Origin of the sequence: Paenibacillus sp. FSL R5-192 (assembly GCF_000517845.1) — a bacterium.
GTDB classification, from domain to species: domain Bacteria; phylum Bacillota; class Bacilli; order Paenibacillales; family Paenibacillaceae; genus Paenibacillus; species Paenibacillus amylolyticus.
Genome location: NZ_ASPR01000079.1, coordinates 230686 through 346028, shown reverse-complemented (window position 1 = coordinate 346028; position 115343 = coordinate 230686). Strand labels below are relative to the sequence as shown.

General features: G+C 45.7%; 99 protein-coding genes and 1 pseudogene (2 of these 100 only partly in view). 27 read left to right on the top strand and 73 right to left on the bottom strand.

All coding sequences use genetic code 11. The annotated features are described in order from the left end of the window. Positions 1-665, bottom strand: the 5' portion of a protein-coding gene (spoIIIAA, locus tag C161_RS31110) for a stage III sporulation protein AA (RefSeq protein ID WP_036674989.1). Its footprint begins 340 nt before the window's first position; the window shows 665 of its 1005 coding nt (coding positions 1-665); its start codon is at positions 663-665; its stop codon lies beyond the left edge, outside the window. A 263-nt stretch (positions 666-928) separates the two neighbouring features. Here spoIIIAA and C161_RS31105 point away from each other — a divergent pair, with 263 nt between their 5' ends. Further along, on the top strand, positions 929-1678 hold the full coding sequence (locus C161_RS31105; RefSeq protein WP_047843624.1) for a 2-phosphosulfolactate phosphatase: 750 nt from the start codon (positions 929-931) through the stop codon (positions 1676-1678). 86 nt (positions 1679-1764) lie between these two features. Here C161_RS31105 and C161_RS31100 read toward each other — a convergent pair whose 3' ends face one another. The 5 genes from C161_RS31100 to C161_RS31080 all read right to left on the bottom strand — a co-directional run bounded on the left by C161_RS31100 (position 1765) and on the right by C161_RS31080 (position 6290). Beyond that, positions 1765-3018, bottom strand: a complete 1254-nt coding sequence (locus tag C161_RS31100; protein WP_036614392.1) for an aspartate kinase — start codon at positions 3016-3018, stop codon at positions 1765-1767. Between the two features lie 190 nt (positions 3019-3208). Further along, entirely contained in the window at positions 3209-3766 is a 558-nt protein-coding gene (gene efp, locus C161_RS31095) for an elongation factor P (RefSeq protein ID WP_036614394.1), read from the bottom strand. A gap of 312 nt (positions 3767-4078) precedes the next feature. Continuing rightward, entirely contained in the window at positions 4079-5152 is a 1074-nt protein-coding gene (locus C161_RS31090; RefSeq protein ID WP_036674988.1) for a M24 family metallopeptidase, read from the bottom strand. A gap of 39 nt (positions 5153-5191) precedes the next feature. Beyond that, positions 5192-5635 (bottom strand): type II 3-dehydroquinate dehydratase, encoded by a 444-nt coding sequence (gene aroQ, locus C161_RS31085; RefSeq protein ID WP_036614400.1) that lies wholly within the window; start codon positions 5633-5635, stop codon positions 5192-5194. Positions 5636-5711: 76 nt separating this feature from the next. Then, on the bottom strand, positions 5712-6290 hold the full coding sequence (locus C161_RS31080; RefSeq protein ID WP_036674985.1) for a YqhR family membrane protein: 579 nt from the start codon (positions 6288-6290) through the stop codon (positions 5712-5714). 213 nt (positions 6291-6503) lie between these two features. Here C161_RS31080 and C161_RS31075 point away from each other — a divergent pair, with 213 nt between their 5' ends. Continuing rightward, entirely contained in the window at positions 6504-7496 is a 993-nt protein-coding gene (locus tag C161_RS31075; RefSeq protein WP_036674982.1) for a DUF1385 domain-containing protein, read from the top strand. 5 nt (positions 7497-7501) lie between these two features. Beyond that, a complete protein-coding gene (locus C161_RS31070; protein ID WP_036674980.1) occupies positions 7502-7834 on the top strand; it encodes a hypothetical protein in 333 nt (110 codons plus the stop codon). A gap of 61 nt (positions 7835-7895) precedes the next feature. Here C161_RS31070 and C161_RS31065 read toward each other — a convergent pair whose 3' ends face one another. The 3 genes from C161_RS31065 to mntR all read right to left on the bottom strand — a co-directional run bounded on the left by C161_RS31065 (position 7896) and on the right by mntR (position 11237). Then, the gene (locus tag C161_RS31065) at positions 7896-8897 is read right to left on the bottom strand and encodes a patatin-like phospholipase family protein (protein WP_036674978.1); all 1002 of its coding nucleotides are present in this window, start codon (positions 8895-8897) and stop codon (positions 7896-7898) included. 91 nt (positions 8898-8988) lie between these two features. Then, positions 8989-10599 carry a family 10 glycosylhydrolase gene (locus C161_RS31060; protein ID WP_036674975.1) on the bottom strand — a complete coding sequence of 537 codons (1611 nt, stop codon included), beginning with the start codon at positions 10597-10599 and terminating at the stop codon, positions 8989-8991. Positions 10600-10808: 209 nt separating this feature from the next. After that, the gene (gene mntR, locus C161_RS31055) at positions 10809-11237 is read right to left on the bottom strand and encodes a transcriptional regulator MntR (protein ID WP_036614415.1); all 429 of its coding nucleotides are present in this window, start codon (positions 11235-11237) and stop codon (positions 10809-10811) included. A 192-nt stretch (positions 11238-11429) separates the two neighbouring features. Between mntR and splB the strand changes: the two genes are divergently transcribed. Continuing rightward, positions 11430-12500 (top strand): spore photoproduct lyase, encoded by a 1071-nt coding sequence (splB, locus tag C161_RS31050; protein WP_036674974.1) that lies wholly within the window; start codon positions 11430-11432, stop codon positions 12498-12500. A 146-nt stretch (positions 12501-12646) separates the two neighbouring features. Here splB and C161_RS31045 read toward each other — a convergent pair whose 3' ends face one another. From C161_RS31045 to adhE, 17 genes are all read right to left on the bottom strand, one after another. Beyond that, a complete protein-coding gene (locus C161_RS31045) occupies positions 12647-13360 on the bottom strand; it encodes a cytochrome c biogenesis CcdA family protein (protein WP_017687570.1) in 714 nt (237 codons plus the stop codon). Between the two features lie 49 nt (positions 13361-13409). Further along, positions 13410-14213 (bottom strand): metal ABC transporter permease, encoded by an 804-nt coding sequence (locus C161_RS31040; protein ID WP_017687569.1) that lies wholly within the window; start codon positions 14211-14213, stop codon positions 13410-13412. 52 nt (positions 14214-14265) lie between these two features. Next, on the bottom strand, positions 14266-15042 hold the full coding sequence (locus C161_RS31035; RefSeq protein WP_235193988.1) for a metal ABC transporter ATP-binding protein: 777 nt from the start codon (positions 15040-15042) through the stop codon (positions 14266-14268). 81 nt (positions 15043-15123) lie between these two features. Then, a complete protein-coding gene (locus C161_RS31030) occupies positions 15124-16182 on the bottom strand; it encodes a metal ABC transporter solute-binding protein, Zn/Mn family (protein WP_084650514.1) in 1059 nt (352 codons plus the stop codon). A gap of 244 nt (positions 16183-16426) precedes the next feature. Beyond that, positions 16427-18451 (bottom strand): methionine--tRNA ligase, encoded by a 2025-nt coding sequence (metG, locus tag C161_RS31025; RefSeq protein ID WP_036614420.1) that lies wholly within the window; start codon positions 18449-18451, stop codon positions 16427-16429. A gap of 454 nt (positions 18452-18905) precedes the next feature. Beyond that, on the bottom strand, positions 18906-19157 hold the full coding sequence (gene yidD, locus C161_RS31020; protein WP_017687565.1) for a membrane protein insertion efficiency factor YidD: 252 nt from the start codon (positions 19155-19157) through the stop codon (positions 18906-18908). A 2-nt stretch (positions 19158-19159) separates the two neighbouring features. After that, positions 19160-19624 (bottom strand): Fur family transcriptional regulator, encoded by a 465-nt coding sequence (locus C161_RS31015; protein WP_017687564.1) that lies wholly within the window; start codon positions 19622-19624, stop codon positions 19160-19162. Between the two features lie 338 nt (positions 19625-19962). After that, positions 19963-22218, bottom strand: coding sequence for a stalk domain-containing protein (locus C161_RS31010; protein WP_036674972.1), 2256 nt, complete (start codon positions 22216-22218; stop codon positions 19963-19965). Between the two features lie 275 nt (positions 22219-22493). Beyond that, positions 22494-24122: a beta-N-acetylhexosaminidase gene (gene nagZ, locus C161_RS31005; RefSeq protein ID WP_036674971.1), complete on the bottom strand. Its 1629-nt coding sequence runs from the start codon at positions 24120-24122 to the stop codon at positions 22494-22496. Between the two features lie 28 nt (positions 24123-24150). Beyond that, positions 24151-25782 (bottom strand): response regulator transcription factor, encoded by a 1632-nt coding sequence (locus C161_RS31000; RefSeq protein WP_036674970.1) that lies wholly within the window; start codon positions 25780-25782, stop codon positions 24151-24153. Further along, complete coding sequence (locus tag C161_RS30995; RefSeq protein WP_036674969.1) at positions 25779-27614, bottom strand: cache domain-containing sensor histidine kinase; 1836 nt, start codon at positions 27612-27614, stop codon at positions 25779-25781. Before C161_RS30995 ends, C161_RS31000 begins: the two co-directional genes overlap by 4 nt. Before the next feature lie 32 nt (positions 27615-27646). Next, on the bottom strand, positions 27647-28477 hold the full coding sequence (locus C161_RS30990; RefSeq protein ID WP_036674968.1) for a carbohydrate ABC transporter permease: 831 nt from the start codon (positions 28475-28477) through the stop codon (positions 27647-27649). Then, on the bottom strand, positions 28477-29361 hold the full coding sequence (locus C161_RS30985; RefSeq protein WP_036674966.1) for a carbohydrate ABC transporter permease: 885 nt from the start codon (positions 29359-29361) through the stop codon (positions 28477-28479). Before C161_RS30985 ends, C161_RS30990 begins: the two co-directional genes overlap by 1 nt. Before the next feature lie 51 nt (positions 29362-29412). Next, positions 29413-30780, bottom strand: coding sequence for an ABC transporter substrate-binding protein (locus C161_RS30980; RefSeq protein WP_036674965.1), 1368 nt, complete (start codon positions 30778-30780; stop codon positions 29413-29415). A 189-nt stretch (positions 30781-30969) separates the two neighbouring features. Further along, positions 30970-31722 (bottom strand): pyruvate formate-lyase-activating protein, encoded by a 753-nt coding sequence (gene pflA, locus C161_RS30975; RefSeq protein ID WP_036614436.1) that lies wholly within the window; start codon positions 31720-31722, stop codon positions 30970-30972. A gap of 89 nt (positions 31723-31811) precedes the next feature. Further along, positions 31812-34070: a formate C-acetyltransferase gene (gene pflB / locus C161_RS30970; protein WP_036674964.1), complete on the bottom strand. Its 2259-nt coding sequence runs from the start codon at positions 34068-34070 to the stop codon at positions 31812-31814. Positions 34071-35010: 940 nt separating this feature from the next. Next, positions 35011-37623 carry a bifunctional acetaldehyde-CoA/alcohol dehydrogenase gene (gene adhE, locus C161_RS30965; RefSeq protein ID WP_036674963.1) on the bottom strand — a complete coding sequence of 871 codons (2613 nt, stop codon included), beginning with the start codon at positions 37621-37623 and terminating at the stop codon, positions 35011-35013. Positions 37624-38053: 430 nt separating this feature from the next. On the opposite strand from adhE, the gene C161_RS30960 reads away from it, so the two are divergent. Continuing rightward, positions 38054-38770, top strand: a complete 717-nt coding sequence (locus C161_RS30960; protein WP_036614443.1) for a Crp/Fnr family transcriptional regulator — start codon at positions 38054-38056, stop codon at positions 38768-38770. A gap of 87 nt (positions 38771-38857) precedes the next feature. Here the strand turns inward: C161_RS30960 and C161_RS30955 are convergent, their stop codons facing one another. The 6 genes from C161_RS30955 to C161_RS30930 form a co-directional block, all read right to left on the bottom strand. Continuing rightward, a complete protein-coding gene (locus C161_RS30955) occupies positions 38858-39571 on the bottom strand; it encodes a hypothetical protein (RefSeq protein WP_017687552.1) in 714 nt (237 codons plus the stop codon). A gap of 197 nt (positions 39572-39768) precedes the next feature. Further along, positions 39769-40500 carry a hypothetical protein gene (locus C161_RS30950; protein WP_051450045.1) on the bottom strand — a complete coding sequence of 244 codons (732 nt, stop codon included), beginning with the start codon at positions 40498-40500 and terminating at the stop codon, positions 39769-39771. A gap of 194 nt (positions 40501-40694) precedes the next feature. Continuing rightward, the gene (locus C161_RS30945) at positions 40695-40991 is read right to left on the bottom strand and encodes a winged helix-turn-helix transcriptional regulator (protein WP_074096966.1); all 297 of its coding nucleotides are present in this window, start codon (positions 40989-40991) and stop codon (positions 40695-40697) included. A 331-nt stretch (positions 40992-41322) separates the two neighbouring features. Further along, positions 41323-42051 carry a ThuA domain-containing protein gene (locus C161_RS30940; protein WP_017687549.1) on the bottom strand — a complete coding sequence of 243 codons (729 nt, stop codon included), beginning with the start codon at positions 42049-42051 and terminating at the stop codon, positions 41323-41325. A gap of 24 nt (positions 42052-42075) precedes the next feature. Continuing rightward, entirely contained in the window at positions 42076-43044 is a 969-nt protein-coding gene (locus tag C161_RS30935; protein WP_036674961.1) for a sugar phosphate isomerase/epimerase family protein, read from the bottom strand. Between the two features lie 201 nt (positions 43045-43245). Beyond that, the gene (locus tag C161_RS30930; RefSeq protein ID WP_036614448.1) at positions 43246-44358 is read right to left on the bottom strand and encodes a Gfo/Idh/MocA family protein; all 1113 of its coding nucleotides are present in this window, start codon (positions 44356-44358) and stop codon (positions 43246-43248) included. A 190-nt stretch (positions 44359-44548) separates the two neighbouring features. On the opposite strand from C161_RS30930, the gene C161_RS30925 reads away from it, so the two are divergent. Continuing rightward, positions 44549-45367, top strand: coding sequence for an AraC family transcriptional regulator (locus C161_RS30925; RefSeq protein ID WP_036674960.1), 819 nt, complete (start codon positions 44549-44551; stop codon positions 45365-45367). A gap of 25 nt (positions 45368-45392) precedes the next feature. On the opposite strand, the gene C161_RS30920 is transcribed toward C161_RS30925, so the two are convergent. Beyond that, complete coding sequence (locus tag C161_RS30920) at positions 45393-45707, bottom strand: hypothetical protein (RefSeq protein ID WP_036674958.1); 315 nt, start codon at positions 45705-45707, stop codon at positions 45393-45395. Positions 45708-45739: 32 nt separating this feature from the next. Further along, entirely contained in the window at positions 45740-46678 is a 939-nt protein-coding gene (locus tag C161_RS30915) for a Gfo/Idh/MocA family protein (protein ID WP_036674957.1), read from the bottom strand. A 100-nt stretch (positions 46679-46778) separates the two neighbouring features. On the opposite strand from C161_RS30915, the gene C161_RS30910 reads away from it, so the two are divergent. Further along, positions 46779-47489, top strand: a complete 711-nt coding sequence (locus C161_RS30910) for a TVP38/TMEM64 family protein (protein ID WP_162158991.1) — start codon at positions 46779-46781, stop codon at positions 47487-47489. A 180-nt stretch (positions 47490-47669) separates the two neighbouring features. Further along, complete coding sequence (gene msrA / locus C161_RS30905; protein ID WP_036674955.1) at positions 47670-48632, top strand: peptide-methionine (S)-S-oxide reductase MsrA; 963 nt, start codon at positions 47670-47672, stop codon at positions 48630-48632. A gap of 103 nt (positions 48633-48735) precedes the next feature. On the opposite strand, the gene C161_RS30900 is transcribed toward msrA, so the two are convergent. The 3 genes from C161_RS30900 to C161_RS30890 form a co-directional block, all read right to left on the bottom strand. Then, positions 48736-49971: an MFS transporter gene (locus C161_RS30900; RefSeq protein WP_036674953.1), complete on the bottom strand. Its 1236-nt coding sequence runs from the start codon at positions 49969-49971 to the stop codon at positions 48736-48738. 81 nt (positions 49972-50052) lie between these two features. Then, positions 50053-50661: a TetR/AcrR family transcriptional regulator gene (locus C161_RS30895; RefSeq protein ID WP_036614459.1), complete on the bottom strand. Its 609-nt coding sequence runs from the start codon at positions 50659-50661 to the stop codon at positions 50053-50055. 137 nt (positions 50662-50798) lie between these two features. Beyond that, positions 50799-51599, bottom strand: coding sequence for a lipid II flippase Amj family protein (locus C161_RS30890; RefSeq protein WP_036614460.1), 801 nt, complete (start codon positions 51597-51599; stop codon positions 50799-50801). Positions 51600-52960: 1361 nt separating this feature from the next. Here C161_RS30890 and C161_RS30885 point away from each other — a divergent pair. Continuing rightward, on the top strand, positions 52961-53815 hold the full coding sequence (locus C161_RS30885; RefSeq protein ID WP_156946193.1) for a hypothetical protein: 855 nt from the start codon (positions 52961-52963) through the stop codon (positions 53813-53815). 213 nt (positions 53816-54028) lie between these two features. Continuing rightward, entirely contained in the window at positions 54029-54499 is a 471-nt protein-coding gene (locus C161_RS30880; protein WP_036674950.1) for a DUF2188 domain-containing protein, read from the top strand. A gap of 122 nt (positions 54500-54621) precedes the next feature. Here the strand turns inward: C161_RS30880 and C161_RS30875 are convergent, their stop codons facing one another. Further along, a complete protein-coding gene (locus C161_RS30875) occupies positions 54622-55356 on the bottom strand; it encodes a YitT family protein (protein WP_036614465.1) in 735 nt (244 codons plus the stop codon). Positions 55357-56306: 950 nt separating this feature from the next. Here C161_RS30875 and C161_RS30870 point away from each other — a divergent pair. The 4 genes from C161_RS30870 to cysK all read left to right on the top strand — a co-directional run bounded on the left by C161_RS30870 (position 56307) and on the right by cysK (position 59556). Continuing rightward, positions 56307-57344, top strand: coding sequence for a nucleotide-binding protein (locus C161_RS30870; RefSeq protein ID WP_051447360.1), 1038 nt, complete (start codon positions 56307-56309; stop codon positions 57342-57344). Then, on the top strand, positions 57341-57574 hold the full coding sequence (locus tag C161_RS30865) for a hypothetical protein (RefSeq protein WP_017687536.1): 234 nt from the start codon (positions 57341-57343) through the stop codon (positions 57572-57574). Before C161_RS30870 ends, C161_RS30865 begins: the two co-directional genes overlap by 4 nt. A 479-nt stretch (positions 57575-58053) precedes the next feature. Beyond that, positions 58054-58437 carry a hypothetical protein gene (locus C161_RS30860; RefSeq protein ID WP_036674948.1) on the top strand — a complete coding sequence of 128 codons (384 nt, stop codon included), beginning with the start codon at positions 58054-58056 and terminating at the stop codon, positions 58435-58437. A gap of 162 nt (positions 58438-58599) precedes the next feature. Next, positions 58600-59556 (top strand): cysteine synthase A, encoded by a 957-nt coding sequence (cysK, locus tag C161_RS30855; protein ID WP_051450044.1) that lies wholly within the window; start codon positions 58600-58602, stop codon positions 59554-59556. A gap of 491 nt (positions 59557-60047) precedes the next feature. Here the strand turns inward: cysK and C161_RS30850 are convergent, their stop codons facing one another. Then, on the bottom strand, positions 60048-62030 hold the full coding sequence (locus C161_RS30850) for an ATP-dependent DNA helicase (protein WP_036674946.1): 1983 nt from the start codon (positions 62028-62030) through the stop codon (positions 60048-60050). Between the two features lie 188 nt (positions 62031-62218). Here C161_RS30850 and C161_RS30845 point away from each other — a divergent pair, with 188 nt between their 5' ends. Beyond that, on the top strand, positions 62219-63811 hold the full coding sequence (locus C161_RS30845; RefSeq protein ID WP_036674944.1) for a catalase: 1593 nt from the start codon (positions 62219-62221) through the stop codon (positions 63809-63811). A gap of 553 nt (positions 63812-64364) precedes the next feature. Continuing rightward, a complete protein-coding gene (locus C161_RS30840) occupies positions 64365-65741 on the top strand; it encodes a right-handed parallel beta-helix repeat-containing protein (RefSeq protein WP_036674943.1) in 1377 nt (458 codons plus the stop codon). A gap of 135 nt (positions 65742-65876) precedes the next feature. Here the strand turns inward: C161_RS30840 and C161_RS30835 are convergent, their stop codons facing one another. After that, entirely contained in the window at positions 65877-66158 is a 282-nt protein-coding gene (locus C161_RS30835; protein ID WP_051450043.1) for a DUF6809 family protein, read from the bottom strand. 280 nt (positions 66159-66438) lie between these two features. On the opposite strand from C161_RS30835, the gene C161_RS30830 reads away from it, so the two are divergent. The 3 genes from C161_RS30830 to C161_RS30820 all read left to right on the top strand — a co-directional run bounded on the left by C161_RS30830 (position 66439) and on the right by C161_RS30820 (position 69510). Further along, a complete protein-coding gene (locus C161_RS30830) occupies positions 66439-67341 on the top strand; it encodes a hypothetical protein (protein WP_036674941.1) in 903 nt (300 codons plus the stop codon). Between the two features lie 562 nt (positions 67342-67903). Continuing rightward, complete coding sequence (locus C161_RS30825) at positions 67904-68425, top strand: GNAT family N-acetyltransferase (RefSeq protein WP_036674940.1); 522 nt, start codon at positions 67904-67906, stop codon at positions 68423-68425. A gap of 521 nt (positions 68426-68946) precedes the next feature. Beyond that, positions 68947-69510, top strand: coding sequence for a DUF4879 domain-containing protein (locus tag C161_RS30820; RefSeq protein ID WP_036674938.1), 564 nt, complete (start codon positions 68947-68949; stop codon positions 69508-69510). Between the two features lie 203 nt (positions 69511-69713). On the opposite strand, the gene yaaA is transcribed toward C161_RS30820, so the two are convergent. The 6 genes from yaaA to C161_RS30800 form a co-directional block, all read right to left on the bottom strand. Continuing rightward, entirely contained in the window at positions 69714-70466 is a 753-nt protein-coding gene (yaaA, locus tag C161_RS30815; protein WP_036674937.1) for a peroxide stress protein YaaA, read from the bottom strand. Positions 70467-70680: 214 nt separating this feature from the next. Next, entirely contained in the window at positions 70681-71559 is an 879-nt protein-coding gene (locus C161_RS30810) for a prohibitin family protein (protein WP_083669817.1), read from the bottom strand. Continuing rightward, complete coding sequence (locus C161_RS32850) at positions 71537-71695, bottom strand: hypothetical protein (RefSeq protein ID WP_165789856.1); 159 nt, start codon at positions 71693-71695, stop codon at positions 71537-71539. Before C161_RS32850 ends, C161_RS30810 begins: the two co-directional genes overlap by 23 nt. Before the next feature lie 217 nt (positions 71696-71912). Then, on the bottom strand, positions 71913-72059 hold the full coding sequence (locus C161_RS33275; protein WP_235193987.1) for a hypothetical protein: 147 nt from the start codon (positions 72057-72059) through the stop codon (positions 71913-71915). A 201-nt stretch (positions 72060-72260) separates the two neighbouring features. Further along, the gene (locus C161_RS30805; RefSeq protein ID WP_036674935.1) at positions 72261-72692 is read right to left on the bottom strand and encodes a hypothetical protein; all 432 of its coding nucleotides are present in this window, start codon (positions 72690-72692) and stop codon (positions 72261-72263) included. Positions 72693-73000: 308 nt separating this feature from the next. After that, on the bottom strand, positions 73001-73255 hold the full coding sequence (locus tag C161_RS30800; protein ID WP_235193986.1) for a DUF3139 domain-containing protein: 255 nt from the start codon (positions 73253-73255) through the stop codon (positions 73001-73003). 260 nt (positions 73256-73515) lie between these two features. Between C161_RS30800 and C161_RS30795 the strand changes: the two genes are divergently transcribed. Beyond that, a complete protein-coding gene (locus tag C161_RS30795; RefSeq protein ID WP_036674933.1) occupies positions 73516-74286 on the top strand; it encodes a hypothetical protein in 771 nt (256 codons plus the stop codon). A gap of 157 nt (positions 74287-74443) precedes the next feature. On the opposite strand, the gene C161_RS30790 is transcribed toward C161_RS30795, so the two are convergent. The 6 genes from C161_RS30790 to C161_RS30765 form a co-directional block, all read right to left on the bottom strand. Beyond that, a complete protein-coding gene (locus C161_RS30790; protein ID WP_235193985.1) occupies positions 74444-75331 on the bottom strand; it encodes a cell wall hydrolase in 888 nt (295 codons plus the stop codon). A gap of 278 nt (positions 75332-75609) precedes the next feature. Next, positions 75610-76827, bottom strand: coding sequence for an MFS transporter (locus C161_RS30785; RefSeq protein WP_036614537.1), 1218 nt, complete (start codon positions 76825-76827; stop codon positions 75610-75612). Positions 76828-76940: 113 nt separating this feature from the next. Continuing rightward, entirely contained in the window at positions 76941-77756 is an 816-nt protein-coding gene (locus C161_RS30780; protein WP_036674932.1) for a carbohydrate ABC transporter permease, read from the bottom strand. Between the two features lie 49 nt (positions 77757-77805). Continuing rightward, positions 77806-78678 carry a carbohydrate ABC transporter permease gene (locus C161_RS30775; protein WP_127545502.1) on the bottom strand — a complete coding sequence of 291 codons (873 nt, stop codon included), beginning with the start codon at positions 78676-78678 and terminating at the stop codon, positions 77806-77808. 3 nt (positions 78679-78681) lie between these two features. Further along, complete coding sequence (locus tag C161_RS30770) at positions 78682-79956, bottom strand: ABC transporter substrate-binding protein (protein ID WP_036674930.1); 1275 nt, start codon at positions 79954-79956, stop codon at positions 78682-78684. Between the two features lie 216 nt (positions 79957-80172). Next, complete coding sequence (locus C161_RS30765; protein ID WP_051450048.1) at positions 80173-81357, bottom strand: LLM class flavin-dependent oxidoreductase; 1185 nt, start codon at positions 81355-81357, stop codon at positions 80173-80175. Between the two features lie 737 nt (positions 81358-82094). Between C161_RS30765 and C161_RS30760 the strand changes: the two genes are divergently transcribed. Next, on the top strand, positions 82095-82967 hold the full coding sequence (locus C161_RS30760) for a helix-turn-helix transcriptional regulator (RefSeq protein ID WP_036674928.1): 873 nt from the start codon (positions 82095-82097) through the stop codon (positions 82965-82967). Between the two features lie 257 nt (positions 82968-83224). Here the strand turns inward: C161_RS30760 and C161_RS30755 are convergent, their stop codons facing one another. The 6 genes from C161_RS30755 to C161_RS30730 form a co-directional block, all read right to left on the bottom strand. Then, positions 83225-84148, bottom strand: a complete 924-nt coding sequence (locus C161_RS30755; RefSeq protein ID WP_036674927.1) for a hypothetical protein — start codon at positions 84146-84148, stop codon at positions 83225-83227. 8 nt (positions 84149-84156) lie between these two features. Further along, positions 84157-85524, bottom strand: a complete 1368-nt coding sequence (locus C161_RS30750; protein ID WP_036674926.1) for a nucleotide sugar dehydrogenase — start codon at positions 85522-85524, stop codon at positions 84157-84159. A gap of 154 nt (positions 85525-85678) precedes the next feature. Then, positions 85679-86482 carry a response regulator transcription factor gene (locus tag C161_RS30745; RefSeq protein WP_036674925.1) on the bottom strand — a complete coding sequence of 268 codons (804 nt, stop codon included), beginning with the start codon at positions 86480-86482 and terminating at the stop codon, positions 85679-85681. A gap of 274 nt (positions 86483-86756) precedes the next feature. Then, positions 86757-88157, bottom strand: a complete 1401-nt coding sequence (locus tag C161_RS30740) for a glycosyltransferase family 2 protein (protein WP_174806433.1) — start codon at positions 88155-88157, stop codon at positions 86757-86759. 22 nt (positions 88158-88179) lie between these two features. Then, on the bottom strand, positions 88180-89388 hold the full coding sequence (locus C161_RS30735; protein WP_036674923.1) for a HEAT repeat domain-containing protein: 1209 nt from the start codon (positions 89386-89388) through the stop codon (positions 88180-88182). A 26-nt stretch (positions 89389-89414) separates the two neighbouring features. Then, entirely contained in the window at positions 89415-91643 is a 2229-nt protein-coding gene (locus tag C161_RS30730; protein ID WP_036674922.1) for a hypothetical protein, read from the bottom strand. Positions 91644-92500: 857 nt separating this feature from the next. Here C161_RS30730 and C161_RS30720 point away from each other — a divergent pair. Together C161_RS30720 and C161_RS30715 are read left to right on the top strand one after the other, a co-directional pair. Continuing rightward, positions 92501-93746: pseudogene (locus C161_RS30720) on the top strand (DNA polymerase IV). Continuing rightward, on the top strand, positions 93743-94096 hold the full coding sequence (locus C161_RS30715) for a YolD-like family protein (RefSeq protein ID WP_036674920.1): 354 nt from the start codon (positions 93743-93745) through the stop codon (positions 94094-94096). The pseudogene C161_RS30720 and the gene C161_RS30715 overlap by 4 nt, the downstream one beginning before the upstream one ends. Before the next feature lie 565 nt (positions 94097-94661). Here C161_RS30715 and C161_RS32555 read toward each other — a convergent pair. Both C161_RS32555 and C161_RS33270 read right to left on the bottom strand, forming a co-directional pair. After that, on the bottom strand, positions 94662-94817 hold the full coding sequence (locus C161_RS32555) for a hypothetical protein (protein WP_156946192.1): 156 nt from the start codon (positions 94815-94817) through the stop codon (positions 94662-94664). 331 nt (positions 94818-95148) lie between these two features. Beyond that, the gene (locus tag C161_RS33270; RefSeq protein ID WP_235193984.1) at positions 95149-95289 is read right to left on the bottom strand and encodes a hypothetical protein; all 141 of its coding nucleotides are present in this window, start codon (positions 95287-95289) and stop codon (positions 95149-95151) included. Between the two features lie 313 nt (positions 95290-95602). Here C161_RS33270 and C161_RS30705 point away from each other — a divergent pair, with 313 nt between their 5' ends. Both C161_RS30705 and C161_RS30700 read left to right on the top strand, forming a co-directional pair. Next, positions 95603-96985, top strand: coding sequence for a hypothetical protein (locus C161_RS30705; RefSeq protein WP_036674919.1), 1383 nt, complete (start codon positions 95603-95605; stop codon positions 96983-96985). 69 nt (positions 96986-97054) lie between these two features. Continuing rightward, complete coding sequence (locus tag C161_RS30700; RefSeq protein ID WP_036674918.1) at positions 97055-97645, top strand: hypothetical protein; 591 nt, start codon at positions 97055-97057, stop codon at positions 97643-97645. Positions 97646-97772: 127 nt separating this feature from the next. Here C161_RS30700 and glsA read toward each other — a convergent pair whose 3' ends face one another. The 10 genes from glsA to C161_RS30650 form a co-directional block, all read right to left on the bottom strand. Then, positions 97773-98714 (bottom strand): glutaminase A, encoded by a 942-nt coding sequence (gene glsA, locus C161_RS30695; RefSeq protein ID WP_017687474.1) that lies wholly within the window; start codon positions 98712-98714, stop codon positions 97773-97775. Between the two features lie 136 nt (positions 98715-98850). Continuing rightward, entirely contained in the window at positions 98851-99333 is a 483-nt protein-coding gene (locus tag C161_RS30690) for a GNAT family N-acetyltransferase (protein ID WP_036674917.1), read from the bottom strand. 258 nt (positions 99334-99591) lie between these two features. Then, the gene (locus C161_RS30685) at positions 99592-100827 is read right to left on the bottom strand and encodes an L-lactate MFS transporter (RefSeq protein ID WP_036675050.1); all 1236 of its coding nucleotides are present in this window, start codon (positions 100825-100827) and stop codon (positions 99592-99594) included. Positions 100828-101007: 180 nt separating this feature from the next. Next, on the bottom strand, positions 101008-101808 hold the full coding sequence (locus tag C161_RS30680; protein ID WP_036674916.1) for a LytR/AlgR family response regulator transcription factor: 801 nt from the start codon (positions 101806-101808) through the stop codon (positions 101008-101010). 10 nt (positions 101809-101818) lie between these two features. Further along, on the bottom strand, positions 101819-103471 hold the full coding sequence (locus C161_RS30675; protein WP_036614944.1) for a sensor histidine kinase: 1653 nt from the start codon (positions 103469-103471) through the stop codon (positions 101819-101821). Between the two features lie 357 nt (positions 103472-103828). Further along, positions 103829-104029, bottom strand: coding sequence for a hypothetical protein (locus C161_RS30670; RefSeq protein ID WP_036674915.1), 201 nt, complete (start codon positions 104027-104029; stop codon positions 103829-103831). Beyond that, positions 104026-105579, bottom strand: a complete 1554-nt coding sequence (locus C161_RS30665) for an alpha-L-rhamnosidase-related protein (RefSeq protein ID WP_036674914.1) — start codon at positions 105577-105579, stop codon at positions 104026-104028. Before C161_RS30665 ends, C161_RS30670 begins: the two co-directional genes overlap by 4 nt. A gap of 13 nt (positions 105580-105592) precedes the next feature. Then, positions 105593-106429, bottom strand: coding sequence for a carbohydrate ABC transporter permease (locus C161_RS30660; protein ID WP_036674912.1), 837 nt, complete (start codon positions 106427-106429; stop codon positions 105593-105595). Further along, positions 106426-107304 carry a carbohydrate ABC transporter permease gene (locus C161_RS30655; RefSeq protein ID WP_036614579.1) on the bottom strand — a complete coding sequence of 293 codons (879 nt, stop codon included), beginning with the start codon at positions 107302-107304 and terminating at the stop codon, positions 106426-106428. The genes C161_RS30660 and C161_RS30655 overlap by 4 nt, the downstream gene beginning before the upstream one ends. An 84-nt stretch (positions 107305-107388) precedes the next feature. Further along, complete coding sequence (locus C161_RS30650) at positions 107389-108720, bottom strand: ABC transporter substrate-binding protein (protein ID WP_036674910.1); 1332 nt, start codon at positions 108718-108720, stop codon at positions 107389-107391. Between the two features lie 131 nt (positions 108721-108851). On the opposite strand from C161_RS30650, the gene C161_RS30645 reads away from it, so the two are divergent. Both C161_RS30645 and C161_RS30640 read left to right on the top strand, forming a co-directional pair. After that, positions 108852-110660, top strand: a complete 1809-nt coding sequence (locus C161_RS30645) for a sensor histidine kinase (protein WP_036674909.1) — start codon at positions 108852-108854, stop codon at positions 110658-110660. 7 nt (positions 110661-110667) lie between these two features. After that, positions 110668-112248, top strand: a complete 1581-nt coding sequence (locus tag C161_RS30640; protein WP_036674908.1) for a response regulator transcription factor — start codon at positions 110668-110670, stop codon at positions 112246-112248. Positions 112249-112606: 358 nt separating this feature from the next. On the opposite strand, the gene C161_RS30635 is transcribed toward C161_RS30640, so the two are convergent. From C161_RS30635 to C161_RS30625, 3 genes are all read right to left on the bottom strand, one after another. Continuing rightward, the gene (locus tag C161_RS30635) at positions 112607-112894 is read right to left on the bottom strand and encodes a stage VI sporulation protein F (RefSeq protein ID WP_036614589.1); all 288 of its coding nucleotides are present in this window, start codon (positions 112892-112894) and stop codon (positions 112607-112609) included. Positions 112895-113009: 115 nt separating this feature from the next. Further along, on the bottom strand, positions 113010-115055 hold the full coding sequence (recG, locus tag C161_RS30630) for an ATP-dependent DNA helicase RecG (RefSeq protein WP_036674906.1): 2046 nt from the start codon (positions 115053-115055) through the stop codon (positions 113010-113012). A 10-nt stretch (positions 115056-115065) separates the two neighbouring features. Further along, positions 115066-115343 carry the 3' portion of a DegV family protein gene (locus C161_RS30625; protein ID WP_036674905.1) on the bottom strand. The gene runs 586 nt beyond the window's last position, so 278 of the gene's 864 nt are visible here — the last part of the coding sequence; its start codon lies beyond the right edge, outside the window — the gene reads right to left on this strand; it ends in the stop codon at positions 115066-115068.

Here is a 115343-nt window from a genome sequence, read left to right as displayed (position 1 = left end):
CGGGGACCTACGTCGAAGCCAGGTACTCCTTTGTAGCTACCAGCGATTTCGGACCTTTCATCCACAATGCCCACTTTCAGACGTGGACGTATTCCCTGAACCAGTTCAGTTCCCCCTGTAAGCTTTGTACCACTACTAATTTGTCTCGCCAGATCTCGCAGCAACGTCGTTTTCCCTTGTTGTGGTGGTGATAGGATCAACGTGTGCAGGACCTGTCCGCTCTTCATATCGAGAAGATAAGGAAGGATACGATCAGCCACTCCATGTACCTCACGGGCTACCCGAACGTTAAACCCGTTGATGTCACGCAGGTATTCGACACGTCCACCGCTTAGTACCGTTCGTCCAGCAAGCCCGATTCGATGTCCCCCAGGTATGGTGATGAACCCTTTGCGCAGTTCCTCTTCCAATGTATAAAGTGAATGGTTACTGATCAGGTCCAGCAACCTGTGCGTCACTTCTTTCTGAGGAACATACGCTTCTTCAGGATTCCCGGTCGGACAACCTTGAGGTGTCAGGAAGTGGTATGTGTTGCCTGCATTAATCTCCAGGGGTCTGCCTTCTCGAATACGTACTTCCTCCACTTGTTCCAATAGAGCGGGTGGCATTCTTCCAAGAATGGTTCGGATCGGTTCCGGAAAAAGTTCCCTCCAGTTCACCTTCATGAGTAGGCTCCTCCAACCTTGAGATCATTTGGTTCACACTTCTGGCGCTTGTTCATATCTCAAGTTTATGCCTGTACATTTAATTTATGACGCTGAAATCTATCAATTCTTCAGAATACGGTTGAGAGTTGAAACCATAGATGCACCTTCTGTTCTAGGCACCCGTCTAGATGTGCATGCATATAGTAATTGCAGATAGGTAAGTTCCATTTCGGTTCAAAACAGAACTACCGATCCCCAGATACAGAAAGGAGTTGTGGGGAGTGCGAGTTGATGTCGTTGGCAATGTGAATGAAGTACGTACCATTGATATTGCAGGGCGAAGTGCAGTTGTCATTGATGTATTATGTACGACCAGTACGATCGTTACGGCTCTGGCGTATGATGCTTCGGCTGTGATTGCCGTAGAGACCGTTCCACAAGCCAAACAAATGGAAGTGAAAGATTGCATTCGAGGCGGGGAGCGTTTTGACAAAAAAATCACCGGATTCGAAGTGGGGAATTCCCCCTATGAATATATGACTGCAGGCATTGCAGATAAAACAATCATTCTAACCACAACCGATGGAACCCGAGCTTTGATCAAGGCTTCCAAGGGGAAACATGTATTTGCTGGTTCATTTCTCAATGTGCAGGCTGTTGCAGCAGCTCTATGTGAACTTCAACGAGATGTATTGCTGTTATGTGCGGGGAACCAGGATGAATTTGCTCTGGAGGACGGCTTGTGTGCTGGATGTATCATCGATGAACTGCACCGTCAATCCTGTTCTCCCCTCCAGCTTAACGATCTCGGCATAGTGCTTCATCAGGCGGTATCCCAATGTCAGGAGAGCATCCCGGAGTTGGTGCAGGGGTCTGTTAGCGGGCGGAGGCTTGAAAAGTTAGGCAGGGTTCATGATATTTCGTATTGTTCTCAATTAAACCTGCTGGATTGTGTTCCCGAGATGGGGGAGGGGAACCGCATGCAGCCTTATAGAGGCATACGCGGCGGAAAGATGTTCAAGTTGATGTGAGAATTGCCATGAGAAAAACAAAAAAAGGTGTACTGCTGCCCGTTGGCAACAGTACACCTTTGCTAATTTACATATATTGAAGATACTTATCTGCGATCTTGAGGTCCACCGATAACGGCTTGCTCGGCAGTGTCGAGATCATATGCTGTATGCAATGCCTTAATGACGTCATGCAGCTTATCTCCGTCAATAACACAAGATACTTTGATCTCGGAAGTGCTCACCATCTTGATACTCACGCCTTCAGCCGAAATGACTTTGAACATCTTCGCAGCTACACCAGGATGACTGACCATGCCTGCGCCAACAATGGAGATTTTAACGAGGTTCTCCTCAGATGTAACTTCACGGTAAGGCAAGCGGCTGTGAAGGCCTTCAATGACACGTAATGCGTTCTCACGATCAGACAGCGCCACAGAAAACGAGAAGTCCGCTTTGCCATCCATCACACCGCTCTGAACGATAATGTCCACATCCAGCTGATTGGATGCAAGCGCACCAAATACTTCGGCCAGAACTCCTGGTACATCCGGCACACCCAGAATACTGATGCGAGCCACGTTTTTGTCATAGGCAATACCACTAACCACTACGCCTTGTTCCATTGCTGCTTCCTCCTTCACAACCGTTCCTTCATTATGGTTAAAGCTGGATCTTACAATTAAAGGTACACCGGAATGCTTCGCGTACTCTACTGCACGCGGATGCAGCACCGCTGCTCCCAAATTAGCAAGTTCCAGCATTTCGTCATACGATATTTCCTTCAGCTTGCGCGCAACCTTAACGATCCGCGGGTCCGTAGAGTATATTCCGTCTACATCCGTATAGATCTCACACGCATCAGCCTTAATCGCTGCCGCCAGCGCTACAGCTGTTGTATCCGAACCACCACGACCGAGCGTTGTGATCTCGCCGTCTTCCGTCATGCCCTGGAAGCCTGCAACAATAACAATGTTGCCCTCGGCAAGTGCTGCATTCACACGGTCAGGTTGAATATCATGAATACGTGCTTTTCCGTGAACCGGCTCTGTGCGGAACCCCGCTTGCCAGCCCGTAAACGATACTGCCTTACGTCCAAGCGCTTGAATAGCCATCGATAACAAAGAGATCGAAATCTGTTCTCCTGTCGTTAAGAGCATATCCATCTCACGAGCAGGCAGTTCACTATTCAGTTGTTTTGCCTGATCAATCAAATCATCTGTTGTATCCCCCATGGCCGAAACCACAACTACACACCGATGTCCTTCATCAGCTTTTTCTACAACACGTCCGGCCACACGCTTCATGCGTTCTGTATCTCCGACCGAGCTGCCCCCAAATTTCATGACGTACAATGACAACGCAAATCCACTCCCTACCTTGTGCAGTATGCATAATTAATGTCCATCGTCATTATTCTCTACGAGAAATGACTTTAACCCAGTATATTACGAAAGCGCCTGATAGGCTAATCTTTTTTCGAAAAAACCCTCTGCCAAAGGAATGGCAAAGGGTTGTTAATAACCTTTTTTAGCTTACAAGCCGTGAAAGTTACGCACGGGAAGAGTATTTACCTTCACGTGTGTCAATCAGGAGAACGTCACCTTCGTTAATGAACAAAGGAACCTGTACGTTCAAGCCTGTTTCCACTTTTGCATTTTTGGTAGCGCCTTGTGCAGTGTTACCTTTAACACTTGGCTCAGTCTCGATGACTTTCAACTCAACGCTTGTTGGCAAGTCAATTCCGAGAATTTCACCTTGGTAGCTAACAATCTTAACGACCATGTTTTCTTTCAGGAAGTTCAATTCCCATTCCAGTTGTTCACTAGTCAATGTGAACTGATCATATGTTTCGTTATCCATGAACGTGTGCTCTGTACCGCTTGCATACAGGTAGGATACGCCACGGTTTTCGATGATGGCACGACCAATCGTTTCGCCTGCACGGAATGTTTTTTCAACGGTGTTACCGTTACGCAGGTTTTTCAATTTGGAACGTACAAAGGCAGCGCCTTTACCTGGTTTAACGTGTTGGAAATCAAGCACGGTATAGATATCGTTATCTACTTGCACGGTCAAGCCTGTTTTAAAATCGTTTACTGAAATCACAAAAAATCCCTCCTGATATGGTTAAAAAGTAGGTGATATAAGACGACGGGTTAATGTAATGGTGGGTTTATTCTGAATTGATTACCATGTGCGATGTGACCGTTACGGATTCGGATCGTTCCTCCGATCGCTGTTGTCTCCTCATTTTCCCGACTAGATTTTAATAAGGTTTAAAATGAGGAGACAAAGGCGAGCGCTTCGCTTCTTCAGAATCGATTCCGCTCCCTTCACTACTTTTGCAATGGTCCATAACAATCAGCAATAACCTGTACCTTTATATTAAAAATCGTCTTATATCCCTGTGGCTGTAATTTAGCCGATTACGGTGAACTTCTTGTCCGACTTCGTGAGAATATGAATACCCGTCTCGGTAATCACTACGTCATCCTCGATACGCACGCCGCCAAGCCCATCAATATATATACCCGGTTCAACGGTAACAACCATACCCGGTTTCAATACATCGTCGCTAAGCTTGGACAAGCGAGGAGCTTCGTGAACTTCCATACCCAGACCGTGGCCTGTGCTGTGTCCGAATTGATCTCCATATCCGTGACCTGCAATGATATCACGAGCCAATGCATCTGCTTCCCGTCCGGTCATGCCCGGTTTCAGGTTCTCCAGCGTATGTAACTGAGCTTCCAGTACAATGTCATAAATTTTGCGCAGTTCAGGTACAGGTGTACCTGTTGCAATGGTACGTGTCAGATCTGAACAGTATCCGTCCAAAAGTGCACCAAAGTCAAATGTAATTAACTCATTCTGTCCGATGACCTTGCTGCTCGCTACACCGTGAGGCATAGCAGAACGTTCACCCGATGCTACAATGGTGTCAAACGAAGAGGACGTTGCTCCATGCTTGCGCATGAAAAACTCCATCTCCAGATCCACTTCACGCTCCGTCATACCTGGTTTTGCAAACTGCAAAACGTGGCTGAACGTGGCATCCGCCAGATCTGCTGCTCTCTGCATGACCGCGATCTCATCTTCATCCTTGAACATACGAAGTTGTTCCACGATCCCGGATACAGCTTTCAGTTCAATAGACTGCAGTGCTTCAGCATAAGCGGAATGCGTGCCAAATGTAACACTATCCTGCTCGAAGCCCACTTCTTTGATATTAGCGGATGTCAGCAATTCGCGCACTGTATCCATCGGCTTGGCTCCATGCTCCACAACGGTGAATCCTTTGGCTTGTTGAGGCGCTTGTGACATATAACGGAAATCAGTCAGCAGATATGCATCCTGTTCCGTAATCAGCACATATCCCGCCGAGCCTGTAAAACCCGTCATATAACGACGGTTAATCGGGTTTGTAATCAGCATTGCAGTGAGTTCATGCTCACGCATGGCTTCACGCAACTTATTTACTCGTTTGTTTTCCATCGGTAACCCTTCTTTCTCTCACATTCCCGGGTTCCCGGCTCAGGTTTGTTTGTCCAGATGACGCACAAGAGCCAGCAATCCCAGTTCATAGCTTACTTCGCCAAATCCGGCAATCTGCCCGATTGTTTCCGCTGCAATCACTGAATGATGTCTGAACGCTTCGCGTGCATGAATGTTGGATAGATGTACTTCCACTGTAGGGACTTTTACAGCATTGATTGCATCACGTATAGCATAGCTATAATGGGTAAATGCTCCAGCATTCAGTATTATTCCGTCTGCCTCACCCATCGCTGCATGAATGCGGTCAATGATGTCCCCTTCATGGTTCGATTGATAAAAAGCGATGGAGACGCCAATTTCATCAGCCTGTCTGCGAATTTTGTCCTCAATATCCTTCAGACTAAGCGTTCCATAGATGCCCGGTTCACGTACACCAAGCATGTTCAGGTTCGGACCATTGATCACAATAATTCGTTTCATCGCTGCTCCACCCTCTCTGCAAATAACCATCTGCTATTTTAACACAGGCATTGCCGGATTGAGAAGCTTTTTTGCGCTATGCCCCCGCTTGCTCCGGCTCGCGTTTGCGTTCGTCCGTGTACTCCATGGCTACCGTGTAACCAATGAACAGCCCCCACAGCAAAAAGAAACAGAGTTCCGTGATGATTGAATCCCACGTTAAACCGTTCAAAGGTTTCATCATCCCCAGTTTTGGTCCGACCAGTATAAAGAGAATCAGCCACCAGACGATTCCATATACCATGCCGGGTAACGGTCCTTTCAGTTTTCTAATCGTGAACGTGTAGAGTAAGGATGCCAAGATGGAAAAGACGATAAAAAACAGCCAGCCTGTCAAATGTCCTGCTGCGGTATATATATATTCATGTTTGAAAAAAGGCTCGGCCAGAAATCCGACAGGTACAATCGTAAAATGCAACAGATAGAATAGCCAATGTAGCCCACCCCAGATAAAACCGGCAAAGAAGCCAAGCTCTAATGCAAAGGAAAATGGCTTCGTATAGTAGTGCGCTTGACCTTGCCTCTGGGTAGGGCGCCTGCCCTTGTCTTTTGGCTGCCGTTCTTTCGGACGTTGACCTTCATCTTGTGATGTATCTTCATGCTTACGTTCTGTCATCGATATTCTCCTTCATTCAGTTGATAATCCCGCATTATGCCTCGAATTTCCGCTCCGATTCTACGAGGTAGTATGTTCAAAACAGGACAATCTTAACAACATCCTTCAAGGTTTGACTCACAAACTAGAAATTGGTCTCAAAATTCGATACAATAGGGTTATTAAACTGCCTTTGATCGCGAAGGCCTAGAACAGAATAGGAAGGTGAATAATTTGCCTCAACAATCCAAGCCTGTCAGCTATGGGGGGCAAGCTGTCATTGAAGGCGTAATGTTCGGTGGGAAACATGTCAACGTTACAGCTGTTCGTAGAAAAGACGGCGAAATTACGTATCTGGAAGTTCCCAAGCAAGACAAGTCCTGGGTCATGAAATTGCGGCGGATTCCTTTATTACGCGGAATTGTCAGCATTATAGATTCAAGTGTCAAAGGTAGCAGACATCTCAATTATTCTGCTGACGCCTATGCTGATGATGAACTGGAACCGGAAGAGAAAGCCAAGCAAAAAGAGAAAGAAAGTTCGGGCTGGAGCCTTAGCATGATCATTGGTGTGACCGCCGTTGCCATCCTTTCATTCCTTTTTGGTAAAGTTGTGCTCACATTGCTTCCTGTTGTTATCGAGAATTTTCTATTCAAAAATGCATTCGACAATCAGTTTTTGCATAATTTACTGGAAGGCGGCATTAAGCTGATCCTGTTACTCGCTTATCTGTGGTTAATCTCACAGACGCCGATGATTAAACGTCTCTTCCAGTATCATGGAGCGGAACACAAAGTAATCAGCGCACATGAAGCTGGTGAAGAACTGACACCGGAGAACGTGCAAAAGTACAGCCGACTGCACTACCGCTGCGGAAGCAGTTTCATTATGTTGACTGTCATTATTGGAGTGTTTCTATACTCCCTCTTCACGTACGATAACCTCTGGGAACGGATGGGTCAGCGTCTGTTGTTATTGCCAGTTGTGCTAGGCATTTCTTTTGAACTGTTAAAGCTCACGAATTCAGTGCGTGATATTCCTGTACTGCGTTATCTCGGATACCCGGGATTGTGGCTGCAATTGCTGACAACAAAAGAGCCGACCAACGAACAGGTAGAAGTATCCATTGCTTCGTTTAACCGTATGCGTGAGTTGGATGCCAAGCTTGCCAATGTCTCTGCTACGTCAGAAGTACCTGTTGCAACACTCGATCCTGTGAAAGGGTGAATGATATGAACAAGCAGGCAATCTTATTTTGGACGTTCATCGCACTAGCTGCTGTTGGAGTCTTGACTTGGCTGGGGAACGCTAGTCCATCCAGGATCATTATTCCTCTGGTCGTGTTCGGAGCCGTATTCCTGCTGTACAAATATCCGCCTCGTCGCTGGGCAAGCAAAACCAAATCACCTAAGATTAAGCCATCTGCACGAACCATGGCAAAAGTCAATGCACAGTCCAGTGCCAGAAAGAGCAACGGCTCTTCAAAGAAACGCAAGGATTATCCTTTCCAAGTGATTCAGGGACAAAAAGGTAAAAGCGATGAAGATATACCGAAATTTCACTAAAAGGTACTGAACAACCAAAAAAGCAATTCTCCCAACATGCGGAGAATTGCTTTTTTCACGTTTATACAGGAATCAGAGGTGGAGCTTCTGCCTGTTTCTTGCGCAGTTCTTTTCTTTGTTTGTCCAGCTGTTCACCATACATTTTTGTATTCCACCCATTGAAAAATTCGTTCCCTGCGGTTGCGCCTGATCGATATAAGGCTGTGCTGTCCTGTAACGATAAATGAAATTGCGTTGGTTTAATGCCAAGCGTTGGTATCTTCACTGTACGAAACCGGTTAATCTGTTCGATGTAGCGTTCATCATGTGCTGTGAGCATCGTCTCTACAAGGGCCTGAAGCATGCTTAGCGGTCCTTTAATCCGGGCAGGTTCCACTTCCGTCTTCCCCACCATTTTGAATCCGACAACCGGAATGACGTCTCCTCCTCGTTCCGAACGATCACCATCGAAGAGCCACAACGGAAAATTGCTAAGCAATCCACCATCCACGACATACACAAACTGATCTTGAAAAGGAAGCCCTTTGGAGAATACTGGTGATTTGCGTATGACTACCGGATCGAAAAAATACGGGATACTGCAACTCATACGTACCGCCTTTGCAACATCCAGCTTCCCAGGGTCAATGCCGAACCGCCGAATATCGTCTGGCAACACCAGAATGGTCCCATTGGATATATCGGATGCGGTAATAAGCAACTTACCTTGTGGCAAGTCAGCGAATGTGCGAATCCCTTTCTGCTCCAGCATCTTGCGAATCCATGATTCCAGTGCCTCCCCCGAATACAGTCCTTTCTTCAAGAACAGCCTTGCTGCCGGTCCGATCCATCGGGTATTAAATATGGGGGAACGACGAAGCAATGAAACAAAGGGGGTATTCTCAATAATGACTTTCATCTCCTCGGCCCTGTAACCAGCCGCTAGCAGAGCAGCTACAATGGAACCGGATGATGTGCCTGCCACTCGATTAAACTGAATGCCGCAGTCTTGAGCACCCTGCACAGCACCTGCAAGCGAGATCCCTTTGACGCCTCCACCTTCAAACACCGCGTTAATTAACATAACAAAAAACCCCCGTTCTCCAGGCAGCCACGTTTCTACTGCCACTCTATGAGAACAAGGGTTTGTCTTATCACTGTATTGTTAAAATGTTTTATAGACCATAGTAGGCTTTTAATTTGGCAATCAAGCCGAGAGGGTTCTTCGTCAAGTACTGTGAACTAAAGAATATATCCCCTTTGACCGAACCATACTTCTTGTTGTAGTTCAGCTGATCGATGATCTCCTGTGATGTCTGCCACCCAATCTCTGGCGTACCTAACTTATAAGGTGAGTGGCCGATATACAATTTTACATTTGTGTTAGCCACTTCATTCGCCCACCAGTCCACGACTTTGTCATATCGGGCTACGCTCAGTGTCATACTCCAATACACCTGCGGAGCGACATAGTCGATCCACTCCTGGTTAATCCATGTCCGCACATCTGCATTCATGCTGTCATACGCGGTTACTCCTGCTTTGGTATCAGAACCTGTCAGATCAACAGATTTGTTACGCCATACACCAAATGGACTAATTCCATATTCAACGTTAGCTTTCACGCTGTGAATGCTCTGCCCGAGCTGCTTAACGAACTGATTGATATTGTCCCGACGCCATTCAGCACGGTCCTTAGTATTTAATGTGTTATAGGTTTTGAAGGCTGCATCATCATTAAAAGTCACATTGGACGGATAGAAATAATCATCCAGATGTACACCATCAATATCATACTGATTGACCACTTCCATGATCGTATCGATAATATGCTGTCTGGCTTCCGGGATACCCGGGTTAATGTACATTTTGCCCGATGCATTCACAATCCAGTCGGGATGAAGCTTCGAGATATGGTTTGCAGCCAAGTTTGATGTACTTGCTGAGTTCGTTGCTCTAAACGGATTAAACCAGGCGTGGAACTCCAGACCCCGTTTGTGTGCTTCCTCAACCATAAACGCGAGGGGATCATAACCTGGATCTTTACCTTGTGTTCCTGTCAATACGCTGTTCCAAGGTACCAGACCTGAAGGATAGATGGCATCCCCATTGGCTCTCACTTGGACAAATACGGCATTAATGCCCATACCTTGCAACGTATCTAGCTGTTTCCTATACTCCTGTTTTTGCTTCTCTACATTTCCCTTGGCACCGGATGTAGGCCAGTCTCCATTCACAGTGGAAATCCAGGCTCCCCGCATCTCTTCAGAAGCTGGTACAGTGCCCGTGCCTCCAGGCTCCGCTGGGGTTACCGGGGTTGGTTCAGGAGTTGGGACTGATTCGTCTCCTGTGTAAAGATCAATGGTCTGGGCAGCCTGATTCCAGTTCACTCGAATGCCCAGGTTCTCACTGACGAATCGAATGGGTACCATGACTCGACCTTGTTTCAATTCGACCGATGCATCCAGACCAACTACAGCGTTATCCACCGTCGCCTGCTGGCGTCCGCTCGTCATAGAGATGACCGAATCGGATTTCTGAATGGTCACGGTACGAGTAGCTTGAGACCATAGAACAGACGCACCCAGTCCTTCGCTAATAACACGCAGAGGCACCATCGTTACATTTACTTTGGGCAAGATGTAGGGTGATACATCCGATTCCAAACGGTTGCCGTCTAGAAAAATAGCGATTTCCTTCTGCCCGGCCGCTTGTGCCGTCATGCCTGCTGTCTGTAATCCAAGTACAAAAATGAGCAGCAACATCAATCCTTTACGAACGTTCATTAGTGCAGTCCTCCAAAATCATTATAAATTTGCGGTAAATTCTACTAGTTTAATAGACGCTCTTACCGTTCGTTTAGTTGCGAAAATCACCAAATTTTGGTGTGATTGCAGACAAAAAAATGCTTCCTGCCATTGAAACGGCAAGAAGCATCCTTTGATCACGGGATACGATTCATTGTATATCACCATGTGTATTCCACTGCTGAAACTTAAGACTCCGTATTACTCATGACGTCCTGAAGGTTTTTGAGGTCACGCAAACGGCTCTCATCCTGACGGAAGTATTCAACCAAGGACTCGATGCATGTAATGGAGTCCCAGCTCAGATGATGTTCAATGCCTTCAACATCATTGTAGATATTTTGTTCCTGAACACCAATCGTTGTCAAAAATTGTTCAAGCAGATGATGGCGCTCCATCAAACGTTTGCCCATCTTTTTGCCTTTTGGCGTAAGCACCAGTCCGCGGTACTTTTCATAGATCAGGTACTCGTCTTTGTCCAGCTTTTGGATCATCTTCGTCACCGATGAAGGATGTACTTCCAGTCCTTCAGCTATATCAGACACACGAGCATAGCCCTTTTCATCAATTAATTTGTATATACGCTCCAAATAATCTTCCATACTGGGCGTTGGCATCTGCTTCCCTCTTTTCTCTCTGACCGGCCCCTATTCGTGCCTGGTCCCTATCTTATAATGATACATGTTATCAATACGCATTGGCAAGTCCTGTACAGTTCGGAGCGCGCTGTTACACAAGTAATTGGCAGGCGTGACTTCTCCCCAAATGAGGCAAACTAAGCAAAGTTCCGCATCGAAAGGAGTGATTTCGTGAGTACAAGTGTAGCCTCACCGCCAGTTCGTAAAGCAAAAGGTACTAAACCCTTTATTCCCGATTTGGTGTATTTTGAACCCGGTGCGTTGGAATATGATAAGGGCAGACGGATTATGGAATGGGTGACATCCAAAAACATACCTTATCAGATGACCACATCCCATAACCGAATCACAAACTTGCCGGGTGAAACCGAACAAGAAAAATATCGGATGGCAAAACGTACTCTGGTCGTTGGTGTGCGCAAAACACTCAAGTTTGACCAGTCGAAACCTTCAGCGGAATATGCCATTCCCATCTCTACAGGCTGTATGGGGCACTGCCATTATTGTTATCTTCAAACTACACTTGGTGCGAAACCTTATGTCCGTGTCTATGTCAATACCGAGGAGATCATTCAGGCTGCCAAAGGATACATTGAAGAACGCGCGCCTGAAATTACACGATTTGAAGCTGCCTGTACGTCTGATCCCGTAGGACTCGAGCATATCACGGAGAATTTAAGTGACCTGATTCGTTTTATGGCGGAAGAAGAATATGGGCGCTTGCGATTTGTAACCAAATATCATCACGTTGATCCGTTGCTGAACCTTAAACATAACGGCCACACCCGTATCCGGTTTAGTGTCAATTCGGATTATGTCATCAAAAACTTTGAACCGGCTACCTCCAGATTTGAGGAACGCATTGAAGCTGCTGGCAAAATTGCACACGCCGGTTATCCCCTGGGATTCATTATCGCTCCGATCATGTGGTATGAAGGCTGGGAAGAAGGATACTCGGATCTGTTGCAGAAGCTGGCAGATACGCTTCCAGAGGAAGCAACCAAGGATCTTACCTTTGAGATGATCCAGCACCGTTTTACCAAAACGGCCAAAGCAACCATTGAGAAACGTTATCCTAAAACCAAGTTGGAGATGGATATCGAGAAACGTAAGATGAAATGGGGACGCTGGGGTCAGTACAAGTATGTGTATAAGGATGACCAGCAAGATGCGCTGCGCGAATTCATTACGGAACGGATCTTTGAACATTTCCCACTAGCCAGTATTGATTACTTCACCTAAACGAACAACAGGATTCCCCAAAATCATATGCAGTTAAAAGCATTCCTAACAAACGATTAAAAAGCAGGTTACATGACCCAGATTGACTCTGGTAACATGTAGCCTGCTTTGTCATGCATTTTTAAATTCAAATTCAGTTCATCCGTTTAAATAATCATCCAGTCTGGTGTAATCTGCTGCAACCAGATCGTAATCTTCGTCATCTGATCTGTAAAAAGCAATACCCCAAGGAACAACATTAATGCTCCTCCGACTTTCATCATGACATTGGAATAACGTAAGATCCAGCGTGTTGAACCGATGAAAAATGCCAAAATGAAGAACGGGATTGCAAACCCTGCCGTATAACCTGTAATTAACGCCAACCAGGTTGTGGGCTCACTTGCAGCCATCGCAATGATTGTTGCCAGAATGGGGCCAATACAGGGCGACCAGCCTGCCGAGAAACCGATGCCAAATATAAAAGAGCCCAGATAGCCTGCTGGTTTCCATTTCATATCCAGCTTGCGTTCCTTCATCAGAAACTGTGGCTTGAACACACCAAGCAAAAATAACCCCATAAGCATAATCAAAATCGCAGACAATTGCCGAATCAGTTCTCGGTTATCATTGAAAAATTGGCCAAACAGTCCAGCACCCAGGCCAAGCGAATAAAATACAGCCGAGAAGCCTAAAATAAACGCCAGCGTATGCGTCATGGTCTTAAAGCGGACTTCGCGCTGATTGCGGTCATCCTTCAATTGTTGCACCGTCATACCTGTAATGTAGGAGAGGTATGATGGATACAACGGAAGACAACATGGTGATATAAATGAGACCAAACCTGCTACAAAAGCCATCCATACATTAACATCAGGCATGAAGCGGATGTCTCCCTTCCCCGGGCTCACGTGCTTGCTCGTTCAGTCGTCAGGCTCGGAACCCTTTTTTTCCAATCATCGTCAGAATCAGCATCATGATCAGCAATAATACAATCGTTGCTCCAGGTGCGAGGTTCCAGATACCTGCTACAACCAATCCAAGGACTACGGCAATTTCGCCAATCACCACGGACAAAATAATAGCGGATTTGAAACTTCGGGCCATCAACAGGCTGACCGCTACCGGAATGGTCAATAGCGCTGACACCAGGAGCGCACCAACAATCTTGATCGCCGTGCTTATGACAAGTGCTGTCATCACAGTGATCAACATGTTCAGAATTCTCACAGGCAACCCTGTAACCGCTGCCGCATCTTCCTCAAAGCTAAGCAGGAAAAATTCCTTATGTAACAATGCCACTACAATCACCACGATCAGCGTAACCACACCTACAAGTTTCAGATCCGTAGCGTCTAATGTATATATACTGCCGAACAAATAACTCATGACATCTGCATTATATCCTTTGCCCAGCGTGAAGAACAAGGAAGCAAGAGCCACACCACCGGACATGATAATGGCAATCGATAATTCGGCGTAACTCTTGTACGCTTTGCGCAATTTCTCTATTGCAAATGAAGCAAGCACGGCAAATATCAAGCCCACTGCAATGGGATACACTTCAATCAGGAATCCAAGTGCAACACCGGCAATGGTCACATGAGACAAGGTGTCTCCGATCATGGATAACCGCCGCAAGACCAGGAACAGTCCGATTAACGGAGCGGTAATGCCAATTAACAATCCACCCGCCAGGGCACGCTGAAAAAAATCACTCATTAATATTTCCAAAACAAACACGACTCCTTCGGCCTTACTCTAATCTAATGGGCCATAAATACGGCTAGCGTACCTGTGCAGTAGTATGTTGCAGATTGGTCTCAGCACAATCCTGTACCTCATGCGAATGACGGACATGAAAATTAATTTTGCCATTCGTTACCACAGCTTCAGAACCCAGATAACTCTCCATCCGATCCATATCATGAGACACCATTAGAAAAGTCATTCGGTGATGTTCATGCATATGCGTAATCAGTTCAAAGAAACTGGCCTGTGATTCAGCATCAATACCTACGGTAGGTTCATCCAGAATCAACAGATCAGGGTGATTGATAAGCGCTCGTGCCAAAAATACACGCTGCTGCTGTCCGCCGGACAATTGACCAATACGTTTGTTCGCCAGATCCTCGATCCGCATGACCTGCATCGCATCCGTGCACTGTTGCTGACATTTGCGAGACATACGACGGAACATGTTTTTGTTATTATACAAGCCTGACATGACCACTTCACGAACGGTCGCAGGAAACAACGGGTTAAATGCATTCTTTTGAGGCACATACCCGATTCGGTCCCAGTCCTTGAACCTGCGGATCGACTGTCCGAATAGTTTGATATCTCCCTGCGCAGGAGGAAGAAGTCCTACCAGCATGCGTAGCAATGTCGTTTTACCCGCCCCATTGGAACCGATAATCCCGACAAAGTCCCGTTCCTGGGCCATAAAATCGAGATTCTCAATCACTCGCTGGTCCCCGTAGGAAAATGATAGTTTCTCGATCTCTATAATTGGATCATGACATAGTGGCATGATTTGCTGCATGGCAAAGCCGCCCTTCATTATATATAAGAATCCCATAGCGTCCTAAGAGCCTTCACCGTGAACGGTAAAGACTCTTCGATCTGAATTCTTCATTATATCTTATTTTAATGCGATCAGCAGATTTTGCAAATTTTTCTCCATGAGGGTGAAATAATCATCCCCGTTTGTTGCCTGCTCCTTGGTCAATCCCTCAACCGGATTAAGGACCATGGTCTCCACTCCTGCTTCACTTGCCAGTGTTTTCGCCAATTTGTCAGATACCAGCTCTTCGAAGAAAATGTATTTAATGCCCTCATCTTTAACCAGTTTCGCAAGCTTCACAATATCCTGTCCTGTCGGTTCAGCATCCGGGGAAAGTCCCATAATTGCATGCTGGGTTAATCCATAATCACGTGCAAGGTAGCCAAACGCTTGGTGCGAGACAACAATCTCGTTGTTTGGTACGTTAGCCAATTCATCTGTAAAACGCTGATCCAGCGTCTCAAGCTTCGTACGAAGCTCTTCATAACGTTGTTCGTAACCTGCTTTGTGATCAGGGTCTGCCTCGACCAGACTATTTTTGATGTTTTCAGCCATGATCATGGCTGATTTCGGACTAACCCACGTATGTGGATCAATATGATGATCAGCGACATCTTCACTGGTAGCCTCATCTGTATGTTCATCCGCATGCTCGTCTTCGTGCTCTTCGCCGTGACCGTGCCCATCATCACCCTCAGCGGTTAACAGCTTAACACCTTCGCTAACGGCAACAGACTTCACCTGAGTATCACTATTCAGCGACTTTAGGAAATTTGGCACCCATCCTTCCAGTCCAGCTCCATTATAGAAAAACAGCTGTGCCTTGGACGTATTAACGATATCCTGACTCTTCGGAGTCCAGTCATGTGGCTCTACTCCCGTTGGCAGCAGGTTAATAACATTGGCATCCTCACCACCGATTGCAGTCGTAAAAGCATATACAGGATAAAATGTCGTCACAACGTTTACCTTGCCTTCCACAATCTTCGCACTATTGGAACTATCCTGCCCACAAGCTGACAATACCAGCAAAGTGAGAATAAGCAAACCCGTCCACAGTAACTTCATGTTGCCTCTTTTGCTCGTATTCCCTATCCGGTTATCCTGAGCTTGATGTTGCACTTTATAAAATGTCATTATGATTCACTCCGCATCTCTTAATCGTAAACATTACTGAAAGAATTATAGGTAACCTGAACCTACTTGTCAAGCTATCCCGTCCTATTCATTCTTTCCTGAAGTACGGAGTTCATAACAGTATATGCTTGTTCTCTTCCCGTCAGATACGAATTATATCAACAAAAAAAAGGGACCCGAATTATATCGGGCCACCTTGAGTCATAGTTACGACAGTATTTGAATCAATTTCATAACTCAATTCTTATTTTACTTGTGCACCATTAGGCATGTTGTCTGGTACTGTAGCCAGTGTAAGCTGGTCGCCATGGGATGCTGCAAGGATCATTCCCTGAGACAGTTCACCACGAAGTTTCACCGGTTTGAGATTGGTCACACAGATGACTTTGCGTCCAACCATCTCTTCTGGCGAATAGAACTTCGCAATTCCAGATACAACCTGGCGCTGCTCATAACCCAGATCGAGCTGCAATTTCAGCAACTTATCCGCTTTTTTGACCGGTTCACAGGCAATGACTTGCGCGACACGCAGTTCAACTTTGGCAAAATCGTCAATACCGATCTCTTCCGTACCTTCAGGTGCGGTTACCGGTTCAACAGGTGCTGAAGCTCCAGCATCTGCTTGACTTGCTTCAGGCTGTGCCGCTTTTTGGCCACCAGTCATTGCTTCGGAGATATAAGCAATTTCCTGTTCGGAATCCAAACGTGGGAAGATTGGATCACCTTTTTGCAATGCGTTTCCAGTTGGAACCAGACCCCATTGCTTGGCTGTATCCCAAGCCGTAAGTTCACCTTCCTGAATGCCGAGCTGTGCCCAGATTTTATGAGGAGCACGTGTCAGGAACGGTTGCAACAAGATCGAAGCAATTCGCAAGCTTTCGATCAGGTGAGCCATAACGGATGCCAATTCATCACGTTTTGCTTCATCACGAGCCAACGCCCATGGCTGCGTCTCATCAATATATTTGTTGGTGCGGCTGACAAACTGGCTGATCGCTGTCAGTGCTACGGAAAACTGCAGGTTTTCCATCGCCTGTTCCACTTTTTCCACTGTAGCATGGCCTGCTTCTTCCAGCGAAGCATCAAATTCCGTTACATTCGATGCAAAAGCAGGGGCTTTGCCTTCAAAATATTTGTCTACCATGGCAACGGTACGGTTCAACAGGTTACCCAGATCGTTCGCGAGGTCGGAGTTGACACGCTCTACGAAGCTTTCCGGTGTAAACGTACCATCGGAACCAAACGGTACTTCACGCAGCAGGTAATAACGCAGTGCATCGAGACCATAACGGTCAATCAGGGTAACCGGATCAACGACATTGCCTTTTGATTTGGACATCTTGCCATCCTTCATCAACAACCAGCCATGTGCAAACACTTTCTTCGGCAAAGGCAAGTCCAGCGCCATCAACATAATTGGCCAGTAGATCGTATGGAAACGAACAATTTCTTTACCTACCAGATGTACATCCGCAGGCCAGAACTTGTTATACAGGGATGCATCGGATGAACCGTAGCCCAGTGCTGTAATATAGTTGGACAACGCATCAATCCACACGTAAACCACGTGTTTTGGATCGCCTTTAACTTTGACGCCCCATTCAAATGTAGTCCGCGATACGGCCAAATCTTCAAGACCTGGCTTGATGAAATTGTTGATCATCTCGTTCTTACGGGATTCCGGCTGAATAAAGCCCGGGTTCTCTTCATAATATTTCAACAAACGATCTGCATATTTGCTCATACGGAAGAAGTAAGATTCTTCTTTGACCAATTCAACTGGGTGTCCGCTATCCGGGCTCTTGGCCGAGATAATCTCACCATTCTCATTCTTCTCTACATCCACCAGTTGAGTCTCTGTGTAATACGTCTCATCCGGAATGCTGTACCAGCCTTCGTACTCCCCTTTGTAGATATCTCCCTGTTTCAGCAAACGGTCAAAGATATCCTGAACAATGGTTTTGTGACGTTCTTCGGTTGTACGGATAAAGTCGTCATTGGAAATGTCCAACTTGTTCCACAGTTCCTTGATCCCCACAACGATATCGTCGATAAAAGCTTGCGGTGTCTGTCCTTTCTCTTGTGCCTTGCGCTCAATCTTCTGGCCATGTTCATCGGTTCCTGTCAGATAATGAGCATCATAACCGCGTAGACGCTTGTAGCGAACCATCGCATCTCCCGCCACAGTTGTATACGCATGCCCAATATGCAATTTGTCACTCGGATAATAAATCGGGGTTGTCAGATAAAATGTTTTTTGGTCAGCCATGAATGACTTCTCCTCCTTCAAATGTTCCTGCTTCATGTGATCCCTTCGTCCAAAACAACTAAAAAAGAACACAAAAAACTCCCGCCCCTATGGGACGAGAGTTGCTCTCACGTGTTACCACCCAAATTCCCCATGTTTTTCGCAAAACACAGGCTCTGTCGGTCCTTCGACCGCCCATTAACGCTGGATCACGCCTCAGCCTTACGACAGCAGCTCTGAAATCACTGTCTGCACGCTCGAAAGAGGTTCCTCCGGGACCATATTCCATCCTCCTCCCAGACCGGTTCTCAGCTCATCCGGCTCTCTGCACTGGGGGTGTGTCTGTACTTATCCCTTCACTGGAAATCATATAGGAAAAATATACTGAAATGCGGACCCCTTTGTCAAGTGGACAGCATACTCAAGTTCAATCCTGGCCTGCTTCCAGGCCACCCGAATACTTCAAGCTACATCGTTACTCTGATACCATCATGGATTTCTCCGCCTTTGGTGGCACCAGATCTACACCGCCTGGATGAAACGGGTGACATTTGGCAATACGTTTCGCTGTTAACAACGAACCTTTGAGCGCACCGTGCACTTCAATCGCCTCCATGGCGTAAGCCGAACAGCTCGGATAGAACCGACATGTTGGCGGTGTTAATGGAGAGATATAGTTGCGGTACACCCGAATGGGTGCCTGAGCAATTCTGCGCGATAACTTCATGGTCAGTGCTTCCCATGAGCGTGCGTATGTCCCGATGCCGCTTTGGCCGGAGCATGCTCAGCACAGTCCTTGCAATATCCAAATACCTCGAACTTGTGGTCCACAACCTGAAATTGCTCAGGCGCATCCGCAAGCTGCATCGGGCAAAAAATAATAGGATATGTCTTCTGACACTTCAGACAGATCATATGATGGTGATGATGATCTTCACTACAGTGCGCTTTGAATTTAACGCCATCTTCGAAGATGACCTGTTCCAGTACACCCAGTTCCTGCATCACCCGCAAATTACGATATACTGTGTCAAAACTCAGTCCGCTGTATGTCTTACCCATATATTCATAGACGTCCTTGGGTGTAAGATACCCGGGAGACTCAGCAAATAACCGGGCCAGTGTTTTCCGCTGATCGGTAATGCGAAGCCCCTGTGAGGACATGGTCGAAATAATCTGTTCTGTCGACAGCATGATCTAAAGCACCTCCTGTCATACGAGCATTTTGCATCATTCATAGAGCGACAGTTTATTCGGCAAAAGCAAAAACTTTTGCTTTCTTGTATACCTCTAATAATGCATCAAATTACGATTAGAGTCAACGAAGACACCGGGTTAAGTCATTTTAACATCACATAAAAAGGACTCCATGCACATGCATTGCCATTAGTCTAGCTTGAGCTAATGACATTACATTTTGATGGAGTCCCTTCCTGACGGTTCAGATGATCAATCGTTCGGGCGACTTTTGGGGTGAACGGGTATATATGATATAAGCTTTCACTCCAAACCGTCCGTGCATGTTCATGGTATTACTTTTCAGCCGGAAGCGGCGTGAACAGCAGGTTAACAGGCAAGTTACTTCCTGGTGCCGCCGAGAAGAGAATAGTTACACTCTCGCCGTACGAACCTGTGCGATACATAACACTTTGCTCATTAGGTGCAGTTACAGATTTACCTGTGGAAATCTGAACGACCTGTCCATTCACGAGTGCCACACCTGAATATCTGCCTCCACGAGGGTTGAATGAAATCAACGTGCGCGGAGCAACATTATTCAATGTAATTTTGTACAATACACCGAAGTTACCCGCGTTGGACGCTTCAGTGAAAGCCATAGGGTCCGTTCCTACAAGGTTTGGATCACTTGCATTGTCTCCAAGTGGAAGACGTGCAGGTTTCGACCCTACTTCTTGATCATACGTAATGATCCGTGTTGCATTTGGATAGGTACCACGGTTGTGAACTCCATCACGATCCAGAACCGGCAGGCTCGATAACACTTCCATCGGGTCCTTGTTTTCTTCGATCATGATAATGTTGTAATCCAGTTCATAGTCACTGAATACATCCGAATACAAGGAAATGACTTGTCCCTGTTTCATCGGAAGAACGCTCAGATCATTAAGAATAAGCTTGCTTTCTCCTGGCTGGATGTACACTTTCTTTTGTCCGGTACCATTCTGCATCGACTGGAACCAACGGTCAATCGACAGCTTTCCAGCTACCGTTGCAAAAGGAGACGGTCCTGCAAAACCCATGTTTTGCTGGTCAATGGATGCCGTGTATGCATTGTTGTTTGTCGCTACAACATACATTTTTACGCTTTTGCCCGTGTTGTTCACATGGTGAATCATGAAGCGTGTCTGTCCAAAGGAAGATTCCTTGTACACAATGCCTTCCGTATTCACGGTTTCCGGGCTGTTACTGCGGATCAGCAGACTTGGTTCATCATAATAAGTGAAAGGTACTTTCTCCAATGCCGGTACTCCACCACCGTCAAAAGTGAACTTCTCACCGACTGGTGTGAACAATTGATTAAAGTCAGTCACACTATAAAGTGTTTCTCCCGTAATATTGATCATCTTGGTATAGCTATTGCTAGCACCATGTTTATCGGTAACTGTAATCGTTACGGTCTTCGGTCCTGGAACAAAGAATGCAAGTGCATTGTTATCCCATTCGGTTTTTACAATTGCATTCTCATCATCTGTGCTTTGATCAATATAAGTGATTTTCTCACCCATTTTGTATTCTTCTTTATCTGTCGTAAACATTGCCACAGGTGGCAAATTCGGTCTTTCAACCTTAATAGTAACCGAATACGGATCGCTCCATTGACCACTTGAATCCTGGACCGCATAGGTTACTGTGTATACACCTGGTTGGTCGAATGAATCCTGACGGCCTGTCCAACGCTCATCTACAATGCTGAGTCCCTTGGGAGAGCTGGATCTGGTTGTGTAGGTTACCTGGTCTCCGGCAAAGACCTCTTTTTGTACCGTGAAGCTTGCCACCGGTTTGGTACTCAGATTCAATACAACCGTTTTGGCAGATTGATTTACTTTATACGTAATGTCCAGAGCCTGTGTAATTGAAGTCAACGGCACCATGAACGTATTTTTTTGTTGATAAGCCGCGCCCTTCATCGTTCTGGACACACCATTAACGGTATAGATCTTGCTATTTGTTTTGAAACGCAGCTCATCTTCACCACTAATAATGATCGTTTCTTTAGTTGTGTTATCATATTTGACATCATAGCCAACCCGATCAACGAGAGCACGGATCGCTACATAGGATACACCATTTTTTACAGCCATCGGCTGTCCAGCAAGATATGTTTTGCCATCTTGCATCATTTTATTACTGTTCATATAAAGAGTGAGGTCTCCACCCCGGCCTCCAGCAACAGATGAACCGCCTGTAGATGGTTGCTCCACTTCTACTGGTGCAGGTGCTGGTGTTTCCTCAGCTGTACCTTCTTCGTCCATAGGTTCAATTACCGGCTCAACAGGAGTCGCGTCTGTTCCTGTAGGAACATCTGTCTCAGGAGGGTTCACTTCTTCAGTTGTTTCATTATTTGATGTTGGAGTGTTTGTTCCGGATTTCACTTCGGATTCCGCGATGGTCTGTTCTTTCTTCACAACCTCCACGGATTTAACTTTGGCTGTATTCACTGATGTAGTATCGCTCTGATCTGCTGATTGTGCATTGGCAGGAATCACTGCAAACGCCTGAAACACAGCAAAAGCGGTAAGTATGGACAATTTCTTCTTCAAATTCATTCTTTGTCTTTGGCTCCTTCTGCTCCCATTTTATAAATATCCCCCTCAAAAAGTCATATTATTAGACGCTTGGAACCGGGAAAAGTTGCTAAAAAGTTAAGAGGAGAATTGTAAACTTTTAATAGAAGGAAAATACTATGAAAATAGTTATCTATCAATTATCTTTTTGGCATTCATATCCCAAAATTAACCAATAGAAAATTCCAACAAAAAAATCTCTCCAGGAGATGGTCAATCAGCACCATATCGCAGAGAGATGTAAGGATTAAATAGGTCTAGCGCAAACGGACAGGCAGACTTCCTGTTGGCTGCAGTCCACCGGTTAACACATGGGACAGTACCCGAACAACTGCAGGTGTATTCTCATACGTACACACATAACTTCCCGGCCTCGAAATCTCCAGCAGATCATATGGATTGCGCAGAGCAATTACAATCAGCGAATGATTTTCACTAAGCTTTTCAACCAAAAACTGTTGCCCTTTCGGAAGATGACCTGCCGATGTGTACGTACATACGATAACTTGTTCACTATCTGACACATCAGCCAATATCCGATCTGTTTCATCATAAGTGGGCTGCGTTGTAATTTTGTGCTCACGAACTCTGCCTCGCAGCTGCGATAACGCCATACCCAACGATTCTGTATGGGACCATGGTTCATCCACCTCTGTCCGTTGCACAACCTCAGGCCAGATGACATATACGCCCTTCTCTGGGTCCAACGGCAACAGCCCATCATTATGAACGATGGTAATACTGCTTGAAGCAATCTTGAACAACGTCAATTCGTTGGGCTCAGTGGGTTTAGTGCAATCAACAGGTTCAACATCGGTTGCTTCGACCGTTTCACTCGCTTTCGGCGAAACCAGATGATCATTCTGCTGGCCACAGCGCTTTTTTTTCCATGTCATAATGCGTTCAACCGCCTGATGAATAACCTCTTCCGAGATCCGGCCCGTTCGAACTGCTTCCACAATGGCTTCCAGCGCAGCAACCTGATCTTGCAAGGTATGACTCACCAGAATCAGATCTGCTCCTGCCTCCACAGCACGAATAGCAGCTTCAGCTACCCCATAGGGTTTGGATATTGCATGCATTTCAAGACAGTCTGTAATAATAATGCCTTCAAAACCCATTTCCTCACGTAGCAGACCCGTTAACACCTTATGTGACAACGTAGCCGGAATGGGCTCGGGCTCAATCGAAGGGAACATCACATGAGCTGTCATAATAGCATCAACTCCGGCCTCAATCGCCTTACGGAACGGTAACAACTCCATCTGTTCCAGCCTGTTTCGATCATGAGGTACCGTAACCATACCAAGATGAGAATCTACAGCGGTATCTCCATGTCCAGGAAAATGTTTGGCAGTAGCAGCTATGCCCTGTGATTGATATCCGGTGATGGCTGCTACGCCATGAGCGGCCACACTTTCAGCATGTTCACCATACGAACGCACACCGATAACCGGGTTAAGCGGGTTGTTATTCACGTCGACCACTGGCGCAAGGTTCATATCAATACCGATGTTTTTTAACTCACGACCCAGAATTTGAGCACACTCCAGAGTATATTCCGCATTGCCTGTCGCACCAAGCGCCATATTACCCGGCACTTGGGTCATTCCCTCTTGGTCAATCCGTGCAACCATGCCACCTTCCTGGTCCACCGAAATCATGAGTGGTAGAGCCCCTGCTTCAGCAGCCATCTCTTGCAGTTCGGCGGATAGCCGTGTCAATTGATCTACACTTTCGACATTACGCCGGAAATAAATGACACCCCCGACGTGATAGTCACGGATTAAACGAGTAATCTGTTCATCTGCGTGCTGACTGTGAAATCCACACATCAACAATTGTCCTACCTTTTGCTCCAATGTCAGATCATTCAAGGGTTTCATTCGACCTCTCCTCCCGTTTCCCTTGGTACTACAAACCCAATTGTTTACTCTGCCTGTACTCTGAGGGTTTCATGTGAAAGTGTTTATGAAACACCTTGGAGAAGTAACGGCGCTCCTTGAACCCTGTTGCTTCCCCAATCGCTGTTATGCTCCATTCGGTTGTACTCAACAATAAAGCGGCACTTTCCATCCGTTTCTGCGTCATATATTCCACAAAAGTAACACCCATTTGGGTTTTAAATAGCTGGCAAAAGTATCCCGGGCTGATTCCAAGCCAATCTGAGACTTCATCTATTCCCAAGTCCTGTTGCAGCCGTGCGTCCATATACTCACATGCAGAGAGGATCAGTTCCGATACAGAAGGACGTGGTTGCGTTTGTTTGCCCTGAGAGGCATGGGTAACGACCTCTGCAAGTTCAAGGAGTTCCCTCATGGATACAGCTCCTTGCAGTGCATTCCAAAAGTTCACTTCGTGCTCTTCAGCGAGGGCCTGTATTTCACGCAGTTCCCGAAGCATGTGTACAAGCATAAACCGAAGATTGGTTTCATCTATCCTGTTGAAGGATTGTCCTGAATTCCCCATTTGCTGTTTAAGCCGCTCCAATACATCACATAACCCCTGCTTGTTCCCTTGACGAATCCACCGAGTAACAAGCTCCAGATCTTCTCTTGTAATCCATGAGTTAGCCCCTTTGGAGGCCGTATGATCATACGATAAGGTGGTTTCGGGACAACTCGCCTTCAGCACCTTGTCTTCACTCTCCGAATGGGACATCAGTATTTTTTGACAATGCCGGTATCGCTCCAGAATTTCACTTTCCAGGTTCACGGGCACAGCACCCTGAACAACACTGACCTTCACACTTGAATCCAAGGACAATATCGCATTTAATTCGAGACACAGTTGATGGGCCAGTTCCTCTGAGCGACGTTTCCACTCACCTGATGCCTCCAGCAAGATGCACCACTCCCCTTTGCGAGTCGAAAGAATCTGACAGTCCCCCTCAATTCTCTCTGCTACTTCCCTAAGTCTGGAACTTAAGGTCTCATGCCATCGTTGGTGCTGAAGCTCGGACCAGCCGATAGAATGGCGAAAATAACCGACCGCATCCACCAGCAGCAACGTATACGGTGTAGCAGTTGTTATGAATTCAGGAACAGAGGCAGGATAGGCAACCTTCAACGGTGCTTCTCCTCGCAACAGGTCAATCAACTGTTTGTGTCTGATCCAGCTTTCCATCTCTTGGCTGCGATAACGTTGCGATTCGTTTTCCAGACGTCTCTTCTGGATCTGTCCGGCAAGTTCACGCAGTTTATGTTCCAGATTCAAATAATCAATGGGCTTACATATGTATTCATGTACGTTATACTTGATAGCAGTTCGAGCATATTCAAACTGCTGATACCCGGTCAGCAAAATAATCTCACACGTTTCACCCTGCTCTCGCAGCAAACGAATAAGTTCCAATCCATCCATAGACGGCATTCGAATATCACACAAGAGAATGTCCGGATGACTTTCTGTTACTTTCCCCAGCGCTTCTACACCACTTCTCGCTGTACCTGTGATTTCAATCCCCATCTCTTCCCAGGGTAAAATGTAGTTCAGATTCTCCAGAATCGGCAGCTCATCGTCGACCAGCATTGCAGTCAGATTCATCCGGCTTCCTCCTGCTCATATAATGGAATGATGCATCGAATAACTGTGCCATACCCCGGTGCTGAACATATAAATATGCCATACCCGGCCCCGTATTGAATACGAATTCGATCTGCCACACTTCGTAATCCCAATCCCCTGCGTTCCGTTATGGACGATAATGATTCCGCCCCTTCCGCGAGCATATCTTCCGGTGGATCTTCTGCCATATACTCAAATCGTGCGAGCATTTCCTGGGGAATACCGATCCCATTATCCTCAACACATAACACCAGATGACCCCGTTCTGCATATGCGCTTATCCGCAGTACACCTGGATAGGTGATCCCCTCAAACCCATGTTGAATGCTATTTTCCACCAGAGGCTGAAGGGTAAGCTTAAGCAGAATTGAGCTGTATAGATGGGGTGGAATGTCAATCTCATAGGTGAACAAATCACTGAACCTGTACTGTTGAATCTCCAGATAACTCTGCAAATGTCTTATTTCCTCACCCAGCGGAATCTCCTCCTGATCCTGAATGCTGATACGAAGCATATTGCCAAGTCTGGTCACCATCTCGCTTACTTTACGGCCCTCCCCACGCAGCGCTAATCCATTAATGGATTCCAATGTGTTAAACAGAAAATGAGGTTTGATCTGGGCCTGTAATACACGTAGTTCCGCTTGGGCCTTCTGCTCTTGCTCTGCACGAACACGACGGAATAATCCCCCGATCCGATCCAATAGTTCATTGAACCCTTGCGCAAGCAGCTGCATTTCATCGAACCCTTTTCCTTCCACCCTTGCATTAAAATCACCATCATCCACACGACGCATAAACCTTACAAGTACAGCAATGTTACCCGTAATGCGATTCATGAAAAAAAGATTAAAGATCATCGCTGCGAGCAGACATGACAGAATAATGATGACAGACCAACCTGCAAAGGCATTGGTTTCCGCAGATAAGGCTTCCCATGAAGTCACACTGACGAGACTCCAGTTATAGTTCTTCAGATGATATTGTGAAATGATGCTCTCCTTGCCGTCAAAGACCGTTCTGACGCTACTAAAGCCAGGACCGTAACGGCTGGATTCAGCACCAAGGTTTTGCATGTTCTCACCGTTATATATACCTGCAGGATCATAGACAATCAGCCCTTCTTCATTAATTAACAGGAATGATGTATCCTGTGCCGAATCGCTGATTTGCAGGTGACGGAAGATCCGGTCGATCTCTCCTTTTTTGATCTGAACAACAAGCACGCCGATATTTTGAAAATAACTGAGTTCTTTGACCAGTCTGATCTGGGTGAAGACAGGCTCTACCCCGGTTAATTCGGGATATTCCAGAGGTGCGAGCCATTTAGGCACGCCATTAAGTTGCTGAATTTCGTTGAATAAGGGATGCACTTTGAATTGCTGAAAAGGAAGGGCTTGAAAATTTTCTTTGGTGAAAATGGAGACAATCTGGTTGTTCTCGGACGAACGCAAATCATATAAAAAGGCATAACTAATGAACGGATAATTATATAGAAGGGAACGGAAATTGCGCTGGCTGGCATTCAGGGATAACTGATTACCGGTTCCCAGATCCTGCTTGGTCGGATCTTTGGCATTCAACGCCATTTGAAAAACCGATGTCGCTATCCCGTTGTCGGTCACATTATTAATCTGCTGAAATACATTCTCGATATTGTAGCTGATGGCCTGAAGCGCATATTCGGCCTGTTGATTGTATTTTTTCTCAATCGTATGTGATGTGACCAGAAACATGCCAATGCCCAGCGCACACATCGGTACAATAATCAGCAGCAGAAATGCCAAAGCCAGCTTCATTCGCAAGTTCATATCCCGTTCTCCCTATTCACTGGTTCATGGTATTAACCTTTGACACCACCTGCAGTTACTCCTTCTATAATTTTCTCCTGGAGTATAGCGTAGATCACAAGTACAGGTACAACGCTGTATACAATACCTGCCGACATCTGAGCATAATTCATCTGATATTGATCCCGAAACTGGACCATGCCCACTGGCAGCGTACGCAATTTATCGGTGGATAAAAAATAGTTGGCGAGTAAAAATTCGTTCCAGTTGCCGAGGAAATTAACGATAAAAACCGTAACAATGGCTGGAACTGTAAGAGGTATCACTATTTTAGCAAAGATACCCGGGGCCCTCAAGCCGTCCATGACCGCCGCTTCCTCAATTTCCCCAGGCAGAGAACGCATAAAAGCCGCCAGGATAATAATTGTAAAGGGGATCGCATTGGCCACATAGGGCACGATCAATGCCAGATGTGTATCCAATATGCCCATTTTGCGAACAAGCAGATAGATCGGAAGCATAAGTGCATTGTTGGGAATAAGCATGCCCGCCAGAATCAAACTGTACAGAAACAGGCTCCATCTCCGGTGTCTCATCCGGGTTACGGCAAAAGCAAACATGGCGCCGAGGACAATCGTACACGCCGACGATAAAACCGAAATGTACAGGCTGTTCCAGAAATACGTACCAATCTTGGCATTCACCCAAGCCTCCACGTAATTGTTAAACTCCCATGTTGTAGGCAAACCGAATGGATTCAGGGCGATTTCATTGTTATCCTGCTTGAAGGAAGAGAAAATCACAAATAAAAAGGGAAACAAAATCGCGATTAAATACAACATTAACAACACATGAGGTATACTGCTTTTTATGCTTTTCGCCATCAATATTCCACCTTCTCGCCCCGCCTCGCCACCAGCAGTTGATACACCGCAGTGAGCACAAGCGTCAGAGCAAAGATCAGCACTGCAATGGTATTACCATAACCATATTTGAAGTTGGTAATTGCATATTTGATCATATATGTCGCCAGAACCTCAGTGGACCCAGCGGGCCCACCTTTGGTCATGACAATCACGATGTCGGCTGCTTTCATGGCACCTGCGATGGACAACATGATCACCACCGAAATGATCGGCCGGATCAGCGGCAACGTAATTCGCATTGCACGTTGTACCGCCGTTGCCCCATCGATTGCAGCCGCTTCATCCAGATCACGGGGAATCGCCAGTATGGCAGCCAGCACCATGACAATGTAAAATCCCGTCCACTGCCAGGCATTGGTCACCAAAATGGACAACATGGCAAATCGGTTATCCGATAACCAGTAGATTGGATCGATTCCCAGCACATGAAGCATTTTGTTTAATAGCCCGATATTCGGTTCATAGATGAATCCCCATAAAATACCGATAACGGCTGTCGACATGATGGATGGTAAAAAAACAGCGGTTTTATACAGACCTTTCAGCCTTTTTACATTGGCAATCAGAAGCGAAAATAGGACGATTAGGGGTACCTGAATCAGTACCGAAAATCCGATGAAAAAGCCGTTATTCCGTGTGGAAATCCAAAAACGTTCATCGGTCAGTGCCTTCACATAGTTGGATAAACCCACAAAACGTGGCTCAGCCGATACCCCATTCCAACTCGTCAGACTGTAATACAGGGAGCTACCAATAGGGTATAGAAAGAACATTACAAACAGAATTAGGGCTGGCATTACAAACAACGTATAGATTAACGGGCTGCGGAGTGAAGTATTCATAGTCAGCCTCCTTCAGTCACTTCAACGATCGCAGTTTCGACTTGAATTGGTTTATTCCACTGAGGCGTTTGCTTCCTCTTGCACCTTTTGCAACTCTTCTGCCATTTTCTCTGGTGTGGTCTGCCCACCAATCAACTTCTGGATTTGCAGATTACTGATCTCTGTTGTCACATCGGCCTGAACGAGTGCATCAAATGCTGGGAACGACGTCTTGGACGCATTAAGCACAGCCACAATTTCTTTCATCAGATCATCGGTAATGCTATCGGTCAGCACTTTCTCGTCCAGCTTCATGGCAGGCAACACACCGTCTTCCACAAGGCCGCGGATCTGCATATCTTCATTGTAGAAATTTTTGATAAAAGCTTTCACTGCGTCCAGCTTCTGCGGGTCATCCGCCACTGCTGCCGAGAATCCGTATCCATTGTTCACATCCCGCATCAAAGACGTCTGATCACCTGCTCCGTTCTCTACCGGAGGCATATTGAAGAATCCAACCTTGCCAATGAGCGATTCACCGCTCTGACCTTCCTTAAATACAGATGATTTCCATGTTCCGTCATACATTAATACCACTTCTCCACTTGTAAATTGCGTGGTATATTCGGCATACTCAAAGCCCAGTTCACCTTTTTTGAAATAACCCTTATCCACCCATTCCTTATGTTTGGCAAAACCTTGCACAACACCCGGATCGGTCCACTTCGCTTCACCTGTTGCAAACTTTGCGGTAATCTCCGGCCCGGCATACCGGGACCACAGATGGTTGGTTAACATAAGCGGCACCCAGCCCGCCTTAGATGCGGAAGCAAGCGGCACTTTGCCATCAGCCTTGATCTCAGCCAGTATATTGTCCAGTTCAGCCATGGTAGTTGGGGCTTTCCATCCTTTTTGTTCGAAGTACTCTTTATTATAGAAAAAACCTTCGCCCGAACCGCCAATCGGCAGTCCATATACTTTGCCTTCATACGTAAACGGTTCAAGGGATGTAAACTGGTCTTGAATGCCCAGCTCTTGCAAGATCGGAGTCAGATCAAGCAGCATACCTTCCTTGGCATAAACTTTGGAATCCGGGCTACCGAACAGTTCAAATATATCCGGCGGGTTACCTGCCGCCATCTCCCCGCGAAGCTTTTCCTTACGATTCACATCGGATTCGACGCCATCCAGCGTAAAGGTCAGATTGGGTATCTCTCCCTCAACTTTGTCCACAACATCCTGCAGAATGGCCAGTCTTTTCTGTTTGTCGGCTCCCACCTGCGTGTGGCGGAGAAGCATTTCAACCGGTTCCTTACTTGTTTCCTCCACAGGTGTATTGCCCGCGCCTTGCTGTGGCTCGTTACTTGAGCTTGCACATCCCGCCAAAGTCCATGAAGTGATAAGCAATAATGAAAGCAGTAATGTCATTCTTTTTTTCATCTGGTTGACCCTCCTCAAGATATTGAGCGTTTGGCTTTACACTCTGATTATAAAAAGCCGGAGCTTACATCGTAAGGATGACAATTCATCAATGGAGGGATAAAATCCTTCACTGGACAAAAAACAGCCCCTGCGAAACATGTTCGCAAGGACTGCTTGGTTGATTGTTTTTATTATATAAAGGTCAGATTACTTACCTGAACAAGCCATGCCAGCTGTTTCCTGGCGACCTTGTTCGATCAGGCGATACGCCCGCTCCACTTCTTCTTCACTTGGTGAAGGAACTCCATCCAGTGGATATACTTTACCGAGCGCCTCCCATTTGTAGATCCCCATCTGATGGTATGGAAGAATTTCGAACTTTTCGACGCCATTTAATGTTCCAATAAACCGTCCGAGGTTAAGCAGATCCTCTTCCTCGTTATGAATGCCAGGCACATACACGTGGCGTATCCACATTTTCCGACCTTGCTCCGATAACCACTTGGCCGTTTTCAACGTTCTCTCGTTGGATTTGCCTGTCAACTTGATATGTTTCTCATCATCAATATGTTTGAGGTCCAGCAGAACCAGGTCTGTGTGATCCAACAGATCGTGAATCCGTTCCGGTTCGTTAAAACCGTTGCTATCCAGTGTCGTATGCAATCCCCAGCGCCGCTTCACTTCCTTGAAGATCTCGGCTACAAAGTGGGCCTGTAACGTTGGTTCTCCGCCAGATATCGTGAGCCCGCCTCCGGAGCTGCGGTAGTAAGACAGGTAAGGCTCAATTTCAGCCAGTACCTCCTCAAGCGTCATTTCTTTTCCACCATCCAGCGCCCAAGTATCAGGGTTGTGGCAATATTGACATTTGAGTAGACATCCTTGCATAAAAAGCACAAAGCGGATGCCTGGGCCGTCAACCGTCCCGAAAGTTTCGAGTGAATGAATATGTCCGTTAACCATGCTGCCTCTTCCTTTCTGTATCCGCATCCGCTGTGCGTTTAATATGATTTGGAATACCTTGCTCTAGCGGTCTTCTACTAGCAAATTACTTACATCGAGCCATGGAACGTACGGTTGATGACATCCAACTGTTGTTCACGAGTCAATTTAATGAAGTTAACGGCATATCCGGATACCCGTATAGTCAGTTGTGGATAGTTTTCCGGGTGATCCATCGCATCAATCAATTGCTGACGATCAAATACGTTAACGTTCAGGTGATGAGCGTTTTGACCGAAGTAACCATCCATCATCGCAGTCAGATTGGATTTACGTGTAGTCTCCTCTTTACCCAATGCTTTTGGCACGATGGAGAAGGTATTGGAAATCCCGTCAAGACTGTGTTCATAAGGCAATTTGGCTACCGAGCCAAGGGATGCCAGTGCACCTTTTTTGTCACGACCATGCATTGGGTTTGCACCTGGAGCAAATGGTTCACCTGCTTTACGACCATCCGGTGTAGTCCCTGTTTTCTTACCATATACCACGTTGGAAGTGATCGTCAGAACGGATTGTGTTGGAACTGCGTTACGGTAAGCTTTGTGCTTGCGAATCATGCCCATGAAGTTCTCGACCAGTTCAACAGCAATGCTGTCTACGCTGTCTTCATTGTTACCGTAACAAGGGAAGTCTCCTTCGATTTCGAAATCAACAGCGATGCCTTGTTCGTTACGAATTGGTTTTACTTTGGCATATTTGATTGCACTCAGTGAATCTGCTGTAACTGACAGACCAGCGATACCACAAGCCATCGTACGTACAATGTCACGGTCATGCAATGCCATTTCGATACGCTCATAGCTGTATTTATCGTGCATGTAGTGAATGACGTTGAGGGTGTTCATATACAGCTTAGCCAGCCACTCCATCATTGGTTTGAAGCGTTTCATAACCTCATTGTAATCCAGCACTTCGCTAGTAATGGCAGGATACTCAGGTCCAACTTGTGCTCCGGATTTCTCGTCACGACCACCGTTGATCGCATACAGGAGAGCTTTTGCCAGGTTGGCACGAGCGCCGAAGAATTGCATTTGTTTCCCGATCTTCATCGCCGACACACAGCAAGCAATACCGTAATCGTCACCGTAGATCGGACGCATCAGATCATCATTTTCATACTGGATTGAGCTGGTTTCGATGGATACTTTACTGCAATAATCTTTGAAAGCTTCTGGAAGTTTCGTTGACCAGAGAACAGTCAAGTTTGGTTCTGGTGCAGGACCCAGGTTGTGCAGTGTATGCAGGAAACGGAAGCTGTTTTTGGTTACACGTGTTTCACCATTCACGGACATACCACCGATGGACTCAGTCACCCATGTTGGATCTCCACTGAACAGTTCGTTGTAATCCGGTGTACGCAGGAATTTGACAATCCGCAGTTTCATTACGAAATGGTCAACCAATTCCTGAGCCTGTTCTTCGGACAAAATCCCTTCTTGCAGGTCACGTTCAATGTAGATATCCAGGAAAGAAGATACACGTCCGAGTGACATCGCAGCACCGTTCTGTTCTTTGATCGCAGCCAGATAACCGAAGTACAACCATTGGAATGCTTCTTTTGCTGTTGTCGCTGGCAAGGAAATATCGAACCCGTGCATATCGCCCAATTGTTTCAATTCTTGCAATGCACGAATCTGTTCAGACAATTCTTCCCGCAGACGAATGACATCTTCATCAATAACATCAACTTCGAGTGCATTCAGTTCGCCTTTTTTGTTACGAATCAGGAAGTCTACCCCGTACAAAGCTACACGACGATAGTCACCGATGATCCGGCCACGGCCGTAAGCATCTGGCAGACCTGTAATAATTCCTGCTTTACGCGCTGCACGCATGTCGGAAGTATAAGCATCGAATACACCTTGGTTATGTGTTTTGCGAATGTTTGTAAATATATCAATGACGCCCTGTGGCATTTCAAAGCCATATGCCTCACATGCGTCAATCATCATGCGAATTCCGCCTGTTGGTTGAATGGAACGTTTGAACGGAGCATCGGTCTGAACGCCGACAATCTGCTCTTTGGATTGATCCAGATAACCGGGTTGGTGAGAAACAATAGTACCTGGTGTGTTCACGTCAACGTCAAGGACACCGCCGTTATCCCGTTCTTTTTTGGTCAGATCAGATACGATCTCCCACAATTCTTTGGTATTCTGGGTTGCACCTGCGAGAAATGCTTCGTCACCGTAATACGGAGACAAGTTGTGTGCCAGAAAATCATTCACATCTACGGATTTGGTCCATGTTCCTTTGGTAAAGTTTCTCCAGCCTGTTTGTTGTTTGACATCTTTTTCAATCACCGACATCGTAATCCCTCCACTAATTTGGATTTCTGGACACATAACATCTTGCTTCATTCGTAGCATTGTGTGCCCAGAGCCGCGATTAATGTGAATTGTTTCACATAAACCGGAACATGTTCTCTCTACTTGGGAACCGGAACCGCGGGATGAATGTTTTTCTTACATTTTCAGTATACGACTTGGGGCTTTCATCATCTGTGATTTTTGTCACAAAGCCAGTGAACTAACTCACTTCACCTGCGCTGTGTCCCATTGCCCCCTGTAAATTTCACACTTAGCCACTGCGCGGGCAGAACAACTTCCGATCGCTGTTATCCCCGGATTTTTTCAATTTTATATTTCAAAGGGGAAAATCCGGGGATAAAGGCGAACGCTCCGCTTCTTCAGTTTTTTCTGCCCACTCCGTTATTGTGTGAACATCTGGCTCAAACAGCCACATCACGGATTCCGTGTAACCTCTATAGAACCCGTTGCTCCTCTATGCTCGGAGCAAACCAAATCTTAGAATAAATCCTGAAAAACAGATGCTCGCTCTTCTGTTTTTCTGCCCACTCCGTTAATGTGTGAACATCCGGCTCAAACAGCCACGTCACGGATTCCGTGTAACCTCTATAGAACCCGTTGCTCCTCTATGCTCGGAGCAAACCAAATCTTAGAATAAATCCTGAAAAACAGATGCTCGCTCTTCTGTTTTTCTGCCCACTCCGTTAATGAGTGAACATCTGGCTCAAACAGCCACATCACGGATTACGTGTAACCTCTCTAGAACCCTTTTGCTCCTCTACGCTCGGAGCAAACCAAATCTTAGAATAAATCCTGAAAAACAGATGCTCGCTCTTCTGTTTTTCTGCCCTCTCGTTATTGTGTGAAAGACGGCAATCGGGGCTCCCCTCTCGGGGAACCCTGATCTTCTTGCCGTAAAGCACGCTTTGTTCTAAATTTATTATTCAAACTTTCCGTAGAAAGCGTTGCGGTATACATCAGCCAGTTCAGTTACCAGCGGCAACTTCGGATTGGCGGTTGTACATTGGTCTTCGAAGGCACGGTCTGCCAGATAATCGACATGTGCTTCAAAGTCTTTGGCATCAAATCCAATTTCCTGGAACGATTCTTCAATGCCCAATGTTTTGTTCAGTTTGCGAATCGCATTGATGAGACTGGTTACGCCTTCTTCTGTTGTGCGAGCAGGCAATCCCAAGATACGGGCAATTTCGGCATACCGCTCATCCGCTACAAAGTGCGAATATTTCGGGAACGATGCAAATTTGGTCGGTTTTTTTGCGTTGTAACGAATGACGTGTGGCATCAGGATTGCATTTGTGCGTCCGTGTGCGGTGTGATACTGACCGCCCCATTTGTGCGCCAAGCTGTGGTTGATGCCCAGGAATGCGTTGGCAAACGCCATACCTGCAATCGTGGAAGCATTATGCATTTTCTCACGTGCCAGTTTATCTCCTTGCAGTGCCGATTGCTCCAGGTATTGGAATACCAGTTGGATTGCTTTGATCGCAAGTCCATCCGTGTAATCATTTGCCATAACAGATACATAAGCTTCAATCGCATGCGTCAGTACGTCCATACCTGTATCGGCAACGGCTGTTCTCGGCAGGGAGTACACGAACTCCGGATCGACAATCGCTACGTCTGGTGTCAGCTCATAGTCGGCCAATGGATATTTGGTGTTACCTTGATTTTTATCTGTGATAACCGCGAACGATGTCACTTCAGAACCTGTACCTGATGTGGTTGGGATCGCTACAAATTTCGCTTTTACGCCGAGACGTGGATATTTGTAGATCCGTTTGCGGATATCCATGAATTTTTGTTTCAGATCGTTGAAGTCCGTGTCCGGGTATTCATAGAACAACCACATGGCTTTGGCAGCATCCATCGGTGATCCACCGCCGAGTGCGATAATGCAGTCTGGTTGGAAGCGGCGCATCATTTCGGTTCCGCGGTCTACCGTTGTTGTGGATGGATCTGGCTCAACATCGGAGAATACTTCGATGGCTACCGGCATTTGGCGTTGACGCAGATAGTGTTCTACCTTTTCAACATATCCAAGCTTCACCATCATGGCATCCGTAATAATCGCCACACGTGTGATGTCAGGCATTTTGGCAAGATACTGCGTTGCCCCTTTTTCGAAGTAGACTTTGTTCGGCACTTTGAACCATTGCATATTCACGGTACGGCGAGCCACCCTTTTCACATTGATTAAGTTCACAGCGGTTACATTGGAAGAAGTCGAGTTACGTCCGTATGATCCGCATCCCAGTGTCAATGACGGCATGTTTGTGTTGTAGATATCCCCGATGGCACCATGTGTGGATGGTGAGTTCACAATAATCCGTCCAGTTTGCAAACGATCTGCGAATTTGCTGATCACTTCTTCATTTGTGGAGTGGATAACCGAGGAGTGACCCATGCCGCCAAAAGCAACCACTTCTGCTGCACGTTCAATGCCCTCTGCTGCCGTTTTAACTTTGTAACAAGCCAGTACCGGGCTTAATTTCTCAGCCGACAATGGGAATTTGGTACCTACCCCTTCAATCTCGGCCACGAGAATTTTGGTGCCTGCCGGAACTTCAATACCGCACAACTTCGCAATACTCACCGCAGATTGACCAACAATCGCCGGGTTCACCGCACATTTCTCGGCATTAATCGCACCTGCTGTCAATTTTGCTGCTTCATCTTTGTTAACAAAGTAACAGCCATTTGCAATCATTTTTTTCTTCACTTGATCGAAGATCGGTTCTTCAATGATGACCGCTTGTTCAGAAGCACAGATCATGCCGTTATCGAAAGACTTGGACAGGATCAAATCCGTTACTGCCTGATTGATATCCGCGCTTTTCTCGATAAAGCAAGGTACGTTACCCGGTCCTACGCCCAGTGCAGGTTTACCACAGCTGTACGCTGCACGTACCATGCCTGATCCGCCTGTTGCCAGAATGAGAGCCACATCATTGTGATTCATCAGTTCGTTTGTACGATCCATGGAAGGATCATCAATCCACTGAATGCAATCTGCTGGTGCACCATGTTTCACAGCCGCTTCCAGCAGGATTTTGGCAGCTTCCCGGCTACAATTCTGTGCAGATGGGTGAAAACCAAAGATGATCGGGTTACGCGTCTTGATGGAAATCAATGCTTTAAACATCGTCGTTGATGTTGGGTTGGTAACTGGTGTAATACCCATGATGATGCCGACCGGCTCCGCAATTTTCTGGAAGCTCTCATATTCGTTATCTTCAATCACACCTACGGTTTTATCGTACTTGATACTGTGGTACACATATTCTGTTGCAAATATATTTTTGGTGATTTTATCCTCATACACTCCGCGGCCTGTTTCTTCTACGGCCATCTTGGCGAGCATCATGTGTTTATCCAGACCCGCAAGTGCCATCGCTTGCACAATCCGGTCAATCTGCTTCTGGTCCATCTTCATGAATGCGGCGTGTGCTTTATTCGCTTTGTCGATTAACGTTTGAATATACTGACCTGCTGTCGGTTCTTTTGCTGGGGCGACTTCGTTCTTTACAGCCATCTCCCTCATCCTCCTAAAGGTTCGTATTAGTTTGTCTCTCTCGTTTACATTCACATCGTAACATGACAATAAACTTAATTATGTGATTTTTTTCACAAAGTATAACAAATTTAATTTAAGTTTTGTAGTGTCCTTCGTATGACCATTTTCACTTCCTATCTAAAATATAGAGCTGTAAAATTCATCCTCTCCATTAAAAGTGAATTTTATCACAATGTTTGAAATTTCGTCATTTTTGCCCCCTTTCCTTCCCCCTCAAACGGTAAGATTAGGTATATACTGAACTTAAAAATTGAACCACCGCAATTTGTACCGTCCTTCCTCCCGGCCGAGATGACCCTGATCAGGACGGCAACGGTTTGCGGCGAACCTCGGAGGCTACTGCTTACTACAGAAGGTCGTCCGATGGACATAAAGGGGAGATAGACTTATGAGAGAACTAACAACTGTACTGGAAAAGCGCGGTAATACTAACTGTTTCTCGGAAGCAAATTTCAACCATCTGCTGGTTACCATGAAAGATAGAACCTATCCGGAAGGTACACATCTGTACTGGGAAGGCGACATCTCTGACAAACTTTATTATATGAAACGGGGCCGTGCCCAGATCACCAAATCCACGGATGAAGGCAAGGAACTGATCATGTATATGTATCAATCCGGTGATATGATTGGGCAGGCTGATCCCTTCTTTGGCTCTAAACACAGCTTCTCAGCGGAAGTATTGGAGGACAGTGAGATCGGTGTACTGGAACATAAAGACCTGGAAATGTTAATTTGCCAGCATTGTGACTTCGCGATCGATTTTATGAAATGGATGGGCATCCACCACCGGTTGACACAGACCAAATTCCGGGATCTCATGTTATATGGCAAACCGGGTGCACTTTGCTCCACCCTCATTCGGTTGTCGAATTCGTATGGTGAGCCTCATGGAGAGCATGTCATTATTCACAAAAAAATTACCCATACGGATTTGTCCAATATGATTGGAGCCACTCGTGAAAGTGTAAACCGCATGTTAAGCGATCTGCGTAAGAAAGATGGGATTGAATATGACAATGGCATGATTGTCATCAAAGATCTGAAGATGCTGCAAGGAATCTGTCACTGTGAGCTTTGCCCGAACGAGATCTGTCGTATTTAATATTTGACTATGCTAATCGGATCTTGTTTATATATTTAATGAAAAAAAGCCCAGTTCTCTAAAAAGAGATTGGGCTTCTTGGTATACTTAGGATGCATTGGTTAATTCAAGCTTAACCGCATCACGTGGATTCAATTTCATGTCCAGACCATTTTCCATTAATTCTTTGTCATTCACCATAATGACCCACCGCTCATTCATACGAGGCGTGACATTCTCGACCGAAACGACAAATTTGTTATTCTCCGACATTCTTACAATGCCGCTGGACTTCAACACATCACGAACTGTGCACTCTTGAACGTAGACGCCGGCATATTGACGATTAAGGGTTGGCATAATGTTTCCACCGCTAACCTTGAGTAACGTTGTCTGATATGCAACGCCATCCCCCCCACTGTCAGCGGCTTTCACGTAAATGATCACTTCATCTTTGGCATGAAGCTCCATGTCCCAATCTTCCTGTTCAATATCCTTGCCATTTAATTTGACAGCCCAGCTCAGCGAAGAATCCAGAGAAACTTCACCCACGGATTGAATCCGCTTGCCATCTGCCGTAAAATCAACCAGTCCGCTATTGAGTAATGCTTTTTTGAGTGTCAAACCCTCACTAAAATCTCGCTTAATGGACTTTGTTGCATCAGGCAAAAACGTACTGCCATCTACAGCCACTGTGATTGTATTCGCTGTTTCTGTCTCTTTGACAATTGGCTGCTCAGAAGGCTGTGTCTCACTACAACCAGCCAAGATCGCCAGTAGGAGCAAACATACACCTATGTAACCGGGGATTTTCTTCATCATGTAGGTAACACCACCCTGCGTAAAATCATTCACCCTGTTGTCCATAACCTCTATTATGGCACAACCTTCGGCAAAAAAAAGTGTCAAAGCCGTTACTTTTATAGGGTACCGCCTGCAAATAAGGCTTGTACAAGAAAGAGAGCCTGCACACAGGCTCTCCAATCTAAATTATTTTTACGTTATCATTGGTTACGTTATCATTGGACACAAGCCTGCATGTATGTCCGTCCTCCATCTCCATCTTTCAGATATGGATTAAGCCCGAAGAACTGCTCCTCAGACACATAGACCCCTGTCAGCAATCGCCCTTCAAGTAATCCACCATCCACCTGTACGCAGCATGAAGGTGCGTCTACATACTCCTGATACAACGGAATCTGCCCATATTGTTGATGGACCTTAAATACCTTCCCTTGCTCATGCAAAGGGCGTTCCGAGAAATAGGTAGGCACAATGTAACGGGCAATGACATCCAGCTCCTGCACGCTATAAAAGGGTTCATCACCAAGCCATGGTGCAAACATTCGAATCTTCTCATATTGAGACCAGACAACCGCCTGAATCAGCATTTCTGCCTCAACCAACCGACCTTCTCCCACATCTAAAGCCAATTGCTTAGCATGCATAGTTTCTTCCATCTGAGACATCGTTGAATCAGGTTGTCCCAGCTCACATCCGATACACTTCCAGCCCCTGGACGTTTGAATCCATTTTTGCAGCACCGCCGGAGCTAATTTCGGACCATCGCTGTTCACAGAATGCGTATTCACTTCGGCAAGATCATCCTTAACCGAACGGGAATATGCTGTGCGCTTAAACAACTCTGCAGCTTTTTTGTAAATTAGATGGACCTGAATGGATGCGCTCTCAAGTTCTGCAATATCTTTTTTGCCGTAGCGTACTTCACGGGATAAGCTTTCTTCTCTCATGACAAGTGGGCCTCCTTCGCTCCGGCCGTCTGTGGCCATTTTCTATAGATTATACTACAACTCATGACAACATGTGCATAGCCCAAGAGAAAAACGCCGAACAACATAGTACTTAAGACAAAAACCCCTGATTTCCACAGAAATCAGGAGTCTATGTCATTCATGCAACAAAAGTGGGTGATATTGCTTATGCGTTAGTCAACCCACTGCTCAGCCCAGTCTTGAATTTGATTCATGACAGGCTGGAGCGCTCTACCTTTATCCGTCAGTTCATATTCAATACGAACTGGCGTCTCGGGATAGACGTGACGAACCAGAATACCTTCACTCTCCAGATCTTTCATCCGTTCGGATAACATCTTATCACTCATGGATGGAATCAGATTGGAGATATCCTTGAATCGCTTCGAACCACTCATCAATGTTTGAATAATTAAACCATTCCAGCGCTTGCCCAAAAAAGAAAACGCCGTCTCAAAACGCGGACACATCCGCAAGTCTTGACCTTCCACATTAATCACCTCTTTAGAGATCACTCAAATCAACTTACATTTTGTTAGTATATTTCATAATAACATATTTAAGCTTCAAAGAAAACGCCTGCAACTAAAAAGTTTAAATTTTAGAAGCATATCATCCAAAATGGATCATACATCCCAGTATACATTACACGCTACGTCGTCACCATGGGAAATATCGTATAACTTCCCCATAGTACTATCTTACCCAAAAAGAACCCAGCTGCCACAGTCATCAATGACTCGGAGAAGGGTTCTTTTTGAATAAAACTTATAATTTCCATTACACGATTGAGTTAGTGAATTAGACCAGCACGCCACCAAATGGTCTTACAGGTTCGCTCTTGCCAAATTCCGGCTTAAAGCTGCGGGCAGGATATGCCCATTTCACAGCGTTGCTGATCACTCTTAATATTTCCGGTTTGTAATAGGTCGGATATGTCTCATGACCTGGTCGGAAATAAAAGATTTTACCTTCACCACGCCGGAACGTACATCCGCTCCGGAATACTTCCCCACCCTGGAAGTTGCTCACAAACACCAGTTCATCCGGTACTGGAATATCGAAGAATTCACCGTACATCTCTTCTTTTTCCAATACAATCTTGCCTTCGATGCCATCCGCAATCGGATGAGATGGGTTAACACACCATACAATTTCCTGCTCGTCAGCTACACGCCACTTCAGATCGCAGCTTGTTCCCATCAGCGCTTTGAATGGTTTGGAGAAATGACCTGAATGGAGCACAATCATTCCCATCCCGTTCAGCACTCGCTGCGCAACCTTCTGTGAGATCTCATCGCTTACGCGATCATGTGCCATATGTCCCCACCATATGAGCACATCTGTGGAATTCAGCACTTCATCACTTAATCCGTGTTCAGGCTGATCCAGTGTAGCTGTACGAATAGCAAAGCCTTCGCCGCCAAGTCCGTCAGCCAGTGCTCGATGCAGACCATCCGGGTAGACTTCCCTTACTTCATCGTGAATTTTCTCATGGACAAATTCATTCCAAATGGTGACGTTGATCATATTCAATTTCCCCCTAGTGTAGCTCTAAACCCACCACATATCGCCCAGCGGTTCTTCGATTAATACTTGCTGGAGATTTTGCACAGCTTTAGAGAATCCTTCTTCAACCGACATCAGACCGTCTTCGTGCTCAATACTTACTACATAATCATATCCGACCAGACGCAAGGCACTCATAATATCTGCCCAAGTCTTGTTATCATGTCCATAACCGACCGAGCGGAACTGCCAAGCCCGATCCAGCATATTGGTATAGTCCTGCATATCCGTTACACCGTGTTTGTTCACGTTTACCGGATCAATTGTTGTATCTTTTGCATGGAAGTGATGGATAGCCCCTTCACGTCCCAAGATGTGAATTGCCTGAACCGGATCAATACCTTGCCACCACATGTGACTTGGGTCCAGATTGGCTCCGATCACTTCACCTGCTGCTTCACGCAGTCTCAGCAAGGTTGCTGGTGTATGAACGGAGAATCCACCGTGCAGCTCCAATCCAACTTTTACGTTACGATCTGCTGCAAATTTACCCCACTCTGTCCAGTAAGGGATCACTTTGTTCTCCCACTGCCACTTCAGGATCTCCTGGAAGTCATTTGGCCATGGTGCAACAGGCCAGTTCGGATATTTGGCATCCTCATGGTCTCCCGGACAACCGGAGAATGTATTCACTACAGGTACTTCCAGCTTCTCAGCCAGTTCTACCGTTTTAACAAAATCATCGTGAAATCCTTTGGCAATATCCTTTTGCGGATGTAGCGGGTTACCATGACAGCTGAGTGCACTGATCGTCAAACCACGTGATTCCACTGCATTTTTGAAGTTTTTCAATGCTGTAGGATTGCTTAATAACTCATCTGGCTTACAATGTGCATTGCCTGGATGTCCGCCTGTTCCGATCTCTACTGCTTTTAATCCCTTGGATGCTACATAATCAAGAGCATCCTCCAATTTACGTCCTCCGAATAGTACCAAAAATACGCCGAGTTTCAAGTGCGATTCCTCCCTGGATTAGATATCGTATGATTGCTGAATTCATGAATATTGAACTGTATACAATTACCGTTCAGATCACATGCCTGTTTGATTAGTGTGGAAAATCGAGAGTGTTTCTATCCTGAAATTGAACGTAAGAATACTGGTTATTCTGCTTCACTCGTAAGAGCATCAAGCTTCGAACACTTATTGCTCAGACTAGTGGGATTCCACGGTTTCAATCTCAGTTTGAACTGTGCGAGTTACTGCAAAAGAATCATAGCTGCTTTCCAGATGTATGTGCTTGCCTTCAAGTGAAGAACGCTGGAATGAATGCATGGCTTCCAGTACGTGATAAGCAAGCTTGCCACTGGCTTTGTGTTCCCGTCCGGCACGAATGGATTCAACCATTTCCGTTACGCCGATGCCTCGTTCGTTTTGTCCACTTTCGAAGACTGGTTTGACCGTCTCCCAAGTGTCTTGACCGTATCTGCGAACCTTCACTTCCCCGTTAAAATAATTGGGGTCCGGTACACTAAGCGTACCTTCTGTACCATAGATTTCAATACGTGGCAGATCCGAAGCTCCACGAATATCAAAACTGGTGATCATGGTTGCAATGGCACCCTCTGCAAAATCAATGGTTCCTGCCAAGTGGGTAGGCGTCTCTACTTGCAGTGCTGTGCCTTCCTTCGGCCCAGAGCCAATCTTGCGATCTGCAATCTGTATGCCTGCCGAGGCGCTGATTCTGCGTATCGGTCCAAGCAGCGTAATCAGAGCGGTCAGGTAGTAAGGTCCCATATCAAACATCGGTCCGCCACCTGCGACATAAAAGAACTCCGGATTAGGATGCCAAGCTTCTGGTCCTCCACCCATAAAGAATGAAGTCGCTGCAACCGGCTTTCCAATGAGCCCATCCTCAATGGCTTTACGAGCTGTCTGTATGCCTGAACCAAGGAAGGTATCCGGTGCAGAACCAACATACAATCCCTTTTCCTCAGCCAACTCAACAACCTTGCGACCATCCTCAAGAGAAATTGCCAGCGGCTTCTCGGCATACACATGTTTGCCTGCTTCGAGTGCAGCCAGATCGGTCATGGCATGACTGCCAGGAACCGTAAGGTTCAACACAAGTTCAATTTCGTTATTTTGCAGCAACTCATCTACATTGTAAACGTTTGCGATATTAAATTCATCTGCCCGTTCCTGAGCGCGTTCACGAATCAAATCCGCAACAGCCACGACTTCAATGACCGGGTTGTTTTTGAGATTTTCCAAGTAGATGGCGCTGATGTTACCACACCCGATGATGCCTGCTTTCATTTTCTCCACTGTGATGTTCATCTCCTTACGCATGGTGAAAATCTGCGTTTGAATGGTTGAGATACATATGTTTTGTTGGATGTTTCCTGTTCCTTAAATCTAATACTATGGTATTCCGTTTCAGCTTCAATTAAAATGAATAATATGATTGAAACATGAACTATCTGGTCATAATTTTCAAATTGCAAGGAGTATGCTCATGCCGACAGATCAAACCTGCCAAGTTCTTACAGCAGGCTTTTCATTTCATCGTAAACCCTACGCTATGGTGCAGCCTGAAGGGGTGAAGAACTACCTGTTAAGACTGCAAACAGACGGACGTTGCCGTGCACGCATAGACGGGGACATGTCCCTGGTGGATGCGGGCGATCTGCTTCTTTTTGATCCTGACGAACCCTATGAGCTGAGAATAGACAATGAAACCAATCCGATGGGAGAACGACTAGTGGAGAGTGGTGACTATCACATCTTCTTTAATGGTTCCTGGGTGGATGAGTGGTGGAAACGTCACAAACGGCCGACCCGAATCAAAGTCGAACTGACGGAAAGTCTCTTGGTCCTGTTTCGACAGCTCGTACTGGAGCAGCGCCGCATCTCCAATCCTTATCCGGAAATTTCAAGTTATTATATGCGAATTTTATGTCTCGAAGTGGATCGTCTGCTCGCGGAGCATCCAACGATAACCAACACCAATTATGTGGCTTATGAGATCAAAAACTACATTGAAGAAAACGCTTCCTCTTTATTCAAGCTCGATGATGTGGCAACACATATTGGCATCAGTGTTTCACGGGGCGTTCATCTCTTCAAAGAAGCGTTTGGCAAAAGCATCATGCAATACACGCTTGACGTACGGCTGAATATGGCCAGGGAACGAATTATTTTCAGTCCAATGACCCTGGAGCAAGTGTCTGAGTCTTCCGGCTTTAACAACTATACCTATTTTCATCGGGTATTCCGTTCCCGGTTCGGCATGTCCCCGAAGGAATTCCGCGTCATTCACCGGGAACAGATGTAATCATACCAGTATACGTAAGTTGAACTTATTTGCGCGCGGCTATGGCCTCGGATACAACCATCGCCAGATCTTCATTGCCAAACATGGACAACACGCCAAGTACCGTATCATCCGGGATCTCACCGGCTTCCTCCTTGGATACAATCAGCTTCTGCACCTGCTGCAAACGCTCGTTGCTCTGCTGATCCGGGTAGGCTTGCCGGTACATCTCTTCCGGGTCCAAACCATTATTGACACACCACTGGGCAAATACGAGGATCATCATCTCTTCTTCCTGTTTATAGGTTTCTACAACAGCTTCCTCGATCTGTTTATTACGTTCCTTTTCATATTCATCCATGACTTGTATTCCTCCGTATGTGTATTCTGCAATTATTTGCGAATCAATTGTTCCGCCAGTTCATGACTGTCCATGACGTGACTTGCACTGATCAGGCAATCATCAGGTGAGTCCAGACAAGCCAGGAAATTATCAACTGCTCCGCTAAAACCTCTGCGTGTTAACACGGTTTCCCAGCTCCCGAACGTTTCTTTGGTTTCCAGACTCCCCTGTTCCATGCAGCTGATCGTGTCCATGTTCACCACTTCAACAGATCGTCCACCACCATGCAATTCGATCTTCTCCAGATCTGCCCCAGCTTCACGCACCATATCGAATCGACCGTAGGCTGTTCTGCCCAGCTTGGCCGTTCCGGTTGCGTGCAGCAGTCTGTCCAGATCATTCTTTCGAATCCATTGATGAAGCAACTCCACATTATGATCCGAGTACCACAACATCAGATCCAGCATATGGATGAGATCATCATAGATAGTTTCTGCCGCAGGACGATCCTGAATGCCTGTACGATGTTTGGTCACTGTCAAGGATTCAAAACCTTTTCCACCCTGCATCCATTCTTTCGCTTTTTGGTACATCGGTGCGAATCTACGGTTAAAGCCTACTGCGAGTAGCAGCCCTTGTGCCTCGGCAAAAGCAGTCATCTCTTCCGACTCCCGAATCGTATAGGATAACGGTTTGTCTACGTACACGGCTAATCCCTGTTCCAGACATTGCATGACAATGTCAAAGTGCGCTTCCGTTGCTGTATGTACAAACACCGCATCCAAGTCCCAGGACAACAGTTCTTTCAGATCCGTTGTTCCCCGTTCTAATCGATACGCCTCCTGAACGGCTTTGACCGGCTCCGGAGATCGGTTCATAATGCCTACAATCTCCACGTTCGGATGAGCTGTTAACAGCGGCAAATATACTTTACGTGCAATATCGCCGAGGCCGATAATTGCAACTCGTTTACGTTGGGTTGTTTCCATGATGATCATTCCACCTTCAGTTCGGTTCTATATTTCCACGTCCTATAGTGTAACCCTTCGGACAGCAACTTGCCAGTGATTGCAGCACACTTCGCACGAATTGTTCAGACAATGGGCGAACGTGGTAAACTTAGGAGGAACAGCAGTACAGATCGGGACACGACCAGACCTGCCTGATCTGAAAGGAGCGTTTGGGATTTTGCGAAAATGGTTATGGCTTCTGTTATATGTTTTACTTGCAGGAGTCACGTTTATTTACAGATATGAACTGCTGGCCTGGACAGATCTTCATCAGTCCATTCCGCTGTTACTCGCCATGGCAACATTGTTTGCTCTTGTGCCTGTAATTCCTTATAAGTTTGTTATTATCGCCTTTGGTTACAGTTACGGTACCACCACAGCAGCCTGGATATGCTGGCTTGGCACCACACTTGCAGCCATGCTCGTTTACGGCGGAGCAAGAACCATCTTCAGACATCAGGCGAGATCGTACCTCGAACGCATTCGGGGTCTGAACCGTTTTACCACATGGATGGAAGCACATCCGTTCATGGGTGTCATGTCGATGCGACTGTTGCCGATCGTGCCTCAGATGGCCGTTAATATCTACGCAGGTATAACGTACACGCCATTCTGGGTCTTCATGCTTGCCACGGCCATTGGGAAAATGCCAGCGATTTTTGTATTTGCCTATGCAGGTGCACAAGCTGAAACCTCAATCTGGCTGAGCCTGGCCATCCTTGCCGGATATCTGGTGTTCATGGCCATTGTATTACTCTTATTTCGCTTTCGGTCACGCAACAAAGCCTGAATTCAGAATTCGCAAACCGTTCAGATTCAGCTTGTTTTCATTCCGGCTTGGTTGGCTCGCCAATTCAGGATATAATAGAAGAGCAAGCCTAATGCTTGTGTAACAAGTTTAATAAAACGGTAGATTGCTGGAGCTCGAACACGAGCGCTAAATCTTCATCAGAAATGGAGTGACTATAGCATGGAACAACATTCAAGTGAGTTAGCAACTTTTGCAGGCGGATGCTTCTGGTGTATGGTATCCCCCTTTGAAGAACTGCCCGGTATTCATAAGATCGTATCGGGTTATACAGGAGGACATACCGAGAATCCAACATATGAAGAGGTCTGCTCGGAGACAACAGGACATGTAGAGGCTGTACAAATTACGTTTGACCCTGCCATCTTCCCTTATAAGAAACTGGTTGAACTGTTCTGGCAGCAGATTGATCCTACGGATACAGGCGGGCAATTCCATGACCGTGGATCTTCCTATCAGACGGCCATCTTCTATCACAGTGAAGAACAGCGCCAGATTGCGGAAGCTTCCAAAGCGGAGCTGGGACAAAGTGGACGTTTTGACAAACCAATCTTCACACCCATTTTGCCAGCCAAACCGTTCTATGAAGCGGAAGAACATCATCAAAATTATCACCGGAAGAACCCTGCCCATTACAAACGCTACAGCAAAGGTTCTGGACGTGTAGATTTCATCGAACGTAACTGGACCGGTAACGTGGATAAAGACGGGCTGAAAGAGCGTTTGACGCCGCTTCAATATGAAGTTACGCAGAACAGCGCGACCGAGCCTGCATTCCATAACGAATTCTGGGATCACCACGGTGATGGTATCTATGTGGACATCGTATCTGGCGAGCCATTGTTCAGTTCTACCGACAAATACGACTCCGGCTGCGGCTGGCCGAGCTTCACACGTCCATTGCGTGACCACAACGTGAAGGAAAAAACTGATCTCAGCCACTTCATGATTCGTACCGAAGTGAGAAGTCGTGAGGGCGATTCCCATCTGGGTCACCTGTTCAACGATGGTCCTGCCGAAGCAGGTGGAATGCGTTATTGCATCAACTCTGCGGCACTTCGTTTTGTACCCAAAGAAGAGTTGCAAAAAGAAGGATACGGTGAGTACGCCGTCCTTTTCCAATAAGTTATAATACAAATACAAAAAGAGCAGTGGGATGATCCCGCTGCTTTTTTGTTGTACATTTTTGTTTTCATAGACGAACTATTGTTGCACAAGAATGCATTGATTAGGTTTGTCTCGAAGAGATTTCCGAATTCAATTGGCTGGCAGGAGCCGTCTGATCATTACGAAATTGAATTCGCATCGCTGGAACAATACCCAGGATCATCACGGTAACCGAGATTGCGTAGACGATAAAAATGGATGTGCTGTTCATCAGTACACCTGCCATGGAAGATCCAAGAAGCATACTTCCTATGAATAAAGGTGTGATGGTGCCATTCACTCTCCCGATCAAATGCTCATCGATCCGAGTGACCAAGTATGTGGAGATGATGACGTTGATGAATGCCATACTGATTGAGCTTAAGAAGCTGATCAAAAGGGTCAACCAGAACCAACTGGATAACACTTCCCCCATCGTGGCTACAGCCAGACACAGCACACCTACAAGCAGAGTTAAGGTCTGGTTCAGCTTGGCACTTACAGCAGCCGCAATACCTCCTCCAATCAATAAACCTATTCCGGACGCTCCAGAGAGAAACTGTAACGACGTTGCTTCAAGTCCCAGACGTTCGGTGATCAGAAATATTCCAAGTGGGCTGATGAGACCCGCAGAAAGCCCTATACAGATGAATACCAAACTAAGCATTTTTAACGAGCGAGATCGAGCAACATATTGCCACCCCTCTTTGATATCCGCTAATAATGAGGTATTTGTTTCCCGCTGGGTGGCGTCTTTAGGAAGCAATGTGAGTAGAAGCGCAGAGATCAGGAATAGAATGAGTAATGCGTACATGGATGCCTGAATTCCCATTGCAGTGTATATAAACGTTCCAACGATTGGTCCGAGAATTAAAAACAACGATTGACCACTCTGTGTAATAGCAATTGCAGACTGCAAATGTTCTCCCTTTACATTTCGCCTCACAATCTTTAGAGAGGATGGTTGAGAAAACTGGCTAACGATAGAGGATACAAACGTGGCTACGTATAGAATCTGCCAATACCCGGAAGATAAAACACCGATAATCATGACAATAGACAACGCACTCAGAATATCCCCCAGTATCATCGTACGTTTGGGATTCCAGCGATCAGCAAGTGCACCACCAATGATGGAGAAAACAAAAATCGGAGCATATTCAAGTACGGTAATCAGCGAGACGGCTATTGGACTTCCCTGAGTTCTATCCATCACATAATAGAGGATCGCCATATTCCGGATCCATATCGCCAGATTTTGCAGCAGATCAGACCCTGTCACGATTAAAAAAGCTTTGTTTCTGAACAATGTGTTCATTCGCCATCTCCTCTTTTAAACCGACTGTCCGGTTTATTAATATTTAAAAAGAAAAACTGACGTTACATCAGCTTTTCATGGTTAACCTTGTTGAATACCTGCCAGCAGACTGGCCATGCCTTTGTGGTAAATACGACGAATATCTGTCAGGTCCTTCTCATAATAGAGTGTAGTCAATCCGCTAAACAGACCGTAGATGATGTGCATTACATCCTGTGGGTCATCCGGTTTTAACTCTCCATCTTCCATCCCTTTAGTAATAATGGACTCGTATGTCGCATACGGAATTCGGATCAGGGAAAGCATCTCATCAAGCATCTCCTGACTGACGACCTGACCCGAGACAAACTCGTTAATGGCGTGATTCAGCGGGTTAGCCAAATCATCTACATAATGGTCAGCAAGTCCGTACAGTTTGTCTATGGCAGTCTTATACCCGGATTCTTTGTCCAACCAAGCATCCATCCAATCTTCATTGTTAAGCTTGATTAGATACATGAATAACTCTTCTTTGCTTTTGAAATGATAATAGATGCTGCCTTTACTCCGATTGTTAATCGTACATATGTCTTCCATGGAAGTTGCACTATATCCCTTTTGGGCAAACAGTTCCTTGGTATTACGTGCAATGTCTTTTTTTATCTGGGCAACATCTTTTCTTCGTTTAACTTCGATTGGAAAAACCTCCATAAATTAAACCGACTATTCGGTCTAATAGTATCACAACACAAATACTCCGTCAATTCATTTTGCACAGGCACCCTCTCATTTGCTGTTTCAAAAGGGGGTACAAGAGAGTGCCTGGCTACAATTCAGGAAAGAAGAAGTCACATCATACTTACAATCCAACCGATCCAATACGCAAATGGAATTAATAACAACTGTGCCAACAGTGTACCGAATAAACGGGATACGAGCATGCAACCATAAATCTGATTCATGCGATCCAAACGGATCTCGCCACGTAATGATTTGTCACTAAGCAGGGAAATCCGCGGATCAATCAGGATGGTTAACAAAATAGTCGCTATTCCGTTAATTAACCCGGTTGATTGGGATGCAGCTACAGCCTGCCCTGGGTAAAGGTACGCTGCGTATAAGCTGGACAGGACACCTGTGGTATAGATTGCGGTTACCGCTACATTAAGCAGCATTAACCGTCTTGGCATCCCATGTTGTACCAATCGTTTGGCCATCTTCCAGGATGGCGGGGTGATGTAATACGTTGCATTTCTAATCTTGCTTCGCTTCAGCATACCGCGAACCATCGCAGGGATGGAACCGGCTGCTTCAAAATGTACAACCATTCTTGATGAGAGCTTCACCATAGTTGGAAAACACAATATGGCTAATGCCGTTCCAATTGTTGCCGCACCCATTAACCAGTGCAGCTGCGCCGCAAAGTGTGGATTGGTTCCACGTGTTGCAGTATCCACTAGATTACCTACCATCGGACCCTGGGCCATATTCGAGGTTCGAGAAACCAACAACAAGATACCTGCCAATGAAATGGCCAACGCGATTCTGCGGGTGCGTAGTCCACCAAGGCGGAGCGCGTATGACAAGCTGTCTGCGGCATGAATCAGCATGGTGAACAGCATAGGGATTGCCAGGCTAAGACTAAACATATGTATGTACTCCTTTATATTCCTGTTATTGAACTTATTTCTTTCATGGACAGCATTATACTCCTCTGGCTTGCAAATGGGGCATTTATCGAAAAACTGCTCCTTGCTAACTTGACTAACGTTTCAGGTTAGTTGATTGATTGCTCGTTCAGCAGATTTAAGCCCTCCTACTAAATTCTCTCCCTAATCGTATCATTAATTTTAGAGTAGCGATGTAAAGCGAGAACATGTATCTCACAGATAAAATAGCTTCAATTGGATTGCTAAAAAAGCTTTAATCAATGTAACATAATAACTAGAAATGAGGTTTTTTAGATATGACAAATTTTAATATGAAGTGCGATGCCTACTGAAAATAAATAAAAAGGGCCCATGGCCGGTATCGTTTAAAATGAAGTCACTTCAACACCATTCACACAAGGAGAATCCAATCCGGAGCTACAGACATCTTAGCATAGTTGAACGGCAGCAAGCTAGAAATCCTCCATAGATAAGGTAAAAGCTCAAGAGCAGGTTCAAAGCTTATTACAGGTTCTTCGGAATAAGAGGAAGCGTCAGAAACCCGCAGAAAAACGCGGTAAATTCGCCATTGGAAGAACTATTCAGATCGCCCGAAAGAAGTCCGTTCCCGTGAAACATTTGAGCACTGGATATCGTTGTATCGGGTCTTTAAAATAGTAAGGGGCTGCGTAGCGACGTTGATTGAGCGCAAAACGCGTCTATCTACCGCTGTTCTCATGCCCGACCACACCGCGATGTTGATGGAGATTGCACTCGGTATAGCGATCTCACAGTATTTCCCGGGAACCTTTCTCACAGCCACGGCTGAACGAGGTAAGGAGTTCGCATGCTATGCCATTCTGGAATCCACCCATAACCTTTTCATATTTTGCTGATTGTATTCATCCTAACATTACGGATACAATGAAAATATGAAAAGGTTGTTTCGAAAGCTTTTCCCTGAGCTACCGATTTTTCGGGGTGGATGATGATGATCTCACCCATTCACTCCATCTAATGAATCTCAGACTCCGAAAATACTTGGTTTGGAAGACCGCTCACGAAACTTTCACAGAGGAACTGTCGTATTTGGTTTGAAAATCCGTCATATTAATAACTAAATTTAAAATTGACTGTATTAAGAAGTTTACTTCTGAAGCATGAAATTGTAAGGAGGAATTATTATCTGGAAAAAGATAGAGTACATAAAAAACACATTTTATACTCACCTTATAGAAAATAACGTAGAAGAATCATATATTTTGGACTCCAATATAGTATTATTTTTAAGGAACTTATTCTATTCACCTTCTAAAATTCCAGATGCGGAACTCAAAGGATGGTTGGAGTTTGTAAAGTTTTTGAAGACAAAAAAAGTAATAGGTAGCATGGCGGTTCAAGAATTATCATGGGATTTTGCAAAATTGAGTGTAGATGCCATTAAATACAGAAGATTAAACAGTGCTTTGGAAAGCTTATTAAGCGAGCCGCTTCAACTTGAACGAATTCAAAATAAAATTGATCATGAGGATACTCTCGTAAGTAAGAGCTCGAGTAAACGTTCTCTTGATAACATTCATCTAAATTCTGAGCAAAATATACACGTAGTACCTACAATGTGTGTTTTACTTAAGTTTTATGAATTATCAAAGCTCTATGATGTAGAGAAAGACTATAAGATTATTTTTAAAAATTTATGCAGTTTTATGGCAAGCGGAATCAACATGGTGGGTGCTTATGAATTATCACTACTTCAGAGAATTCTATTTTCTCAAAATATAGACAAAGTTAAAGAAATCCGTAGATTACTTAAGTTAGACTCTAAATCAGATTTTAAAAAGAATTTGTGGAACGCTAGCTATGATATAACTTTTATGAGATCTCTTAATGCACTCCCTGTGCAGGCAATGAGAGGCGAACCTATTAATAGTATATATAATCCTGTTCTTGTAACTAAAGATATTGACTTAGCTAGCATGACTAGGGAAATTTTAGAAAATACTGAAATAGCAGAAACTAATGGAAAACTGTACCCTCATCTCCGATTCGAGCTTGAAAAAGAAGAGGATAAGATTTTCATTTTTTCATGTATTGAGAGCTTAAAGCTGCTTTCGCAACAAAGGTATTCAATAAACAAGAAAAAAAGTTTATCTCAACGGATGGAGGAATTACGAGAAACAATCAAACAAACTGAAGAAAGAATAAACACTTTATGAGAGATAAAGAAATTATGAGACCATAATGAAATAAGAGATCTAATAAGATTTCTTTTTTATAGGTAATGGACTGTAATATGAAGTGCAAAAGTATAGGAACGAGATCTTTCTGAATCATCGGTAAATGCACTCACCACTCTACCTGTTTAACGTTTACCCCTTCCGTCACTGGGTAATATACCACTAATCCATTATTGTACAGGAGGGGTTTATATGCCTTGGAACAAACAGGATTATCCGGTATCCATGAAGAACCTGGAACCACGTGTTAGACATAAAGCAATTGAGATTGCTAATGCTCTGCTCGATGACGGGTATGAGGAAGGACGCTCGATTGCCATAGCGACAGCTAAGGCGGAAGAATGGGATGAAAATCATCCCGCACCGGAAAGTTCGAAATCGGACTCCACATCTTCTTCCGATAATTCCAACCCTAAAAAGTCGTCTTCCACAGATCGTCGTCATTCCGAGCCCGTCTCTTCGTCCAAAAGTCATGACAACATCCATGTCGTGCCTACTGACTCCGGCTGGGCGATCAAGGAAGAAGGAAAGTCTACCTATCTGTCCACATTTGATACTAAGGCAGAAGCTGTAAATAAGGCCAAAGAACTGAGTAGCAAACAAAATATTCGAGCGATTATCCATAATCAGGATGGTCAGATTGCTTCTTCGATCAAGTCTTGAATGAATCGGAAAACAACAAAATCCCTTTTGCTACTGAAGAGCAGTCAAAAGGGATTTTGTATGAACTTTAACTATCAAGACCTGAATGTGCATACAGGTTATGGTTGTTCTGAAACGTATGGTTAATTGGATACACCTCTAGCCACCGTAGTCCGTTGTGAAATAGCAGCAGCGTTAACTGCCTTGGCTGCAGCCGATGGCATCGGCAATTTCACCGCCGAAGTTGTAACCACGGTTCCGCGAGCCGGAACACTAACGACGTACGTGATGACTTTGCTGGCAATCCATACGGCCAGAATCGTATATAAAGTTTCTTTTACCGGAAGAAAGAAAAGCGACAATCCCAATACAAAAGCATCGCTGACAAAGAAAACTGTTCCCAGCTTCCATCCCTTCCAGCGGCTAACCAGCACGGCGAGAATATCGTCTCCACCTGTCGCTCCACCGAATCGAAGCACGATCCCAGCGCCTACCCCTGTCAATATACCGGATAGAACTGCCGGAATCCACAGATTTCCGTTAAACGACAATACCAGTGTGGAGTATCGTTCAAAGCCGTCATAGAATAGGGAAAATGCACCGACGCCAAGCAATGCCTGAATCATGAATTTCCAGCCTTTAAGGAACCAAGCCAGGATCATGACCGGAATGTCCAGTAACAACATACCGATAGCAGGTGATAAGCCTGTTGCGTATTTTCCGAGCAGGGCCAGACCAACAAATCCGCCCTCCGATAAATGATTCTGAAAGTTAATGTGATAATAAGCAAAAGCTAAAATAAATGTACCGAGTAGCATAATGGCGAATTTGATCGCCTCTGTTTTAACGTGTTGTAAGGTTAACGATGTTCTCTTCATTCAGGTTCCCTCGCAGTTTGTAGGTTGGTTTTTTAGACCGACCGTACCCTGCAAAAGGTAAGCCTGGAAGAAATCATCGTGTACGTCCTTCGAATATTCATTCCAATCCCCTCTTTCGCAGAGTCAGCCGTTTTTTTGAAACCGGTTGGTGTACTCTACAAGGGGCGCTATGTGTATGAGAGATCGTAACGTTTCCAGATCGTCCTTGGGGAGATTGTCCTTCGGGAACTCATGGTATCCTGATCCTTTCTGTTCTGTTGTGGTTAGCTGTGCTCAGTTAAACTGAAAAATAACTACAATGCATAAGCTTGAACATTTAATTGTACACTTACACTTGGATTACAGTACCCTCTTTTGATCGCGGTTATCCCCGGATTTTTGGAATTCCATTTTCCCTCTGGGGAAAATCCGGTGATAGCTTATGCTTCCGAATCTGCTTTCATTCAAAAAGCTTTCAGACGAACGCTTCGCTTCTACAGATGGGTTCTGCACTCTTCGTTCCTGTGTAAATTGTAAATCCAACTTACAGCAGTTGCAAGTTCATTCAGTTTAAACACCAGAGCTAACTTGCTTGCACTTCTATTATATAACACCAACGTGACCGGGTCTAAACAGTAGACCCCTCAAAAACAGGCATAAAGCAGCCTTTGGACTGCTCCAGCAGTCATACGGTAACACCAGGATAAGCAATGCTTGCTAATGGTGCAACCTGCTCCTTTATTCTATGACCAAAGCTTCCAAAAATAACTGTCAGTCACCCAACTGTGACAAATTGGGGCCTTTTTTTATTTTCTTGCGCTTTTTAAAGGAATCATTTTCCTTTCACACATACACTATAGCAAACGTAATCGGCTTATTCTTTGTCCAGTTCAGACGTTTCCAGACTTACTCTGCTGTTTATGGTATAATATAACAATTGAATCCCACTACCGTTTAAGCGAGGCGGATTGATGAAAACGTTAAAGCCAAGAGTCTTTATTGGCTGCTCGCTGGAAGCGAAGCCGATTGCAGCCGCAGTACACGAAAACTTACGTTTTTCAGCCGAAGTTACCCCTTGGTATTCCGGGGTTTTTAATCCAAGTAGCTATACCATGGACGATCTGGAAGTAGAGGTCCGTACGACTGACTTTGCCATTTTTATTTTTCATCCGGATGATATATCCAAAATCCGCGGGAAGTACTACGCGTCAGTCCGGGATAATACAATGCTGGAAATGGGTCTGTTTATGGGTCGTCTGGGACGAAAACGTATTTTTTTCATTCTTCCTGAGGATATTACAGACATCAAGGACACAACCAAGGTCGAAGGATTGCGTATGCCCACAGATCTGCTGGGATTAAATCCACTCGTATATGAAATCCGTTCCGACGGAAAGTGGGCACCAGCCGTGTCCGTGGCATGTTCCAAAATCGCAGACAGTATTGAGGAACAAGGACGCTGGAGTGATCCAGAATTGGAGAACATCATTGAGAAGCATAAACGCACTGAGGGAGAAGCAAGGTTACAACTGCTTAAGTTGCTGCGGTTCTTTAGGGAATTGCTGCGTACCCGCAAAGCAGATGCCAAGATGCTGGAGCGAATGAGCGATGCCTTACGTACTGCCTTTGTCTCTCATCCTCCATTCGCTGTACGTGGCACAGCCATATACCGTACAGATGACAGTGGTTACATCGAGCAATTATGTGGTAATGTTGGAGAACCGGGGAGAAAGTATGACTTGTCCGCTAACGACGACAAACAACCGGATGATCCCAAGCGCATCCTGGTGATTGATTCTTACCGGGAGAATAAAATCAAGATTAACCTGTATGATGATTACCTTGAGAAAGAGTATCTGCTATGCTATCCTGTAGCCAAGAGGTATGTTATCACCGTTCACATTATTGGACATATTGAAGCGGATGAGGCGGTATTTCAGCAGATTGACCTACAGAATCGTCAACTGTTCAACGCCATCAACGATTTGTTAGGAGGCGAACCGGAATGAAACCGGAAACGAAAAAAATAAGCAAGCGCTGGGGCAGCGAAAAAAAGGTACGCCTCAGTTCTGCGCCCGAATCATCACGACCGGTTCCGGAACCCAAGGAAGAAGATCGTTTCCACAAGCCGGCCGTACCGCTAACTACCATTGGGCCCTCCCTGAAGGGCAAGGAAAGACCTTATAAGGTCATCCTTGAAAAAGAGGCGTTCTACGAAAAGCCTCAATATCTTGCTTAATTTCTGAACACATTACCAAACCTGCCGCTGAATCGGCAGTATTCCATAGGCCCCGCCGCCCAAGGCAGGGGCTTTTTTGTTGCTCATTTTCGCTAAAATAAAGCTACTTCTACTCGTTGACCTGGTGCCATTGTGTTAAGGCAAGACATCCTTAAATCATGATCATAATCGTAATAGCAATTCATTGCAGTAATTCATTGCTTGTAATTACTTCTGTAGCAGACTGCATTGCATAAGGTTTATTTGGTTTATGGCCTTAGGTTTCCTGCAAAACCCATAAATTATACCTTATTTTGGAGCAGGCTTGTCCCTAAATCCCTAGCCTCACTCACTATCTGTACCTTTAGGAAAATGCGATAATGTGTGCTTCCAATATTTCTCGGTTGTATTGTGTATCTCCATTACATATATTGATTATAATATAGGAACACATGTTCTGTAAATATAAAATTCCAATTAAAGGTTAAGGAAGTGAACATATGACATCCTCAACTTCCGCCCCATCCCCTGCGGATGAAGACCATCGTCTGATTAAAGGTCTGGTTGTGCGCACGCTATTGCTGGATGTACTTGAACGAGATATTCACACACTGGATACGTTGCTGCTGAAGATGCCCGAAGTCTACATTCTGTCGCTGACCCGCATTCAAAACAATGTGCTCAAGGAGATGTTGGCCCTTCGTAAACAGATGAGAACCCGCGGTGTCAAAGTACTGGAAGAGAAACGGGAAGCCGAGGGTATCGAAACTCTGTATATGTGCAGAGGGTATTGGCAACGGTTCTATATGCTGTGGACATTCGCACGCAATGAAGTCAAAAAAGAACTCAGTCGGCATCTGCAGATGGACTTGGCGCAGACTTGATACAACTCTGACAATATAGAACCCATTCCCAGCAAAACAAGTTGACCACGGAAGGTTACGTTCATTAAGATGGAATAGAGATATCCAACCATTCCAATAAGGCATGAATTAATTTCAACCGGATATACGCTCAACGTCTCATCAATCAAGGAGTTGTACTTCATGGATTTGAATACCCATTCGATTAAAGGAACACCCGCACATACTGGTATTGCCGCAGATATAACCGAACTGATCGGCCAGACACCTGCCGTTAAACTGAACCGACTCACAGGCAACGACTCCGCTGACGTATACGTGAAACTGGAATACTTCAACCCCAGTGGCAGCGTCAAAGACCGTGCCGCATACAATCTGATCGTTCAGGCTGAACTTGCGGGACACTTGCTACCCGGCGCAACCATTATCGAACCAACCAGTGGCAATACGGGCATAGGTCTTGCGATGAATGCCGCCGCCAAAGGATATAAAGCTATTCTTATCATGCCGGACAATATGTCCAAGGAACGCATCAATATCCTGAAAGCCTACGGCGCAGATGTGGTGCTCACCCCTGCCGCGGAGCGGATGCCAGGTGCGATTCGCAAAGCAAAAGAACTTCAGGCAGACATTCCGGGAAGTTTCATTCCGCAGCAATTCGAAAATCAGGCGAACCCGGACATTCACCGGATCACGACGGCTCCCGAGATTATGCAACAGATGGAAGGCAAGCTGGACGCCTTCATCGCTACGGCGGGAACTGGCGGAACCATTACCGGAACAGGAGAAGAACTGCGCAAGCAGTTACCCGATATCCGCATCTATGCGGTGGAGCCCAAAGGGTCTCCGGTGTTGTCCGGCGGCGAGCCCGGACCACACAAGCTCGTCGGTACAAGTCCGGGGTTCATTCCGGACATCCTGAATACCGACGTATGGGATGCCATCATCCAGGTGTCCGATGAGGACGCACTGGATACGATGCGGCAGCTTGCTGCCCGGGAAGGGCTGTTGCTCGGCCCTTCCTCTGGCGCTTCGGTGTGGGCCTCCCTTCGTATCGCGAAGGAACTGGGGCCGGGGCACCGGGTGCTCTGCATTGCGCCGGATACCGGGGAACGGTATCTGAGCATGGGTATTTTTTAACACAGCATAAATCTGTACACATCACAAAGGGGCTTCCATGTCCCATAAGTCATGAACATGACAGAGGCCCTCCCTTATTAGCGCTCATTGGTCATTGGTTCTAATGAACCTGACACACGCTATTCGCTCCTATTTGCGCAGGTCTGACGTTTAACAAATCACAGCGACGTTATTTCTCCAAATTCGGTCGATTTACAGGCTTAAGAGCTATTTTCGGCGGGATAACGTTACTGAGATTCGTTAGAATTTACATCACTTCATTATCACTCTAATAAGGTACGGTGGGTTCGTTAGAATGTTGGAGCGATTGGTAGCGAGGGTAGCGAGGGAAAATCCCTCGAAAAAAAGGGAAGCGAATTACATTAGAGGAACCATCAAAACAAAAAAAGCCCTTGCTCACATACGGATGGTGAATCCGCAGAGAACAAGAACTTATTTTGGCAAGAAACCTTATCATCAAAAATAAAGCAAGAATATTTAACGTAAGCTGGTTAGTGTGTCAGGGTTGTCCATTCCACACCTTCGGGAAGCAGAGCCGCAATGCGGTCTTTGGCTTCCTTTTTGGTATACAGCGATTCATCGAGAATGACCGCGGAACCGGAATCTGTGCTTGTCCGAATCAGACGTCCGAGACCTTGCTTCACACGCAAGAGCATATACGGAAGATCGATCTCTTCGTATGGTGCTGCCGACGCACTGCGTTTTGCATTGAAGACAGGGTCCTGTGGTGGATACGGAAGCGACCAGATCATGACATTGGATAATGACGGACCTGGAACGTCCAGTCCTTCCCACAGATTGACGGAGCATAGCACACTCTCCTCATCCTGTTGGAACGCCGCGATCAGATCACTGATCTCCCGGTCGCCCTCATACATAAAGCGCAAACCTTCTGCTTCAGGTATATGAACGATGTCCTGCTTGAACGCACGTAGCTCTTCCATCGTACGGAACAGAACCAGCGCACGTCCTCCACTCTCCTGAAGTAACGACACCGCATCACGCATGCGATTTTCGTTCTCCGGGTGACCCGGTATAGCTTCATCGGTAATTTTCATCTTCATTTTGTCCGCATAATCATACGGGGAAGCCACCGAGAATGATACAAAATCATCAATGCCCAGGCTGTCCGCCACATAACGGAATGAACTGTCCACAGATAACGTTGCGGAGGAGAACACGATTGGAATACCTGTGTTGAACACACGCTCGTTCAGCATTTCCTTCACGGTACGCGGCATGATCGATAAGGTCGTCTCATCCTCGCTCTCTTCCGCCCAACAGATGTAACCATCTTCCTTGCGGAACAAGGCAAGTGCAGACTGAATCATGTCCAAATGTTCTTCCACGACACGCATCTGATAACCATCCAGCGAGAACAATCCGCTCTCAAATACCAATTCTTCGCCGATTGCATCCAGCACACTCGTCAGACGTTCAATCTCACGTAGCAGTGGCGGCTCTACCCGAACTTCTTTCCGTTCCGAACCAGGGATCGCCACCGTATACGTATCCAGCAATGCAAACAGTCGCTCACTGCTCTCAATCGCTTCATCTACACACTCCGCGAGGGATTCACGAATCTCTCCTTCTAACAGGCGAGTGACGAGTTCCTCAAAGATGCGGTGTTTCAGCTTGTAGCTCAGTGCGTTCAGGGCTGCTTCTTCCAGCAAATGTCCTTCATCAAATACAACTGAGCTGTGGTCAGGCAGCAAGGGCAATTGTCCCTCGCGTTTGCGCGCATCATAGGTCCACACATGCTCCATGTAGTAATCATGGGAACAGATGATGATGTCTTTGGAACGTCGGTAATGGTCACGCGACAGCGTCAGGCCGCAGCGTTGTCTTTTAGGACAAACAAAACAATCCTGGAACGGGTCCCAGTTGATTTTGTTCCACTGACGATCATTCAGATGTGGATACTGTTTACGGTCACCATACGGATGGAAGGCCTGAAGTGTACCCGGCGTATTCACAAAATCCGGCAGGCTCTCATGCACTTCTTCAATAACAGGCGCATCTTCATCCGCAAATCGCACCGCACTTAATTTGTTCAGACAGACGTATTGGTCCGGTGACTTGCCTAGACGTGCGTCCACTTCCAAGTCCAGATGTGCAGCCAGCTTCGCAATATCTCCGCCGGGCTTCACAAGCTGTTCAATCAAAGACTCATCGGCACAAGCAATAACTGCCGGTTTGCCCGTATAACGTGCATAACAGACCGCGTAGAGCAGATAGACTAACGTCTTGCCTGTTCCGACACCGGCCTCCGCCATAATGGTCTTTTTATCTCCATAGGCCCGTTCAAGCTGGTACGCCATAAAAATCTGTTCATCCCGTACCTCGAAGCCGAACTCTGGCAAAATATCGTAAAAAACATCGGCGACCCATTCTCCCAGACGGGATACAAAAGGTTCAGCCGGATCATATGCAAAAGGATAACGTTGTGTAGACAATCCTAGGTCAGCCTCCATTCTTAGACGCGGTCCTCTTTCATTTTTCCGTTCAAAAAAGGCCGCAGGGCAAAAGTTAATTATCTCACGCGATGAAGCGGGTGACAAGCTTTTTTTACGAGATTATTTGCGAGGTTTAATGTATAGAACCAATTTTCAGGGAAAATATATACAGGAATCCACTTTAAGGAAAGGCGGTGCTCCACTCCATGAATCATCAGTCTTCACAACCAGAGCATTCCTCAGACAAATCAGCTGAGACATTAACGGATCGACAAGGGCATCCCATTACGGACAATCAGAATGTACGAACCGTTGGCAGCCGCGGACCGACTACGCTGGAGAACTATCATTTTCTCGAAAAGATTACTCACTTCGACCGTGAACGTATTCCAGAACGGGTGGTTCATGCCCGCGGCGCTGGTGCTCATGGCGTATTTGAAGCGTATGGAACGGCCGGTGATGAACCGGTATCGAAGTACACACGTGCACGTCTGTTTCAGGAAAAAGGCAAACAAACGCCCGTGTTCGTTCGCTTCTCTACCGTTATACATGGTGGACATTCACCGGAGACCCTGCGGGACCCGCGCGGATTTGCTGTAAAATTCTATACCGAAGATGGCAACTGGGATCTGGTGGGTAACAATCTGAAAATCTTTTTCATTCGTGACCCGCTTAAATTCCCGGATATGGTACACGCCTTCAAGCCAGACCCGTTAACCAATGCACAGGATATGGAGCGTTTTTTTGATTTTGTATCGCTAAGTCCTGAAGCTACCCATATGGTGACATTCCTCTTCTCTCCATGGGGCATTCCAGCGAATTATCGGCAGATGCAAGGGTCGGGTGTTAATACATACAAATGGGTCAATCAGGAAGGCACGGGCGTGCTCATCAAATATCACTGGGAACCGCTCAATCAAGGGATACGCAACCTGCTGCAAAAAGACGCGAGCGAGATTCAGGGGCAGAACTTCAACCATGCGACATTGGATCTGTATCACGCCATTGAACAAGGGGAGTATCCCGAATGGGAGCTGTGCGTTCAAGTAATGGAAGACGGCGAGCATCCGGAGTTGGACTTCGACCCGCTGGACCCGACCAAGCTGTGGCCGCAGGATCAATTTCCTTTTCTACCTGTGGGCAAAATGACATTGAATCGTAATCCCGAGGATTATTTCAATGAAGTGGAGCAAGCCGCGTTCGGTACGGGTGTTCTGGTGGACGGGCTCGATTTCTCGGATGACAAACTGCTGCAAGGACGGACCTTCTCCTATTCGGATACCCAGCGTCACCGGGTGGGTGCGAACTATCTGCAACTGCCTGTGAATGCACCGAAAAATCGGGTAGCCACGAATCAGAGCGGCGGTCAAATGCAATATCAGGTCGATCGGGCACCGGGTCAGAATCCGCATGTGAACTATGAACCCTCCTCCCTTGGTGGGTTAAAAGAAGCGGCCCCACGTGGCAAGGAACATGAACCACTGGTGGAAGGCCGACTTGTTCGTGAGAAGATTGAGCGTACAAATGACTTTGGTCAGGCAGGAGATACGTACCGGGCATTCGAGGATTGGGAGAGGGATGAACTGATCAGCAATATGGTCGGCGCATTGGCACAATGCAAACCGGATATCCGGGATCGCATGATCTCTTATTTCACCCAAGCGGATGCGGATTACGGTCGTCGCGTCTCTGAAGGGTTGGCCTCTGTGCCGACCGATGATAGTGCGACGGTCCAACCGAAACATGAACCAAGCGTGGAGCAAGCGAAGAAACAGAGTCGTGAGACGGATGGTTATTAAAGCAGCTGGACAGCGTTTAGACTGATAAGTCTGACACTGTTAGTAGATTTGAGTATTTTGAGTAAGCAGATTACGTTCTGAATTAAACATAGCCCTGATCGTCAAGTTGCCAGTTGCAGCTACTATCAGGGCTTTTCCATGACTAGCTTGAGTGTAATCTCCACTTCAGGATACATGCAGCTATGTATTTTAAATTAAAAGAAGTTCATAGGAGTGGATCGAAGGTAAGACTTGTGCTCGTGGGATGGAAAAGCGTACTTCTCTACGTTCATTTCAGATGATTCTTCGTTAAATGAGAGCTATCACCCAATGGAAAGATTACATAATTCACGTGATATTACAGGCATTGGAAGCTTGCAGGCCTGACCTGCCTGCATGTACCTCCATCTGATCAGATGATTATTGATGATAACGCTTACAACATTTACCATAAAGCTGTGTCCTAGAGATTACATCTAACCAGCCGGCATGACCTATCTCATAGGTAACGGTCTGGTACACGGCTACCACATGCTCTTCATTCTATTCCCAATTAACCAAGGAGGCTTACGTAATGAAATTATTCCCATCCACATCCACTCATGTATCTGCACGATCTGCACGTTCTCTGAAGGAACGCTCCCTCAAATCCAAAATGGCCCATATCTGTCTGAGTGCCGCGTTCCCTCTATTATTAATTGGTGGTGGATCGGCCGGTGCTGAGGAACTGATCGAGAGCAGCTTGCAAAATCCCTCTGAATCGGTGGCGACTTCGAATATCGCACTTGCTGCGGGTGATCTCTATGTCGCGCCTAACGGCTCAGCCAGCAATCCGGGCACCCTCAACAGTCCAACGTCACTGGCTAACGCATTGACCCAGATCGCACCAGGCAAAACGATCTATCTACGCGGCGGTAACTATAACTTCTCCCAGACCATTACCATTGAACGTGGCAACAGCGGCACATCGAGCCAACGTAAAAACCTGGTGGCGTATGGATCGGAAAAACCGGTCTTTGATTTCTCAGCCCAAGCCTTCGCTTCCACCAATCGTGGACTGCAAATGTTCGGAGACTACTGGTTCGTCAAAGGGCTTGAGGTGAAGGGTGCAGGCGACAACGGCATCTTCATCGGAGGCAGTTACAACCGTCTGGAGCAGATCGAAGCTCATCACAACCGGGATACGGGTATTCAAATGGGACGTTATGCTTCCACAGCCGCCAAGAGTGAATGGCCTGCATATAATGAGGTGATTCGTTCATACTCCCATAACAACTATGACCCGGATGACGGCGAGGATGCCGACGGTTTTGCGGCCAAACTGACCGTAGGCCCAGGCAATGTCTTCGACGGCTGTATTGCGGCCTATAACGTGGACGATGGCTGGGATCTGTATAGCAAAACGGACACAGGCGCCATCGGCGCGGTTACGATCCGCAACAGCATCGCCTACGCGAACGGTGCAACATCAGACGGCACTTCCACCTCCAACAGCGATGGCAACGGCTTCAAGCTGGGCGGTGAGAAGATTGCAGTGAATCATATCGTTGAGAACAGCATTGCGTTTAATAATAAAAAGCACGGTTTCACATACAACAGCAATCCCGGTTCGATCCAGATGAAAAATAACACCTCCTGGAACAACGGGCAAAGCAACTTTGCCTTTGATATAGGCACCCATATCTTCACCAACAACCTGTCTTTCCAAGGCGGTGCCAGTGACAAAACAAGCGGAACCGACGTCAGCAGCACCAACGTCTGGTGGAAGAACAAAAAAAGCGAGAACGCCAAAGGCCTGCTCGCCAGCGCAGCCGACTTTGTCTCCCTCGTGCCTTCTGTAACGCGTAGCGCGGACGGAACACCTGTCTTGGGTAATTTCCTGAAGCTTGCGAACGGCAGTGATCTGATCGGCTCGGGTACGCCATCGGGTACGAATATTGGGGCACGGTAGGTATGTGAGTAAATAAGATAAAAGAATAATTTAAAAGCAAAATCCCCTTCCCCATTCCGCCTAAGCGGTGGTAATGGAGGAGGGGATTTTTGAATTGCTGTGTATTGTCTGCTGGCTTATGAGATAAATAGATACTCACGTTTTGCCTAAAACCTCAATGATGAGTCTGCCGCCTGTGCGAAAACCTTGCTCAAACGCTGCTTCCACATACATAGATGTGGATTGTCCGATTAAGTCGATCAGTTGTTCCAAGGCATCGTATTCGTTCTCGGTAAGCTGTGTTTTGTAACCCTGCATCAGGTCCGATATCTGGCGATTGATCTCCTGATACTCAGCCTGCTCAGGATGAATCGACTCGTCCAATCGCAAGTTCCCGTGAAACAGATCTTCGATCAGGTTTGACATGTTATCCTTCATGGTATGGTCACCTCAGGGAGATTGTAACTCAAGGGATGAGGTGAAATGCGGATTTAGCGGGAAAACCGCTAGTGTTTTTTGTGTTAAGAGGAAAATACATACCTTTATCTCATCTAACCTGCATCAAACAATATTATAAGGCCAAATCTGTCTAGGGTAATTGCTCACCAAGCTTATTGTAGAATCATGTATAATATTGTAAAGTAGAATTGTGTAATAGTAATTTCAACCTAAGAGCTATACTATTATCCTAGTGCATGAGCACTAGAACGGGGGTTATATGAAAAAACATATTTCCGAACTTCTTAACCATGCTAGAACTGGACATTCTCATTTTGAATTCGTGGATATCAATGTATTAGATGATCAAAAATTGTTTATCGACCCTTGTTTAATAGAAATTCAACAAGGACCTTGGTACAGCAACGCAACCAAATTGTTGGATGATTTTTTCAATAAATTTTATGAAGCGTATCGTAACAATGATACACCTAAAAAACTAGAGTTACTATCCTGCGCAAGAGAAATTAATTTTACAAAATTAGGTTATGGTAAGGGAGATAATGGTCACGGAAATACAGCAGAAGGTCTGCTAGTAACTTTTAAAAATCTGGAAAATTTGACTGTGAGTGTACCCTCTATTGCAAAAGCGATGGATTTACCTGTTACTATACCAGGTTTTAATGAAGATGGTCTTTCAGATATGATAACTAATATTCTGCATCTCCAAATGAATACATTTACTCTAGAACAACTAGCTATTAGAAATGTTCAGCCAAATTCAGAAGACACCTTTGATACGTGGAATTTCGTCTCATCATCATGGGAAAAAGTAACAGCCCCTTGCTATCGTTATGAAAATAACAAGATTCTATTAACTCCAAAAAATATCGTTAGAAAAAAGTATCACTTTGGTGCGAATCAATTTTTAATGCGTGTAATTCTAGAAAGGGCTAAAAAAGAAACCGCATATATTAACCCAAAAGGGAAAATTCGTTATCGGACCACCAAGAAAGAACTCAGATTTGCAATACCAAAAGAAGATCGTAACTGGAAATATAAATATATTAATGAAGAGTCAGAACGGGACCAGTCTTTTTTAACTGATTACCATGATGCCATCCCTTACTTGTACAGTAATAAAGCAATGACTGATGCAGAATTAGACAAATTTATTTACTAGTCAGAACTAAAGAACTAAGATGTAATGTCTAGTCTAAAACTGAAACAAAGGCTATTACCTAATGATTGATGGATTAAGAAACAACAGCCCCCACTGCTGAATACAGCTGTCGAGGGCTATTGTTTCTTATAGTGATAGCGAAGGTTCAAGCATTTCCATTAGTTAAGACCAATGCTTGACAAAGATCAACACAAAATAATTCTTGAATGCTTGTCAAGAGATTACATTATTAAATATTCTTTGTTAGTTGTATTTTAACTTTTCATCACATTATTATCTCTTATAAGCTAGTCAGTAGGGTTCTTATAGCACCAGTCCGGGTCATATGATAAAGATTTCAGTTTTTGTATGTCCTCCCGGCTGTTACCCAATCATTGTCCGCTAAGCTTCCTTTACTTAAAAGTGAATTAACCAGTTTCACAAAAACTTAATTTCATTAAATTCAATATTTTTAAGATATTCAAAAAAAAAAGGATTTAGAACAAAATGAAATTTGGTGCAGATTATAGTTTACATAAGCAGATTCGTAGTATTTAGCATTCAAGTTGATTGGAGGAAGATCATGAATATAGTAATTGAGAAGTTAAAAGTCACAGATATTGAAGACTTGTATGAATTCGAAATTGAAAACAGAATTTTTTTCGAGGAAATGGTACCGTCTCGAGGAGATGATTATTACATACCTGAGGTTTTTAAATTAAGGAATGAATCTCTACTTGATGAACAAGTCAAAGGACTCTCCTTTTTTTATTTAATAAAAGACGAAAATAACTCGATTCTTGGAAGAATAAATTTAGTTGATATTGATGATTCCGATAAAATAGGATTTCTTGGCTATAGAGTGGGACAAATCCACACTGGAAAAGGTGTTGCTAAAAAAGCATTAAAATTATTACTCAATACAATAGTTGATTTAGATATAAAAGAAGTTAAGGCAAAAACAACCACCAACAATATAGCATCTCAAAAAGTTTTAAAGCAAAACGGATTCGAGCATATTGAAACTAGTGATAAAGAATTTGAAATGAATGGGCAAATGTTAAAATTCATTACTTATAAATGGACAAATAAATCATTATTCTAATCACCAATCGGACGCGACTGTTTAAGCTGAAGATCATAAGCCAAATTCCTCGTTTAAGATACTGAGGGGTTAGGCTTTTTTTGTCTTTTAAGATCTATTTTTGATAAGTAATAGAATTAATTTATAAACTTGACTCGTGCGGACGATTAGGTGTACTATATGTTTGTATAAATGGAATATATTACAATTTAAATATTTATTTTGGAATCTTATATTATCAAGATGGGTATCAGAGCCTATCATAGCTAAGATATCAATGCGTATAAATGAGTTTTACATTTTGTCTGCAACACATAATCATTGGCAGGCATTCATTTTACATATACATTCCTACTTCATAGAGTTTTCTAGCCTGTAGAGTTCTACCTCCTTAAATTCTTTTTCAGTAAAGAAAAAAGGGGAAGAACCATCTTTAAAAGAGAGGAGGGCAAGAGGCTTTAATCTGCAAGCAGGTCTATTTGTCGTAACCACATGTTTTTTGTAAAAGAATCCCCATAACAAGAAAGGTGGAATTTATTGCTATGAGAAAATTGATTAGTTTAGCTCTTATTCTTGTTCTAGTGCTTTCATTTAATGTAGCTGCCTATGCAGACGGTGATGAGACTCAAGCCAAACCTATGACAAAGGAAGAAATTATTAATTCCAAGGAATTCCGTGAAGCTGTGAAAGCGGCTAAGGCTGAATTTGAATCGCAGAAGGCTGATAATGCGGGTGGTCCAGTTCTGTTTGCGCCTGCTCCGAAAGTATCTCACATTAATGTATATGGTGTCGTATCTCCGAATGGCGGTCAAGAAATTTACGGCTTCAATAACAACCCGCTCTCCACGACCAATGATCATGGTGGGGCTTGGATTCAGTGTATTACTTTCCAGATCGGTTATGACAGCAGTCACTACGGCACACTCGCCGGCAATACAATGACTAACAACTGGTCTGAAGCTATTGATCTGGACGGTGATCGTGTCGTAGATGCTTGGGCCTATTCTTGGGTTTATGAAGCGCCTACTACAGGGGGACAATTTGTAGGTACGGTCTATTCCATTAATATTCCAACACAGTGGACCGCTTGGATTAATGTTCGTTAACAGGAAGGATGTAATATGTATATCGGAGGAATTGGCTATCCTGGTTCTATCATGAGGAATACGGGAAGTAAGCCCAAAGGCTCAGCAGCTTTGGACATGGATTTGATTCTTGATCAGGCGCAGGGATATACATCCCCTGCGTCTTTTCTTGTTGTGACATTAAAGGGCGAAATTTGTATAGGAACCCACCGTTGTACAGCAGGCTACTTTCCCTCTGCTTGTATGAATACATACGTACTCTCGTCGGATCGTTCTTCTGAAAAAGCGAAGTTCAACCGATCAAAGTTGCTTACGTCTTTCACATCTGTAATCTTGTGCTCTGCCATATAACGCACCATTTCACCTCTGGCCATTTTGGCCCAGGTTGCCTTTTCGACAAGCTTCCCATTGATCATCTGTCCGAATACACAAGTAATGAATCGGGTTTCCTCACTCAGAAAAGGTAAAATATTTTTGCTATACTCTTTGGAAGCCAGATTTAGGATGTAGTTGCTTTCTGATTGAAGCTGATCTGCGAGTTTGCTACCCCAGAATTGATAGAGCGTTTTGAAACCCGGACCTTGCAGCTTGCCCTGCATCTCCAACCGATAAGGGGTAACCCCATCCAAAGGCCGCAACATGCCATAAAAACCGGATAATATACGTAAATGCTGTTGAAGATACGCCAGTTCCTCATTTTGAAAAACACCTGGAGCCATATACTGATACTGAATGCCCTCATAGGCGTAGATGGCTGGTGTAAGATTTGCTTTTATATTCATATTCTGAATCCGCTCCACGTTCTGTTCGGCGATTGCATCGTTACACTTCCACATCGCTTTGAGTTCGTCATAGGATAACTTTTGAAGCAGACTCAATAGCTGTTCTGACTCGTTTATAAACTGCGGCATCTGTGCGATAGCCATAAGATCGGTATCAATCTTCATCTTTTTAGCTGGTGATATGATAATTCTCATCGTGCTGATCCATCCTTAATCTACCGTTGTTTTTGTCGTTATCCATTGTACAGGATTGGACAGGCGAATCCAATGCCAAGGCTTAACTAAATCCCTCATGGTACCTTTGAAAAGACTTAAAATGAACAAGTCAGCCCACGATTGGACCGGCTTGTTCATTAGAATTCAACACATTCAATTGGTGAGAAAGCAAGGGATGCATTTCAAACCGCTATTAGGGAGATACGCTCCCCCCGCCGCTATTTTGCTCTGTTTTTGTAGTCGGCAATTGAATCATTGGCGTATTTGACCCACTTACATAGGGAAGTGCTCCATCCCATTTCTTAATGGTTTCATATTCAACGAGTTGACTCGATAATGATTGTTGAAGCTCTTTATTTGCTTTAGCCTGACCTTCTGCTTCGATCAATAGTTTGTCTGCATTACCTTGCGCTTCCACACGCTTGCGATCTGCTTCTTTCTTGGCGATCTCCAGTTCAGTCGTTTTACGTTCCAGTTCTTGAGAAGCTTCAACACGCTTATCGATTGCTTCCTGAGTCTTGGCGTCAGGTTGAGGAACACCTACAGTAACGTTGGATACAATAAAGCCTAATTCTTTAACGTCATCAGAAAAACGTTGTTGCACGTCTACTCCTGCTTCGGATGACTTTTCACCATAAACATCAATGACTGTAAACTTGGAAATCCCCTTACGAGCTGCGTCACGGAAACGTGTTTTGAGATATGTATCCTCAATTTCTTGAATGCTAATTGGCCCAAATGTATTAAAGATAGAAGATACTTTACTTGGTTCTACTTGGTAGTTGTAAGCAAAATCGATTGTGATGTTTTTCCCGTCAGAAGTAGCAATCTGAATATCTCTGTATTCCACCGTTTGAATTCGGATAGGATATTTCGTCACTTTATCAAACGCTCCAACGAGTTTCCACCCTTGACTCAGTGTGCTATCTTTTACGCCTCCATTTGGTGAATAAACGACCCCAACATATCCATTAGGAATTCGTGTTAAAAAGAAGGTCACCATTAGCACTCCCACAATAATAACTAATGCAACCGCAATTGCCCCTACCCTAAACGTCTTTGAATTTTTCATCACCATTCTCCTCTTGTTTGAATTTATTGTATTTCTTCAAAATTCTACTACCTATTTTATTGAATAGCGGGAACATTAATGACCATAGAATAAATGCTAGGATAAAAATTAAAATGATTCCCCCAATAAATGGCATATCCGTCCTCCCCTCTATGGATGTAACCGAGTACAAATTTATAAATGGTAACTAATTATATCCTTCTTTATATATACTTTGTAAATTCGTATTAGGTTTCAAGGATGTTCCGTGCTTAAACTACTATTAGGTTAATTAGTGAAGAAAATGGTGAGTCAGTGACATCCTGTACCCGGTTATTCCGATAAAAGAAAGTGATCAATAATTCATCTGGCTATTATGGATCAGGCCATAGTTGTACCCATTGCTTTTCTCTGTAGGTGTATACATATTCCTGTGGGTTATCCTCCAATTTGACGACTACAGGATACTGTGGCATTTTACTTCGACGAGCGGTGATGCTAATAATATCATGTTCATCCATACCCTTTTCAACGATTAAATACGTTTCTTAAACCATCTTCAAGCTCCTTCATATCCTTTTTATATGAGCCGTACCATGTGACAGAAGCTATGACAACTAATATAAGTACAATCAGTGATCCTTTTAGAAACTTCAATTCTATCGGCCAAAAAGAAAAAACCTTAAGGACATTGCCCCAAGGTTTAAGCGTAGGAAATTATATTATACATGTTCATTATAAGACATAGACTCAAATAATTGACCAAATACAGGTATTAGTTTAGTTACATACCAATTTACGTCAGTTATACTGTTATAACTTTCTACATCAAGGACTTTTCGATTGATATCAGGACTCATAAGTATGGTACCATTCTCTTTAATTAAAAATGTTCCCCCTACATCAGTATCTTTCCAAGTCATTGCCACTCCAATTAATTCTTTTTGATTATCCTTTATGACTAAAATCTTTAGTAACTCCTCTAGAGGAATTGATTTATTCTGCCAATTAAAGTAATTATCATCTCCAATCGGTAGATAAGTTACTTTTCCTTGATCGTTATAAGACCAACCGAAATCTTCGAGTTTGCGAAGAATAGTCATTCTTGAGATTTGCTTTGATAAACTTATTTCAATGGATATTGAAACAGACATGCAAAATCCCCCTTATCTTTAATCTAAAAATCCCTTGAATCCAATCCCTTTTTTAGTTAGCCAATCTTTGATCTGCTGAGGTATTTTTCGTGTTTGAATATAAGTAATTTATAAATTGCGGCATCTGCGCGATAGCCATAAGATCGGTGTCGATCTTCATCTTTTTAGCTGGTAATATGATAATTCTCATCGTGTTAATCCATCCTTAATCTACCGTTGTTTTTATCGTTATCCATTTTCCAGGATTGGACAGGCGAATCAAATGGTGAAGCATAATATCTTCTTTTGTCTTAGTAAGTATGATTGCTTTATTCATTCGGATTAGGAGTCAGCTGAATCCATTCATCTGTAAAGTTGTAGATATATTCCTGCGGATTGTCCTTGAATTTGACGACAACAGGATACATCGGCATTTTGCTTCGACGAGCGGTGATGCTTATAATCGTATTCTCATCTATTCCTTTTTCGACGGTTAAATATGTTCTCAATTCATCCTCCAGCTTCTTCATGTCACTCTTATAAGAGCCATACCATGAAAAAGAAGCAATGACCACTACTACCATTATAACTAATGAGGTCTTTAGCAACTTCATTTTACTCACCCTAACTTTAATTTATATTCTAATGATCCGAAATTCACCAAACTGATTGAACCCGCTTATTAGGAATAGGCCCTTGCTACTATATCAGATCAAAACTTGTCAATATGCTATTACCTGAAGTTGGGTCGATATTCTCATGAGTCACCATGATCTGTTTTGTTATGATTATAAATAAAATGCATTTAAATTAATAGGGTCTAAGAGAAAGGGTGCCGCTTCTTATGTTTATTGTTCAACTACTGCTCGCTCTCGCACTTTTGGGCGGTTCAGACAGCTCCAATGATGCCACATCTACACAACTGGAAGTCAATCCGTTACAGCCTCACCCTGCTTATTCTGAACTTGTCTTGGAATCCGGTTTAAAGCCTTTCCGTTCTGAACTAACATACAAAGGACTTGAACCAGACTATAATCAATTTGAGCAGGCCGCTAAAATTCTTCAGGACAAGCTTTTGGAAAGCGCACTACCACCGCTTCTATCCAAATCCGGAGATACAGGTACATTTGATTACGGCGGACAATTAAAATTGTTAAAAACTGTCCCTCTGAAGCAAAGTATTGAATTCGGCCCTTTAACTATTCATATGATGGATGCTCAATTATTAGAGGCTAGTGATATTCCAGATGATACTCGTAAAAACATTTCTATTCTGAATCAAGAAGATATCGGTCCTAAAATAACTTATATCAAAATCATCTACAGTGTGGAAAATACAACGGATCAAAATATCGGATTTTACGGTTTGAATTCCATCCATCCGAACACTGGCAAACCCATCTCAGCGGATCGTAATTTCATGAGAAAACCCTATGTTTATCATCAATATGACGGCGTAGTCATGGATAATATGGGCTATGGTTTAGTATACACAGATGACCCCGACAAGCTGGAATCCATTGAATTGGTTTTCAATAGAATCTATGACTATGATACTGGAGAAACCATTGTAGAGCCTACTTCATTGAATATCCCTTTCACGGTCCAGAAGTAATATTAAACTTATATTTTCTTCAATTTTAAGATACCATTTTTCCACGATATAATAATTATTAAACCCCGGCCATGTACCTGCAGATGAGCAGCATACAGCCGGGGTTGCTTGTTGTATTAAGAAAATACATTTGTTCTATCTATAAACTCAAACTATCTCATCTCGTAAAATCATGCTGACCAATCGTCAGCAGCGTCGGCCTGCTCTTACTCCACACCGAAGTGGCAATCTTCGGATTGTAATAATAGAGCGCTCCGTTCGTCGGATCAGCACCGTTCAAAGCCTTGCGAGCAGCCCTGTAAGAGGTCTGGGTTGGCTTGGTATTAAACTGGCCATCGTCTATAGCCGTGAATTGCCCTTTCTGGAAAATAACCTTCGAAATAGACGACGGGAATTCACTCGAATGTACCCGATTCAACACAACCGCTCCTACAGCGACTTGCCCTTCAAAAGATTCGCCGCGCGCTTCACCATGGATCAGCTTCGCCAACTGGCGCAGTGTCTCGCCTTCGGCTTTGGCCTTTTTGTTCAGCCTGTTCAGCGTCGCTGGACCTGCAACGCCGTCTGCACTCAGCCCCTGCGCCTGTTGGAACTTGCGGACAGCACCTTTGGTAATCGTACCGTAATAACCGGTCAATCCTGCGTCAAAGTACCCCAGATCGCTTAATTGCTCCTGCAATTGCAGCACATGCTCGCTACGAACGCCCTGTTCCAACTTCTGTGCTCCCGCAGAAGGAGCTGCCACGGTTAATCCCAGCGTCAATGCGCAGGCACCGAGAAGCATGCTGACCCGCCCCGCTCTTTTGCCAGCCATGTTCCCCTTCCCATGAGTGACTTTCCGACTGACAGTGATAGGTTCCATGTTGTCAGCAAACGTTAACAGATCTAACCCCTCATTCGTGCTATCAACTGTAGTGCGTTCATTACTGTTCATATGGCTAACCACCTTCATCTCTTTCATCTCACTCACGCTATCTAATTCACTTATCATATTCTTTTCATTGATTTCATTCGGTTGATCCATTCCAATATTATTCTTCAACATTCCATTAACCTCCACTTTTCTGAATCCAGATCCCACATCTTCCTCCTGAATCCTCACGGTTGGACATCCCGAGTGTCATTATAGGATATAGAAAAAATGAAGTCTATCGGACCGATGACGCAGTGAAAAAACGACGCTGAACATAACAAAAAGAGGCATGAGCCCATGGTCACACCATGGTCATGCCCCTTCTTGTATCAACCATATACCGCTTGTCCAACCCGTTATTTCCGTAGGCAGGCAGACCCGTACAAAAGTTGCGTTGTATTTATTGACAATTACTCAGCAAGTTCCTGGCCCTTCGTTTCCCGGCCCCAGAACAGTACAGCTGCTGCGCCAATGAGGATTGTCACGAAGAAAATTGTGAAAATTAGGCTGATCGCTACTTCGCGCTGAACCAGCATACCGACCATTAATGGAGCCAGTACGCCCCCGATTCGGCCAACCGATGTGGCAAGTCCAACACCTGTCGAACGAACGGAAGTTGGATACAATTCCGGGCTGTAGGCGTACAGACCACCCCAGGCTCCCAGATTGAAGAAGGAAAGACAGATTCCTGCGGTCAGGATCGTCGCTTCCGTTGTCGCCAGTCCAAACGCAATCGCACTGAATGCAGTCAAGGTAAGATACACAACAAGTACGAACTTGCGCCCGTAACGTTCAATGAAGTACGCCGCGGTGAAGTAGCCTGGCAACTGTGCGATCGTCATGATCAGCACGTATTGGAAGCTTTTAACCAACGTGAATCCTTTTGCCATTACAACCGAAGGCAGCCACAGGAACATACCATAATAAGAGAAAATGACGGTAAACCACAAAATCCAGAGCATCAACGTTGTACGGCGATGTGGTGCTGACCAGACGGTAGCCACTTTTTCGCGGAACGTGATTTTATGAAGCTTGGTATGATTCTTGTACCGTGGCGGGTCCTGAATGGCACGACGCAGATACAGTGCATAGAACGCCGGAAGCGCACCAATGGCAAAGGCAATTCTCCATCCGTACTCCGGGATAACAAAGTTCGCAATCAGCGCGGATACAATCCAGCCCCCTGCCCAGAAACTTTCCAATAATACAACGGCACGTCCCCGTTCCGCTGTTGGCATCGACTCCGATACCAGTGTAGATGCCACGGGCAGCTCTCCGCCAAGTCCAATACCTGCAACCAGACGCAGTGCACACAATACGGCAAATCCAGTCGCCAGTGCAGACAGACCGCTTGCAATCGTAAAGATTAACAAGGTCCACATCAGAATGGCCTTCCGTCCAAAACGGTCCGCAAGTGCACCTGCAAGCAAAGCACCGAGCGCCATACCGATCGAGTTAATACTCGTAAGCACGCCAACTTGTCCGGGACTGAGACTCCATTCCTTGGCGAGTGCAGCCACGATAAAGGAGATCATACCAACTTCCATCGCATCAAACAGCCAACTCATGCCGGCACTGAACAGCAGCTTACGCTGCTTGGGATTCCGCAATACTTCCAGTTTGCTCATCACTTATAGCTCCCTTGATCTCTATGTAGTCATTCTGACACTAAATCATTATTATGCAGAATGCTCCAGAAATCAATGCAAAATAAGCTTTTCCCTCCGATTCCTGCGATACCTCACCCCTTGAGTGAACCCGCTGTCAGACCTGCTACAAAGTAACGCTGGAGTAGAAGGAACAACGCGATCATCGGAATGGCCGTTACCAGCACACCTGTAAGCATCATCGGATAGTTCGTCACGTATTCCCCGCGGAACTGCATAAGCGCGAGAGGTAAAGTGAGCTTGGACTTACTGCTGAGCATCAGCATCGGAATAAGCAAGTCATTCCATACCATGACGAGCAGGAACGTAGCCGTTGCCGCCAGCGAAGGTGCAGCCAGTGGCAGTGCAATTCGCGTATAGAGTCTCCATTCACTAGCTCCATCCATACTGCCCGCTTCCAGAATCTCCGAATTAAGCATGCGCATGAAACCTGTCAGCATAAATACAGAGACAGGCATCAGCATAGCCGCGGATACGACAATCAATCCCGTGAGACTGTCCGACCACCCGAGTGTACGTGTAAGGGAATAGATCGGCAGCATGCTCACTTGGGAAGGAACAATCAGACCAGCTACGAACAGAGCAAACACGATTTTGCCTACACTGCCGCCCCAGCGGACAATGGCGTAGGCGATCATGCTACTCAGCAATAACTCTATTGCAACCGTACCGAGCGTCACGACCAGACTGTTCCCGAAATATTGCCACATCGGCTGATTGCGGAACATGCCAGTGATGTTATCCCATGTAAACGGGTCCGGCCAGCTGAATGGACTGGTGAAGAAGTTGCTGCTTGTTTTGAACGAAGATACAAATACAAAGTACAGCGGGACCAGAATCAGTAGCGCGTACACCAATAGGATCAGGCGATTGAACCATTTTAAAAACATGTGAACTCCCTTCTGCCTCGATTGCAGGATGAATGCTCCAACATCAACCTCAATAACTTACCCGGTCGGCACGCAGTGCCTTGAACTGCAACAGCGTCAAGAGCGCGAGCAACACCAGGAAGATCATGGAACCGGCAGAAGCCAGACCAAATGAATAGCTGCCAAAGGCGGTATGATAGATATATGTTGTCAAAATTTCAGTTGCGTAGTTCGGTCCTCCGTCCGTCATGGTGAAAATGAGGTCAAATGCCTTGAACGACTGAATGGTCGTATAGGCCACAACAATCGTTGCCGAAGGTGCCAGCAGTGGCCAGGTCACGGTACGGAATACCTGCCATTTGCTGCCGCCGTCCATGCGAGCCGCTTCATACAGTTCTGCCGGAATGCCTTGCAGACCTGCGATGAATACAATCATCATCTGTCCAGCATGGGCCCAGACTTGGACCGCAGCGATGGAATAGATGGCGATCTTCGGATCACCAATCCAGTTACGAGCGATGCCGCTCATCCCCGCTTCATTCAGTCCGTAGTTGATCAATCCAATGGATGGATCATACATAAATGCCCAGATCAGTCCAACCGATACGGAGGACAGAATCGCAGGCAGGAAATACAACGCCCGAAGCACAATGCGTGTCTTGGTATTGCGTACCAGGAGCAGGGCCAGGACAAGTGAAATAAAGGTTTGTGCAATAACAACCGTTAACATGAACTCCACGTTGTTACCAAAGGCTTTGCGGAATACGATGCTGCTGAGACTGTCCTTGTAATTATCCAGCCCTACAAATGCATACGACGGGGATACCCCATCCCAGTCCGTAAAGGAATAGAACAGCCCCGTCAATGTAGGAAATACGAACAATCCAACGTACAGCAGCAACCCAGGGATCAGAAACAGGGATAGCTGAAGACGGTTTTTCATCGTTTATTTCCCGATATGCTGATCAATGATCGCTTGTGCCTGCTGTGCTGCTTCTTCTGGAGAAGTGCCGCTCAGTACAGCCTGGATGGAGTTGGTTACTGCTTTTTGATTGTCTCCGTTCAGGATGGTGAACCGTGGCTGGAACACGGTCTTTTTGCTCGCCCATTCTCCGGCTACCTGAAGCTCAGGCGTATCGTACTTCACATCATTCACCGTTACATTCTGTCCCGTCTGGTTGGCATAGTCACTCGCTACATCGGGATTGCTCAGGAATTCGAGGAACTTCTTCGCTTCTTCCGGATGTTTTGACTTGCTGTTCACCGCGAGCATGAACGTAGTGGTATGCACTCCTTCATACTTCGCTTGATCTGCACTTACCGTAATTGGTGCAAGCAGTTTTTGCTCCAGATTAGGATTCTGCTGCTTGTTCTGAGCCAACTGATATGATCCACTTGCCAGCATCGCTGCTTTCTCTTGAATAAACAGTGCGCCCGCCGCAGGGTCTTTGGTACCCAGTGCATCCTGTTGGAAGTAACCTTTATCGTTCAGTTCCTTGATTTGAGTCAATGTTTTCACCCAAAACTCATCCGTCAGTTTGGCTTCGCCCGCTTCTACTTTGGTAAAAATGTCGTCACTCGGTGCATTGTTCATCACCATCGTATTCATGAATTGCCCTGGGCCAATGTCAGCTCCGGCAAAAGCAATCGGAATGATGCCATTGTCTTTCAGCTTCTGGCAAAGGGCCAGGAAGCCTTCCCAATCGGTCGGTGGCGTCAAGCCGTATTGTTCAAACAGTTTTACGTTATAGATTGGATCGTTATATACGAGTTGGTACGGAATCGCATATTGCTTGCCATCATGCTGTCCTGATTCAATCAGCTTTGAATTGTAGGCCGACAGGAACGAGGATCCAGTCAGATCAGTGAACAAGCCGGCTCTGGTGAAAGCTTCGAACTGTGCACCCGGGAAGGATGCAAATACATCCCCTACCGAACCGTCACTGATTTTGGATTGTACGGTGGACTGATATTGATCGGAAGGCAGTGTCTGCATCTCCACGTTGATGTTCGGATTAGCTGTCTCAAAAGCGTCAATGGTTTTGTTCAGTGCTTCCACATCTTCTCCACGCCAGTGCATGAAGCTGATCGTAACTTTACCTGAACCCGAGGAGCCGTTCTCTCCAGATGACGCGTTATCCCCACCGCCGCAAGCTGACAGCAGGATGGACATCACCAGCATACTGACAAGCGGCAGGATCAATTTTTTATTTTTTTTCATGAAAGACGACCTCCTGAGGATGATTAATGTAAGTTGCACGAAAGTTTTTACACGGGGCACTCCGAGTGCAGTACCATCTTCCGATCGCTGTTATCCCCGGATTTCTTTGAATCATTTCTTTCAATGGTTAAAATCCGGGTATAAAGGCGAGCGCTCCGCTTCTTCAGATCGGTTCTGCCCTCTCCGTTTTCGTATAAAAAGATTAGTTGAACTTACTTAGTTAGTAGTAACTTGATGCTGCTTCTGTCTTGTTTTCCATTTTTCGCGAATGATAGGCATCACGGTCCGTCCGAAGATTTCGGCCTCTTCCAGATGCGGGTAACCGGACAGAATAAAAGTCGTAACGCCGAGATCTCCATATTCCATCAAACGCTCTGAGACCTGTTCGGCTGTACCTACAATAAGGATCGCACCGCCGGAACGCACAACGGACAAGCCTGTCCACAGGTTGGGACCTACGACAAACTGCTGCTTCTCGGACAGTTCACGTAACTCGTTCTGTCTGCGTTGGTTGGTTGCATCCGTCTCGGCAAAAGCGGCTTTGGCTTTCTCAATCGCTTCTGGTGGTACTTTGCTAATAATCTCCCAAGCTGCTGCCCATGCTTCTTCTTCGGTATCCCGAATGAGTACCTGAGCACGCATGCCGTAACGGAGCTGACGATCTTGTCCGGTCTCCTCTTTCACCTGCTGTCGGATGACCTCAATCTCTTCAATCTGCTCCTGAATCCAGTCATGGGGCTCACCCCACATGAGGAACGTATCCGCATGTTCTACGGCGACCTTCTTCGCTATCGGAGAACTTCCTCCCAGATAAAATGGTGGATGTGGATTTTGCACCGTCTCCGGCATGCCTACCGGTCCTTTGAAATTATAATACTGGCCGTTGAATTCAGGATTGGGATCACTGGGTGCATCTGCGCCAGATTTTGAACCACTTCCTGCAAACTCCGTCAGATTTAGTCCTGTCGATTGGGTCCATGAACGCTTCATGACTTCCATATACTCGCTCGCCCGCACATACCGTTCATCATGCGCATGTGCCAGTGGATCGCCGAGCTCCTCCAAATCGCGAACAGAACTGCCTGTCACCACATTGATCATGGCGCGACCACCAGAGAGCTGATCCAGTGCGGCTCCCATTCGTGCAGCGAGTACAGGTGTAACCAATCCCGGGCGAATGGCGACAAGGGGACGCAATGTCTTCGTGTGACTCATCACAGCCGAGCCAACCACCCACGCATCCAGACAGGCTCCCCCTGTCGGAATCAGTACAAATTCGAATCCTGCCTTCTCCGCCGTCTGTGCCACATCGACCAGATAATCCAAACTTGGCTCCCGCTCCGGGGCAACCCCTACATACTTACCATCCCCTGCTGTAGGCAAAAACCATCCAAACTTCATTTCTTCCTGTTCGCTCACAAAAGTCAATCCCTTCTATGAATAAATAAAGTCTCATGTTAAAAATAAGATCATTGTTCTGCCACTTGGCCGTTCCGGTTACGAATCGTTCTTTCGATCACTGTTATCCTTGAATTTTTTTGATTCTCCTTTTTAAAGGTTAAAGTTCAATGATAAAGGTGAACACTACGTTTCTTCAGAATCGATTTCGTCCCCTCCACTACGTTTGCACTCGTTTAAAACTTATTTTTTAAAGTGTGCCTAATTTCTAACTCATTTTCAAAGTAGGTATCCAAATGCCGATTAATTAACTTGGTTTAATAGGTATGGACATCATAACAATTGATTTGTCTGTGAGCAATGTCATTTCGCGGCAATTTTATTTTGTCATTTTGTGGTCTTTTCTCAGATTTAGGTCTTCCTGATCTTGAATATATATAAAACCCACCTGTATAATAGGTTTAAATATATGTTCAAAAAGTCTGGTTTTTAGTACCGAGAAGATGGAATGAAGCTAGAAATGGAGTAGTGGAGCGTAGGAAAACTACGTGAGCAACCACAATTTTTCCAAAGGAAACATACTTCGTAAGCCTCCCGCTTATTTCGGCTGAATTTCAGCTTCGATGTTGATGATGCCACTAGGCATGATTCGTAATCAAAAGTGGACTTTTTGAACTACATCTGTAAGCGAAACTTTTGGAATGTACAAACGATACTTATACAATAAAGAGGTGTTCCTGATGACCGAGAGCATGAAGGAGGACCACCATGAGTTTTTGGATATTATTTTCTTCACTCCATCTGAATTCGAGAAAGCTGGTGGCGCCTGGCCGATCCGCATCGGCCGTAATATAGCCAAGACCAACTATCATATTGGCCCGCGCACTACACCTTATTATTATTTGCTATTTGTGCTGGAGGGGGAAGGTACATTCATACAGAACGGACAGCGTCACGCCCTTCGTGCCAGGGATGCGTTCTGTCTGTTCCCACATGTTACCCATGAGTACTGGACGGACCCCGAGGATACGTTGCAGAAAATATTTATTGCCTTTGATGGTGCACATGCAGCCGAACTGCTTTCCCGAATTGGACTTACACCCGACTCACCATACCGTTCAGGTGTACTTACCCCGGAGACTGCAAGTGCCATGCGCTCATTCATGGAGGATGTTCGCAAACCGCAGGACGGAGCGAGTGATCTGGGACGACTCACCCGGTTTCTAACTCTATTCGACCGGATTGCCCGCTCCCCCGCAACCAAAGGATTGCAACCGGATTCAGCTACACCTTGGCTCCAGAAAGGCAAGGAATACATGGACATTCATTTTGCAGGCGGCATCTCCGTGGAAGGTGTGTCCGCTCATGCGGGTGTGGATCGAACCCATTTTGCCAAACAGTTCCGCAAAGCCTATGGTCTGTCCCCTGTGCAATATATCCAGCAATTGAAAATGACCCAAGCCAAACGTCTACTTGTGCAGACGCCGCTAAGCTTAACTGAAGTGGCTCATTCGGTAGGTTACCCGGACTTGTTCTCCTTCTCTAAAGCGTTCAAAAAGCAAGTTGGTCTGCCGCCCAATCGCTATCGCACAGCGGAGAGCACGAAAGAATGAGGGAGCGACTTTCGCTCCTCAGCCTATACTCCATGCCTCATGCACCACGCCTTGTGTGCTGTGGGTAAGATGTTGCCTCTACCAAAGTACAACGGACTCCTGAGTTTCATATCCTGCACATCATAGTGCTGCCAAACCCATTACGAAATCCACCACCAAAAAGGCAAGCCCCATCTACCCGGGACTTGCCTTCTTTCTATACTATAGTCTTGACCGTACGTACCCGAAACCAGAAACTTTTTTACGTTGACCTAACGCTATTCCTTCTCCTCATTCTTGCGCGCAAGCGGAATACCGTTCTTCTTGGCATACCATGCTTCATAATGATGCACTGCCACACCTGCAAAAGAAGAATGAGAGGAACCGAGATCAAACACCTTTGCCATCTCTTCATTCATATTGCTAACCGGTTTACGGAAAAAGGTCAGGTGATCCCCCTCGTGTGTATCCGCGAGTTCCGCTCCGATCCAGACTTTCTTGCCGAGATCATCCGCTTCGTCCAGTTCTTCCTTGGACAGATCATACATCTGCTGCCCACTATCCCGGTAAGCCATAATGGCCACCGCATCGAAATGAGAGATCACCCAGCGACTGAATGTACCATCACCTTCAGCCGACTGACGGGCATCAAGCCAGAACGGGATGGCAGCACTCATGTACAGTCCGGCATCCTCGCCGGCTTTTGTCCAGGCCTTCATGTTGTCCTGCCACTCTGCAATGACGCTGCTCTCCTCGTTCTCCCAGCGCTTCAGCTGATACGGCTCCACATCCAGTTGAATACCTTGGAAGCGTTCATTCTTGGCGGAAGCCGCATTGTATGCTCGTACTCGCTCAATAAAAGCAAGCCCTTCATCCCGCTTCTCCTCATAGGCCCAGTCTGCATGACCGTTAAGTCCATGCACTTCAATCTCAGCCTGTCGGGCAGCCGCAATGAATTTGCGGTATGTTGCGTCAGGAACCTCATCCTGGATTTGCAGGAAGATGGTATCCACGCCCTGTTCTTTGGAAAAAGCAATAATCTCAGGTGTCTGCTCTGCAATAATGGACGCGTCCCACAGCCAGGTCGCTTTGTGTTCCTCTGCCGAGAACCATTTGAACATCCAGGACAGAAGCAGCAGGCACAACACCACAGCCAGAATGGCCCATTTCGCCATACCCACCAGTTTGCCCCGTTGCCTCATATATTTCCTCAGACGAGCAACGCTTCACTTGGTTCAAGCACAGGATGCTGTACCGAGTGACCAATCTTGTAGATATGCGGATGTGTGTATGAACGGAACGCATTACGTGTATCCAGAATCGGTACACCCATCTCGGCAATATCAAAGTAAGGCAAATCGCTGTGGTTGGTGATCAGCACGATGCAATCGTACTTCTTGAACTGTTCCAGATTGAACGCTTCGCTGTGTACGGTCTCGCCATGTTTGTCCTGGAAGGAATCCGCATGTGGATCGTAGTAGCTAACGTTAGCTCCACTTTCCTTGAACAGTTCATATACTTCCAGTCCTGGTGATTCACGCAGGTCGGCAATATTTGGTTTATACGACATACCGAGGAGCAGAATATTGGATTTACGTACGGATTTAGCGTATTCGTTCAGAATCGTTGACGTTTTGTTTAGCACATAATATGGCATGTTGTCATTGGTGGATTGCGCCAGCTCAATGAATTTGCTATAGAAACGGAAGCCTTTGGCCTTCCATGACAGGTACATCGGATCAAGTGGAATGCAGTGTCCACCGATGCCTGGGCCTGGATAGAATGGCATGAAACCAAATGGTTTCGTCGCCGCCGCGTCAATAACTTCCCAGATATCGATGCCCATGCGGTCACACATCATCGCCATTTCATTTACAAAGGCAATGTTCACACTGCGGAATGTGTTCTCGAGCAGTTTGGACATCTCAGCCACTTTTGGTGAGGATACCGGTACTACGGTTTCTACATATTTTCCATATAGCGCTGTTCCGAGCTTCAAGCAAGCTTCAGTTGTGCCCCCGATTACTTTCGGCGTATTAAATGTTGTGAAACGTCCGTTCGACGGGTCCACACGCTCAGGCGAGAAGCAGAGGAAATAGTCTTTACCTGCTTCTTGTCCGATCTTGTCCAGCTGCTGCTGGATCAGTTCTTCGGTTGTACCTGGATAAGTGGTGCTCTCCAGCGTAATCAGCATGCCTGGTTTCATGTGCAGTTTGATCTGATCTACAACGGTCTCGATGTAAGACGTATCCGGGTCCTGATTCTCACTAAGTGGTGTCGGTACGCAGATACTGAGTGCGTCGATAACGCGCAGCATACTGTAATCTGTCGTTGGCTGGAAACGGCCGCTTTGCATTACTTTTTTCAACTCATCGGACGAAATATCGTGAATATAGGAATCTCCTTGATAGATACTTTCTACTTTGGACGCATCCAGATCAATTCCGATTACCGTGAAACCTTGATTGACCATTTCCACGGCAAGTGGAAGTCCTACGTAACCGAGCCCGACGACGCCGAGTACAGCTTCTTTATTTTCAATCGCATTCAGTAATGTGTGGAATTGTTGATTCTCCATGATATTCCCTCCGGGCAGTGTATTTGGTGGTGCTTAAAATCCATATAAATAGATGAGTGTCTGTGCTCTAAATGTTGCTCTAATCTATCTGATTCATAGTGTAAAAAAAGCTCTTACTTTGCACTTCACACAATCAGCTTATTCAAGCCGTCTTCTAATGCAGGCAGCGTCTGATTCGGGCATCCAGCTCTACAGGCGAGAACGGTTTAGTCATGTAATCATCGACTCCGCTGCGGAAACATTGACTAATCGTCTGCTCGACACGTTGCTCGGTCAACACGACAATTTTGGGCGGCTGCTCCATCTCCAGATTCTGAATATGATGGATGAACGGCAGACCATCGATGCCATACAGATTCAGTTCGGTGAGCACCAGATCTGGTGTGACTTTCTCGATCAACTCCAGTGCAGCCAGTCCATCAACGGCTTCATAGGTTTCGTATCCCTGCATCTTCAACCGCAATTGCAGGAATTCGCGTACCGTCGGATCGTTGTCCACAATCAAAATTCGTTCCGGCTCGTCCGCCGTATTGTCCAGCGTGTAGATATGAATTTCCGACGAATCTACGAGCTTCGAGGACTCAGCCATATGCTGAATAGTTGCCTTCGAAGGGCGCTCCCCTTCCGGGAAACTGGCCAGTGTAATCTGTGGATCGGCACCGGGTACAGTCTCTTGCAACTCATGTTTGATCCGAAGTCCTTCATAATGAACTTCATCCAGTGACAAACCTGGCAGCAGGACGGCAATCGCTTGGGTAGCCCCATCCTTCCACACCTGGAAGGCAGACTCACTCGTTTGTTCCAGATGTGTCCTGACCTGCTGCTCAGGTTGAGAGTTTCCTGCACAATGGATGAACATTAAGCCGCATGTTTCGGCACCCGTTTCCTTCAATCCCTGTTCTACACTTCGGTACACATTAACGGCAGCCTCACGCTGCAATGTCGCCGTATTTGGCATGTTCTTTTCCACCCTTCTCCTCGATTATCTATAAGTCCAAAAAATATTATTTACACTGACACTCCGATGACAGAACAGCCTTTCGATCACTGTTATCCCCAGATTTTTTGATTCCTTTATACAAGGGGAAATCCGGGGATAAGCGTATGCTTTCGATGCAGCTTTCTTTCAGAAAGCTTTTAGGTGCACGCTTCGCTTCTTCAGACTTTTTCTGCCCTCTCCGTTATCGTGTAAATGTCTAGTTGGACATATAATTGCTTTGATTATTCTTTAATCAAGCGGCTTCGCTTGTTTTCTTCTCATCCTCGGACCAGCTTTGACGTGTCATGGTACCCCATGAGTTGTTGTTTTGCATGAACTGCACATGTCCCTGCAATCTCCACAGTACGCCGAGCTGGTGGTAACCCACGAATTTCAGCGCGGAGTAGACGAGCATTTTGACCAGATCGGAGAGTTTGTTGTAACGTTTGAAAGCAATCTCCTCCAGGACAAGTGCGCCTACACTCAGCAGATAACCACTCACAAAGTTCAGCAGTCCGAACAGAACCAGAATCGGCCATTGCGTCATATCCAGAAGGACATATCCAGCGAGAGCCAGAAGTCCGGTAATCCGGAAATACGGGTTGAGCGCTTCAAAAAGGACGTTATATGGCATGGTCACCATACCCATAACCTTATATTTTGGATTGAACAACATGCCACGATTCTCGATCATGTTCTTCAGATTCCCGCGGCCCCAGCGCTTACGCTGACTGGACAAGATCCGGTAGGAATCCGGTGCCTGCGTCCAACATACGGCCTCAGGACAGAAGGCAATGCGGTACTTCAATTTGTTTTCCAGCATGTAACGGTGAAGTTTGATGATGATGTTCATGTCTTCTCCAGGATAACCATCCCGGTATCCACCTACGGCGATAACAGCGTCCTTACGGAACATACCGAAGGCACCGGAGACAATGATCAGACCGTTCATGTGACTCCAGCCAATCCGTCCGCCCAGGAAGGCTTTGAGATATTCAATCGACTGGAACATGGGCCAGATCTTGCGTGGCAGCGATACATCTTGCACTGCCCCGTTTTCAATTTTGCAGCCATTGGCGATCCTTACATCTCCACCGATGGCTACCGTCTCTTCCGGATTCTCCATATACATCCGTGCCATGCGGATGAGGGCATCTTTCTCCAGCAAAGAATCAGCATCGATGGAAGAGATCAACGGATAATGGGACAGGTTGATCCCGGCATTGAGGGAATCGGCCTTACCGCCGTTTTCCTTATCAATGACATACAGATCCGGGAACTCCGGGTTATGGTAGATCCCACGAATTTTCTGACAGGCGATCTTGCCCCGAATCTTCGTATTGGGTACTGGCTTCAGACGATATTCTTCCAACAGGATATTCAGTGTCGCATCACTGGAGCCATCATTCACAACAATGACTTCATACGTTGGATAATTCAACGTCATCAGGCAGTTCACATTTTCAATAATCGTCAGTTCCTCATTGTATGCCGGTACCAGCAGAGAAACGGAAGGTACCAGTTCCGAGCCTGACAATGTATTGTATTTGGAATAATGCGACCGCCGGAAGATCGTCCAGATGTTACGGAACGATAAGGCCAGAATGGAAAAATAGAGCGTATTTACAAAAACAACATAGTAGATTGCGACCATGCCGTAGATTAATAGTAGATCCCTAAGCAGTGTAATCCCCTCCTACCGTAGCGACACCTGTGCGTTTCTTGCTGGTTCTGTTCTCTCGTACAGGGCCAATATAGCGATCGTACAGCAGTCTTTTTTTGTTATGTGCAATCATCTGCTCTACAGCTCTGTCATCGGTTCTCGTGTGCTGCATGGTACTCTCAATCTGCTGCATCGCAATCTCGCGCTCAGCAACTGTACCTTGCACCGCAGCCTGACACAGCGCTTCGAATCCCGGTTCACCAAGCTTGCTCAGACTCTCCGCACTGTTATATCGAACTCTCCAGTCTTCATCCCGAAGCGCTTTGCGCAGCAATGGAATGCTGCCAGATGCATGCTTGTAACCAAGCGCTTGTACCACTTCGGCGCGAACTTCCGGATCGGGGTCCTGGATCAGCTTCAGGATTGTCTCATCCCGGAGTGCCGGACTTGCGCTAAGATACAGCTTCACCGCCTCGGCACGTACATCCTGATGTTCTGCGCCTACCAGTCTGTCGAGTGCAGGCATCACTTCAGGTACAGCCTGTCCCCACATGGCAACCAGTCCGACTTTTACAAAATCAGGATTCCGATCCTCCAGCAATTCAATTAGAATTCTGCTCGTATCCAGACTCGTTTCGAGCAGAATATCTGCTGCCAGATGGTGAATGGACTTACCTTTGGTTAACAGCAAAGCGAGCATGTCTTTCAGTTCACCTTGCCGAGTCGTACATCTGGAGATGGATCGACCAATCATAATGGCCATCGGGCCCGGTTTCTCATCCTTCAGTAATTCCATCAAACCCGGAACGGCTTCGGGACAACGCATGCCACCCAAGCGATAAGCTGCATCAATCTGGCGACCATAACGCAGACGGCCCAGTTCCTTCAGATCATGCTCTACGAATCCTGCTTCACGGCACAGTGCGATTAATTTGTCGCGATACTCACCCTTGAACTGGTCGATCCATTCAATCAGTCTGTCCTGAATGACTCTGCGTTCCAGCGGAGCCAGTTTGCCTGGTGGCAATCTGAGTGGACTATTCTCAGTCAAGGCTGTTTGCAGATAGGTGAAATAGTCACGCTGCTTCAATTCATAAAATGCCGTCTTACGTCGTTTGCCATTGTGGGACATTTTCATGGCAAACAATACGATGACGCCTACAACAACAAGTGCGATACAGATGTACAAAAACAGATAGGCCAAAGCCAAACTTGGAAACATGTGAAAAGGTCCTCCTTTATACTCATTTATTCGATCTGAAAACTAGGAATTTTTTCATAACTCTTCTTCATTTTTTCGTAGCTTAGCTTCAGGCGTTCACTATACTGCACCTGCTCCCAAGGCTGCCAGCTATATACCGGCAATGTCTTCAGATCCAGGGTCGTCTGTTCACCCCCAGGCCAAGATACTTTCTTCGTGGCGCGGTCCGTTAACCACGGAATGAGGGTAACGCCTTCCACAGCAACTGTGGAGAACTCACGTCCATTCTTGAGCGGTCCATAGTCGATCGCTTGCAGCGAACTCGGATCACCGAACCCAAGCAGCATCCAGGGAATTCGCATCTCCACCTGATTGCCGTTATACTGCCATGACGTTAATGAATCCGTATCAGGCTGGCCGGGAGCCGTCGTTCCTCGCTTCAATGTTCCGACCTTTTCATTCATGAACGGTTGAGCAGATCGGGTATCCGGCGGTGTCATCCTCAGGCTGACTGCCAGATTCCATGGGTGGAACGGATTATCTGCGGAATCTGACTGCTGATCTGGCAGCATATCGTATCCTTCTTTGCCGTACAGACGCTGATTAAAGTCATAATCCTTGGCAATCTCCACCTGTGATTCTTCATCCTGCCCCAGTGTAATTACTGTCTCAAGACCATCACTGAGTGTCCGGCCCGGGAGTAACTTGTCAGGCTGACTGCCTCCAGCAAGTGTATCTGTGCCAATTCGCAGCACTGTCTTCTCCGGGTCAAACGGTTGATCCAAGGTCAGCCCAATATACAGATAGGCTTCATCATGAGTCATCTTCATTTCCTGAATGCCGTCCACTTGGCCCTGCCAGGTCGTGACCTCTTCAACCTTCAGATCATCCCAGTCATCCAGTGATCCGTCGATGGTCAACTGTTCCTGTTTACCCGGGTCCATGGCAAGCAGACCAAACATCTTCTCGTTTGTCAGCACGTTCAGCCAATATGCACGGCGATCAGCCGGGATTTCCAGTGGCATCGTGTTCCATGTTTTTTTGAACCATTCATCCTGCCACATGAACACAATCGCTCCCGAGTATCCTTCATCATAGATATCCTGCGTCAGTGACGCGTCAATATCTCCCTGCTCTACTTCGTTATGTCCACCCTGATTCCGTCCTCCCATACCCAGATGGGAAATACCAAGAGAAGAGGGTACGCCATACTCTGTAATCATTACAGGCATATCGGAAAACTCGGCTTTCAGCTTGCGCAGATAACTTTTGTACGTGTTGTACTCACCGTTCTCATCCTTGATGGTTTGGAGCGTTTTATCGATATGGAACAGATCCGGGTAATACGGGTACACATGGTAGGCTGCAAAATAACCTCCCTGCCATGCCTCCGGCTGAATATGTCGGGCATCCACACTGACGAGATCCTCTTCATACAGCGGCTCGCCGGGATGATCCAGCACATCGGTCGTTACCCAGTTGGTGAAGGTCATCGGATGTTCCCATCCATACTTCTTCTCCAGGACCGCCGTATGATCCAGCAGCTCTGCGAGCCAGTTCTCAAACGGTGACGCTTCTTGACTCGCCGAGAAATGAACTCCCTTGTACTGCGGCACGTCCGCATGTTTTGCGTTTGTGTTGTCTACCATCGCCGGGTCCCATTCCGTCCCTACATGCCAGGCCATCAGGTATTTTCCTGCATTTGTTTTGTATTTGCCGCTTGACTCTCCCTGCTTGGCAGGAATGTCCGCATCACCATAGACAGCAGATACGGCCTTTTCAATCTCCTGCTTGAACGTCTGCTCAATATGGGCCGCATAGGCATCCTGTTTCTCAATCAGCTCTTCTTCAGGTGACCATATGCCCTGTATAAAATATAACGGTTGCTCCCGGCCGCGGTTATATTCGACTAATGCGGAGTAGAAAATCGGTTCGTGAACCGTGTATACCCGGATTACATTGGCTCCCAGATCCTCGATCTGCTGGAACCACCGCAAGTAATCCTCTTTGGTCAGCGGGAATTCTCCCGGGTAATGCCCCGGTGAAGTTGCGCCCAGGTTGACACCTTTGACGAACATCTCCCTCCACGTTCCATCTGGTCCGTATTCCATGAACCGGTCTCCATCGGTCTTGAATTTCATCTCCGTGCCGTTATCCGCTGTGTACGTAACGAGCTTGGGTTGCATATAGTGCCATCCGGCAAATATCCCACCGGTCACCACCACTGCTCCTGTCAACACCGTTAATAGCCAGCGTCTTCGTCTTTGTCTGCTCATGTCTTTAGATTGCTCACCTCTCTAATATGCATCCTGCTTCAACATCGAATGGTCCAACATGAAGTTTACGAATCTTTCCGCTTCGGATGTCCGCTTGGTAGAGATGTCAGCGGTGTAGTTCTCACTATAGCGCTAAGACTCTGCATTTGTAACTAGGCTGATGGAAGCAAACATGAAATGGAACATTCTGCCCATAATTCGTAAAAAGCGCCATCAACTAGCACCCGAAAGCCTCCAGGATACGTCTGATTCCCAAACGCTAATATTTGCTGGAATCGCATGGATTAGATCCCCTGCTGATCTTGCACTTCTGGAACCTTTATTGTTATGTGCAACGCGGGTACAGGCAACGTTTGCCGTTTGAACACATACCCCATTAAACGCGAGTTATAATTTAAAGTTGCGGACCTTTTTACAGTATTAACCATAAAGATTACAAAATTGATACTATAGTCCGATAACGCATCAGCGATATTCCGCGTCACATCAAGGTTTTCTGAAAAATGCAGAAAATCAAAAAAGGACGTCAGTCCCCCTCTATAGGACTGTACCCATTTATAACCCTTTTACAAAAACCCAAATGAACGCCCGGTCATCAACCGTAGGTCATGGATCTCTCACATTAAATGTAAAAAAGCACATCTTATTTCCTAATTTCTGCCTCTAATATGGCTAACCCATAATTGTGTCCAATTTGCAAAATAATTCCGGTTGCCGCATTTCGAATTGTCAGATATGCTTATAAAACAAGAACACTTGTTCCATACTGTAAATAAACTGTTAATTATCGATGTTCAAATGAAAATAATTGCTTCTTAACATAAGAGCTTAGCATCACGAATAAGGAGAGAAGTCTTATGCCCCGCCAAGACAGACGTGTCATCATGCTGGCAGACTGCCAGTCATTCTATGCCAGTGTGGAGAAGTCTGCACATCCCGAATACAAGGACCGCCCCCTCGTAGTCGCGGGAGATCCGGCGCGCCGTTCGGGTATTATTCTTGCGGCCTGTCCACTCGCCAAGTCCTATGGAATTACGACAGCAGAACGACTGGGCGAAGCGCTCGCCAAATGTCCAGATGTTGTTGTTGTTCGCCCCCGGATGGCCGAGTACATTCGGGTGTCCCTTCATATTACGCGTATCCTTCAGTCTTACACGGATCTGGTGGAACCCTATAGTATTGATGAACAGTTTCTCGATGTCACCGGAAGCCTGGATCTGTTCGGCAGTCCCGAGACGATTGCACGCAGCATTCAATCGAGGGTGATGGATGAGACGGGTGTGTATATTCGAATCGGTATCAGTGATACCAAGGTCGTTAGCAAGATGGCCTGTGATCTGTATGCCAAAAAAGTCCCGGGAGGCATCTGCACGCTGCCTCGCAAAGATCTGCCTTCAACCATCTGGGAAAAGCCTGTTCGAGACATGTTCATGGTTGGTTCCCGCATGGCGCAGCATCTCTACAAGATGGGCATTCATACGATTGGTGATCTGGCCCAGACCCCACTGTCCCAACTAAGAGAACGTTGGGGGGGTGAATGGCGAGGTACTGTGGCGTATCGCTCGCGGTATTGACGATTCCCCGGTCAAACCCGGGACCTATGCTCATCAGCAGCAGGGGATCGGACATCAGATGACGCTGCCCCGGGACTATGACTCCTGGGAAGATATCAAAGTGGTACTGCTTGAACTAGCGGAGCTCGTCAGTCGACGTTCCCGGGACAAATCACTCATGGGCCATGTGGTCTCGGTTGGATGTCGCGGACAGGATTATGATCGGCCAACCGGTTTCTCCCGCCAGATGAAGGTGAATGAACCCACCAACATTACGGATGAAGTATACGATGCGGCAGCAGCTCTGTTCCTGCGCCATTGGGACGGATTACCCATCCGCCGCATCAGCGTGTCACTGACCGGACTAGTGCCTGATTCCGAAGTACAGCTGTCCTGGTTTGATGACCGCGAACGCAAAAGAGAACTGGAGCGTGCCACGGATGATATCAAGCGCAGGTACGGAGATACCGCCATTATGCGGGCATCCTCCCTCTGCTCGTCCGCGCAAGCCCATGAACGTTCTCATAAAATTGGAGGTCATTATAAATGAGTAAAAAATTGCAGCAAAACGGTATCTTCGAGTCCTCACGCATGATGCTCCCCGAACACCGGGAAGCCTATATTCTTCATCAGGAACAACTTGCTCCTCGTACCCGCCCATCTCTGGATGCACAGGCGGCGGAAGAAATGTCCCGGTTACTCAGCAACTCGATGATGCTTGGAGATAGGGTCACTATTACGTTGTTTCACGAACATGACGATATCCGTTACACGGGGCAGGTGCTTCGGCTGGACCGTCCTGCCCGGACCCTCAGACTACTGATGGAAGACGGGTCCCGGGATATTCAGATGAACCTCATTACGGATGTCGAGCTTGCCAATGAGTGGATGGATGCGTGACCCTGAGAAGGATTGAAAAGATAGATGAACAAAGAAAATAAATTAATAGATTAAATCACTCTACACAAAAATGAAACACACAATATTTAATATAAAAAATTCATATAAAACAAGATTATCCTTTAACTTCAAACATAATTTCTCCGAACCTTCACAACTTCTAGTCTTCATTAAGATGATTGCAAATGAACTATTCATCCTACTTCAATAATTTAGAATCGGATGGTAATTACGTGTATGTAAAATCTTTGCGACTCAAAAAGAAAGATAATTAGTCATATTTTCAAAATATGTTATAGAAATTAGTACTAGTATTCCATCAGTCTTTAAAGAGTGGATATAAACGTTTGAGTTTAATTCGAGCATCCTCGGTAGTAAATTGCCAATCCACTCCCGCTCGTTTTCCCATGCCGAAAGTTCACGAGCCAGCTCCGTTTCTGAGGGGATCGGCAACCTAGGGCATTGACGGGTCATCACACTGAGTTCAATCTCTGCGAGATTTAGCCAAATTTCCATGTTTCGGAGTGTAATGAATGTCCAAACGTTTCGCCAGTCGTAAAGCCTCTTACGGTTCAAATGCCTGATATACCGATGCAATGGCATCGGTATTCAGATTATCCATCACCAAGCAGACTTTCGGGGCATCGGAATACTGGACGTCAAGTAACTCTCGGATTTCTTCGGCCCATTCGATTCTCGTGCGCCGGGATCGCACACTCACCTGACGCCATCCGCCAAACGGTTCGGTAAAGATGAAGATGCTACATGTCTCCTAACGTTCATATTCTGCACCTTTTTTCAGGGGTTTGGCAGGCTTCATCGGGATAGGATTCCGAGCTTTGTCCAGGAGCTGGTATGGTTTTTCATCCATGCAAATCACTGGACAATTCGGATCGTAAGGCAAGCGATAGACTTCGAGTACACCATCGCTGCCACAAATGCAGCATTTTGTTTTTGCGGAATACACCAGCTTTTACGAAGGTGCGGCTTGAGTTCGTTTTTTTAAAATTTTTCCCACCGTATCGTAAGTAAGGTTCTCGATATAATTCAGTTCAACCGCTTTGTCTGAGAGAAACCGTGAAAAAACAACGACTTTTCCCGGCAGGAGGTTCGCTGCAACTAATCGCGATAATCCGGGCTTCCAGTTCAACGGTCACCTTAGGCGGATTCGGAGGTGTCAAACGCTTCTTCATAAAGTAAAAAAATATCGTCGTCTAGCGACCCGCTACGTTAAATTAGCGTGTACGTTCAGGCTTTTTTGACTTTGGCATTCATTATAGTCTAGCTTGCCTGAGTTTGAAGACACATCCTAGTAACAAAGGTTGCTAATTAAACTATAAGATTCGGTTACATTCAAGAAATTCCATATAGGAATAAGTACTGTAATGTTGATAGAACACATTATTGTTTACAGTATTTCACTTAAATTCTATTTGTTATGTACTAAATTTAAATATAATGGTATAATTGTTTTTGATTTCAAAATATAAGGAGGTAAGATTATTTATGAAAAATTCAAGGTTTATTATGAAGATTTTGCTTACAATGATCCTTACATTAAGTCTGACTGTACCTGCTTTTGCACAGCAGGTAGAAGAAAACCTGGATGAAGTTCAAGGATTGGCCCTACCTATAGACAGATTCAATGTTCTTTATGGTAAACCAACTAGCGATCCAGAAGAAATTACAAGTATTGAAAAGAATGCCAGCATACAAATTCAAAATATTCAGATTACTGGTAACCAACTTTCTCTATCTGCAATAGTCGATTATAATAACCAAAGCAAGACACTTGAGGCCACTGGAGAACTTTACAATAGCTATAAACAGCAAGATTCAATTAATAGTATTGTCGGCGACCTTCAAGATCAAAGCGGTAATTTTGAAATAAAATTATTTGATGTTTACAACGATACATCTGAAGATAAAATGATCGCGGATTATTCTCTTCAGAATAAACCACATTTAAAAACATACTTAACCGACCATCAAGGGAACATCATACTTTTTGAAACACCTCTTCCTAAAGATCTAGAACGTGTTTCTGTAAGTAATAATGAGAAAATTGATACTGAAAAGGATTTCTTTTGGTTCAATGATATTATAACTCCATATGAGCAAAAAGAGATCCCAACCAACGATACTATAAAATCGGCTCTTGGCGTGGATTCTGTTTCCCCCACAGCAGTTGGATATTTCTCAGATTGGACGCACAGCACGACATACTATAAATCATTTTATATTGGAAGCGACTATATTCAAGCTTATTCACTGCCTTATGGGTCATGGAAAGCTTTAGATGTAAAAAATCAATCCACATGGACAAATAGTTTTAAAATTGCAGAACATGTGACTGTAAATGGACAAACTAATAGAAGCGTAGATAGCCCTTTCAAATATCGTAATGTCAAGTTAAGTACAGCAGTTGGAGCAAAGTCTTCCATAGTTACTGCGTTTATCGATGGTCGCCTTGCTGGGATAAACAGTGGGTCTAGTCTGGCTATTAAAATCGCAGAAAAAGCATGGTCAAAAGCTTTACCTCTAGCACCTTCTATTAGTGAAATTAGAAGTTGGGTTAATGCTATTATAGATGCAGGAACAAGTAAAACTGTGACACTTGGAAGCTCAAACATTAAACTCAATACATCCCCTACTGTAGTTGAATCTGTTAACTCTGGAAATAATCAAATGTTTAAGATTACAGACTTGAACGGTTCTAATACGGGGCACCATTTAAGCCTCCAGACTGTGGTACAGTATGAAAGCGATACTGGCACATCGGCTACAGCAAACGCTATCTTAACCATTAAATGGGACGTTATGTATGCTAACGCCTTATTGAATACAAGTCAAAAAGAGGTTACATTCCAATACAATGTTTCTAAATAATTTTTGCGAGGTAACTCTAGTGAGTTGCCTCTTCTTTGCTCAAACAACCTGAGGAATAGAGGAATATCTATGTTGAAAAAAAACTATATTCAAATACTTCTTGTATTAACAATTATGATACTCGTTGTTACGAATATTTCACAATACAAGGCTAAAGAGTTGTACAAATCAGCACTTACAAATCAATTGAACACTGATATCACCGAGTTACGAAGCGCATTGTCCTCTAACGACTTGGCTTATGAAGAAATTTTGCAATCTGATAAGCTTTCAAAAGACCAATCTAACTATCTCATGGAAAATAATGATGAAATTAGAAAAACCGTTGATAATTACTCAACTTTAGCTGTTCAATTAGGCGAAGCTCAATACACAGAAACCCAACAAAACGCCTTGAAGCTTACACAATATTTCAAAGGTTTAAACGGTGACAATGAAGAAAAAATTCTTGATTCTAACACTAAAAATGTAATTGAAAAGGCACAACAATTGAATAAAAAGTGGAGTAATACTATGGCAAACACACAAATAAAAAGCATTGCTAATGATTCTTGGATTGAATTGCTGATGAATTTAGAGAATGATACTCAAACGTTTCTTACAGAAAATAAGGTTAAAAGTATTGAGGAATACTGGCTAGAAAGACGAGAAATTCAATAATAATAGAAAACAACCTTCCAATAGTTATAATATGTATTGCGAAGGTTGTTTTCTATCCCTAAAGAACATATTAATGTTATGTTTGCTTTTCAAACCGAACCTATCAAAGACTTTTGAATCCCTTTATTTAGAAAAAGCTCCAGTCGAATTCCTTGGACAGACGCTCGAGCAGATGCACGCCGGCAATACTGTTGCCTTTGCGATTCAGAGCCGGGCCAACAAGACCTATACCGAATTGTCCCGGTACAAGGGTCAAAATCCCCCCGGATACACCACTCTTGGCGGGCAATCCAACCTCGATGGCAAATTCGCCTGATGCATTATACATACCACAGGTGGTCATGAAGGTTTTGGCAATCTGAACATAGCGACGAGGGATGAGTTCTTCTCCCGTAATTGGATCTGTTCCATTATAGGCCAGAACAAGTGACATTCGAGACAGATCTGCACACGTCACTTCAATGGAGCAATGACGGAAATACACGGCAAGCACGTCTTCAACGTCATCCTTAATGACTCCGTTGTGCTTCAAAAAGTAGCCAAGTGAACGATTCATATGACCACTCTCCGATTCGGACTGAAACACCTCTTCGTTATAGCCCAGCTGATCATTATTCGCCAGTTTGCGGAAAAACTCCAGAATGCGGCGTGATTTTTCTTCCTTACAGTCTCCTCCAACAAGCGAGGACACCGTAATCGCACCCGCATTGATTAATGGATTAAATGGGATTCCGGGTTCAACCAATTCAAGCTTGATCATCGAATCGTAATCGTCGCCTGTCGGTTCTTTTCCTACATTAAAGAAAACCGCTTCTTCCCCATGATCCATCAGGGCCAGAATAAGGGTAAATACTTTGGAGATACTTTGCATCGTAAATGGAACACCGCAATCCCCTGCCGACACATGGTTCCCTTCGGCGTCCATGATATGTATACCAAGCTCATCCTGAGAGGCTTTGACAAGCTCCGGGATATAAGAAGCCACCTTACCTTGCCCGGTATGCAAACGACTGGTCTCCAGCCACTCCGGCAGTAATGCATTCAGACGTTCCATGGTTGAATTGCTCATATGTCATCTCCTCCACATCTCTATATAAGCAAGCATCATGCATGAAATGTTGAACCCATGCACCATGATGATAATGAGTTCCAGCCATCTCATGCAAAATGCCCTATATTATCTGATTACCCTCAGAACAGTTCCTTTACCGCTTCGTTTGAAGATTTAACTCCAAAATCTCACCAGGAAGACCATCGTAATCGCCTGTCCAAGTGGATATAAAGTTCTGTCTGGTCAAGATCCGGCGAGAAGCAGCGTTACCCGGATCGATAACTGCATAAAGTGATCCAATCCCTGCGGCTTGTGCCTGAATAATCAACCGTGACGCTATGGATGTGCCTTGACCTTTGCCCCAATGTTCAGGCAGGATCATGTAACCTATCTCAGCCTTGGTCGGGTCCTCCTGATCCGGAATCAATTTGGCATACGCCACACCAGCACCATCTTCACTAAATACCCGGTAATGTCCGCATGTAGAACGCTCATTAAACTCCAGCATGGACTCGAATTGCGTTCTCGCCTCTTGCTCCGGTATTGCACGTTCTGTAATCTGTTTCATTACTTCCATATTGGAAACCAATGCATAATAATCATCAAAATCAGGTTGTGTGTATTTAATGAACTTCATGATATGCCTCCTCTGGGTACATAACTTATCTTGGTCTTGTTGAATTCACCTAGAGTATAACAGATGCGAATGATGGAATGCATACAAGGCACCACGCTTACAGGCAGCCAGATGATCCGATAGGCCAACAAGTCAGCAATCTGACAACTGTAGATACCAAAAAGCGGCCTCAACTGGAGACCGCTTTGTTTACTTTGTTTTTAATTTGCTTTTTAAGATGAAGAAATATCCTCAGTTCCGTACTTCCAGTGCATGTTGTTAGCTTGCCCGTGATGAAGGGTTAAGGTTCATCTGTTTTTCACGTTGACGAGCACGACGACCTTCACCTGGAGGGGTGATGATCAGTGCGAGCAACAGCGAGACAGCGCAGAGTACAGCAATCACGATGAAGGTCAGATGGAATCCGCCCAGCAGGGCGCTGATGAATGATCCAGCCAAAGCACCAAATCCAAATCCCTGATAGATCACACCATAGTTTTTGCTTTGATTTTTCAGTCCGAAGTAATCGGCCACAATCGCCGGGAATACCGTAATGTTACCGCCAAAGCAGAATGCAACGGCCGCCACACAGGCAAAGAAGATCCCGAAGGTCAGTGGAACCAGACTAAGTGTCATGACAGCTACGGCTGTAACCAGCAGCGCACCAGCGATGACTTTCATTCGTCCTACTTTATCCGACAGCGCACCGAGAATAATACGTCCTGCCGTGTTAAAGATTGCAACCATGGCCACTGCGTTCGCAGCGGTAGCTACATCAAGACCTGCAAGCTGTACACCGATATCTTTAACAATACCGATCAGGTACAGACCGCTCATACACGCCGTGAAGAAAATAACAAACAGCATGTACGCTTCTTTTGTACGCAGCATCTCTTTCACCGTGTAATCATGACGTGCTACGACTTGTTTGGATCCTTCCTTGCTTGCCGGAGCCTGTTCACGAACAACCGCTTCACGGATCAGGAATGATCCCGCAACGACCAGAACCAGAACGATAATGCCCCAGTACATAAATGCCTGAGCAGGACCAACGGCACCAATCAATGCCGTGTTCACATATTTGAACAATAAACTACCGGTACCAAAGGCTCCGACCGAGATCCCCGAGATCAGACCTTTACGCTCCGGAAACCATTTGATCAGATTAGACAGCGACGTAATGTACGCCGTACCATCTGCAAAACCAACAACAAATCCAGCCAAAATGTACAGCAGTGTTAACGAGGTGACTTGAGAACTCAGAATAAGACCCAGCCCAAGCACAACCCCGGCTACACGGATCAGACGCTGAAGACCCCAACGTTCCTGCAATCGTCCTGCAAACAATGTGGCAAAAGCCAAAGCAAAACTCGTAATTGAAAAAGTTATCGCGACCGAGCTGACGTCCCATCCGAAACGATCAGACAACGGTTGATTAAATAAACTCCAAGTATAGATGGTTCCAAGACCCATTTGTACAATGATGGTCCCCAAAACAATAAGCCAGCGATTCATTTTTGTAGGTGCAAATGTTGATTCAGGTGTTGATGAAACGGATGAAATGGTTGCTTTCATCGTGATCTCCCCTTTGCCGATGTCATATACATGAATGCGTTCACAAGCTAATCATACATGAGAGGGGATTCATCACACCGTTTTGAGCATGAGTTGCATCAGATGCGGAATGAAATGCTGCTAGATGCGCATGAGTTGCCTGAATTCTTTGACCTTCCCACGACTCACGGGCACTTCAGCTTCCAAATCGCGCAGACGGAGCAGATACGTATTGTTGAACCAAGGTACAATTTCACGGATTTGCGACAGATTTACGACGTACGAACGATGGCAGCGAAAGAACGTATCCTGTGGCAGACGGCTGTGAAAATCCGATATGCTCACTGGCATGGTGAACTCCCCATTTTTGGTATATACCTTCGTCACTTTCTCTTGTGCTTCCGCATAGTAGATATCTGCCGTATCCGTAACAATAATATTGTCATTCCGCAGCAAATTAATTCTTCTATCTGTATGGGAATTCGTATCTCGTTCTCGTACCAGTTCACCATGCGCAGCAGATCCGTCCGCCGTAGGGGCTGGTCCATCCTCAACATGTTGCTTCACCGGCGCATGATCACGTTTGAATGCGAGCTCCAGCTTATGGAGCATTGCAGCAATTCGTTTCTCGTCATACGGCTTCAGAATATAATCAAATGCCTCCAACTCAAAGGCTTCCGCTGCATGTTCCTTATACGCCGTCGTAAATACAATGTAGGGTTTCGTTGCAAACTTCCCAATATGATGGGCCAGCATCATACCGTCCAGCGAGGGAATATTGATATCAAGGAAAATGACATCTACTTCTTGTTCCTGCAAAAATTTCAGTACATCCAGCCCGTCTTCAAGGCGGTCCACAACTTCAATCTGACTATGTTCCTGGATTAAATAATTCAATTCCTCACTCGCCAGAATCTCGTCTTCCACAATAAGAGCTCTCATTGATCCATCATCACCTTGTTACGACATCTCCTTTGGGCACATCAAATAAAATATCGGTTCCTTGTTCCAGCCTTGTAATGGTTACACCTTGTCCGTAGATAAGCTTGACCCGGCGATGCACATTATATAGCCCGATCTGGTTACCAGGCATACGGTCGTGGTAGACCCGTTCAATAATATCTGCACTGATGCCTGCACCTGTATCACTGACACTGATTCGCACAAACTCCGGATAATCCTGTACCCGAATTCGAACAGTCCCAGGTCCTTTGACCTTGAGAATGCCATGAATAATTGCATTTTCGACGAGCGGCTGGATAACAAGACTCGGAATATGCACCGCGACCTCATCAATGTCATAGATCACGTTAAGTCGGCTGCCAAAGCGAGCTTTCTCAATCTCTACATAATTACGGACCTGCTCCAGTTCCTTATGAATATCGATCAACTCATCCGACAGCTCCAGATTGTAACGCATGTAGCCGGATAGATTCACAATCAGCTCCCGGGCACGATCCGGTTTGGTTCGGATGGACGAAGCAATCGCATTTAGCGCATTAAACAGAAAATGAGGGTGAATGGTTGTCTGTAATGCACGCAGTTCTGCTTTGTTGGCAGCAGCCTTGATCTCTTCTACCCGCGATACTTCCATCTGGGTTGAGATGATCTGCGATAAACCTACAGCCATCGTTTGTAATGGATACGTAATTTTGTACGCTTTGCGATAATAAATTTTCAGCGCACCTGTAATGTCTCCTCGTTCTTTGAGCGGAATGATTAACAGCGAGTGGATATCGGGTGTTTTTTCATCAATCACATCATTACTGATCGTAATCTCCCCGCTGGATATTGTCTTCTTGGTCATCTCACTTATAATTTCATTACCGATATGATATCGTTCTTCACCAAATCCTACATACGCCAGTACATTCCGGGTATCCGTAATTGCAACCGCATCAGCCTGAATATCCTCCTGAATAATCCGGCAGATTTTGCGCAGAGAATCCTCATCAATCGAACGGAAATACGGTAAGGTCTTGTTTGCAATCTCCAGTGCCAGCTTCGCCTGACGAGCTGCAATCATTTCCTTTTCCCCTTCAACACTCTGCACCAAGAGCACAATTAGCCCAATGTTGACTTCTCCCAGAATCATAGGCAACGCAATCTTCGAAACAATATCGGCACCCAGTGGATCGGGATAGGAAAATAGCAGGATTAATAACATCGTCAGCGCTTCACAGATCATTCCGGCACCAATACCGATAATCCATCGCTTGGGTTTGGGCGTGTACTTATGTATATATCCGGAGACCAGACCTGCCAGGATACTCGTGATTAGACACGGTATAGCTGTGACTCCATCCATATCAATCAGATACCGATGCACCCCGGAGACAATCCCCGTAATAATACCCACAGGCGCTCCGAACAAAATACCACCCGATAACACGGCGATGATCCGCACGTTCACTAGTGAACCTTCAACATTAATGCCCGTATATGTCCCGAAGATGGCAAAAGCACAGAATAACAAGGTAACCGCAATAGACTCCTGCCACCTTAATTTCCCCTTTTGCAGAATCTGCCTAAATCTCGGCACCCTCGACAGAAAGAATAAAAATATAATCAACAGCGCCGCCCGTTCAAATAAACCCAGCAGCATCGTAAACATTTCCAATCTTACTTCCTCCACATCTGTTTGAAAAATAAAATGCATACCTACACAGCCACGCCTTTTTGAAAGAACATCTAGGACATTAATCCATAAGGCTAGTACGCTCGTATGCAACAGTTTACCGCTCCCCCCGGAGGAAAGCAAAGTCCATCCTGTGAAAATACATCAACTATATTGCACCAAGCACACCATAATTCGTCCCTTAACTTCTATGGAAATGTCCGACTCCAGAAAAACCTATGTTATAATTAGTTGTCATGTTATTCCAATTATTCCCGATCGCTCATCGGCGATTGTCCTGCAAATAATCTTAAGCATCTCAACTCTGGCACTCATCGTTCAAGTCTACAACCTTAAAGGAAACCCATATAACTTTAATTTAATATTCGTATTTATCGCTTCATTAATAGCCACTCGTTCTTTTAACGGTACGAACAAAAACAGATAAATAAAAACAATAGGCATGGCTGGCTCTAAGTTTAATCCTGAAACTAATCCAAAAAGGCCAACCAGACGTACCTGGTTGACCTCAAGTCCAAAATTCATGAAAAATTTCGCCTGATAAAATAACTTGGTGTGCAGCTCCAAGCATGGCAATAACTGTTGACCAAATTGCTGTAATAAGGAGAATACGTTTTGTCGTCCGGGTCGTAGAGCTCCCAGAAAGTGTCCGCTCCATCCTTCAGCATACCGCCCCAATACCTTCGGATCTGCTCCAGTGCCTTCTCCTCTTCCCCGCACATAAGCAATGCATCAACATAATGATGAACCATGTACGGCGTGGTCATGCCAATAGCTTCTCCGTTACTCGTTAACCGATCAAGTAATTGCCGGGCCGTCGGAGCATCCATGATCTCAGCCAGAACCATCCATACTTGCGATGCCCAGGATACCTGTCTTTTTTCACCACTGACGAAAAACCCCTGATCACCATCCCACAGATATGTGAGGGCTGCTCGCTCAGCGTCTTTGATGTATGTGTTAATCCATTCCTCATACTCCGGCAGCCCTAGTTCTTTGGCAATCGATCTGCCCCTTTTCATACTATAGATGAGCACTGCCTGGGCACCGGCCTGTTTATTTAATTCTTCATGCCAGTCTAGAAAACAATACCACGTATCGTCATCCCTTACGATGCCCCGCTCATCAAGTCGTTTAAGCCCAATCTCAATCTGTTCTCTAGCCACCGGCCAAAGTTCTTCCAACGTTTCCCTGTCCTTGGTAGCTTCAAAATAGTCCCATAATGTCGCAATAAAGAACAACGCATAGTCATATAGGTAAATGTCGTCTACGTACGGTTCCGGTTGTTCGTACAAACAGGCTCCTACCTGGCCTCCCTCTAATCTCGTTCCGGCAAAGAGATAGAGACAGCGCTTGACGAGATCATTACAGCCGAATGTTTCATAATTGATGAGGGCCTGAAGGCGAAGATCTCCGATCCATAAACGTCGATCGCGCTTCGGTCCATCTTCGAATACCATCTGCATGCAATCCCGGAGTGTCTTCACGGATACGCGATCTATTTCCAGCAGCTCCGTGTCGATACCTTCAGGCAATCGAGGTACTGCCCCTATGTCTGCTGAGGTCACCGTCATGCAATATATATCGTTAATTCGAATATCGTAACGGATCGACGTTTCTACCACCTCGATTTTCAGATACCGAAAGGCATACCGACGGTCCAGTGTTAACGTGCCAGGTAACACGTCCACATTCACAATCTCATCTTGAAGCCATGAACGACTAAGCCAACCCGAATATTCTGCAAAATCCTCACCGACCTCACAGGGCATTTCTCCAAATGTGAGCTTCAACCTGAGAGGTGCATCTGCATTGCTGCGTTCGTTAAGGAGCGACAAGGTCAGATAACCGACGAGATGCTCCCCGAAATCCAGCGTAACACTGTCTCCCTTGCACAGCACTTGATCTGATAAGTGTTCTGCTAAGCCGAGTGGTTCGATACGCCATCCCTGAAAAGCTGACGCATCCGGAACTGCGCTCACGATATGTTCCGGATAGACCTTTTGCTGGCTAAGCTCCGGCATCAGACCCTGCGCTTTTTCCAACCAGGCTGTGTTTATCACTTTTTCACTCATTGCAGTGTCCTCCTTATCCTTTGACCGCCCCAACGGTCATACCACCGATAAAATATTTTTGCAGGAACAGAAACGCCAGCAGCAACGGTAGCGCGCACAGAAAGCATGCTGCAAACAGGACATTCCACTGCGTGGGATTTTGCTGATCGCCCAAAAATCCGAGCATGGCCAGCGGTAACGGTGAATCTCCTGCGCTGGAAATAAAGATCATATTGAAGAAATAATCGTTCCAGATCCAGACACCTTGCGTAATAATGACCGAAACCGTTACCGGAATGAGTAAGGGGAACACGACGGTCCAGAACCGTTGGAATAATCCCGCCCCGTCGATGTGCGCCGCTTCTTCTACCTCCTCAGGCACACCGCTTCGAATGAAACCCGTGTACAGGAAAGTTGAAAACGGCAGACTGCACGTAATGAACATGAAAATAGGCGTATATTGATTCGTTGGGATATGCAGCGCATTAATCATTTGCACGATCGGTATCAATACCATTTGCGCAGGTACCACGAGTCCGGACAAAAAAAACAAATACATGAACTTACTTAGCTTTGTCTTCAAGCGGGCCATCGGGTAGGACGCCATCGCCGCAAACAGGACAACGAACACGACCGATACCCCGGTTAACACCACGCTGTTCCATAGCGCTTCCGGAAAGTGCATCCGGTCGAAGGCAGCCTTGTAACTTGCAAAGGACATCTCCCGGAACAGGACCAGCGGATTTGTGTTGTTGCCTGGATCTCGGAGTGATGTCGAAAAGGCAATAATTAACGGAATCAGGTTTAACGCCATCACCAACAACACAACGACCTGAACGGATCCTTTCCCCAAAACTTTACGAAGCGTCATGCCGACACCTCCCGTTTGTTCATTTTCAGGACAAAAACAGCGGTAATGACGATAATCACGGCAAAGGAAATAACGCCAAGAGCCGAAGCTTTACCAAAGAGCTGTTCGGTGAATGCCATCTTGTAGATGGTATAAATCAGCGTGTTGGTAGCCGTGCCGGGACCGCCATTCGTCATGATAAACGGGAAGTCGAACGCTTTGAGTCCATTGATCAAACTTAACGTCACATTGATTGTAATCGCTGTTGCCAGTAATGGAATCTTCACATGTCGCAGCAATCTCCATGAGCCGCAGCCATCAATCCGTCCGGCTTCCAAAAGATCACTCGGAACAGTCTGTAGTCCTGCAAGGAAGATAATCATTGTCGTTCCGATCGTCTTCCAGATTTCCACGAAGATAATAGAATACAGTGCGGTCGAGTAATCACCCAGGAAATTCAGTTCATTTGCGATACCCAGTTTATCGAGAAAGGAAGAAATCAGCCCGTAATCCGGCATATAGACGTAACTCCACAAAAATCCGACGACGATCGCACTGAACAATGTGGGAATATACGCCAGGGAACGGTAAATCCCGGTTCCTCTTATTTTCATGTTTAACAGCAATGCCATTGCCAAACCGATGATATTGCCAGCTATGACGGTGACGAATGTATAGATCAGTGTATTTTTTAAAGAAATGCCTAGGATGTCGCTCCGGAACAATTCCTTATAGTTGTCGAAACCGATATAGTTATAGGCTTGGGCGTACCCGTTATAGTCCGTTATACTGTACTGGAACAACCGCAGGATCGGGAAGATCCAGAAGGTCAGGTAGAAGATCAATGCCGGCAAAGCAAACCAGTACATGGACTTTTTCATTACAGTAGAGCTCATCCTGCTCCATCCTTTCCAAGGGGCCTGCGGCAAGGGAAGAAGGACAATCATTCTCCCCTTTACAGCAGACAGCATCGTTTTGTTCTAGTTTTTCCACAGCTCTCTAAACTTGGTTTCCATGGCGTTTGCCACATCTTCTGGTGTTGTTTTCTGTCCAGCAATAATCTCGGCAAACTTTGCCTGCATGACGTCCGATACTCCGGCTGGCCACATCTGGTTGCTGAAGTAGACGGAATTACCAGTTTGTTGATAGTTGTCATTCACTTCCTTAAACAATTCGTTTTCAAGTTCTACGTCCTTATAGACGCTGATGGAACTGTTGGCTTCCACAAATGCTTTGAACAGATCGGATTCACCATCAAACAGGTAGTTCAGTACTTCCTTGGCTGCATCCAGGTTTGCCGATTTGGCGTTCAAAGCGTATCCGGCAGATGTTGCAGCAGATACAAACACCGGCTGTTCCGGCTCGTTACCTGGCAATGAAGCGAATCCGCGAGTAAATTCGGCAGCACCTTTGGACGTCATGGAGGCATAATCCCATGTTCCCGTAAAGGTCATGGCTGCTTTCCCGTCGATAAACAACTGTGCAGATTGGGCACTGCCAATACCAAGCGAGTTTTTAACGACGTAGTTGTTATCATAGAGCTCTTTGTATTTGGATATGGTTTGAACCCACTTGGGATCAGTCAGCGATTTTTCGCCGTTCTGGAGTTTTACATCAAAATCCAGCTCATTCGGATACACGACATTGGCTGCAATCGGATACATACCGAATTGGATCATCCAAGGGTCCTTGTCTCCCATCGCAATTGGCGTTACGCCCGCTGCCTGCAACTTTTGACACAAATCCAGAAACGAAGGCCAATCCTTCGGAAACTCGGAATATCCCGCTTGTTGTAACAACTCCTTATTGTAGTAAACGCCCAAGAAGTCCAGTCCTTCGGCCACGCCGTAAGGTTTACCCTCATAGGACATATCTTCCTTCGCTCCTTGGCTGATGTTGTCCCAGAACTTCAGATCTGACAGATCCGCAGCGAAGCCTGCCTTTGCAAAATCAATGACACCGCCAGCCGCATTTTTCGGGAAAATCCAGAAAATGTCCGGTCCCTGTCCAGCCGCAAGCTTGGTTCGAACAGATGTATTGTATTGATCATCAGGCAACTTTTGTACTTCCAAGTTAATGTTCGGGAACTTCTCTTTGACTAGGCGCGGCAAGGTCTCCAGCTCGAAATCCTCTCCCTCGGATGCCTTGTTTCCCGAAAGCATCATCGTCAACGTAATTGGCTTTCCTGACTCATCTGTACTCCCGTTATTGGTATCCGTACCGCCCCCCTCCTCGCTACTGGAGCTGCAAGCGCTCAGAAACATCAAGAGCAGTACCAAAGTTAGGGACCACAGTCGTTTTCTTTTTTTCATCTTGTCATTCCCCCAATTCATGTTTATTCTTGCTTTGTGCACATTCTCATCATACGGTGGGCAAAAGTGCATTTGCTTTGGCTCGTATGGTGCACTATTTTTAGAATTGACAAATGGCGGGAGGAGCACGTATGATTCTGTTCAACATCAAAACTAAACTTTTTCTGGTCCTCGTCCTCGTATCAATCGTGCCAATTATCGTTGTGTCTGTCAGTTCCTATCGCAGTTACACGAAGCTGGTGAGTGAGCAGACCTCTCTCGTGACGTCGACAACCATAGGCAATTCGGTCAAGAGCATGGAGGAAATTTTGCAGAACATCGACCGGATCTCCGTCACACTCCTTCAGCAGTCTTCCAATGCAACCGCTTACAGCACTGTGAGTGATGAACTAATCAAGTTGAACGGTACCAACGATCAATATGACATTTTCATGATCCGCAGCAAATTGAAATTGATCTTTGAAAACATTCTGCTTGGTTACAATTACATCAATGGTTTGTACCTTTTCACACCTGATGGCAAATGGATAAGCTATGGCAGCAGCGGTACAGACCTACGCCTCGATTATGTAGCACTTCGGGATGAGTGGTATCTGGATACGATCCAGCGAAAAGGCGATTTGTATATTGGTGAAGTAGGCGTCAAACCTTACATCATTAACGCCAAGGAATCCATTGGCTTCTCCAGAGCCCTCTACGATCCCAACAACAACGAGTTCCTAGGCGTGTTTATGCTGGATTGCAGTATGAACATTTTTGACGGTCTAAAACGTAATCCGGCACCAAGCTTGTCCAATCTATATCTGGCGAACGACGCTGGCGAGATCCTGTACTCCAGCGACGGAAGTAGAGTTGGCACTCCTCTCTCCGATACTCTGGCTGCGGCAACGCATCAAGTCGGAAACAGTTCACAGTACAAATCAATCCAAGATAACATGATGACGGTAATCCAGAAAGTTCCCGGCCGCAATTGGAACGTGATTGCCAACATCTCTATGGATCGGCTGTATGAGGAGTACAACATCTCACAAAAGTTGCTGTTATACGTGGCCGTAAGCTGTGCCGTCATTTTCCTTCTACTTTCCTTTTTCTTGTCCAACCTGATCACCAAACCCATCATCGAATTGACCAAACTGATGCGCAAAACCAAATCTCATCGTTTTGTGACCATCAAGCCTCAAGTAACGAGGCAAGTCGATGAAATAGGAATCCTTTACCATGAGTTCAACAAAATGATGAAAGATATCGATACGCATATCCGAGAAAGTTACCAGAATAAAATCCTCATGCTGGACTCCCAGATGAAGGCATTGGAAGCACAGATCAACTCCCATTTCCTCTACAATACGCTGGAGTCGATTAATAGCATTGCCGAGATCGAAGAAGTTGAGAGTATTGTGGTGATGACCAAGTCACTCGGGGACATGTTCCGCTACAGCATCAAAACGGACAGCGAGCTGGTTGCGGTTAGCGAAGAACTTCAGCATGTAGAAAACTACATGGCCATCCAGCAGATTCGGTATGGTGACAAGTTCGCGTTCAACCTTAATGTAGACCCGGAAATTCGGAGTCGTCGCATGCTGAAACTTCTGTTGCAACCACTCGTGGAAAATGCCATCTATCACGGGTTGGAGAACAAACGTGGGAAGGGTTCCGTTACCATTACCGGGTTGTTTCAGGGGGACAGCATCGTGTTCGAGATCTGGGACGATGGCGTGGGCATGTCCTTAACACAAGCGGAGGAACTTCGACAATTGCTCCAGCAGCCACCTGAATTCGTCGCCGTTGGTCAAAGGCATAAACAAAGCATCGGCATCAAAAACGTGCATTCACGAATTGCTTTGTATTACGGAGAGGGTTACGGCCTTTCGTTTCATACCGATTTGAATACAGGAACTCGAATTACACTCGAAATTCCGGCCAATTGGGAAAAGAGGTGACCTAGAGATGTACACGTATATCGTTGTGGACGATGAACCCTTGATCCGCAAAGGTTTGTTGAAAAAAATCGGGACTTTTGAGCACTCGCTTGAACTCTTAGGCGAAGCAGATAACGGGGCAGATGCCTTGGCTTTGATTGAATCGTTCAAGCCGGACATTATCTTTACGGACATGCGCATGCCTGAGGTCGACGGCAAGCTGTTGATCAGGACAGTATGCCAGCAATATCCGCGTATCAAGTTAATTGTCATTAGCGGACATACCGATTTTGATTATATGCAGGAGGCCATCTCTGCGAAAGTTGTAAATTACCTGCTGAAGCCTTTTAGCCGGGATGAGATCCACGGTACGCTTCACCAAGCCATCCAAGCCATCGAACAGGAGCGCTCTCTTCAGCGGGAAGTCGTTCTAAGAGAAGTAGAAACGGAGCAGATGAAAAGGGATGCAGACATGCAAGCCTTCCTGAATTATGTGCTGGCTCCCCATTCATCCATCAAAACACCTGTGTTCCGCTCTGCGGAATTTGCCGCCATCATGGCATCTGACCAGTTCATTTTATTGACGATTTATGGTCCTCAACCGCTTACAGCACAGCAACTACCTACCTTTTCGAATGGCCTGTACATTCCTCATCCACAAACGGATCAGGTACTGTTTTTCCTGATGCATGATCTGGATTGCTCAGGCCAGCTTGATTTGCAGAAAATGGCGGAACAAACTGCGAGTATCATTTTGACCAAATCCGAAACTACGGATTGTTGTGTGGGGATCAGCTTGCCTCATACAGGCATTGGTGGGGTCCGAGAAGCTCATCATCAAACGATCCTTGCGTTGGACGAACGAGCCATTACCGATTTTGGCAAATGTTACGTATTTTCACGGGAGCAATTTCCTTTACATCAACTGAAGTGGGCTCGAACATATGAACTGTTATTTTTTATAGAGAGCGGGAATGTGCCGAAGGTGGAAGAGCTCATCACCGATTTCTTTGCTTTCTACATACGCCAGCCTGACGCTTTGCTTGCCCACCTGAAAGAGCAGTGCAGAGACATTATCACGGAAACCAAACGGCTGCTGAGTAACTATATCCAGAACGGAGGTAACAGTAGCGCCTCTTCCAGCTTGGAGGCCGTCCTGAACGTCTCGTTCGATATGGAGTGCATTAGGCATTACATGGTAAAGGTGCTGACGGGAACAGCTCTTCTGCTTAAAGAAGACAACCCCTACGCATCAGATCAAGTGATCGACAACGTCAGGACATATATCGATAATCACTATACCAAGGATTTAACGCTGGAATGGGTATCGTCCCTGTTCTACCTGAACCCGAGTTACCTCAGTCATTTATTTAAAGAAAAGACATCCGAGAACTTCACTGATTACGTAAACAGACTACGGATCAGGCAAGCCAAGCAGCTCTTAACGAGCACAGACGATAAAATCTATCGGGTTGCCAAACAGCTGGGTTACGACAATCCAAAATATTTTTTTCGGGTGTTTAAAAAATTGACCGGTTGGACTCCAGAGGAATACCGAAAGCAACACAAATCCTTCACCGCAAACAACAAGGAACCAGGCCATGTATGATGGCCCAGTTCCTTGTTTTCGTTGTTCTGGTTCTTAGCTGACAGTCTTCTCCCTGGCACCATACCGTTCAAAAAGGGGTGTTCCATTACGTCATCTGCATGACTAATGAAACACCCCTTCCTAAATTACCACACAACTTGAATGTAATTTGGGTTTTGTAAAATAAATCAATTTACACAACAACGGAAAGGACAGAAATAACCTAAAGAAGCGAAGCGTGCGCCTTTATCACCGGATTTCACCCTTGGAAAGGGTCAATCAAAAAATCCGGGGATAACAGCGCTCGGAAGGTTATTCTGTCATCGTAGTGCCCTCGTGTAAACGAATGTTTTACCCCACCCAACATTACATAGAATCCCTACCTAAACATCCCCCACAGCTTAATCAAATGAAACGTATTGTTCGGATCAATCTTCTGTGCAAGCACAAAAGCAACAAACTGCTCCTCCTGCGCCGGAGAGAAATTCTCATTCATAATGACTGCCGAAGACTTGACCAACCTTCTGACCTTGGCCTTATCTTGCAGATCAGACTTGGTCACGCCATCAATCAACTTTTTGATACGCTCTTTGACAGCGGGATTTTTCATCTTTAATTTGATCCGCTCCACCAGCTGCGGACTAATTCCATATTGTTGATAACCCAAAACGTATAGCACCTCCCAAAAGAATGAACTCACTTCTTATTCATATGTCGGGAGGGCTTGTACACTTGTCTTTTTTTACAAAGGTAATACGAAAAACCAGCTATCAAGGCAAGCTTTAGTCAATCAGATCACCCTTGAATACTTGCTGTTGCTGTAGGAAATCACGCAGAGGTGCATAGTCCATAGAGGTCCAGAAGGTCGCATCCTCAATTAAATGGGTCACGTCATCTCTGGCCTGTTCCAGCACAGCAAAATCGGCAACCATATCGGCAAGACGGAACTCGGGTAGTCCGCTCTGTTTGGTACCAAAGAAATCACCCGGACCCCGGAGATCGAGGTCACGCCGGGATACCTCGAATCCATCCTCCGTTTCCGTCATGACCTTCATACGTTCCTGTCCAACCTCCGTCTTGGGATCAGCAATGAGTACACAATAGGAAGCATGCGCACCACGACCGACCCGACCACGAAGCTGATGCAGCTGGGAGAGACCGAAACGGTCCGCGTCCATAATGACCATCAACGTGGCATTTGGCACATCGACCCCAACCTCGACAACGGTGGTGGAGACAAGCAACTGAATATCATTGCTATAGAAGTCCCGCATCATCTCTTCTTTCTCCGCAGCCGTCATCCGTCCATGCAGCAGACCTACACGATATTTCGGAAAGTTCTGCTGCATCTGCACATGCAGATCAATGGCATTCTGCACATCCAGCTTCTCCGACTCTTCAATGAGCGGACAGATCAGATAAGCCTGACGTCCCTGATCCACTTCTCTCGAGATAAAACCGAGCACCCGCTCCATCATATCGTGTTTGACCCAATACGTGGAGATTGGAATCCGTCCCTTCGGACGTTCCGAGATCGTGGATACTTCAATATCACCAAAAGCTGTAATGGCCAGTGTCCGCGGAATAGGCGTTGCCGTCATCGTTAACACATCCGGGTTATATCCTTTGCGTCGTAAAACGCTGCGCTGATTCACCCCGAAGCGATGCTGCTCGTCCGTCACCACAAGACCCAGATCACGGAAGAAAACATCTTCCTGAATCAGGGCGTGTGTACCCACCACAATATCAATCATGCCCATTTGCAATGAGGCGATCAGATCTTTACGTTTGCGTCCATTTACACTGCCCGTTAACAGCCCTACGGTTACCCCAAACGGTTCAAACAGCTTTTGCAGTGAGCGCATATGCTGCTCCGCCAGAATCTCCGTAGGCACCATCAGAGCCCCTTGGAAACCAGATCGAACAGTCGTGTATAGCGCAATTGCCGCAATAACCGTTTTACCCGATCCGACATCACCCTGTAATAACCGATTCATTGCATAGGGCGAACGCATATCATGCAGAATTTCAAGCTCCACCTTTTTCTGAGCATCTGTCAGTTCAAAAGGTAAACTGCGTACAAACTCACGAATCGTCGTATTGTCCGTGGTATGCACTACACCATCCATGCGATTCCGGTTGAGCGCGCGATACGCCTGCATTTTCAACTGGAACAAAAACAGCTCTTCATACACCATCCGGTGTCTGGCCTGTTGACCTTCCCGGTTGTCCTGTGGACGATGAATTCCCGAAATCGCTTGTTTACGAGGCATCAAGCTGTATTTCTTCATCAACGATTGGGGCAGAATTTCAGGAATCATATCTCCGAATTGAATTAATCCCTGATTGATCGTTTTCCGCATCCATTGTTGTGTCAGTTTGCCGGTTACCGAATATACAGGTTGCAGTGTACCTGAACGCCCATCGCCTTTATCGGGGAACTCCGAGTCAGTCACGGTCATCTGCATGCGTTTTTGTTCCCATTTTCCCGTAATCACAATCTCCCGATTGGGGGTTAGTTGTTCTTTGAGGAAATGGCGATTGAACCAGGTGGCTGTAATCATCCACTCTTCCGTCATGATCTTACAGGTAAGACGGGACTTTTTACCGTATCGTTGTAATACAGGAATACCCATTACCTGTCCCTGGACCGTAATCTTGTCCCCATCCTTCACTTCACTAAGTGAACGCAGACGATAATCCTCGTAACGGAACGGATAATATTCAAGCAGGTCTTTAACAGTAGAGATGCCAAAGGCGTGAAGCTCTCCCTCTTTGAGAGCACTCACGCCGTTAATTTGCTTAACTGATATTTCTTCCAATTTCATGTCTAATCCCTCATTCCGGAACAGGCCACATAAAGATCGCAATGACACCAGGTCCAACATGACTGCCTATTACGGCTCCAATATTGGTATAGATCACTTCATTCAGTGTAAAATGACCCCGTAGCTGCTCTGCACAAGCGATCGCTGATCCCGGGTCAGCGGTATGACCTACCGCCAGGTTCACCCGTTTGCCTGCAAGATCCTTCTGAAACAGCTCAATAATGCGTGCCATTGCTTTTTTATGACCTCTGACTTTCTCAACTGCGTAGATAACGCCTTCTTCATCAA

Bases quoted from the DNA above. Each gene is read 5' to 3' on its own strand.
- C161_RS31090 (WP_036674988.1), bottom strand. From the start codon at position 5,152: ATGGAAAACAAACGAGTAAATAAGTTGCGTGAAGCCATGCGTGAGCAT.
- aroQ (WP_036614400.1), bottom strand. From the start codon at position 5,635: ATGAAACGAATTATTGTGATCAATGGTCCGAACCTGAACATGCTTGGT.
- C161_RS31080 (WP_036674985.1), bottom strand. From the start codon at position 6,290: ATGACAGAACGTAAGCATGAAGATACATCACAAGATGAAGGTCAACGT.
- C161_RS31070 (WP_036674980.1), top strand. From the start codon at position 7,502: ATGAACAAGCAGGCAATCTTATTTTGGACGTTCATCGCACTAGCTGCT.
- C161_RS31065 (WP_036674978.1), bottom strand. From the start codon at position 8,897: ATGTTAATTAACGCGGTGTTTGAAGGTGGAGGCGTCAAAGGGATCTCG.
- C161_RS31060 (WP_036674975.1), bottom strand. From the start codon at position 10,599: ATGAACGTTCGTAAAGGATTGATGTTGCTGCTCATTTTTGTACTTGGA.
- mntR (WP_036614415.1), bottom strand. From the start codon at position 11,237: ATGCCAACGCCCAGTATGGAAGATTATTTGGAGCGTATATACAAATTA.
- C161_RS31045 (WP_017687570.1), bottom strand. From the start codon at position 13,360: ATGCCTGATGTTAATGTATGGATGGCTTTTGTAGCAGGTTTGGTCTCA.
- C161_RS31035 (WP_235193988.1), bottom strand. From the start codon at position 15,042: ATGAAGGGCGGCTTTGCCATGCAGCAAATCATGCCACTATGTCATGAT.
- C161_RS31030 (WP_084650514.1), bottom strand. From the start codon at position 16,182: ATGACATTTTATAAAGTGCAACATCAAGCTCAGGATAACCGGATAGGG.
- metG (WP_036614420.1), bottom strand. From the start codon at position 18,451: ATGGCTGACCAAAAAACATTTTATCTGACAACCCCGATTTATTATCCG.
- yidD (WP_017687565.1), bottom strand. From the start codon at position 19,157: ATGAAGTTATCGCGCAGAATTGCTCAGGCACCCATTCGGGTGTACCGC.
- C161_RS31015 (WP_017687564.1), bottom strand. From the start codon at position 19,624: ATGCTGTCGACAGAACAGATTATTTCGACCATGTCCTCACAGGGGCTT.
- C161_RS31010 (WP_036674972.1), bottom strand. From the start codon at position 22,218: ATGAATTTGAAGAAGAAATTGTCCATACTTACCGCTTTTGCTGTGTTT.
- nagZ (WP_036674971.1), bottom strand. From the start codon at position 24,122: ATGAAACCCTTGAATGATCTGACATTGGAGCAAAAGGTAGGACAATTG.
- C161_RS31000 (WP_036674970.1), bottom strand. From the start codon at position 25,782: ATGAATCTGACTGCAATGCTGGTCGACGATGAGCTGCCGATTCTGGAG.
- C161_RS30995 (WP_036674969.1), bottom strand. From the start codon at position 27,614: ATGAACTTGCGAATGAAGCTGGCTTTGGCATTTCTGCTGCTGATTATT.
- C161_RS30990 (WP_036674968.1), bottom strand. From the start codon at position 28,477: ATGGCGAAAAGCATAAAAAGCAGTATACCTCATGTGTTGTTAATGTTG.
- C161_RS30985 (WP_036674966.1), bottom strand. From the start codon at position 29,361: ATGAATACTTCACTCCGCAGCCCGTTAATCTATACGTTGTTTGTAATG.
- C161_RS30980 (WP_036674965.1), bottom strand. From the start codon at position 30,780: ATGAAAAAAAGAATGACATTACTGCTTTCATTATTGCTTATCACTTCA.
- pflA (WP_036614436.1), bottom strand. From the start codon at position 31,722: ATGGTTAACGGACATATTCATTCACTCGAAACTTTCGGGACGGTTGAC.
- pflB (WP_036674964.1), bottom strand. From the start codon at position 34,070: ATGTCGGTGATTGAAAAAGATGTCAAACAACAAACAGGCTGGAGAAAC.
- adhE (WP_036674963.1), bottom strand. From the start codon at position 37,623: ATGGCTGTAAAGAACGAAGTCGCCCCAGCAAAAGAACCGACAGCAGGT.
- C161_RS30960 (WP_036614443.1), top strand. From the start codon at position 38,054: ATGAGAGAACTAACAACTGTACTGGAAAAGCGCGGTAATACTAACTGT.
- C161_RS30955 (WP_017687552.1), bottom strand. From the start codon at position 39,571: ATGATGAAGAAAATCCCCGGTTACATAGGTGTATGTTTGCTCCTACTG.
- C161_RS30950 (WP_051450045.1), bottom strand. From the start codon at position 40,500: ATGAGAGAAGAAAGCTTATCCCGTGAAGTACGCTACGGCAAAAAAGAT.
- C161_RS30945 (WP_074096966.1), bottom strand. From the start codon at position 40,991: ATGTGTCCGCGTTTTGAGACGGCGTTTTCTTTTTTGGGCAAGCGCTGG.
- C161_RS30940 (WP_017687549.1), bottom strand. From the start codon at position 42,051: ATGATCAACGTCACCATTTGGAATGAATTTGTCCATGAGAAAATTCAC.
- C161_RS30925 (WP_036674960.1), top strand. From the start codon at position 44,549: ATGCCGACAGATCAAACCTGCCAAGTTCTTACAGCAGGCTTTTCATTT.
- C161_RS30920 (WP_036674958.1), bottom strand. From the start codon at position 45,707: ATGGATGAATATGAAAAGGAACGTAATAAACAGATCGAGGAAGCTGTT.
- C161_RS30915 (WP_036674957.1), bottom strand. From the start codon at position 46,678: ATGGAAACAACCCAACGTAAACGAGTTGCAATTATCGGCCTCGGCGAT.
- msrA (WP_036674955.1), top strand. From the start codon at position 47,670: ATGGAACAACATTCAAGTGAGTTAGCAACTTTTGCAGGCGGATGCTTC.
- C161_RS30900 (WP_036674953.1), bottom strand. From the start codon at position 49,971: ATGAACACATTGTTCAGAAACAAAGCTTTTTTAATCGTGACAGGGTCT.
- C161_RS30895 (WP_036614459.1), bottom strand. From the start codon at position 50,661: ATGGAGGTTTTTCCAATCGAAGTTAAACGAAGAAAAGATGTTGCCCAG.
- C161_RS30890 (WP_036614460.1), bottom strand. From the start codon at position 51,599: ATGTTTAGTCTTAGCCTGGCAATCCCTATGCTGTTCACCATGCTGATT.
- C161_RS30880 (WP_036674950.1), top strand. From the start codon at position 54,029: ATGCCTTGGAACAAACAGGATTATCCGGTATCCATGAAGAACCTGGAA.
- C161_RS30875 (WP_036614465.1), bottom strand. From the start codon at position 55,356: ATGAAGAGAACATCGTTAACCTTACAACACGTTAAAACAGAGGCGATC.
- C161_RS30870 (WP_051447360.1), top strand. From the start codon at position 56,307: ATGAAAACGTTAAAGCCAAGAGTCTTTATTGGCTGCTCGCTGGAAGCG.
- C161_RS30865 (WP_017687536.1), top strand. From the start codon at position 57,341: ATGAAACCGGAAACGAAAAAAATAAGCAAGCGCTGGGGCAGCGAAAAA.
- C161_RS30860 (WP_036674948.1), top strand. From the start codon at position 58,054: ATGACATCCTCAACTTCCGCCCCATCCCCTGCGGATGAAGACCATCGT.
- cysK (WP_051450044.1), top strand. From the start codon at position 58,600: ATGGATTTGAATACCCATTCGATTAAAGGAACACCCGCACATACTGGT.
- C161_RS30850 (WP_036674946.1), bottom strand. From the start codon at position 62,030: ATGGAGGCTGACCTAGGATTGTCTACACAACGTTATCCTTTTGCATAT.
- C161_RS30845 (WP_036674944.1), top strand. From the start codon at position 62,219: ATGAATCATCAGTCTTCACAACCAGAGCATTCCTCAGACAAATCAGCT.
- C161_RS30840 (WP_036674943.1), top strand. From the start codon at position 64,365: ATGAAATTATTCCCATCCACATCCACTCATGTATCTGCACGATCTGCA.
- C161_RS30835 (WP_051450043.1), bottom strand. From the start codon at position 66,158: ATGAAGGATAACATGTCAAACCTGATCGAAGATCTGTTTCACGGGAAC.
- C161_RS30830 (WP_036674941.1), top strand. From the start codon at position 66,439: ATGAAAAAACATATTTCCGAACTTCTTAACCATGCTAGAACTGGACAT.
- C161_RS30825 (WP_036674940.1), top strand. From the start codon at position 67,904: ATGAATATAGTAATTGAGAAGTTAAAAGTCACAGATATTGAAGACTTG.
- C161_RS30820 (WP_036674938.1), top strand. From the start codon at position 68,947: ATGAGAAAATTGATTAGTTTAGCTCTTATTCTTGTTCTAGTGCTTTCA.
- yaaA (WP_036674937.1), bottom strand. From the start codon at position 70,466: ATGAGAATTATCATATCACCAGCTAAAAAGATGAAGATTGATACCGAT.
- C161_RS30810 (WP_083669817.1), bottom strand. From the start codon at position 71,559: ATGAAAAATTCAAAGACGTTTAGGGTAGGGGCAATTGCGGTTGCATTA.
- C161_RS32850 (WP_165789856.1), bottom strand. From the start codon at position 71,695: ATGCCATTTATTGGGGGAATCATTTTAATTTTTATCCTAGCATTTATT.
- C161_RS33275 (WP_235193987.1), bottom strand. From the start codon at position 72,059: ATGGATGAACATGATATTATTAGCATCACCGCTCGTCGAAGTAAAATG.
- C161_RS30805 (WP_036674935.1), bottom strand. From the start codon at position 72,692: ATGTCTGTTTCAATATCCATTGAAATAAGTTTATCAAAGCAAATCTCA.
- C161_RS30800 (WP_235193986.1), bottom strand. From the start codon at position 73,255: ATGGTAGTAGTGGTCATTGCTTCTTTTTCATGGTATGGCTCTTATAAG.
- C161_RS30795 (WP_036674933.1), top strand. From the start codon at position 73,516: ATGTTTATTGTTCAACTACTGCTCGCTCTCGCACTTTTGGGCGGTTCA.
- C161_RS30790 (WP_235193985.1), bottom strand. From the start codon at position 75,331: ATGTTGAAGAATAATATTGGAATGGATCAACCGAATGAAATCAATGAA.
- C161_RS30785 (WP_036614537.1), bottom strand. From the start codon at position 76,827: ATGAGCAAACTGGAAGTATTGCGGAATCCCAAGCAGCGTAAGCTGCTG.
- C161_RS30780 (WP_036674932.1), bottom strand. From the start codon at position 77,756: ATGTTTTTAAAATGGTTCAATCGCCTGATCCTATTGGTGTACGCGCTA.
- C161_RS30775 (WP_127545502.1), bottom strand. From the start codon at position 78,678: ATGAAAAACCGTCTTCAGCTATCCCTGTTTCTGATCCCTGGGTTGCTG.
- C161_RS30770 (WP_036674930.1), bottom strand. From the start codon at position 79,956: ATGAAAAAAAATAAAAAATTGATCCTGCCGCTTGTCAGTATGCTGGTG.
- C161_RS30765 (WP_051450048.1), bottom strand. From the start codon at position 81,357: ATGAAGTTTGGATGGTTTTTGCCTACAGCAGGGGATGGTAAGTATGTA.
- C161_RS30760 (WP_036674928.1), top strand. From the start codon at position 82,095: ATGACCGAGAGCATGAAGGAGGACCACCATGAGTTTTTGGATATTATT.
- C161_RS30755 (WP_036674927.1), bottom strand. From the start codon at position 84,148: ATGAGGCAACGGGGCAAACTGGTGGGTATGGCGAAATGGGCCATTCTG.
- C161_RS30750 (WP_036674926.1), bottom strand. From the start codon at position 85,524: ATGGAGAATCAACAATTCCACACATTACTGAATGCGATTGAAAATAAA.
- C161_RS30745 (WP_036674925.1), bottom strand. From the start codon at position 86,482: ATGCCAAATACGGCGACATTGCAGCGTGAGGCTGCCGTTAATGTGTAC.
- C161_RS30740 (WP_174806433.1), bottom strand. From the start codon at position 88,157: ATGGTCGCAATCTACTATGTTGTTTTTGTAAATACGCTCTATTTTTCC.
- C161_RS30735 (WP_036674923.1), bottom strand. From the start codon at position 89,388: ATGTTTCCAAGTTTGGCTTTGGCCTATCTGTTTTTGTACATCTGTATC.
- C161_RS30730 (WP_036674922.1), bottom strand. From the start codon at position 91,643: ATGAGCAGACAAAGACGAAGACGCTGGCTATTAACGGTGTTGACAGGA.
- C161_RS30715 (WP_036674920.1), top strand. From the start codon at position 93,743: ATGAGTAAAAAATTGCAGCAAAACGGTATCTTCGAGTCCTCACGCATG.
- C161_RS33270 (WP_235193984.1), bottom strand. From the start codon at position 95,289: ATGAAGAAGCGTTTGACACCTCCGAATCCGCCTAAGGTGACCGTTGAA.
- C161_RS30705 (WP_036674919.1), top strand. From the start codon at position 95,603: ATGAAAAATTCAAGGTTTATTATGAAGATTTTGCTTACAATGATCCTT.
- C161_RS30700 (WP_036674918.1), top strand. From the start codon at position 97,055: ATGTTGAAAAAAAACTATATTCAAATACTTCTTGTATTAACAATTATG.
- glsA (WP_017687474.1), bottom strand. From the start codon at position 98,714: ATGAGCAATTCAACCATGGAACGTCTGAATGCATTACTGCCGGAGTGG.
- C161_RS30690 (WP_036674917.1), bottom strand. From the start codon at position 99,333: ATGAAGTTCATTAAATACACACAACCTGATTTTGATGATTATTATGCA.
- C161_RS30685 (WP_036675050.1), bottom strand. From the start codon at position 100,827: ATGAATCGCTGGCTTATTGTTTTGGGGACCATCATTGTACAAATGGGT.
- C161_RS30680 (WP_036674916.1), bottom strand. From the start codon at position 101,808: ATGAGAGCTCTTATTGTGGAAGACGAGATTCTGGCGAGTGAGGAATTG.
- C161_RS30675 (WP_036614944.1), bottom strand. From the start codon at position 103,471: ATGCTGCTGGGTTTATTTGAACGGGCGGCGCTGTTGATTATATTTTTA.
- C161_RS30670 (WP_036674915.1), bottom strand. From the start codon at position 104,029: ATGAATTTTGGACTTGAGGTCAACCAGGTACGTCTGGTTGGCCTTTTT.
- C161_RS30665 (WP_036674914.1), bottom strand. From the start codon at position 105,579: ATGAGTGAAAAAGTGATAAACACAGCCTGGTTGGAAAAAGCGCAGGGT.
- C161_RS30660 (WP_036674912.1), bottom strand. From the start codon at position 106,429: ATGACGCTTCGTAAAGTTTTGGGGAAAGGATCCGTTCAGGTCGTTGTG.
- C161_RS30655 (WP_036614579.1), bottom strand. From the start codon at position 107,304: ATGAGCTCTACTGTAATGAAAAAGTCCATGTACTGGTTTGCTTTGCCG.
- C161_RS30650 (WP_036674910.1), bottom strand. From the start codon at position 108,720: ATGAAAAAAAGAAAACGACTGTGGTCCCTAACTTTGGTACTGCTCTTG.
- C161_RS30645 (WP_036674909.1), top strand. From the start codon at position 108,852: ATGATTCTGTTCAACATCAAAACTAAACTTTTTCTGGTCCTCGTCCTC.
- C161_RS30640 (WP_036674908.1), top strand. From the start codon at position 110,668: ATGTACACGTATATCGTTGTGGACGATGAACCCTTGATCCGCAAAGGT.
- recG (WP_036674906.1), bottom strand. From the start codon at position 115,055: ATGAAATTGGAAGAAATATCAGTTAAGCAAATTAACGGCGTGAGTGCT.